We start from the raw sequence: 104,217 nt of genomic DNA, 5'->3' as shown, positions 1-104,217 counted from the left end.
TCCGATCTATGCCGGTAACGCAATCGCAACAGTGCAATCGGCTGATCCGATCAAGGTCATCACGGTCCGCACGACTGGTTTCGACCCTGTGGCAGCGGAAGGCGGCAGCGCATCGGTCGAGAAAATCGAAGCGGCAGCCGACTTCGGCATCTCGTCCTTCGTCAGCCGTGAAGTGACGAAGCTGGATCGTCCGGAACTGACGTCGGCGAAGATCATCGTCTCCGGTGGCCGCGGTCTTGGCAACGGCGAGAACTACACGAAGGTGCTAGAACCGCTGGCGGACAAGCTGAACGCAGCGCTGGGCGCATCGCGCGCAGCCGTCGATGCGGGCTTCGTGCCGAACGACTATCAGGTCGGCCAGACCGGCAAGATCGTCGCGCCGCAACTGTACATCGCAGTCGGCATCTCGGGCGCGATCCAGCATCTGGCCGGGATGAAGGACAGCAAAGTGATCGTCGCGATCAACAAGGACGAAGAAGCGCCGATCTTCAGCGTCGCAGACTATGGCTTGGTCGGAGACCTGTTTGCAGTCGTGCCAGATTTCGTAGCAACTACCTGAAGCAAGCTCGCTTCAAACTCGCGTACAGCGGGAAAAACGGCGAAACAATTCGGGACTTTTGCTGGCAAAAGATTGAAACTGAAGGAGCCACGGAGCTCCTGTAACCTCAAATTGGAGAAGGCAGTATGAGCGAGGCTCTTCTGTGCGATGCGATTCGCACGCCGATCGGCCGCTATGCGGGTTCACTGTCGTCGGTGCGCGCCGACGATCTGGGCGCGGTGCCACTCAAGGCGCTAATGGAGCGCAACAAGGAAGTCGATTGGAGCGCCATCGACGACGTCATCTACGGCTGCGCGAACCAGGCGGGCGAGGATAACCGCAACGTCGCGCATGTCGCTGCTGCTGGCGGGCTTGCCCAAGGAGGTGGCGGGCACCACGGTGAACCGTCTGTGCGGCTCGGGCATGGACGCTATCGGCATTGCGGCGCGCGCGATCAAGTCGGGCGAGGCCGGGCTGATGGTGGCGGGCGGCGTGGAAAGCATGAGCCGCGCGCCCTTCGTGATGGGCAAGGCGACGAGCGCGTTTTCGCGTCAGGCCGACATCTACGACACGACCATCGGCTGGCGTTTCATCAATCCGCTGATGAAGAAAATGTACGGCGTCGATTCGATGCCGGAAACGGGCGAAAACGTCGCAACCGACTACAACATCAGCCGCGCCGATCAGGATGCATTCGCGCTGCGCAGCCAGCAGAAGGCCGCGCGTGCGCAGCAGAACGGCACGCTCGCTCAGGAAATCGTTTCGGTGACGATTCCGCAAAAGAAGGGCGATGCGATCGTCGTCTCCAAGGACGAGCATCCGCGCGAAACGAGTCTCGAGACGCTGGCAAAGCTAAAGGGCGTCGTGCGTCCTGACGGCACGGTGACAGCAGGCAACGCGTCCGGCGTCAACGATGGCGCGGCGGCCTTGCTGCTGGCAAGCGAAGAGACCGCGAAGCGCTATGGCCTGACACCGCGCGCGCGTGTGCTGGGCATGGCGACGGCCGGCGTCGATCCGCGCGTGATGGGTATCGGCCCTGCGCCCGCGACGCAAAAGTTGCTCATGCGCCTGAACATGAGCATCAACCAATTCGATGTGATCGAACTGAACGAAGCGTTCGCGTCGCAAGGCCTCGCGGTGTTGCGCGCGCTGGGTGTCGCGGATGACGATGCACGCGTCAATGCGAACGGCGGCGCCATTGCGTTGGGCCATCCGCTCGGCATGAGCGGTGCGCGACTGGTCACGACGGCGATGTATCAGCTGCAGCGTACGCAGGGACGCTTTGCACTTTGCACCATGTGCATCGGGGTCGGGCAGGGAATTGCGATCGCAATCGAGCGCCTGTAAGCGTGGCCACGTGCACGAGCGAGGTGGTCGTGAATGCAATGACAAACTTCGAGTTGCGCCGGCTCATGGCCGCAGCGTCCGCGAATCAGGAAGATGCTGACCTGTGGCGGATGTTCTCCAGTCTCTACGACGAGCGTCGCATCCGCTGGTGCAATTCTGCGCGAGGTTGGCTCGTATCAATCGACAATCGTCATCTCGCCACCGAAGCCAGCTTCGATCAGGCGATCCGGTTCGCGATTGCGCGATTTCTCAAGGTCCGGACTGGCACCAGGTCAGCAAGTGCGCGGGGTTCGCTCACGTGAACAGCGCCGATAGTGAATTCGGGCGGAGGTAGCAGTGCAGGATCGCTTTCTCGTTTCGGAGTTCCGAATTCTCCAGTTTTGGTTAATCGACGCACCATGGACCTGAACCTGATCGGCTTGTTCATCGAGATCGTCGAATCGCATAGCCTCAGCGCCGCCGCGCGCAAGGTTGGTATGACGCGCTCGAACATCAGCCAGCGGCTCAAGCTGTTGGAACGCGAAACGGGCGCGCAGTTGCTGCGCCGTTCGACACGGAATTTCGAACTGACGCAAGCCGGGCGTACGCTGTACGACTGTGGCCTGCGCATGCTGGAAGACCTGAGCACGGCTCGCGCGTCGATTGACAGCCTCGGGCGAACCTTGAGCGGTCGCGTTCGCATCAGCGTGCCGACAGGCTTCGGCAGGATGTTCATCGGATCGAAGCTGCTCGAATTCGCGCGGATGCATCCGAGCATCACACTCAATGTCACGTTCAACAACCGGATCGAAGATCTGATCGCTGCGGAAGTCGACGTCGCGTTGAGGATCACGGCGACGCCACCGTTGGACTGCGTGGCGCGCAACATCTGCTCGATTGACTGGAACCTCTATGCGTCGGCCGGCTATCTCGAGAAGCATGGTCCGATTGACTGTCCGGCGGATCTCGAAGCGCAGACGCTGGTCGCGTCGCCTTACCCAGAGCGGCGGGTCACGATGACGCTCACGCACCGGCAGGACGACGCCGATGTCCACACCATCACGATGCAGCCTGCGCTGCAGTCGTCCGACTATCCGTTTCTGGCGGAAGCGGTGAGTCAGGGCATGGGTGTCGGGCTGTTGCCGGCCTATGTGCCGTATGCGCCCAAGTGCCGCGAACTGTTGCGGATCCTGCCGCAGTACCGCGTCGCCGGCTTGCAGAACACGCTGTATATCGTGACGCTCCCCAATCGTTTTCCGTCGCCGGCGACGCAGGCCCTGATCGACTATCTGCGAGCCGAAATCGTCTCACTCGCGCAAACCTGGGCCTGAAAACAGGGCCTAAAACAGGGCATTTCTCCTGTTCCGCGCTCGGGTCATCCGAACCCGCCATCCCCCGCCACGTATCGTCAATATCGAGCTTTCACTGGCTAAGTCTTGCCGGCGCTACACCGTCAATTTTCAGTTAACAGTTCGTCAATTGCCAGTTGGATTGTCAATGCAGTTGCTGCGTTTCACAATGACCCAACACGAATTACATGGAGACAAGGGCAATGACCCTCAAAGCGACCGGCGTCGCGCTCAGGCAAGCCGTATTGCTGATCGACGCGAGGCGCACCTTCATCGGCGGCGCCGACATCCGCGAGTTCAAGCAACACGACCCGGTCTTCTGGCAACCGTCGCCGCTCATCGTCGATCTCGTCAAGCGCCGCGCCACACTGGCGAGCCTCGATCGTTCCGCCTGATCCGCTCAACCCGTCAAATACCCGTTTCAAATTCAGGATTCAGACCATGCGCGAAGCTGTCATTGTTTCCACCGCACGCACGCCGCTGACCAAGGCGCATCGCGGCGAATTCAACATCACACCCGGCCCCACGCTCGCATCGTTTGCCGTGCGCGCCGCCGTCGAACGCTCGGGCATCGACCCGCAACTGATCGAGGACGCGATCCTTGGCTGCGGCTATCCGGAAGGTACGACCGGCCGCAACATCGCACGCCAGACCGTGATCCGCGCGGGGTTGCCGCTGTCGATCGCGGGCACCACCGTGAACCGCTTCTGCGCTTCCGGGCTTCAGGCAATCGCGATGGCCGCCGGCCGCATCGTCGCCGACGGTGCACCGGCGATGATCGCCGGCGGCGTCGAAAGCATCTCCGGCATCCGTACCCGCGAAGACGGTGTGAGCGGGCTCGACCCATGGATCGTGGAACACAAGCCGTCGCTCTACATGACGATGATCGACACCGCCGACATCGTGGCTCAGCGCTACGGGATCAGCCGGGAAGAGCAGGACCGTTTTTCGGTGGAAAGCCAGCGGCGCACCGCGCAAGCACAGCTCGCCGGCCGCTACGCCGACGAGATCGTGCCGGTCACGACCGCGATGGCCGTGACCGACAAGGAGACGGGCGCCGTCAGCCAGCGAGAGGTGACGGTCTCGGCCGACACCTGCAATCGCCCCGGTACGACGTATGAGGCGCTCGCGAAGCTTGCGCCTGTCAAGGGCCCGGAAAAGTACATCACGGCGGGCAACTCGTCGCAGAACGCCGATGGCGCTTCTGCCTGCGTGATGATGGAAGCGAAGGCCGCCGAACGCGCGAACCTCGCTCCGCTCGGCGCGTTTCGCGGTCTGGCGGTGGCGGGCTGCGAGCCGGATGAAATGGGCATCGGTCCGGTGCTCGCCGTGCCGAAGCTGCTCGCGCGTCATGGGCTCACGGTGAACGACATTGGCCTGTGGGAGCTCAACGAAGCGTTCGCATCGCAGGCGCTCTATTGCCAGCGGCGTCTCGAGATTCCGGCCGAGCGTCTGAACGTGAACGGCGGCGCGATTTCCATCGGGCATCCGTTCGGCATGACCGGCTCGCGTCTCGCGGGACACGTCCTCATCGAAGGACGGCGGCGCGGCGTGAAGTATGCCGTCGTCACGATGTGCATGGCCGGCGGCATGGGTGCCGCGGGGCTTTTCGAAATCTATTGAGAGACACGAGGTCATGGATCTGAACTTCACCCCCGAGGAGGAAGCCTTTCGCGAGCGCGTCGTGCGCTTTCTGAAGGAAAAACTGCCGGCGAGGCTCTCCGACAAGGTTCGCAGCGGCTGGCGCCTCACGCGTAGCGACATGGAAGAATGGCACGCGATCCTGAACGAACAGGGCTGGTTCGCGAGTCACTGGCCGGAACAGTATGGCGGTCCAGGCTGGAACGCCGTGCAGAAGTTCATCTTCGAGAACGAATGCGCGCTGGCGGCCGCACCGCGCATCTTGCCGTTCGGCGTGAACATGCTCGGACCCGTGCTCATCAGGTATGGCAGCGAAGCGCAGCAGCGCTACTGGCTGCCGCGCATACTCGATGGCTCCGACTGGTGGTGCCAGGGCTATTCCGAACCGGGTTCGGGTTCGGACCTCGCGTCCGTAAAGACGACTGCGGTGCGCGGCATCGATGCGCAAGGCGAGCACTACATCGTCAACGGCCAGAAGACGTGGACCACGCTCGGTCAGCACGCGAACATGATCTTCTGCCTCGTGCGCACGGCATCCGATGTGCGCAAACAGGAGGGCATCAGCTTTCTGCTCGTGGACATGAACGCACCGGGCGTCGAGGTGCGTCCGATCATCACGCTCGAAGGCGAGCACGAGATCAACGAGGTGTTCTTCACCGATGTGCGTGTGCCGGCGGCCAATCTCGTCGGTGAGGAGAACAAGGGCTGGACGGTCGCGAAATATCTGCTGACCTATGAGCGCACGAACATCGCGGGCGTCGGCTTCTCGGTCGCGGCGCTGGCGCGATTGCGCCGGGTCGCGGGAAAGGTCACGCGCAATGGCGCACCGCTTGCCGACGATCCATTGTTTGCGGCGCGCCTCGCTCGCGTCGAGGTCGACCTCGAAAACATGAAGACGACCAATCTGCGTGTGATCGCCGCGGTGGCGGGCGGCGGCGTGCCGGGTGCGGAAAGCTCGATGCTCAAGATTCGCGGCACCGAGATCCGCCAGGAGATCTCGTCGCTGATGCGTCGCGCGGTGGGACCGTATGCGCAGCCCTTCATCGAAGACGCGCTGCACGAGGGCTATGACGAGGCAAGCGTCGGTCCCGAGGAAGCCGCGAGCGCAGCCACGCTCTATTTCAACAACCGCAAGCTGTCGATCTTCGGCGGCTCCAACGAAATCCAGAAGAACATCATCTCGAAGATGATCCTGGGACTGTAAGAGGATCGCGATGAATTTCCAGCATACCGAAGACCGCCGCATGCTGGCGGATACGCTGAACCGCTTCGTGAGCGAGCAGTATGGCTTCGCTACGCGTGACACGCTCGCGCACAGCGACTCGGGTTTCAGCCGCGAACTGTGGGTCCGTTTCGCGGAACTGGGCATCGTCGGCGCGCTTTTCAAGGAGACCGACGGTGGATATGGCGGCGATGGCTTCGATATCGCCGTCGTGTTTGAGAGCCTCGGGCGGGGACTCGTGGTCGAGCCGTTCCTCGGTGCGCTGGTGGTCGGACACGCGCTTGCCCATACAGGCAGCGAGGCGCAGAAGGCGCTCATCGCGAGTCTGGTCGAGGGGCGTGCCGTGGCGGCGCTCGCACATGACGAACCCGGCTCGCACTACGAACTGACGAAGGTGTCGACGCGCGCCGTGCGTGGCTCGAACGGCTGGGTGCTGACGGGGGCCAAGACCGTCGTGCAGCAGGGCGCGGAGGCCGACTTCTTCCTCGTCTCGGCGCGTACGAGCGGTGTGGCAGACGCCGAAGCGGGAATCTCGCTCTTTGTCGTTCCGCGCGAGACGGTGGGCCTCGATGTGCGCGGCTATCGGAAGATCGACGGCGGACGGGCCGCCGAAATCTGTCTGAACGAAGTGTGCCTCCCCGACGACGCGTTGCTCGGCGAACGGGACACGGCATTCGCGAGGCTCGAATTCTGCATCGGCGCCGGCGTGCTGGCGTTATGCGCGGAGGCCGTGGGCGCGATGGATGTCGCGAAAGACCACACGCTCGAGTATCTGCGCACGCGCAAGCAGTTCGGCGTCGCGATCGGCAGCTTCCAGGCGCTGCAGCACCGCATGGCTGACCTGCTGCTGGAAATCGAGCAGGCCCGCTCCGCCGTCATCAACGCCGCCGCCGCGCTTGGCGCGGGCCGCGTTGAGCGCGAACGCGCGCTGTCAGCGGCGAAGTACACGATCGGGCACATCGGCACTCGCGTTGCCGAGGAATGCATCCAGATGCACGGCGGCATCGGCATGACGTGGGAGCTGCCGCTTGCGCACTACGCGAAGCGCCTTGTGATGATCGATCATCAGCTCGGCGACGAAGATCACCATCTCGAACGCTATATCACACTGGGAAGGAGTGAGCGCCATGAATGAACCTGTCCTTGTGCATCGCGACGGCGCGGTGCAACTGCTGTCGTTGAACAACCCGGCCGCGCGCAACGCGCTCACGCCCGAGGTGTACACGGCGCTACCGGCTGCGCTCGAACAGGCGCAGCGCGATCCCGATGTCGGCGCAGTCGTACTGACGGGTGTGGGTGGAGCTTTCTGCGCAGGCGGCGATCTGAAACGCCTCGCGCAGCGGCGCGCCATGACGCCGCCCGAACGGCGCGCGGGCATCGAAGGCATGCACGACATGATTCGCGCCATTCGCGACTGCAGCAAGCCTGTGATCGCGGCAGTCGAGGGAGCGGCGGCCGGCGCGGGCCTGTCGATCGCACTGGCGTGTGACATGCTGGTCGCCGCGCGCAATGCGTCGTTCTCGGTGGCGTACATCAAGGTCGGCCTTTCGCCCGATGGCGGCGCGACCGCGTTTCTGTCCGGGTTCGTCTCCCGGCAACTGCTGACCGAATTGTGCCTAACGGGCAGGCCTGTCACGGGCGAACGCATGCAGACGCTCGGCGTTGTGAATCGCCTCGTCGAGCCAGGCAGAGCACTCACGGAGGCCATCGCCATGGCACAGTCGGTTGCGGCCGGCCCCGAACGCGCGGCCGCCCGGATCAAGAGCCTGTGCCGCCACGCCGGTGAGAACACGCTCGAAGCGCAACTGGACCTTGAAGCCCAGTACATGGCGGAGTCGCTCGGTGACGACGAGGCTGCTGAAGGCATTGACGCCTTCTTCGACAAACGCCCCGCTGATTTCCCGGCGTTGCGTCGCGCGCGGGCCGTGCCTTCCCAATAGACGTGGCGCGCTCGTCATCATCCCTTTTCACTCCGGATTTGCCATGTCGAACCTGAATTGTTCTCTCCCGCTCGCCGGCGTTCGCGTTCTGGATCTGTCCCGCGTGCTTGCCGGACCCTGGTGCGCCATGGTGCTCGGCGATCTCGGCGCCGAAATCATCAAGGTCGAGCATCCAAAGCGCGGTGACGACACGCGCGACTGGGGAGTGCGCGTCGGCACGACCGAGACGGCTTACTTCAATAGTGTCAACCGCAACAAGCGCTCGGTGTGTCTCGACCTGCAAACCGCCGAGGGCCAGCAGATCGCCTGCGAACTGGCACAGCAAAGCGATGTCGTGATCCAGAACTTCAAGTTCGGCGGTGCGGAAAAGCTCGGCCTTGGCTATGACCAGCTCAAGGAAGGACACGAAGATCTCATCTATTGTTCGATCTCCGGCTACGATCGCCGCGGACCGGAAGCGGCACGTCCCGGCTACGATCTCGTCATTCAGGGCGAGGCTGGGTTGATGGCGCTCAACGGGGAAGCCGATCGGCCGCCGCTCAAGTTCGGTGTGGCCGCCGTCGACCTGTTCACCGGGATGTACTCCGCCCAGGCGGTGCTCGCCGCGCTCTACGAGCGCCAGAAAACCGGCAAGGGACGGCACATCGAAATGGCGCTCTTCGACTGCGGCCTGATGATCACCGCGTACTACGGCCTGGAGGCGCTGATCATGGGTGAGGACCCGCCGCGCTACGGCAATTCGCATCCTTCGATCATGCCCTACGGCGTATTCGACGCAGAAGATGGGCCGCTCGTCATCGCGGTCGGCAACAATCGGCAGTACGAGCGCTTCTGCCGCGAGGTGATCGAACGCCCCGATCTTTTCGAAGACGAGCGTTTCCGCACGAATATCTCCCGCACGGCCAACCGCGAGGTGCTCGCGCCCGAACTCAAGCGCGAGATCGGCAAAAGAAAACGCCAGGATCTGCTCGAGCACCTGACGCAAGCCTGCATTCCCTGTGGCGAAGTTGCCGGCCTTCACGATGCGCTCACCTCAACGCGCGCGGCAGAGGCCGGGCTTGTGACGAGTTACGCGCATCCCGAGGCCGGCAGCACGCCCGTGCTCGCTCCGCCTTATCGCTTCGACGGCGCGCGCCTGCCTGTGAGAAACGCTCCGCCGCAACTCGGGGAAGGCACGAACGATGTTCTCCAGTCGTTGCTCGGACTGTCCCACGAACGACTTTCACAACTGAAGGCCGACGGCGTCGTCTGACGCTGCATTGGGCCTGACTTCTTAGGGGATCGTTGCATGAGCCAGATCGCTTTTTCCAATGGCGTCACCAGACTGTTCGGTACACGCCTGCCCATCGTCGCCGGCGGCCTGATGTGGCTCGCCGATGCGGACTATGTCGCCGCCGCGTCGCGCGCCGGCATCATCGGCTTCATCACGGCCGCGAGCTTTCCGGAGCCGCGCGCACTGCGCGCGGAGATCCGGCGCTGTCGCGACCTGTGCGAAGGCGGCCCGTTCGGCGTCAACGTTTCGATGCTGCCGAAGCTCGTCCCGGGCGAGAAGACGCTGGAAGTGTTCGAGCTCATCGTCGAAGAGGGCGTTAAGTTCGTCGAAACTTCCGGGCGCAGTCCGGAGGCATTCATGCCGCTGCTGAGGCAGGCCGGCATCAAGGTGCTCCACAAGGTTCCGGCAGTACGGTTCGCAGTCAAGGCGGCCTCGATCGGCGTCGATGCCGTCGCGATCGTCGGAGCCGAATGCGGCGGACATCCGGGACTCGACATGGTGGGATCGTTCGTCAACGCCGCGTGGGCCGAAAGCCACCTGGACATTCCTTACCTCATCGGTGGCGGCATCGGCCGCGGCTCGCAACTCGCCGCGGCGCTCGCGATGGGCGCTTCAGGCGTAATCGTCGGCACGCGCTTCGCCGTGGCCGAGGAGATCTGGGCACATGCCGATTACAAGCGGCGGCTGGTGGAAGCCGGGCCGACCGACACGGAATTGTGCATGCAGTCCCTGCGCAATACCGTGCGCACGCTGCGCAACGAGACGACGGCCGTTGTGAAGGAGATCGAGGCACAGAACCCGAATGCGACCATTCAGGACCTGATGCCGATGGTTGCCGGCAAGCTCGGCCGCAACGCATACGTCACGGGCGACTGGTCGAAGGGGCTGCTTTCTGCCGGGCAGTCGCTCGCGTTCGTCGACCGTATCGAACCGCTTGCCGACATCGTCCGCCGCTTCGAGAGTGACATGCGGCAGGCGCTGGCGCGGGTAGCGATCGCCTGATCGGGTTCATGGACGCCGCACGTGTCGTGCCGGCGTCAGTCATGCAGTCATGCAGTCACGCGGCGCGAGGCGATATTCCCCTCGCCAGCCGAACACCGTCCCCCATCCATAACAAGCGCTGTTGAAAGCAGCCCGTCAAGCAGTTGCATCGAGCTACCGAAGCTCATTCCATTCGTCGTCAAAGACGTCAGCAGACAACAGGCAGGAGACAACCCATGCAGCATGTCCACATCGATTCAATCAAGGCGAGCCCCGCGTACCAGCGGCTCATCACGTCACGTCGCCGTTTCAGCTTCACGTTGACAGCGCTGATGATCATCACGTACTACGGCTTTATCCTGTTCGTCGCCCTCGCACCTCAAGTGCTGGCCCATCCGCTGTATGCCGGAGCCACGACGAGTATCGGCATCGTCGTGGGCGTCGGCATCATCCTGATCGCGGTTGGAATGACCGGCTGGTACGTGCTGCGCGCGAACCGCACACTCGATCCTTCAATGAGCGCGCTTCTCGCCAGTGCAGGGAAGGAGAGCCATTGATGAAACTCGTTCGCTTCCTCTCCTGTGCGAGCCTTGCCTCCATGGCCGCGCTCGCTCACGCCTCCTCCGTCGAAGGCCCGGTGCCGGATCATGTCGAGCTGAATCCCGTCGCAATCGGCATGTTCCTCTTATTCGTACTTGTCACGCTCGGCATTACGCGCTGGGCGTCGCGCAGGACCCGCACGACAAAGGACTTCTACAGCGCGGGTGGCGGCATCTCCGGCTTTCAGAACGGGCTCGCCATTGCCGGGGACTACATGTCCGCAGCCTCGTTCCTGGGCCTCTCCGGCATGGTGTTCGTGTTCGGATTCGATGGCCTGATCTATTCGATCGGTTTTCTGGTCGGCTGGCCGTTTGTGATGTTCCTGCTCGCCGAGCCCTTGCGCAATCTCGGTAAGTTTACGTTCGTCGACGTGGTCGCCTACCGGTTCGAGCAGGCACCGATTCGCCTCCTGACTGCCAGCACGTCGCTCGTCGTCGTGGTCTTCTATCTGGTCGTGCAGATGGTCGGTGCGGGCAAGCTGATCCAGTTGTTGTTCGGGTTGCAGTACTGGATCGCGGAAGTCGTCGTCGGCGTGCTGATGGTGATCTACGTGTTCTTTGGGGGCATGACGGCGACCACCTGGGTGCAGATCATCAAAGCCGTGCTCCTGCTATGCGGCGCGACGTTCATGGCCGTCACCGCGCTCGCGCAATTTGGCTTCAATCCCGACGAGATGTTTCGACGCGCGGTCGACGTCCATCCCGGCTCACTCAGCATCATGGGCCCCGGCAAACTGCTGAAGGATCCGCTCAACGCACTTTCGCTTGGCATCGCGCTGATGTTCGGCACCGCAGGGTTCCCCCATATCCTGATGCGCTTCTTCACAGTGCCCAGCGCGAAGGAGGCGCGCAAGTCCGTGTTCGTCGCCACCGGGCTTATCGGGTATTTCTATCTGCTGACCTTCGTGATTGGCTTCTCCGCGATCGCACTGCTTGCGCAGCATCCCGAGTTCTTCAAGGCTGCCGTCGACGGGCATTTCAATCTCACGCGCGACCTCGTCGGCGGCTCGAACATGGTTGCCGTCAAGCTGGCGCAGGCGGTGGGCGGCAACCTCTTCTACGGCTTCATCGCCGCCGTGACGTTCGCGACGATCCTGGCGGTGGTCGCGGGCCTTACGCTCTCCGGGGCGACCACGGTTTCACACGATCTTTACGCATGCTGGCTCGCGCGCGGTAAAGTCAACGAAGCTCACGAAATGCGCATGTCACGTCTCGCGACACTGATACTGAGCGTCGTCGCGATCGGACTTGGCATTCTCTTCGAGCACGTCAATGTGGCGTTCCTGGTCGGTCTCGTGGCGGCCGTCGCTGCAAGTGCGAATTTTCCGGTGCTGGTGTCGTCGATTTTCTGGCGCGGCATGACGACCTGCGGCGCGGTGGTGGGCGGCAGTCTCGGGCTGACTTCCGCAGTGCTGCTGACACTGTTTTCGAAATCAGTATGGGTCGACGTGCTGCATCGGGCACATGCGCTGGTGTCCCTCGACAACCCCGCACTGATTTCGGTGCCGCTCGCGTTCGCGGGCATCTGGGTCTTCTCGATGCTGGATCGCGGCGCGCGTGCGCAGCGAGAGCGGCAAGCGTTTGCGCTGCAGGAATTTTATGGGCAGACGGGCATGCTGTCGGCGAAGGCAGTCGATCACTGAACACCGTTCGCGCGGACAACCGCGAAGCATGCTTTCGCGGCTCGCACACGCGAGCCGCGCCACGTTTCGTATGACTGGAAACGCGACTGATTACCGGTGCCCGGGGATACGACGGCGGACGTTGCGAATGCTTTTGTGGCTACGGCACGAGCGTTTGGATCGCAGTTCGGTGATCAGTCACCGGTTCAACCTCTCTTCAAAAAGCAAGTCGCCGTTGCCGTCGCGAGAAGTTTCCCGTCGAGGGATTTCAACGTACCTTCCGAGGTTGCGATGTTCCTCGAGACGTGGACCGTGCGGCCTTCCGCCACGACGTCCTGATCGCGCGGCACAGGCCGCAGCATTTTCACTTGCAGGTCGATCGTGCCGTAACCGACGCCGGCCTCCAAGATCGAGTGCACGGCGCAACCCGTCACGGAATCGAGTACGGTTGCGGCGAAGCCGCCGTGCACGCCGCCAAGTGGATTCAGATGCTGGCTGCCGGCGCGCGCTGTCATCTTCACATATCCAGGGTCGACCTCTGTGAACCACATGGGAATCGTCTCCGCCATCGAAGACCGCGGCAAGTCGCCTGACACGGCGGCGCGCAGCAATTCAAGACCGCTCATTTCCAACGGATTCATCCTTTCCTCTCCTGATTTTGTTCAAACGAGCGCCAACACGATGGTTGTCCGCGCGTTCGCAATCCGTACCGTCCTACTGTCGAACGACTTTCGTGAAATCCGGCCGGCGCTTCTGCGCAAACGCCGTGAAGGGTTCTTTCGCTTCGGCGCTTGCAAGTCGTTCCATGTGACGGCCGGTGCACCACTACCTGATAGCTCAACTTTGAATTCTGGGGTCGTCAACTTGCCTGCCAAAATTCGCGGCGTCGAGAGGTGCCTCCTCTGGAACGCCATCGCGCTTAAACGTTCGCATGCGAAGTATAAACCTATTCGCATTTGAAGCGCATTTGTGAAAGTCAACGAGCCGTCAACTGAAACTTGACATCAACGCGGCTGCGGCACTTCGCGAGGTTGAAGGAGCGACTGGTGTTTGGCGCGCTCGCGGAGCAACAGTCATGTCCAGCATCGCTGGCATATAGCGGCCAAGAGCAAGTCGGCAGTCAGACAGGCAAACCGATGGGTTCTTCGCGACACTGGCGACGCCCGCAACCACGTTTAAGTTCGGCCGCGAGGCGTCATGGATAGGCCCCAATGCACGCTGAGATGGGTCACTGTTAGCGAGGCGCCGTACAGGCGCTGGCCTGCACAGCGTCTTGCGCTACATCAGTGACTGGTGGCCTCCATAGGTGAAATGCCTGTCTGGGAGATGAACTCCTGCGCGTCGAAGGCGGCAATTTCCTTTTTGGCGCGGGCAGTGCGGTCGAGCTTCGAGAAGACAAATATGCCTGCGAAGGCGAGCGGCACGGAAAAAAGAGAAGGATTGTCTAGACTGATGGGCGCGGTGGCATGTTGCATGACATCAACCCATACCGGTTTGGACAGGATTGTCAAAACCACGGCCGAGACAAGGCCGAGTAGGCCGCCAAGCACGGCGCCTAGCGTGGTTGTGCCTCGCCAGAATATTGAACAGAGAAGAACGGGGCAATTGGCGCTGGCGGCAATCGCTGCTCCCATGCTGACGATAAACGCGACATTCACGTGCTCAAAAGGAATGCCCAAGCCTACTGCGACCATCGTTAGTGCGACAGTTGATATGCGAGATATCTGCATCTCCCGGCGATCGGACTGTTTCCCGCGAGCTATGCACGAAGAATATAGATCGTGCGACACGGTTGCCGCGCCGGCCAATGTCAGACCCGCTACCACGGCGAGTATGGTCGCAAAAGTCACAGCGGCAATGAAGCCGTAAAAGACACTTCCTCCGACCGCCTTGGCAAGGTTAACGGCGACCATGTTTGTTCCCCCGATAAGGTCTCGGGTGAGCAGAAACTGACCGGTCGAACCAATTTTGAAGAATTCTGGATGTTGGGAGAGAAGGGCGATCGCAGAAAAACCGATGACAAAGGTGAGAAGGTAAAAATATCCAATAAAGCCCGTCGCGAAGAATACCGACTTTCTTGCTTCTGCCGCGTCACGAACGGTGAAGAAACGCATCAGGATATGAGGAAATCCCGCTGGACCGAGCATGCCGGCTATGCCGAGCGATAGTGCGTTTAGTGGCTCGTGCATGAGGTGTCCTGGCCCCATGATCGCTTCCGAGTGCGGATGGGCGTGAATCGCCGCGGTGAACATCGCCTCTGGACTGAAACCAAATTGAGCAAGAGAGGCTACCGCCATGAACGTTACGCCAAAAAGAAGGAGGCCAGCCTTGATTATCTGTACCCATGTAGTTGCGGTCATCCCTCCAAATGAAACGTACGTGACCATCAATATGCCGACGATCACTTCGGCAATCCAGTACGGTAGATGAAAAAGCAACTCGATTAGCTTGCCCGCGCCGACCATCTGCACGATCAGAAAAAAGACGACGACTACGAGCGAAGTACACGAGGTAAGCAACCGTATTGGAACCTGTTGCAACCGGTGTGCGACCACGTCCACAAAGGTGAACTTGCCTAGGTTTCTCAGCGGTTCGGCGAGCAGAAACATGAGGAATGGCCATCCGACAAGAAAACTGATGGCGTAGATAAGGCCATCAAGGCCAAACGCGAAAACCATGCCGGAAAGGCCCAGGAAGGACGCAGCGGACATGAAGTCGCCCGCCATCGCGAGCCCATTCTGTAGCCCGGTAATGTTGCCGGCGCCTGTATAGAAAGCGCGCGTCGATGTATTTCGACGGGCGGCCCAACGTGTAATTGCGAGAGTCACACATACGAACAGGAAGAACATCGAAATGGCGATAGGGTTCAGCGTCGCTCCGTGGACAGCGGAAGCGTTCCCCTCGGCGGCCTGAACGCAAGCTGGAACACAGAGAGCGAGAAGCGGAATGTGTAATGTCGGTTTCATTCTGCGTGCGCTCCGCCGGATTTCTGCAAGACGCGTTTCATACTGGGGTCGAGGACGCGGGTCACGACAAGCGCGTACCATCCGGTCAGACTGACAGCAGTCACAATGACGATTACACCGGCAACGATGCCGATGCTGGTGGAAGCGCCGTGGTAGATCGGCCGTGCCAAAAAGCGAGGCGCAGCGGCCACGAGAACGATGAATCCGTAATAAGTCAGTGTCATCAGTCCGGCAAAAGTGAAGCTAAAGCGGCGCTTGGCTCTTACAAGCGCCCGATAGTCTCCACTTTTCCGTATTGCGTCTATTAGGATCTGCTGCATGGATGTCTCCTTTCTGCCTCTGGTAATCGCCCTTTTGGCGTATGTCGGCCTACTTCTGCTGATCAACCGTCTTGTGCCAGCGACGGACTTGTTATATTGGTTGCACGCCGCGGCAATTTGTTTGATAACTGGCGTCGAACTCAACCACTTCCCTCAAGCGCAATGTTCTTGGGAGATGATGGCTTTCGTCGCCGAGTTGATGATCAATCATCATGCTCAAATTTCATCCTGATCTTCCTCAGAGACCAAGAATGGATCTGGAAATAATGTTCTTTTGAATCTCATTCGAACCGCCATAGATCGAGAGCTTCCGATTGTTCAGGTATAGCGGGGTGACGGAAGAGGTTCCTGCAGGACCGACACCCAAAACGTCATCGCCGTGCAGTGCCTCCTCGATATAGGGGAGCGCATACGGTCCCAACGCTCTGCGCATCAGCGAAGAGATCTCCTGTCGTATCTCGGTGCTTTTGATTTTGAGCATCGAGCTTTCCGCTCCCGGGGCACCGCCGGACGTCGCAGCGGCAATGACGCGAAGATTGGTGGTCTTCATGTTTTCAAGTTCAATCTCGACACGCGCGACACGAGCAGCGAAATACGGATCTTCGATGAGGGGACGTCCTCGGAGAGTCTGGCTTTTGGCAATCCGTTTGAGCCGATCGAGCAGGGCGACGGACAGGCCGACACCCGCGATATTGGTTCGCTCGTAGGTGAGCAGATACTTGGCGTATGTCCAGCCTTTGTCTTCTTCTCCAATGAGGTTTTCGGCAGGCACTCTTACGTCACTGAAGAACACCTCATTGACCTCGTGTTCACCATCAAGAGTGATAATGGGGCGGACATCTACGCCTTCCGACTCCATATCGATCAGCAGGAAACTGATTCCCTCCTGCTTGCGGACTTCCGAGCAAGTTCGAACGAGGCAAAAGATCTTGTTGGCATAGTGTCCAAGCGTGGTCCATGTCTTTTGCCCGTTGACGACATAGTGTTCGCCCCGAGAGTCGATCTGGCGTACTGCGCTTGTCCGGACCGACGCCAGATCAGAGCCGGACCCCGGCTCAGAATAGCCTTGGCACCACCAATCGGATCCGTCGAGTATCCTGGGCAGCCAACGGTGTTTTTGCTGTTCCGTCCCGTACTTGATGACAACTGGTGCGAGCATGTTCACCCCAAATGGGACGATGCGAGGCGCACCAGCAAGCGCGCATTCGGTCTCGAAGATGTATTTCTCGGTAGGTGTCCACCCGGTGCCCCCGTATTCGATGGGCCAGTGAGCGGCCAGCCAGCCTTTGGCATTCAGGATGCAATGCCAATCGTGGAGATCGGCACGAGTCAGTCTAATTCCGTTGCGTACCTTGTTTGATATGTGTGCAGGCAAACTGCTTTGCAAGAAAGCTTGCACGTCAGAGCGGAAGCGGTTTTCCTCTGCGCTAAATTCGAGGTCCATTTGCTCGGGCCCCTCAAAAGATCTCAAAGAGCGCCGCCGCACCCATGCCACCGGCAATACACATTGTGACTACGGCATATTTCACGCCGCGTCTGCGTCCTTCAAGGAGAACATGGCCGGCCAGGCGTGCACCTGTCATTCCGAATGGATGGCCGAGGGCAATTGCACCTCCATCGACATTGAGGCGCTCAGCTGGGATGCCGAGTTTTTCCTGGCAATAAATCGCCTGTGATGCGAATGCCTCGTTCAGTTCCCAAAGTCCTATGTCATCGACCTTGAGATTGTGTCGATCAAGCAGCTTCGGCACGGCCAACGTGGGTCCGATGCCCATCTCATCAGGCTCGCAGCCGGCGACAACCATACCTCTGAACGCACCGAGGGGATCGACGTTTGCCCGTTCGGCATCCTTCGCGTTCATCAGTACACACGCGGACGCACCGTCAGATAGTTGAGAGGAGTTCCCGGCTGTCACGAATCGGTCCGGGCCTTTTACCGGCTCGAGCCGCGAAAGGCCTTCGAACGTGGTGTCAGGCCGGTTGCATGTGTCTTCGTCGATCGTGACTTCTTTCAGCGTGACGACGCCTGTGTTTTTATCCTTGACCGCCATCGTGGTGGTAACGGCGATGATCTCTTCCTTGTATCTGCCTTCAGCCTGAGCCCGCATAGTCTTCTGCTGGCTTGCGAGGGAGAATCGGTCTTGCGCTTCGCGGCTGATGCCGTAGCGCTTTGCGACGACGTCACCCGTATCGATCATCGCCATGTAGAGATCAGGCTTATGCTCCGCGATCCATGGATCGAGGTGTTTGTCGGCGTCTTCGCGAGTCTGGATTCCAGTTATGCTTTCTACGCCTCCGGCGATAACCGCTTGTGCGCCATCTACGACAATACGTGCGGCCGCCGTGCCGATTGCCTGAAGTCCCGAGGCGCAAAAGCGGTTTATGGTTGTCCCAGCAATGGACAGAGGAAGGCCTGCCCGCACGACAGTCTGGCGGGCTACATTGCGCCCGGTGATGCCCTCTGGATACCCGCAGCCGAGAATGGTGTCTTCGATCAGGGACGGGTCGACGCCTGAGCGGTCTACGGCTGCTCGAACGGCCCATGCAGCAAGGGTCGGCCCATGTGTCCGGTTGAATTCTCCACGGTGAGATTTTGCAAGCGGAGTTCGGGCGGTGGAAACAATAACGGCTTCACGCATATATATTTCTTCAGAAGGAAGTAGGTCTTTAATCGTTCAAGCAGGAGAAGCCTGGTCCTTGATCTGCTAGCTGGACGAGAAGCGGAGAACCGCCCTTACGGAGGGTTGGTCTCCGCGAACCGGATGGCATCCAGAAGCTCTGCACGGACCCGGATGCTCAGTGCGTTCAGAGGTGGACTGCTGATCGCTGCGACGAGGACTGATCCATTCAGCCGCCGGATTAAGGATTGGTCAGGGGCGTTGAGGAAGGTGGCGGATTGGCAAATCGCCGCGCAAGTCAGGCTCCGATGCGCTCACCACGATTCCATCCAGGGCCGAATGTCGAGTTCATGGGTCCACGCATCGCGTGGCTGTTGATGCAGCATCCAGTAGGTGTCGGCAATATGTTCGGGATTGACAATGCCGTCGACTTCCTTGAGTTTGTAACGATCGGGGAAGCTCTCGCGAATGAATTCCGTGTCGATGGCGCCGTCGACAATCAACTGTGCAACATGTAATCCTTTAGGTGCCAATTCCTTGGCCATCGACTGGGCCAACGCGCGCAACGCGTGCTTCGCGCCAGAAAACGCTGCGTAACCGGCTCGGCCGCGCAAACTCGCAGTGGCGCCAGTGAAGAAAATGGATCCTCTTTCACGGGGCAACATCACTTTTGCCGCTTCCCGGCCCATCAGGAAGCCGGCAAAACACGCCATCTCCCAAACTTTCTGATACACGCGAGCAGTGGTGTCCGTAATGTCGAATTTGACGTTCGCGCCGATGTTGAAAATTGCGGCTTCGACTGGAGCAATGTTCGCTTCGATTTCCTCAAACAGGGAAACCATCGCCTCTTCTTTTCGTGCGTCTGACCCGAAGGCGTACGCCTCACCGCCCTCCGAGCGAATCTGTTCGACAAGGGGTGTGAGTTTCTCCGGATGTCGGCGGGTCACGCACGCGATGTAACCCTCGCGCGCAAAACGACGTGCGATTGCTCCGCCGGTCGCGTCGCCGGCCCCGATCACCACCACAGCCTTTTTGGATGTTGCCATCATGTCTCCCGATATTGAACCGCAATGCAGAATGACGAACTGCATTGCAATCCATTATCGGAACGCATTCTGAGAAAGTCAAAGATTTTGTGTGCTGATGAAGCGACAAAATTTGCTTGGTTGAACTGCTATGCAGTATAGTAGACCGCAGAGCGATACAAAAGTGACTCGGAGACACCGGATGACTGTCCTGCTGAACGGGCGCCCGCTACGGCGCATTCACAATGTGATCGACCCATGGGTCAGCGCGAGTCCGGATGCGCCCGCCTTGATCGACCGGACTGCCAGTCTTACTTACAGGCAGCTGCATGAGGCAGTCGAAGGGGCTGCGCAACGCTTGGGCGAGCTCGGCGTGCGACCGGGTGATCGCGTACTCGTTGTTTGCGAGAACTGCGTCGCGGTAGGCGTGCTCCTGCTGGCGCTGAGCCGGCTTGATGCGTGGGCTGTCGTGGTCAATGCGCGTCTGTCACCCCGGGAGATCGATACATTCGCTGAGCATTCGGGTGCGAGGCGTGTCATCTATACGCCTGACGTTTCTCTTGAAGCCGGGGCGCATGCCCGGCGGGTTGGAGCAAAGGAAGAATTCTGGCCGCTGACAGGCCGTCTAAATATCGGGCCGCTGAACGAGCCGGCTGTAGCAGAGCAAACACACACCGATCCCGCGGAACAGGTCGCGGTGATGATTTACACATCCGGCACCTCAGGCAGCCCGAAGGGTGTCATGTTGACGCACTCAAACCTCTTATTCATATCGGAGGTTGCGCGATCCGTCAGGCTCCTGTCGCCGCAAGATACGGTGTATGGCGTCTTGCCCATGGCGCATGTGGTGGGACTCTCATCGCAACTTCTGGGGGCGCTTGCTTGCGGTAGCAAGTTGTTCATCGAGTCGCGCTACTCGGCGGAGGCGCTGGCCGACGCGATACTGAAGCGCGGCGCGACGGTCTTCGTCGGTGTTCCTGCGATGTTTTCGAAGTTGCTTGAATGGTCGCGCGCGAATGGCGTAGATATAAGTCGCCATCAGCTACGTTCAGTCGGTGCGGCAGGATCGCCTCTTACTCCAGAGCTCAAAGCGCAGATCGAGGCGGCCATGCAGACAACCCTGCAAAACAGCTACGGGCTGACAGAAACCTCACCGACCATTTGCCAGACACTGTTGCTGTCCGCCCCGCGGAACGACTGTTCCGTTGGACCACCGGTACCGGGCGTCGAGGTTCGTATGATGGGAAGTGACGGCCGCGATGTTGCCCGTGGCGAAGTTGGCGAACTGTGGGTGCGCGGACCCAATGTAATGAAAGGCTATTACCGCGCATCGGACCTGACGGCAGAGTCGATTCAGGATGGTTGGTTCAATACCCGCGACCTCGCTAGACAGGGCGAGGACGGCGGTGTCTTCATCATGGGCCGTACCCGCGAATTGATCATCCGCTCAGGATTCAACGTTTTTCCAGTTGAAGTCGAGCAGGCGATAAATTCCTATCCGGGCGTGGTTCAATCCGCAGTCATTGGCCGCCCCGCCGAAGGAAACGAACAGGTTATTGCTTACGTAGAGCCCGAAGCCAATGTCTACGTTGACACCGACGATCTGGACAGATGGGTTCGGCAGCAACTTGCACCGTACAAGGTGCCAGCGGAAATTCACGTGATAGAGAAGCTCCCTGCCGCGCCGACTGGGAAAGTGCTAAAAGGCAATCTCCGCGAGCTTGACGTGTTGCGAAGCGCGGAGCGCCGCGCGACGCATCCTGGTGGCTGACAGTGAAGCTGACAAGGCCGCTTCTTCGTACTAGACGCGTGGTATCGTGTCGCGGCTCGCGGCGCCGACCAGGGTGCCCGGGCTGCTGCAAAGTGTGTTGTGCGACGCAGCAATCGTGACAATCCTCTACGAACGGCGATCGGCCGGAGATAAAATTGAATATGAACACTGCAGAAGGCGATCGCGTGGACGATGACGCAGCGGACGAGGAATCAGGATCTGATGGCGCGTCCGATCGTCATTTTGTTACGGCCCTCGCTCGCGGCCTTGAGGTATTGAGCTGCTTTAAGACGGGCAATAACTTTCTGGCAAATCACGAGATCGCACAAAAATGCGGGCTGCCGCGTTCAACCGTTACGAGACTGACGTACACGCTGACCAAGCTGGGCTATCTTCATCTGGTGCCGAACAGCGGTAAATATCGCCTCGGGACAGCAACGGTTGCATTGGGCAGCGCAATGCTGGCAAAACTCGACGTGCGCCAGGTCGCCCGTCCGTTCATGCAGTTGCTTGCCGCAGAGACTGAGGCCATCGTTGCGCTGTCAACGCGCGACCGGCTTTCGATGCTGTACCTGGAATGTTGCAGGGGCAGTTCTATCGTCACACTTAGCCTGGACGTCGGGTCGCGCATACCTTTAGGCACCACGGCCGCAGGCCGGGCCTTGCTGGCCGGATTGCCCGCGCCCGAACGTTCGGATCTGATGGAACGAATTCGCGAGCTGGACGATGCAGCCTGGCCTAAGATAAGCGCGGGTATCGTACGAGCGGTGGACGAGTATGAAGCGACGGGATGTTGCTCTTCTCTCGGAGACTGGGTGAAGGGCGTGCACGGTATTGCCGTCCCATTCAATCCGGGGAGGGGGCTGCCGGTTATGGTCATGAGCGTTGCAGGAGCTGCACAAGCGTTCCCAAAAGATCAGTTGATGCACTTCGCTTCGAAGTTGATAACTATGGTCAAAAGCATTGAGGAAAATCTCGGCAAGATGCCATAGCTGAAAAAATATGTGCGCGGTGGCATCGCTGCCTTTTCGACACGATGATGGTGCCAGGACGGTCACTTTTCGCATGGGTGGCTGTCGTTTAGTGGTTGATTGATCATTGCGAATTCCAGTCGCAATGACTGTTTTCGAGTGCATATGCACAATATAGTGCATGTTGAACGATATGACGGGAGACAACGTGAGTAAGATCCAGGTTGATTTTCTTTTTGACTTCGGCAGTCCAAATGCGTACCTCAGCCACAAGGTGATTCCGCATATCGAGGCGCGCCAGGAAGTGGTGTTCCGGTACGTGCCTATTCTGCTCGGCGGACTATTCAAGCTGACAGGGAATCAATCGCCCGCAGACGCCTTTTCCCATATCAAGAACAAACCGCAGTTCGGCAAACTCGAAACTGCCAGGTTTGTCGCCCGATATGGGATCACGGAGTACCGATACAACCCATATTTTCCGATCAATACTCTAAAGCTGATGCGCGGAGCCGTTGCAGCCCAGCTGGACGGAACGTTCGACCTGTACGTGACGTCTGTGTATCGGTTCATGTGGGAAGACGAGCTCGACATGGGCGACCCTGTCGTGCTTTCCGCGGCACTCGATAAGGCCGGTCTGGACGGCAAAGGATTTGCACAGCGGATCGACGTCCCGGAGGTCAAGCAGCGGCTGATCGACAATACCCAGGAAGCTTTTGACCGAGGAGCATTTGGCTCACCGACTTTCTTTGTTAACGACGAAATGTACTTCGGCAAAGACCAGCTGCGCGATGTCGAAGAAGAAATCATCAGGTTGACTGCACCTCAGGCGTGAAAGAAGTGCCCAACGGGTAAAAGCAGCACCCGGCAGGGTTCGCTTGCATCGGTATTTTTCCAAAATCGTTTTACGACGGAGTATGTGTATGGCTATTCCCAGCATTCTGCATAACAGGCTTTCCGTTCCAGTCGTCGGTTCGCCTTTGTTCATCATTTCGAACCCTGATCTCGTCATTGCACAATGCAAAGCCGGGATTGTCGGCTCCTTTCCTGCGCTCAATGCACGACCTGAAGGGGTGCTCGAGCAATGGCTCGATCGCATCACAACCGAGTTGGCGGAGCATGACAGGAATCATCCGGAGCGACCATCGGCACCGTTCGCGGTCAATCAGATTGTCCATCGATCAAACAATCGTCTCGACACGGATATGGAAGTCTGCAAGAAATATCGGGTCCCGATTGTCATCACTTCACTCGGAGCGAGGAAAGAGATCAATGACGCAGTTCACGGGTGGGGAGGAATTGTTTTTCACGATGTCATCAACAACGTGTTTGCACGTAAGGCAATCGAGAAGGGCGCAGACGGACTGATCGCAGTTGCAACCGGCGCGGGTGGTCATGCCGGCGTGCTTTCGCCGTTCGCTCTTGTGCAGGAAATTCGAGAATGGTTCGATGGCCCGCTATTGTTGTCAGGCGCAATTGCCAACGGCAACTCGATCCTGGCAGCGCAGGCGAGCGGTGCCGACCTTGCCTATGTCGGCAGTGCTTTCATCGCCACGGAGGAGGCCAACGCCGTCGAAGGCTACAAGGATGCCATTGTCGAGGGCGAGGCGTCAGATATTGTTTATACGAATCTGTTTACGGGTGTGCATGGCAACTATCTGCGCAAAAGCATTGTTGCAGCAGGACTTGATCCAGATGGCCTGCCTGAGTCAGACCCGTCAACTATGAATTTTGGATCGGGAAGCAATGCAAAGGCCAAAGCGTGGCGGGACGTGTGGGGCGCAGGCCAGGGAATCGGTGCTGTAAAGCAGATCGTACCTGCAGCAAAACTGATAGAGCGGCTGAGGCACGAGTATGACCAGGCGCAATCACGATTGGCATTTCCGGAATCAAGCCTGCGCAGCGTCTGACAACTTGCGAACTTACCGTCACAACCACCCGATGACAGAGAGAAAGCAGTATGGCCCCATCCAGCATCTCCGATACTGAAGACGTCGTTACGAACCCTTATGCCGGTTATGACATCGCCACATGGCTGGTCGAGCTTGCTGCACGTCGAGGAGATCATCCCTTCCTCATATGGGATCCCTTCGAAGGTCAAGGTCGTACGTACAGCTATGCGGATCTTCTTGACCACGTACAGCGTCTCGCGGGCGGTATGGCTGCCCGTGGAGTGCGCGCAGGCGATCGCGTCGTTGTCCACATGGAGAACTGTCCAGAGGCAGTGCTGGTTCGCTTTGCGTGCGCCTGGCTTGGCGCGGTGTGCGTCGCAACGAATGCGCTAGCAGCGGGACCCGAACTCGCATACCTGGTTACCGCTGCGCGCGCTGTTTGCGCGGTGACCCAGTCTCATCTCGCTTCACTTCTCGCAGAGCATTGCCCCCAACTTGCCTGGATTGCTGTAGTGAATGCTGAGGCCGAAGGCGCTGAGAGTGCTGTAGGGGCTCAGAGGGTGTTTGACTTCTCAAGACTGTATGCCGGGCCTCTGCCTCGCAGGCGGGCCGATCCTTTGGCGCAAGCATCGGTGATGTACACCACAGGTTCTACTTCTCGACCAAAGGGTGTTGTTTGGACGCATGCCAATATCCTTTGGGCAGCGGAACTGAACGCCCGGCAACAGCGCTTGCAGGACGGCGATATTCACCTGCTCTTTCTTCCGCTCTTTCATGTCGTTGGCCTGTCCTGGTGCTTTTTTTCGACGATGTGGGCAGGTGGCACAGTCGTCCTTCAGCCAAAATTCTCCCGAAGCCGCTATTGGGACAGCGCGCTGCGGTATAGGGCGAGCGTAGGCTCTCAGGTGCATTTCACCATGGCAGCGTTGAAAGCCGAGCCGGTACCCGACCACAACTTTCGCGTCTGGGTAACTTCCCGACACGACCACGCCTTGTCATCCTTTTACCGTGTTTCGATGGTGGCTGGATGGGGCATGACTGAGGTGTTGACCCAGGTCATCGTATCGACGCCCAGTCACGGAAAATTGACCGGCGGAATCGGGCGACCGAGTCAAGCATACCAGGTGCGAGTGGTGGACGACGAGGGGCGCCATGTTAAAGCGGGTGAAACAGGAAGTCTCCTCGTTGGCGGCCGTCGCGGACTCTCAATTTTCAGCGAGTACGATGGCGACGAACGCACGACAGAAGAGTCGTTCGATTCGGCAGGCTATTTTAGAACAGGAGACCGGGTCAGGCTCGACAACGATGGCTGGATGGAATTTGCCGACAGGCAGAAAGACATCATTAAGGTTGGCGGCGAGAATGTCTCAGCAGCGGAAGTCGAGGCGACCATCGCAAGGCTGCCTTCTGTGAAAGAGGTCGCGGTCGTCGGTAAGCCTTGTGCAATGTATAACGTGGTGGTCGTCGCATACGTTGTCGCAAGTCCGGACCTTGGTCCGGAGCAGACCCGACTGTTGCCCGAAGCGGTGCGTGAGCATTGTGCGCAAAACCTGGCAAGATTCAAAGGGCCCAGTGAGGTTCTGCTTATCGAGAGCCTACCGCGCATCGGAATCGGGAAGATTGCAAAGGCTGTCTTACGCGAATGGGCCGCAGCGGCGCCCTCGACGCGCACGGGCACGACTCGAGCGGACGCGCCTGGACCAATGCTTCGCAACGAATAATCACTGACCATGATCGACCTCTATCACTGCGCCCGATCGCGTTCGTTTCGCCCGCTGTGGATGCTTGAGGAATTGCAGTTGCCTTATCGGTTGCACGTCCTGCCATTTCCTCCGCGGGTAAAGGCGCGGGAGTACCTGGGATTGAATCCGCTAGGAACCGTCCCGTGTTTCATTGACGGAGACGTGATCATGACGGAGTCCAGCGCGATCTGCCAGTATCTGGCAGATCGGGACGAAACCCATGGCTTCTCCGTTTTGCCGTCGGACCCAACGTACGCGCGATACCTTAATTTTTTGAGTTTCGGTGAAGCCACACTGACGTTTCCGATCGCCATTTACATGCGATACACGCGCCTCGAACCCGAGGAAACTCGAGCGCCTCGGGTGGCTAACGATTACCGGCGTTTTTTCTTCGGGCGGCTTCGGGCAATCAGGGCAATTCTTTCCAAAGACGATTATGTGTGCGGTGGCCGCTTTACGGCAGCCGATATCTCGGTTGGATATGCGCTCATATTTGCTGCTATGAACGGGCTAGAGGACGATTTTCCACCGGAAGTGTTCGCGTATCTCGAACGGCTGCGCGCAAGGGATGCATTCAGGCGCGCGTTGATTGCTGAAAGTGTTCCGAATCGTCAGGATGGCGGGCAAGCGTAAGGTGTCCGCGTGAACCCATCGACTGCCGGTCTCAAGTCCGGAAGAGCGTCTTTGGCTGACGGAGATTGATTCCCCGTTGTGTCGAACGCTCTTGGTTCGGCGGATGACGAATGCGCTGCATGCAATCGCGAGGAGGGCGACAGCCATCAGGCCAGCGCTCATGAGTGATATTCGGCGGGCAAGGGCAGGTCGTCCATCGTCGACAGGGTATCTTCAATGCCCAGCCGGAACGACCGGGTGACTTCGGCACGAAGTGACCCGGTCAGTCGCGACAAGGCAGAGTCGAGAAACTTTCCAAGAATCATCGCCTGTGCCTCCAGCCTGCTGATAGTTGTTGTGTTGGAGGTGACGAGCCTGTCATTTCTCCCAGAACGCCGGTGTCGCTTGGCATTTCCAGGCCTCGCTCAGAACGTTTGCCAGTCATCGGCGCCGCTATCAGCCAGAGCCGTGTTGTCGCCGGTACGCTCGGCTCGCACGAGCTTTTGCGATGACGTAGCCTTTGCGATGGATGGCGCGCTTCTGGCTACCGTTCGGGGCCGTTCGAGTGGCTGGACAGTCGCATGGGATGCTTCATGGTCGTCTACGCTGAAGACGGACACCGCGTCACGCAGTCCCTCCGCCTGTTGCGCCAGAGACTGGGCCGCGGCCGAGGCCTGCTCGACAAGTGCGGCGTTTTGCTGGGTCACTTCATCCATCCGGGTAACGGCCGTATTGACCTGTCCGATACCGGTGCTCTGCTCCTCGGAAGCCGCTGCGATCTCACTCATGATGTCCGTGGTGCGCCCGGCTGCCTGCACGATTTCAGTCATGGTCCGGCCCGCGTCTTCAACGAGCTTCGATCCGGTATCAATGCGTCTGACCGATTCGGTGATCAGATCCTTGATCTCCTTCGCGGCAGTGGCACTGCGCTGTGCAAGCGTGCGGACTTCTCCCGCGACGACGGCAAACCCTCGCCCCTGCTCGCCGGCACGGGCGGCCTCGACCGCCGCATTGAGCGCGAGAATGTTGGTCTGGAACGCAATCCCCTCGATCACGCTGATGATCTCGGCAACCCGCCCGGAGCTTTCGGCGATCTCGTGCATCGTCGTGACAACACGGCTAATCTCTTCCCCTCCCCGTCGCGCGACGCCCGAGCCTGTACCGGCCAGCTGGCTCGCCTGAATCGCATTGTCTGCGTTCTGGCGCACGGCGCTGGTCAGCTGTTCCATGCTCGATGCGGTCTCCTCCAGAGAGGCGGCCTGCTCTTCGGTCCGCTGTGAGAGATCGGTATTGCCCTGCGCGATCTCGCCTGAGGAGACCGTAATCGACTCGCTGGCGGTCTTGATCCGCAGGACGAGGGCCGCAAGCTGGTCTCTCATTGTGCTCAGCGAGTACATGAGGCTTGAGTGGTCGCCCGGCTTAAGCTGTACGGTGGCGCGCAGGTTACCCGCCGCGATCTCGCTGGCCAGTGCCATTGCGTCGCGAGGCTCACCACCAAGTTGCCTTGCCACACCAAAGGCGATGACGAGGGCAACCACGATGGCGACCACGGCCGCTGCCAGCATCAAGCTGTAAACTAGCGTTTTCGCCTGCGCATAATCCTGACCGGCCTGTTTGCCTTCGTCGTTTGCGCTGGCCGTATTGGCATCCACGATGGTCTGGATGTCTTTTTCGATTGCATTTCGAATCGAGTCCGACTTCTTGCGCAGCAGGCTCATCGCATCGGCCTGCCGATCCTGTCTGACGAGTTCCAGAACCTGATTGTTGAGATCGAGAAACTTCGGCATCAGCGTCTGAATGTCGGCGTAGGCGGTTTTTTCCTCGGGACTATCTACCAGAGTTGCGTATTCCGAAGATGCCTTCTGGTAGTGGGCCAGCGCCGTATTGATGCGATCTTCTGCAGTATGGGATTCATCAGGCGTCGTTGCGGTGGCGGCAAGAAGCTGACTTGCCCGGATGCCGCGAATAGCCAACTGCATCTCCAGATTGGTGCGTACGCTAGGCAATGCGTTGTCGCGCAGGGCGGCAACGTGAGTGTTCTCCTGATTCATCTTGTAAAGGGAAAACCCACCAAGACAAGCCATCAGAAAGATCACGAGAGAAAATCCCGCGATCAACTGCGTTACTACCTTGAAGTTTCTTCCAAACTGCATGGCACCCCCCTCCAGGATCGAGATAAATGGATCGTTATATTCCCTCGGAGAGCACATCAATTATTTTTATGTGTAAAACGAAGGGACGAATATTACCGCAAAAAAAAGTAATCGGTTGGCATCATATTTATTACGTATTGCTTGTCATGTTTTACATAACACTTGAATGTCACCCGCCTGGCTGTGATGCCCCCGCGACACGGACTGTCCATGAAGAGCATCCGGCGGTATCTGAACGCGCTGGAGACTGCTGACCATACGCAACTCGCTGAGCTGAAAGTAAAGGCAATCCGACTGCAGGACAAGATCGTGCGCTTGCGATCCAGACGCACGTTCCATGGCGACGAGCGGAAGACTGCTGGAGATCGGAATTGAGGTAGGGGCCGGCACGATGCTGGAGGAGATCGGCCTGTTTTCGCCCGACCACCGGCGGACCTGCACGGCACGCTGCCGGAGCGACTGCGAACTCCTTTCGGCCTCTGCGCCGACTTAACGCGACTACCAGGACCGGAGTTTGCAACGTACCTGATTCAGCTCATCACCCGCCGACTGGGAGCCGACAAACTTGGGGCCGAAAGACTAGTACCCGTTTGCCAAGCGCGCTTTTGGCGTGCAAGGTCAGGTAGTAATCGGCCTTCGGTCCTCGTTGTGTCGGACAGCCGGGGGGAGTGTCGTAGATTCAATGAGTTCCTCTGTAAAGCTGTTGGATGTGCGCCGCTTCGCCGTTATTTTTCGAGCGCACGAGGTCTTGATAAATGTCGGCCCGGCTTTTTGCAAGGGGAACGGCAGCGCCGCCCGACATGGAGTGGCCAGAGAAATCCGGACCTTGTGAAGTGATCAAGGTCTCTGACGTTGCGGGCGACGGATTCGAGTTGGTGTCTGCGGCGTTCGCCTGCCAGGCAGACATACAGATCGCTCCACCGACAAGTAACAGTGCTGTCTTCATGTGAATCCCCTTGCGGAAGTATTGGCGCAGTTTCGGTTGCGTCGGACCGGCGAGAGTCTCGCCACGTTCGACAGGAACGCATCTAAGGTTGCATGACGAATACAGAAAGATTCGGTTCGACTACGGTGGACTGCGCTTCATGGTGTGTGGAAGCACCTTCGCCTATATGCCTTTCGTAATAGGCGCTCCGCCGGCGCGGTGACGCGTTAGCCGCGTGAATTTCGTCGACAAGCCGATCTGTCCGCAACGAACGGTCAGAAGCGAACGGCATCGACGTGCCCGTTAACATCGGACGACGAGCACCAGGTAACTCGCGAATGAGGAAAAGGTGCGCGAACTGTCTGAGAACCTGGTGGCCCGCGTCTATAGGGAATCACTATTCCTGGATCTGTTTTCAATCTTCATCCTTTCCAAACATTTGATCGAACATGGGGAAAACACAACCTTGCCGTGAGGTGCGGCGGCGCGTCGGCATTCTGTTGTGGTGCTTTGTGCCGCCGACTCACTTCGAAGAGTCTGCTTATTGAATAACAGGCGAGAGCGCGGATCTATTCCGCACGCGAATTCAAGTAACTACCGGCGTTTCTCGACGCACCGCGCGCCATAAGAACTGCGTACAGGCTCGACAGATCGCTGAAGGAAATGGCGATCAAAGCTATTGGCGCTAATTGCCCCTCTTGCCGGACCAATCCTTCCGCGACATCAGTTTTAACCCGTTGATCCTTACCGACGGAATCGCGCGGTCCAGTGATCCTTTGCTGGTCGCACGTTCCGGTGCATACGCGGAATCGCTCGACCGTCGCGTCAGTGAGGAAGGCCACGTATTGGAACTCTCAAACAGCACACACCCATGATCTGGCGTGCATCGGATTGCGCGCGAGGCGTTATGCAATGTCGCAGCGCGCACATGCGAGACCGGCGTTGCCGATGTCGCGAAGCGAAGGATTAGCTGTTCGGCTCGCATCGCGCCTTGTCCTCTCGGACCGCCGCGGCTTGCCGGTGATTACCGCGTTGCCCCGGCATCTGTTCGGCGAGAAGCCAGGGCTTTCATTCCAGTGAACGCCTGCTTCAGCAGCGGCGAATCGTGTCCTGATGGTGTCACCGGTGACCGATCTGCTTCGCGTGCTGCTATTTGCCAAGAGCATGAAATAAGAGAGACGGGTTAACTGTTCTTTCATATGCAGCGCCAGATAGCAAATCAGCTCTTTATGCAGGCGTGGCCTGCTGACCCTACCGTCTCTCTGAATGGCGCAAGGGGTGGCGGCAACCGACCACCAAATGGAAGATCCGTATGAATTCATTGATGAAACCAGTTGCATCCGGCATCGAACGTCCGTTAGGCGCGATGGAAAAGTTCTTCTACCTGCTGAACCAGGATCACCCGAATCACTTCGCTATCACAGGTGAGGTGACCGGACCAACGCGTATCGACCAATGGCGCAATGGACTGGATCTGGTGGGACACCATTCGCCGCTGGTGTGGTCGCGAATCGAGCGTGATAGTGGTGGCGTTCCCGTGTTCCGTCCATCACCACACGGGTCTATTCCGTTGAAGGTGGTTTCGTATGACGGATCCCGATGGACCGATGAGGTCGCGGCGCAACTCGCGCAGCCGTTTGACGAAACGAATCCACCACTTTTGCGAGCCACGTTGCTGCACAGCGCGGAACGTTCGATTGTCGTGCTGGTTGCGCACCACTCGATCAGCGACGGGGTGTCACTCACGTTTCTGTTGGGCGACCTCTTGCGCGCAGTGTCCGGACAGGACCTGTTGCGTAGCCGGGAGAGCGAATCCGTTGAGCGACTCGTGGAATTCAGGTATCGCCGTGCGCTCACGCATGCGACCGAACAAGCAGCCGAACAAGCAGCCGAACAAGCAACCGAACAAGCAACCGAACAAGCAACCGAACAAGCAACCGAACAAGCAACGGCGGTTGCGCGGCAGCCGAAAGTATTCAGATACCAGGACGGATCCACCCCGCACGTTGAGATGCTGCGCCTGAGTTCTGATACAACGCGCAAACTTAGGGAACGGGCGAGGACCGAGCGAACGTCCGTGCAATCGGCGCTGGTGGCGGCACTGGTTGGAGCGAGTTATCGTTTGGCTCCCGAGGCATGCGGGGAGCCGATGCGCATAGTATCGCCCGTTGATCTGCGACGTCGATTGCTTGATAACAGCGACCACCTGGGCATGTGCGCAAGCGCCGTCGTTCTCGCCGATGACGGTCCTGCGAACGCTGATTTGTGGAGCCGGGCACGTCACCTGGGGCAAAGTTTCGCCGGCCTTGAATCACCGTCGATGTTGGCGGAAGAAGTGCTTGCAAAATATGATGCGCTGGCCGGAGTCAAAGAGACCGCCGAAGCGAAAACAATCTTTGTGAATGTGTTCGCTGGTGACGCTGCCGTGACAAATCTGGGTGTCGTCACTCTGCCGCAAGTGTTTGGCTCGCTGGTCCTCGATGCAGTCTGGGGACCGTCGATCGCCGTCGGTCTGGTAGGCGAGCAGGTGATTGGCGCTGCGACATTCAACGACCGATTGCATCTCGCCCACACGAGCTACGCCCCGATCAAGGGCCTGCTGGATCAGATGACCGCGGAACTGTTGGATGCCTTGTCCAACGTCTACTGACGGCGTTGCAGCTGGAATTGACGGGCGACGCGGACGGACTGGGATTCAATCGGATATTGCACAAACGTCAACCCAAACGTGACGTGTAATAACTTTCCTACGATACTCGATCGATAGTATGACGAAGGAGTAAGCGAAACCTGTTTCGTCGACGCCGTTAGGGGCACGCGACAAACGGATCACTATCCGAACACGAACAGAACGCGCAGAGCACTTGTCGTCGACGCCGTCCGGTTTGCCCAAAACGACTAGCCATTGGGCCGGAGGTGATCATGATCACTTTCGGCTCCTTCCTGGCATTTTCGATGCCCCATCAACGAGCCGCGCTTCGTCGCACATCCATGCGCCACGCGATTCCGATTTCGTCGACGCTGCCGCAGCGCGGCGTCGACTCAAACACAATTTCACGGAGATCGTCATGTTCATTGCCTTCCTTCTCGAACGCATTGGCCTGTCATTCGAGCGCGCTGAACGACACCGCAGGGATGAGTACCTTGCAGGTGCGCGAGACCTGGTTGATCTCGAACTGCGCATGCGCTTGCTCGAAAGAGACGGCTAGCCGCGATAGTGCGCCGACGAGCGGGTGCGGTCAGCCCCATCGAGCCCTTGGCGGCATTCGGAATAAACGCTCTTCCACGGCTGTTTTCAAGTCATGTCGCCGATTGCGGACTCCCTGCTCGCAAGAATTTCTGTGATGCAGCGTTCCGCCGAGGTGGTGCCTTATCTCCGATTACCGTTGCAGGAGCTACGATGTCGAATCGTTATTCAGGTGAACGAGCAGTTGTCATTGGCGCGGGAATGGGCGGACTGCCCGCCGCACAGGTTCTGGCCGACTATTTCAGGGAAGTCGTCGTGCTTGAAAGGGATGTCCTTCCCGCGGACGCGACACCGCGGCCCGGTGTACCGCAGGGTGAGCATCCGCATGGCTTGCTTGCCGGCGGGCTCAAGGCGCTGTGCGATCTGTTTCCGGATTTTTCCTCCACACTCGTGCAGGCCGGCGCCAACTCGCTCGACTCCGGTCTCGAGGTATGCCATGAGTATCCGGGGCAGGAACCGTTGCCGGTGCGCAGTCTCGGTGTCGCCACCTTTACGATGACGCGCCCGTTGCTCGAGCTTGCCGTGCGCCGTCGTGTGCGGGAACGCGCAAACGTCGTCTTTCGCGATGAATGCCGTGTCGTTGCCATCGGCGCCACGCCTGATGGCAACGCGGTCGCCTCGGTGGCGTACAAGACCCGCGACGGCAAGCTCGAAGTATTGCCCGCTGACCTCGTCGTCGACGCATCCGGTCGCGGAAAGCCCACGCTGGACTTCCTTAAATCCACCGCCCGCCCGATGCCGGAGGAGACCGTGATCGGCGTGGACTTCGGTTACTCGACTGCCGTCTGTACGATTCCGCCTGACGCGACTCCCGCGAGGAAAGTCGTGATCACCATGCCCAGGGCGCCGCAAGAAAGCCGCATGGGTCTTTTGCTGCTGCGTGAAGACGGCAACTGGTTCGCGGCGCTCGGAGGACGGGGCGCGGATACGCCGCCCGCCGACGGCGATGCATTCACCGCCTACGCCGCAAGCCTGCCGACTTCCAGCGTGTACGACGCGATCAAAGACGCAACGTTGCACGGCCACATCGAACAGTTTGCGTTCCCTGAGAGCCGTCGACGTCACTTCAACACCACCGGCGATTTTCCGCGCGGACTGATTCCGATCGCCGATTCGGTTTGTCGCTTCAATCCGGTCTACGGACAGGGCATGAGCGCCGCGGCTCAGGAGGCCGTCGTGCTGCGAAATCTGCTCGCGGCGCACGCCAGTGATGCCGATCCGCTTGCCACACTGAGCAGTGAGTTTCTATCCACGATCGAATCGATCATCGAGAATCCGTGGTCGCTGGCGGCGCTGCCCGATCTGGCCTATCCCGATGCCCGGGGCAAACGTCCAGCCGATCTGGAAGAATCGATCGGGCATCACATGGCGATCACCCAGGCGGCGCACCACGATCCCGACATCCATAAACGGCTGATCGAGGTGTTGAATCTGCTGAAGCCGGTCAGCGCGCTAAAGGCGCCGGCGATCACGCAGAAGGTGACCGGCGAAGAGGTCAAAGCCTGATGACGTCTGCACGAAGCCGAGGCGCACCGGTCCACCATATTCCTTGCATAAGTGAATGATGCCTCATGAGATGAGCATTGCGGTGCGTGCGCCAAACTCTGCGAGAGACGGTATCGTGCCGCTGGCCTCGGTGCTGGTCATGGCAGCCATAGTGGACGAAGGACATTTGTAAGCCGCCTGGTTGCGCAGGGCGACTCGCTCGACACGGTGCAGTTTCTGCTTGGGCATTCCGATCTGGATCACGTTGCCCCGTATCTGGAGGTGACTCGGCGGGAGCGATGGGAAGCCATCGCGACATTCGACAGGGTCTTTGATAAAGATTGATGCGTGGATGCCGTTAACTATCGTTGGATGCAGATTCCACGTTCGAAGCAGATTCATGCAATTCGCATGATTAGCCAAATAGACGGTCGTGGGCCGGAAATGCGCAGAGTTCGCTGTATCAAATCGATTGAATTACTCGACGACACATTAAAGAGAAATTAGCACATGCAGAAGGCTAGAAAGGGTTTCCTCCGGGTTGGGGCGATGCTTGCCCTCTCTATGCTCGCGGCGAGCTGCGCGATCGACCCTTCCTCTCCGACACCATCGGGACAGAACTTTGCGCCCGAGATGACCGGCGCGTTCAATGTGGTGGAAATGAGCGATAGCAGAGCGGGATTTTCTCGCCTGACCACCTCTTTCAGCTCGGACGGAACAATCGGCTCGCTTGTGTACGACTACTCGAATGGGAATCGCATGGATGTCGAACTCACTGGTTGCGCATCGTACACTCGCCATATTCTCCCTGGCCTAATGCACGACAACGCCACGGTTGAACAGGACATTCATGAGGTCCGTTGCCGATCCACGGGATCTGTATGGCGCGTCGCAATTTTTCGGAAGGGTGCGTCTGGAACGGGCATCACTGCGTCGTTGAAGGCGGCGACGGGCTACGAATTTTCCTTTGATGTCCCCTTTAGATCCACTGTTGCAGTCAAGCCCGCCCCGGAGCGAGAGTCAATAAAGAAATCCGGGTAATCGGAAAAGCGGCCCGCCGCGCAACAAGGAACACATGAACCAAAACACAGACGCGAGCAAACTGCCCGCATGGACGTTGCTGGTTTCTGTGCCTGGACGGTTGGCCGCACTGACGATCCTATGGAAGTGCCACGACTTCGGCTTGTCCTGGTGGGTCGGCGTGCCAGCTGTCCTTGTGGTTGTGGTCGTAGGCATCTTGTTCGGCCCATCGAGCGTAAGTACTCACCATCACGGCGTTAAAACGGAAAACGGAAATGCGCTCGTGCGGGTCACAAAGGAAACCTGTTGTACGCGGCACCAGCGGCAGCCTCGAAGGTCCATGCCTATAAGACGCTTCGCAAGATCACAATCAACTTTATTGATTTGAAAGAGGAGGGTTTTGTGCCATTTCAACCGGTTTCTTTAGTGGAAGATAACGCGTCTGGCAAGTTTCCATCTGGATTGAGGGCTTTATTCAATCAATGTGGCAATAAGCACTACAACGGATCGCTAAGGCTCCTTGACGCCCACCATGCCGAAAAGGTAATACCGATCTTCCATGATGAATGTCTGGAGAATAAACCAGAGACATACGCTCTCCTCCAAAAGGTTCGCAAAGCGATGCGCATCCAACATAATGCCTTTCTCCCTTTTGTCGAAGATGCGCGGTCCGTACATCAGAATGAGCACGGTTATTTGCCGCACAAGGATGATGCCCCGTCCGCGGTCAGTGCTCCTTTCATTCGATACGCCGCGAAGACGGTTGGTGCTCTCCCGCATAATCAGGCAGCAGCAAACGCGACTACCAATGGGCAGTTTATGGAATACACGTGTCAGGACGATCTGTACGTGGAGTGCCGATTTGTCGTCGACTACCGTTTTGGCTTTGTCTACATGACCTTTGGACACTATCATAGGGATTCGTTTGCTTTGCTTATCCGCTCTAGCGCAGAGTTGTATTTCGAGGTTATGCCGACTTTGCCGGCACTGAAGGTGAATTACGCGCAATAGACGAACTTATTGTCTTCGGCACGGTTCGTTTTCCGAAGTGGCCGGATCATATCGTGCCTGTGCGAGACTTTCTGCCAGTTGGATATGCGATATAGTCCAATGACAGAGTATGTTCCTGAGCGCGCGACCGGTGAGCTGATTGCGCTCGAAGCGAAGCTCTCGGCACAGATGCCGTATCGACGGGCTGCCGCAACAATACGCGAGTTCTTACCTGTAAGGAGCAGCCTGAATCACGTGACTGTTCTGAACACGGCCTTCGCATCGGTACTCGTGTAGAGGCCGTGTAACCAGTAACGCAGACCGGCATGGACGGCGACCCCGAATGGACTCTGACCATTGGTGGGGGATTCGTCCGGGCCGGCGTAAACCGGAATGTTCGATTTGAGGTGCTAACAGGGCGACTGTCTGCGCAAGGCGAGACGTGTCGCACGTTCGCGTTCGTGCGAGTACCGACCCACGCACCCAATGTCGATCGCGGTATCGCGAGACCCGCCGGCGCTGACGCCTTCCAACCGGCACGTCTTCTTCGATAGTGTTCACGTGTCCACCTATTTAAGTGCACACGATGCTCCCAAGACCTTCAACGTTACTCAAGACAGGATCGCCGGCCGCTTACGCACCACATCCATTGGACCGATCCGGGAGAAGCAACCGCAAGCTGCCCATGAAGGACTGTGAAAAGGCATTGAGCCGGCGGCACGTCGGGCTGGTCAAGTTGCCACGACAAGTCTTTCGCCACGCTCTGTCGCGTGTGAGTGGTGCAGGACGGCTACTCCTCAACGAGAGCCTCCAGTCGGCCTGCACGTACCGCGTTCACCAGCGCTGCGTGGTCGCGCTCCGTCTGATCTGCATAGGCGAGGGAGAACGCGCCGATGGCCTCGTCAAAGGTGTCACCCTTGCCCAGATAGCCACTGATGGTCGTGGCGTCCCCGGACTTGGCATGGGCGCGGGCCAGGGTCCAGCCGCAGAACTGGGCATAGCGGTTGAGCTGCGCGGCGGTCATTTCATCGAGGACAACCGACATCTTCATGTCCCGCAACTGCCGCACAAAAAAGTCATAGCCTCGCTGTCCCCGCAACCACCCTAAAAAGATGTCGCTGGAGGACTGCATCAGCCGTTGTCCCATGACGACGCGCTGCCCCTGATTTTCATAATGGCTCTTTCCCGCATAGGGTTCGAGCACCGACCGGCGCTGTTCCTTGAACTGGAGCATCAGGGGATGGTCTTCCTCGTCGAAAAACAGCCCGATGAAGCACCGGGTGCCGACGCTGCCAATACCCACGACCTTCAGGGCGAAGTCCTCCAGGTGGTAGCGATCCATGAGGACACGGCGCTCGTCGGACAGCGACCGGCGATAGTCGGCGAGTGCCTCACGAACCCGTTCCTCGAAGCCCGGGTCACTGACGTGGTAGAGCAGCGGCGGTTGATCGACCAGGCGGCGTCGTCCAGCCACTTCGCCGGTGATCTTGGGAAAGAGGTTTTCGACAACACGCTGGCGGGCTTTTTCTGCCAGTCGCTCCCGGTATTTTTTGACCTTTTCATCGGGCGCCATCGCAATGAGGGTTTCCATGTCCAGGCGGGTGTACCAGACTTCCAGAGGATTCGTCCGGGAATACTCCCGCAGGCGTTCCCGATATGCGCGCACGCACTCGAGGACGGCTTTCCGGGAATCCGCATCCGGCAAGTCGTTATCGCGCCCAGCAATCGCGAAACTGACGGCCAGCCGTTTCAGATCCCATTCCCAAGGCGCTGGCAGCGTTTCGTCAAAGTCGTTCAGATCGAAGACCAGATTGCGCTCCGGGGTGGCAAACAGGCCAAAATTCAACAGGTGGCAGTCTCCACAGGCTTGCACTCGAAGACCTGTACTTGGGGTAGTCGCAAGATCGTGGGCCATGAGCGCCGCCGAGCCGCGCAGGAACGTGAAGGGACTGCGGAGCATACGGCCATAGCGGATCGGGACCAATTCCGGCAAGCGATCCAGGTTCGATTCTTCCAGTATCTCGATGGGGTCCCGGCGCTGTGCCGATGGTGTCCAGTCGGCGTGGCTGTTGCGCGGCACCCGATCGCGCAACGCTCGACCGGCGGCAAGTCGCTCTGACCGGGAGCGAGGAGCCGGGACATCCTCCGCGACGTTATTGACCCTGACCTTGGCTTTCCCAGGCACCTTCACCATGGTTTCCATGCTCACCTCCTCCTGACCGGCTCGCGATGCGGAGTTCACTCTGGCATGGCGGAGGCCGGCATCCTCTGATCCTGCCGGCCCCGGGCACGTGCCCAAAAATACTTCAGATATCGAGCTTGCTAACCTTCGTGCACCTGCGGTGCGAGGTTAGCCATCAACCCTGCATGGGTGAGCACGGAGGTCCAGCCTTTACTATTGCGAAATTAACCCCCGCCGGCCGACCTGATCAGGAAGGATCACTGACCCACTTCTTTCAGTGTCAGGGAATTCTTCACCGACGTGACGCCGGACACCCCCTTCGCTAGTTCTCCCGCCTTGTCGATCTGGGTCGCGTCAGTGACGGCTCCCACGAGCGTCACTGCACTGCCTTTCGCAACTACGTTGATTCTGGACGTGCCGACACCGCCCTTCGAGAGCGCGACAAGCACTTTCTTGCTGAGTGCGCGATTCGCCTGTCTGGTGGCTTTCGCGCTTCCTCCGCTTGACGGCGCCATACTGGATTGAGTCGACGGCGCAGCGGATTCGCTAGTCTGCGACCACGCATTGACGGATACCACGACGATCAATGCGCCACCCATCAGCTTGAATGTCCTGATTGCTTTCATTTCTCGCTCCTGTTGAGGCACGATAGATCCGGCGGGAATCGCCGGTCTGCATCTGACAACGGACCTTAACCCGACGATCATGCTAGTCGAGTCGTCGACCATTGCGGACGATCACGTTCAGATTCGACTGACTAGTGCCGGTCCTCAAGACCTTTGAGGTGACTCTCCGGTTCCTTCAGAAGAAATCATGGATGGGCGGCTGCAATTCGCTCAGAGTCCCGGAGTCGAGCGAATTGAAAGTCGGCGCCACCGAAGCGCCGCGAACGAATCTGGCCGGCATTTCCGCCGCTATGAACACGATGACGGACCGGTCTTTTTTCGCCTCTGTCTTCGCCATTCCTGTCTTCGCGAGTCCCGGTTCAGGTACTTTCCGGAGTTCCTTTCATAATGTAGGCTGCGGAACAAAAAGCGGCAATGCAACTTTGGTCCAATTCCTGGAGCATCGGGAGCGCGTTACGCTGATCGAATCCACTTTCGAGTCAGCCAAACCGGTGACTGCCGCAACCACCCCCAGTCGCCTCAGCGCGTTGCCCCTATCGCGCCAGACCATACTGACAAATGTGGCGCGCCGAGGCACAACCCAAATTCGGGTTCTCCCTGGTCGGCGCAAGGAGGCCATCTGCTCCCGTGACGTTGGCAGCAAATTTGGTGCTGTGCCAGTGATCGCCAGTTCGGCCGCCAACCAGTATGACCATGCGCTATCTGCCCATGAAGAAATCATGTGCACTACTGGTATGACGCATCCGGAAGATGTCGAAACGCGCGAACCGGTCCTCGATACTGTCGATCGAATTTCGGAATTGTGCTTTGGCCCGTTCATGGCGCTGACTTTCGTGGGAGCCGTATCGGCCGCCACGGCAGGAGAAGATGCCGGACGAAATGGACCGGACCCGGCCGCCGGCGTTAGCGCGTCTCGCGGCGCAATGCCATGCGATTTCTTTCTCATCGATGTGTTTTCGAGGCCGACGTTGTATTCCGCATACGGTCATGCACAGTGGACGAACGGCGCGATCTCATTGGTCCAACGACCTAACAATAGTCTTCACCCCTTACTGTCGAGCGTGAAATCGACCCATAGCTGCTCGGGCAGGCTCTTGCCCTCGAGCCCATGGGGCGGAGGCGGGCACACGGCGTCGCGCACGGCCGCGAGCGCGGCATGGTCGAGCAGGCCCATGCCGCTGGACGTCACGACGTGTGTGTCGGACACTGCGCCGTCGCGATAGACGAACCGGACGAGCGTCCGCCCGGTTACCCCTTCCATGCGGGCCGATTCTGGATAGCGCAGCGCCGCTTCGATCGCGGCGCGCAGCGCGGCATCAAAACTCGCTTCGGGGCGGGCCGGAGCGGGGACGGGCGCTGGCGCGGGACGCGGTGCGGGAGGGGACGCGGGTTCGGCCGGCGCGGCGCTCTGAGCGGGCGCGGTGTTCGGCGCCGGAATCGGCGCGGCCGGCTGCGGCTTCGGCGGTGCCGCGTGCGCGACGCGCGCCTGATGTACCGCTGGAGCGCGACGCGGCTCCACGGCCGGTTTCGGCACCGGCTTCGACACTTCGCGCCCGGGGATGCGCGCGGGCTTCGGCGCCGGGGCCGTCGGCGGCGCCAGCGTGATCGTCATCGGCTCGGGCCGCCTCGGCGCAGAGATGCGCGGATGAGTCAGCCATGCGCCGACGCCCGCGAGCAGGAGCGCCTCGACGGCTAGCGCGAGAGTGGCTGACATATAGAGCGGCTTGCGCGTGCCGGGGTGCGGCGCATGCTGCGCGACGGTCGGCATCGACGACATGTCAGTCCACCTTTTCCGGTTGCGCGGCCAGCGACACCTGCGTAACGCCGGCCGCGCGGCACGCGTCCATCACGTTCACGAGCTTCTGCAACTGCACGTCCTTCGCGCCCGCGATGGTCACCACCGTATGCGCCGGATCGGGGCGCTTCGCGAGCAGCGCGGTCAGATCGGCCGTGCTGAGCGTGCGGCCGTCGACCGACACGCTGCCGTCGGCCGCGAGCGTCACCGTCACCTTCGGCGGAGGCAGGCTCTGTGCGCTCGCGGCCGACGGCAGCTGCGTGCGCAGGCCCGCGTTCGGAATCATGTGCAGCGTGATCATGATGAAAAACACCAGCATGAAGAACATGATGTCGATCATCGGAATGATCTCTATGCGCGCCTTGCGTGCCTCAAAGTACTTCACGTTATGCTCCCCGCCGGGCGAGCGACCCGATCACCCCGTGGGGGGTTTCAGTTTCCGCCTCCCGCGCGACCTGGACATCCGGGATGTCGCTCGTCAGGCGATTGACGAGCGCGGTCTTCAGCGTATCGAGTTGATGCACGACCAGTCGCACGCGATTATGCAGGGCATTGAAGAACACGAGTCCGATCATCGCGACGAACAGGCCCGACGCAGTCGCGATCAGCGCCTCGGCGACGCCGCCCGTCACCTGGATCGGCGCGTTGCCCGGATTCGACAGCACCTGAAACGCGTCGAACATGCCGACGATCGTGCCGAACAGGCCGAGCAGCGGCGCCAGCGTGACCGCGGTATCGAGCACCCACAGGAAACGGTCGATGCGGGGAGCCTCGCGCATCACTGCTTCCTCGAGGCTCGCGGCGAGCGTGTCGCGATCGGCGCGTCCGGCGAGCCGGCCCGCGGTTGCGATCACGCTGCCCGTCGGGAGCCCGTCGTGCCGTTGGGCCCAGGCCGCGAGCGCGCTCGCGTTCAGCGTCTTCTGATGGTCCAGTTCGGCAAGCGCCGCGTGCGCATCGCGCGCGACACGATGCAGGAACCACAGCCGCTCGATGACCACGGTCAGTGAGACGAACAGCAGCGCGGCGATCACATACAGCACGCCGCCGGAATGATCGGCGACGCGTAACAGGATGTCCATCGACATGATCGATCCTCCTCAAAAATCCGCATGCAGGGAAACGTAGGCGGCCAACGGCGCGCCAAGGTAGGCGCCGACCACGTTGGTGGCGATGTAGTAGCGCTGGTTGGTGACGTTGTCGATGTTCAGATCGACCCCCCAGTGAGGCTCCGCATAGCCGAACTGCAGGTTCTCGATCAAAGAGGCAGGCGCCCAGTCGTAGCCGTTGGCGAAGCCGTTCGACATCCGGCTCATGTAATTGATGCCGGCACCCGCATGAAAGCCCGCCCTGCCGAAGAGACTGAAGCGATACGTCGTCCACAGGTTCGCCATATAGGCGAGCACGCCCTGCGGGACCGTACCGACTGCGCCAGGAGTGTCTGGGCTATAAGTGATACGCGCGTGCTGCGCGGTGAAATTCGCGTACACGTGCCAGTTCGGTGTGAGATCCGCGTCGAGCGAGGCCTCGGCGCCGCGCGTGCGCTGCGAATCGAACGCGATCTGGTCGTCGCCGAACGGGGTCGCCACGTGTTCCCGCTGCACGTCGAACAGCGCGGTGTTGAGCACGTAGCGCCCGTCGTCGAGCGACCACTTTACGCCTAGCTCGTATTGCAACGCCGATTCCGGCGGGCCGATGGAAAACGCATCGTTCTCCGAGTTGAAATTCGCGAGGTAGCTGCGCGATACGCCGAAATACGGTGTCATCCAGGGCGTGACCTTGTACAGCACGCCGGCGTTCCAGCTGGTCGGCGCATCGTTGCGCGTATACGTATTGCCCTGAACCAGCGTGATGCCGTCGTTGGCGGTACGGTTCGGCTCGCCGGGGAGCGGGTTCAGGGTCAGCGACGTATCGAACCAGTCCTTGCGCACGCCCGCGCGAATCTTGAACTTGTCCGTCACGTCCACCTGATCGGTCGCGTAAATGCTGTAGAAGTTCGCGTACACATGGTCGTTCTGGCACGAGTGAGAGGGCGCGCACTGGAAATGCAGGCTTGCGATGGAGGTTTCCGTCGGAACCGGCGCGAAGATGTCCTCGATGTCCGGAAGGTCTGCCGTCGCCTTCACCGTGTTGAGATCCTGGTTCAGGTATTCGAAGCCCGTCAGCAGCGTATGGTGGATGCTGCCCGTCGAGAATTTCCAGACCGGCTCCAACTGGTAGTCGAGCGTGTTGAGCGAATCGTCCTGATCACGCAACTGGCGGCCGGTGAATGTGTTGCCCTTGACCTTCGCGTGCGTGCTGTCGCCGTTGCTGTAGAAGTCCAGCGTGTGGTGCATGTACGACAAACGATTGTTGATCGTCAGGTAGTCGCTGATGCGCCACTCGTCCGTGAGCGTGGCGCGTACATCGTTGCCGTGTGCGTTCGCGAACGGCGTCGAATATTTGGCGTCGAACGGGACATTGCGGATCGGCTCCCCCTTGTAATAGATCATCCCGTATGAGTCGGGCGTTGCCATATAGTCCTGCGCGTCGATCGAGAACTCGATCTTGTGGTCGCCGATTTTCCATTGCAGATCGGGACGGATTTCCTTGTTCCACGATGCGAGGTCGCGGTAGCCGTCGGAGCGGCCGGCGCCGGCGTCCACGCGATAGTTCAGTCCGTCGATGCCGGTTGGACCGGTGACGTAGCCACTGGCGTTAACGGTACCGAACGAGCCGGCCTGGATATTGCCGCCCCAGTGGAACTGCGCCGACGGCGTGTAGTGGATCAGGTTTATCGCGCCGCCCGGAGGGCCGCTGCCGAGCAGCGCCGACCCCGGTCCTTCGAGCACTTCGATGCGCTCGACGCCCAGCAGCGAATGCGTCGGGCCGTTGACCTGGTCGCCGTCCGAGAAGCCGTCGTCATAGGTCTGCGCCTGCAGGCCGCGGATCATGAAGTGGTCGGTGAAGCCTTTCGAATCGGTACCGCCATAGTTCACGCCGGACACGTTGCCGTTCCGGATCGCTTCCTGCAACGACGTGACGCCTTGTTCGTCGAGAATTCCGCGCGGAATGACCTGCACGCTCATCGGCAGGTCGCCGAGCGCGGTACCCGTCTTGCTGACGCCCGTGACCTGATACGGGTCGTTGACGTTATGGTCGCGCCCGGCCGCGGCCGTCGCAGCGGTGACGGAAATCTCGCCGAGCGTGCTCGCGGGTTGCGTCTGCCGGGTTGGCGTCTGTTGACCTTGTGCTTGCTGAGGCTGTTCCTGTTGAGCTTGTTGAGCCTTCGCCAAATTGGGGAATGACAAAGCGGCAAATAGCGCCGATATGGCAATTGCGGTTCGGGACCTGGATACGTTCGTTGGCTTCACGCGGTGCTGGCTATTGTTGGAGACGGTAGTGAGAAGGTCGGCGGGTGGCCGTCCGTTGGGACAGCGACCCGCCGTGACTGGCTACTTCGGATCTCGCGCATCAGGCAGTGCAAGGCCGCCCGATGCACTGGAACCGGACCACGCGACGACCTGCTTAATCGTCGTCGTCGTCGACAGCGGCGACCGACTTCGAACCGTCGGCTGCGGCCTTCGAGTAGATCGAGTGCGGGACGGGATACGGCTTGTCACCCATCACGCCCTTCCACTGCACGCGATTGAACAGATCCGGCGGAATACGATCTTCTTTGGAGAAGTCGAAGTCCTTCGTCGCGTTCGCCCAGTACGTCGCGGCATGCAGCGGATGAATGTCCTCGCCTTGGGCAAACTGGTTGCCGTCGGTGCCGCTCGCCACGTTGCCCACGTTCGTGTTTTTCAGAATCGTCGAAGCGACCGCCGTGTAGGTCCACGAACCGTCCGACTTCGTGTCGAAGAGGTCGGACATCGGACGCGCGTACGCCGTGTTCAGGTCGATATGCTGGGTACCGAGCAGGTCTTCCATGGTACGGAGCGCGTTGACCTGGCTGTAGGCGGTGCTGACGACGGCGTGCTTCTTCACGTACGCACCGACGACGTAAGCGGGCGAGCGGTGCGAGTCGACGTGATCGGAACCGGCTTGCGAGTCATCCTCGACCACCACGATCAGCGTGTCCCGCGCATACGGGCTGTGCGCGACGGTTTCGACCAGCTTGCCAACTGCGAAGTCGTTATCGGCTTCTTCCTGCTCAGCCGAACCCATCTGGCCGACGTTCTGGGCAAAGCTGCCGGTGTGGTCGGAGCCCATGCGGACGACTTCAAACGACGGGAGCTGGCCGTTCGCGACGTACTGCTGGAACTCGCGGTTCCATTCGAGTTCGCGGAAGGTGTCGGGATAGGCCTGGTCGAAGCCGCGGTAGTACTGGTCCGTCAGGTTGACGAGCGAAGGCTTGAGCGGATGAGCCTGGACGATGTTGGCACCAGCCGGATTGAGCAGCGGGTTGGCGATCGTGCCGATCGAGCCAACGTTGTTGACCATGCCGCCGTAGTTGCGGACCGCACCGCCTGCTTGCAGAACCGCGTCGTAGATGCTCGCTTTCTGGTAGCCGAACGGCGCATCCGGCACCGACACGTCGGCGCTGCCCGGTAGCGCGTTGGCCGCGCCGCCCGGCAGCGACGACGTGGCGCTTGTGAAGCTGCCATTCGTGGCGAAGTCGCGCATGGCGGTGGTGGGGAGGCCAACCGGCAGACCGCGGTTGTCGCCTTCGGATTCATACGCCATGCCGCGGCTGACGCCGGCGTAGTTCTCCTGCTGCGAAACTTCCTCGGTCGGCGTGACGTGTGCGTGCTGCACCCACGACCAGCCGTCCATCGAACCGTCGCCGGGATCGGTGAAGTTGTCGAGCGTGACGAAGTTGCTGGCGATGTTGTGGAAGTTCGGCGTGGTGGCCTTGCCGTACATCGTCAGCGTCGGATCGCCGTTCGAGCCGTTGCCGAGGTCGCCGAGGATCTGGTCGAACGTGCGGTTTTCCTTCACGACGTAGATCACGTGCCTGATACGAGCGCGCAAGAAGTGCATCGTCTCGCGATCGCTATCCGACTCCTTCTCCGAGTAGTGGTTATTTTCGTCCACCTGGGTGGTCAGCTGGGCGAGCACATCGCCCGTCGGGACCGGAGCACTGACGAGACTGCTCTGTTCCAGGCCGAACTGGTACTGGGCCGTGGTACCCGAGGTATAGAGAGGGTTCGGGCCCGTGACCGACTTGCCGTTGATGAGGTACATCTGCGAGCCATCGGCGCTCAGCGTGATGTCCTTCGGCGCATAGGCGGTCGGGATCAGACCGTTGACGTGGTAGCCGTTCTCGCCGGTGAGCGAGATCACAGCGATCGAGTTGTCGCCGTTGTTGACCGCATACAGGGTCTTGCCGTTCTTCGAAACGGTCACGTTGACCGTATCGCGGCCGCTGTATTTCTTGTTATTGCCGCTACCCCGGTCGTTGCCGTCACCATTCTGGCTGGCGATGTCGATCGTTTTCTCAACCCTGTGGCTGGCGGTATCGATGACGGCGACCTGGTCGGTGTTCGATACGGCGACGTAGAGCTTAGACTGATCGGGCGAGAAGGCCATGCCGTATGCATTGCCCTTCACCGGGATGCGCGTGATGAATTGCGGCGCGGCCGGGTTCGCCAGGTTCAGCACCACGACTTCACGGTCACGCACCGACGAGATGAACGCGGTCCCGTCGGCCTTCAGCGAAACCGCCCACGGGTATTCGCCACCGGCGACACCCTGCTGGCCCGACGTGTTGAACGGACGCAGGTCGTATTCGGAAACGAGCGTGTTCGAGCCCGTATCGATGATGGAGATTGAGTCGTTGTAGTTGTTGACAACGACCAGGTTCCGGCCGTCAGCGGAGACAGCGAGGCCGCCAGCGTTCGGCTTGACGCCCGAACCGATACCCGTCGTGTGGTTCAGTGCGATGGCCGCGGTCTGGGACCATTGCGCCGACGGGGCAGCCGAAGCGCGGTTGTACACATAGACCTTGTCGTCGGCGCCGCCGGTGCCGTACAGGGTCTGGTTGCCGTTCCAGGCGAGACCGTCGAACGCGTTGTTCTGGTGAATGACTTGCGCCAGCATCGGGTGGGCCTTGTTCGCGCCCGACACGTCATAGATGAAGATGTACTGGGTCGAGTCAGCCTTGTCCAGCGTGCTGTTGTTGGCGCCCGTGTAGACGGTGTTGTAGCCAGCGGTGATCACGGCCAACGTGTTGCCGTCCGGGCTGAGCTGCGACTTGATGGCACCGCTGACCACTTGGGTCGACTTGGCCGAAAGCTGCGGATTCAGCAATTGCTGGACGGCGCCCGGAATGGCTCTCGGGGAGATGAACTGGCCGGTCGGCAACAGTTCCATATTGCTTTGAGGTGCTGCGCTTACTTGAAGGGTTGGGAAGAGTATAGAGCCGGTAAGTAATCCTAATGTAATGCTAGACTGAACCAGTCTGCATTTTTTCATTTCATATCTCCAGAAAACAAACAGAATTGAAATCTCTGCTCCTGAACTGAACGTCTCAGATCTGTTCTGTTACCCCTGATCTAAAATTGGAGCTGCTTGTGCTGAGCGTTTCTGAGCCTCAGCCAGAAAAATCTATCGTTTGCATATGTCAGAGACGTGAATCAAGACGTGGCGAAAAAAAATGCGGATCGACGGGTTGTATAAGCAAATTGTTATTCGGATTTCCGAAATTTGTGCCTTTATAAAAAAGCCTCTCGATGTATGCACTTTTTTCCGAAAACTAAAGACCCACTCATTCGCTTTACTCAAAAAATTACCGGAGATTGAAAATACTTCGCAGTCTGCACTATGCGTAAATAGAGTGATTTTCTTTCTCACAACTGGCTGCCAGTTTTTGCGAGTCATCGAGCGGATCTTTTCGGGCACGGTACATAAACTGGTTTCGTCGCAATAAGGACGGTTGGGCGAAGCCAGCGGGTGAATTGCGCTGGTTTATGAAACCAGGGAGTAGAATTGCTGTGCGACGGACAAGCGAATGCCTTTGTGGCATGTCATCTGCCCTTGGCGATCATGTCAGCGATGTAGAGCGGATGCGCCGGGCGATACCCAGGCCGAACTTCACCGACCAGCTTCGCACCGTTTCATAGATAAGGTCAATGCCGCAAGCTGCCAGCAACTCCTCAACCATACGCAGGCTCAACTGAAAACGGTAGTACAGCCACACCGCATAACTGATCGCGTCGGGCGGAAATCGCTAGCCGGCATAGACATAGCGTCGTTGGCAGGTGCGCTGTGTTGGAGAGCAGTCCGTTTCATACCCGCAATTGTCGCTGCATTTCCGCCAACATCCCAGCAACGTGACAGTATCCGCGCAAGACAAGCGGCAGGCGCGCATACAGGTTTTAAAGTGTGGGAAACCGTGACCGGCAACGCGACGTTGGATCGCCTTGCCGCACAAATCAGGAATGCTGATGTTCAAAGTCTTCGCCCGCTCGACCATCAACAACGTGACAGTACACGCGCCGCGCGGTGGTTATGTGTTATTGAACGTTACAAATTGATTAAAGCGAACGTTTTTTGTTGACCGACAACTTTAAGAATAATTGCGTTGCGATGCTGCATCGCTTCTCTTGATAGAAAATTGCATTTACAGCCGACCCTGCTTCATCAGCATCCGCTAGCACGGCCGCGCACGACGTACCCTGACGTGTAAGCCGGGAAAACCAGCGCTGCGCATGGGACACGATGGCACCACGGAAGCGGGCGCGAGTGAGTTGGACGACGCCAAACCATTCAATTATGAAAGGTTCTTTATTAGCAATAATATTGACACAGGACCCTGTTATGCCCATTGCAAATCAGGATTCAACGGGCGGATAGCTTGAATTGCGGCGCTGCAGCTAGGGGATTATCCTGAGATGGTGAGGCAATATTGTTGACTAATATTATTAATAGTTGAGATCGCTGGCGCCTGGCCGGCATCGTGCTCCCTCTGCCTGGCGAGTCGCGTCACGCAGCAGAACATTCTCCAAATCGCCGGGAACGAGTGACGGTTCCGCACACTATCTGCTTGATCGGTGATGATTCGCTGCAAATCAGTTTGCATAACTAAGTTTATGAAGTCTAACCCGAAGCGCGGTTTGATAGGAGGAGGTCATGATGTCCAGAGGAGTTGGATTGATTTCTGTTTTGCTGGCGGCGACTGTTGCACTCGCTGCATGCAATGGAGACAGCGCCGGCACATCTGCGGCGCAAGGCGTGGCGAACACGAGTGCGTCACCGACGTCATCAGCGAACATTGCATCGCAGCCAGATAGCAGTGCAGTAACGGAAGCGGCGAATGCGCTTCCGTTACCTTGCGACACTGCCGCAGCGGCCAACACACCGTGTTCCGCGGCTCACAGCGTGACACGCTTACTGACAAGGAGTTATAGAGGCCCGTTGTTCCAGCTTCAACGGGCCTCTGACAATGCAAAGCAGGACATCTACCCTTATACGTCGAGCACCTTGCCGAACGGCGGCGATCGGCAGCAAATCGGTTCGGCCAATGTCAGAAGCGCAAACGCGTTCTGCAACGATACGTCCTGCGCCGTCTCATACATTTACGATCAGATCGACTCAGTTGCGGCCCTCAAGGGAGGCGCGTTTGGTAACGTGCCCGCCGTTCTCACACTCAATCAGGACGGCACAGAATCACTGACCCTTGCGAGTAGCGCTTCAGGATCGAAGAAGACGACGACCGTACCGGTCATCAACGGCTTTGCGACGATCACGCTCCCAGGAACGGGTGGGACACTGACTGTGCAGTTGTCGCAGCCACCCACCGCGCTGACCGCGCAGTCGCCCACTTTGCAGGTATCGATCGGTAACGATTTGCCGGCGCACGGCACACCGGCGAAGCTGGGTTTCGTACCGCTCGAAGGCGCGCAGATTCCAGCGCTGAATACGTTGGGGGGACAAGCCTATCGGAACCGGTTCGGCACAGTGAACCAGTCGATCGGCGATACCGAGATCGCCGAGTATATGGTGGCCGGCGCACATTACAGCCAGTCCTCTACGTGTTGCGGCACGTACGGAAACATGGAGAACAGCGCTAACCCCAGCACCTTTGCTCATGGCGAAATCGAGGGCGAGATGTTTGCGCTGGCGTTCTCAAACGGCAACGCAGCGGTGTTCGGCTATTGTGATGGTGATTCGAATCAGCCACCCAATGCGAAGGATCCGGTATGTAACGGACTGGATACCAACTGGCCGGGCGTCGATGCCGAGGCGGGGGTCTATCTGTACGGCCCACAGCAGCCCAAGAATGAAAAGTTTGTCACGGTACTTTCCAAGTATTCGCCGGTGAACGCATCGAATATTTTCGTCGTCAAGGGCGGTTCTGCTTCGCAGAGCGTGCTCACCCCGCTCTTTGATCAGGCTCCGCCAGAAGCCCTTAACTTTGGCGGCGATGCGGGCCATGCCTTCAACGGACAATGGCAAGGCGGTCTTTCACTTGGTGAAGGGGGCGACGGCAGCGCTGCGCCGATTCAGTTCTTCGAAGGCGCGATCATCACCAAGGCGACATCCGACGTGACGGACAACGGGATCCAGTCCAGCATTGCGAGCTTCTACGGGCCGCCGGCCAATAAGACTTCGGCCGCCTGCTACGCGAACAATCTGGTGAATTCGCCGCTGAGTCTTGCAATGCCAGATGCATGGAGCCAGCAAAATGGCGGCACGGCTGTGCCTGCGACTGATATCAGCGGGAACAGCAAGCATGCGGCGACGGTCATCGGTACGAATGGCTCGTCGGTTGCGAATATCCGCGAAATCATCCGGGTTCAGGGCGGCCAAACCTACAGTTTCACGGACTACGTTATGGCTACCTCCAACGCGACGGTCTTTCCTGGCGGATCGATCCAGACCGATGACTCGAGCGGCACGGAATTCGGGTGGGTGGTCAACACGAATACGGGGCAGGTCGTGAGGGGAACATGGGGCGCCGGACAAGCGACCTCGCTGAGCGCGGTGCGAGCGGGCAAGTGGTGGAAAGTGACGATGACCTTCACCGCGCCTGCGGGATCGAATAACGCATCTGTCTTTATCGATCCGCCCACGTCGAGCGCCGCTGGAAACCGATCGCAGCAAGCGGCATTTCTCAGCGCAACGCATTATTGCCCAAGCCTGGCAATTCAGACTGCTTCAGGAATGTAGCGTTCGAAGTGTGCGAACGGTGGCGTCCAGCGCATGGGCGCCACCACGTTGGTCGACGACGCACTGGACAGCGGTGACGTTCGCACACCGATGGCCGCGAATGTCAGGTCTCACTGTCAGCGAATGAGCGCTCCCAACCCAACTCAGACGTTCCTGTCCTCGCAATCAACGGCCGGTTCTCGATCGGAATCGGACGCTGCATCTGTGCTCGAGCGCGTGTGCGAACTGGCCGGCAAGGGGAACGCCTTCAAACTTGCCTGGGGTACTCAACGCGCTGGCGACACAAATGGAGCCAAACGCGCAAGTACTGCGTGCCGCGCCATATATCCGCAGAGCAGCCCGCGCCGTCGAAGGACTGCCTTAACGGGACGGTGAAGCGTGCGAAGGGACTGGCCGGAAATCAATACACCTTGAAGCTTTCGGTGCTTGCCATCAATGCCAGTCCAATAACTGCTATACCCGCGAAGAGCGCTGGCAGCAGAAAGACATGGGGAAGGCCCAGGAATGCGACCCCGAAACCGCTCGCGATGCCTCCCAACGCCGAGGCGAGGGCCGTCGAGCTCATGAAGATTGCCGACGCCGTCGCTACCGCGTTGGGAAGCAGGCGTTGAGCGACGATGATGCCCAGAACCATAAATATGCCCCAAACACCACCCATGAGGATCTGTCCGGCGAACATGCCCGCTGCAGACGACCAGAGCGCAAAGCAAAGATTGGCAAACACCCCCATGGCGGCCGCGATACACATCAACCACACGTTGCCAAGCTTGCGGCCCAGCCCGATGCTGAAAGGCATGATGAGCAGCTCGATGAATGGCTGTGTCCCGATGACCGTTCCTCGTACAGCCGGGCCTAGCTTGAGGTGTTCTTCCATGTAGATCAGCAGGAATCCGTACTTCACTGGCTCCCCTGCGTAGAGCATGACGAAGAGTCCTGTGAACGTCAGCAGTGGAAGCGTGGCACGTAGGCTGGAGTGACGCGCGGGCTCGCTCGCCGACGCCGGCTTGATCTTGACGGTTGGGTTCAGCGTTCCGAGAGGTGCGATCTGTAAAAGCATGCAGATGGCGGTCATCCAAAGCATGGGGCGCAGGCCATAGGCAGCCGCCACCCACGCTCCCAGCACAGGCCCGACGATCCATCCGCCGGTAAGCGCCATACGGATAATGGCAACGACACTTTCATTTGCGTCGTCGGGCTTGTCGCTGAGTTCATCGTGGACAGCCGCAAAAATTTGCGAGGCGGTAGCACCGGAAACGGCCAGCAAAGCGACCGAAATGATGAAGGGTATCCAGACCGAAGTAGAGACGGCCAGCCCCGCCCAGCCCACAAAGCCCGCCACAGCACACATGCGAAAAAGACCGAGGCGATTCCCTGTGTGATCAGAGTAGCGGCCGACGAAATACCCCGCGACTGGAGCTGCAAGGCTGGTCAGGTAATAGAATCCCGCCAACGGCAGCGAGGCGCCGAGTTCCTTCACCAGGAACAGAACGATCTGTGGTGCAGCCGCCGACGCGCCGAGACCCGACAAAAACATCGCAATGGTTGCGCCGAGAAAAAGCCTCGAAGCTGCAACTTGACGCAATGCAGATTTACTACCGGTTCGGTCAGACATCGTGACAGATTGACTACCGCGTTGGTCAGACATTGTGAAACGCCCCCCGGTTATGTTCCTGAACTTGCTCGGCAGCGACGGTCCGTGCGGCCCGCACACTGGAGACTATCGCGACCGCTTCTCGATTGCTATAGCCAGGTCGAACTGGTCACTTCCGCATTTGCCGAAACGACGGACTGAGGCTTGAAACTGCAAACGCTTCGGCAGTCCGTGTACTCGTTTATAGCGGTCATTCGATTTTATCTTCTACGCATAAATTTCTGTAACCCTAAATATTCCCACGTGCTGGGATAACAAAAAAGTTTTTGGAGTTCCTGAGCGGACCTGAATATAGTCACTCCCGAAAACAGCCCTGCCGCAAGAGTCAAGCGTTCAACCAGGAGACAGACATGAACCTGCTCGTGTACAGACGTTGTGCCGTTTCGCTGTTAACCGCATTAACCGTGAGTGTGTCGCTGGGCTTGTCGGGTTGTGGCGGCGATGCGCCGGGCGGTAGCGGCGCCGTCGCCTCGGCGAAGAGTCAACAAGCCACGGCGGCCTCTGCCGCGCAAAGCGAATCCGCGGCGCAGCAAAGCCGCCGCCCCTCGCGTCAAATCGCCGTGGTGCCGCCGCCAATGGGATGGTCGTCATGGAATAGCCTTGCGGAGAACGTGAATTACAACACGATCAAGGCCGAAGCCGATGGCCTTTCCGCACTGAATGCGCAGCTAAAATCCGGCGCGCAATACGAGTACGTGAACACCGATGAAGGCTGGTGGACCTCAGGGGCGAGGGATGCCAACGGCAACTTCGTCATCGACAACACCCAATGGCCGGGCGGCATGCAGGCCATCGCGCAATACATCCACAGCAAGGGACTGAAAGCGGGCATCTACATCGACGCCGGCCCGCAGGGTTGCGGCACGCGAACCAACGGCACGCATTTCGTCGGTAGCGACTTCGCGCACTACGATCACGACTTCCTGCAATTCGCGCAGTGGGGATTCGACTTCGTGAAGGTCGACTTCTGCGGGGGCGGCGCAGCCGGCTATGATCCGCAACAAGCCTATACGGCCATCGCCGATGCGATCGACAAGGCATACGTGCAGACCGGCCACCGCGTGACGCTCAGCATCTGCGACTGGGGAACCATCGCCAGCAACAGCACGTACCCCGACTTCAACGAGGGACCGTGGGCGTGGGCCGCCGGGGTTGGCGGGATGTGGAGAACGACGGGCGACATCTATGGGCCGAACAGCGGCGCGCCGAACTTCGGCAGCGTGACCGGCAACTTTCTTGGCAACTATCACCCCGAGGCCCAGCACACTGGCTTCTACAACGACCCCGACATGATGGTGGTCGGTATGGGCATGACGGCGGTTCACGATCAGGCGCACATGAGCCTGTGGGCGATCGCCGGCGCACCGCTGATTCTCGGCGCCGACCTGTCGAAGCCGCTGACCGTAGATACCACGCAGTTGACGACCAACACCGACGTCATTGCGGTCGACCAGGACCCGCTTGGCACACAAGGTGTAAAGGTCGCACAATCCGGCGCACAGCAGGTGTGGGCGAAGCTTCTCGCCGGCCAGGGACAGCGTGCTGTCGTGCTGTTCAACAACGGCACGACGGACGCGCCGATGACGATCACGTGGCAGCAACTCGGCTTGGTGCCAAACGCGCGTGCGATGGTGCGTGATCTGTGGGCCGGCAAGCAACTCGGCTCGTTTGTCACTTCGTATACGGCGCCCACGGTACCCGCGGGCGGCGCCGTGATGCTCTCGGTAAGCGGACAGGACGTCGCCGCGAAGACCTACCAGCCGACTTCACTTGGCGGTGGTGCATCGTATACGCACTGCCCGGACTGCGACGGCGGCAGGATCGTTCGGGGACTTGGCACGGTAACCTTCGGCAACGTCGCATCAACCGGCACCGGCGGCTACGTTGAGATTGCATATGCGAACCGCTCTCGCGACACGTTGACCGCACAGCTTTCGACGAACGGCGGCCAGACGACCACAGTGGCATTTCCGCCGACCGGCGGCGAAGGGCGAGTTGGCACGGTCACGGTCTATGTGCCGCTGCAGCCCGGGGGTAACTCGCTGACGCTGTCGAGCGCGGACAGCACCGCGCCTGCGCCCGATATTGGCACAGTGTCTGTCGTCGCCGGCCCGGTGACGCTTCCGCCGTTCAAGGCCGCCTACGAGGCAGAAGCGTCGAGCAGCGTACTCGCCGGTGGCGCGCGTATTTCGGCATGCGGCGTTTGTTCGGGCGGCTCGGACGTCGGCTATGTTGGCAACGGCGGGACGTTGACGATCAACAACATTAGTGTTCCCGCGGACGGCACCTACACCGTGTTGGTGGGTTATGCGAACGGCGACTCGGCGCCGCGCTCCGCGGACATCAGCTTTAACGGATCAACGCCTGTCACTGTGTCGTTTCCGCCGAGCGGTGGGTGGAGCACCATCTCGACTCTCGCTGTGACGGGCACATTCAAGTCGGGCAACGCGAACGCGCTGATCTTCTCGAACCCTTCGGGTTGGGCACCGGACATCGATGGCGTCGGCGCGCCGGCAGCGCAGTAGCTTCAGTTGAAAGACCTGCGCCGCCGCGTCCTGCGGCGGCGCAAACGTCAAACCAGGGAGACGCGCAACGTTGGGTGCGCTATGTGTGAGGCCGCAGCGGGCGTCGCCAGGGGGCGAGCTTGCCGCTCACTCTTCGGTGCGGTCGATAGCCGCAGCGCGAATCGTGTCTGCTGTTCCAGTTGGCGTCCGTATGGGGCCGAAACTGCCGGATGTCCAACGGTGTGATGCTGAACGTCCGTAGGCCGGCCCATCGCGGCCTTTCGCTTTCGTGTACTACCTCTCACGATAGCGATTTTCAAGGCATGCGGAATACAAGATGCGTCGCCGGCGGCAGCGCGGGGACGATCAGATTGCTGTTCGCTGTTTCAAAGGACGATACGTCCCATCACGGAAGCAATCGAGCACCACTCAGCCCAAAGCCAACTCGCCCGCCGTTTCCTGCAGCAGCTTGCGAAAGCGCTTCAACACGGGTTCTTCGCGCGCCGTTAACCGCGAGCCCAGCATGATCGGGCTCGATGGCAACGCGCTCTCGATCTCCAGAATGCTCAGCATGCCGAAGCGCATGTAGCGCCGGGCGATCGACTCCGGCGCGATCGACAGGAGCCGCGTGTGTGCCACCACTTCGATATTCGACTCGAACGAGCGTGTCTCGAGCACTGGCTCGATCGGCGGCAGACGACGTCGCGTCCAGAATAGATCGAAGGCGATACGCGAGGTCGTGTCGGCATGCGGGAGCGTCCAGTCGAGCGCAGCCAGGTCGGCAAGCCGCAGCGGCCGCGCGGATAGCACAGGATGGTGGTTTGAACAGACGATTACGGTGCGCTCCGCATATAGACGTTCGATCTTCACCTCGTCGCTCTTCACCGTGCTGGCGCAGCGCAGGATCGCGAAATCGAGTTCGCCTGCCTCCAGTAGTTCAAACAGCATAGTCGAGCTGCCCTCGATCACCTTACAGCGGAATGCCGTGTCGTCGGTGCCAGCTGGATCGTCTGCGTGCGTCCCTGCGTACATCCGCGCATAGAGCGGCGGGATCAGCGTATGCATTGCGCGGGGTATGCAACCGAGCCGGACCGGCAACCGCGCGGACGCGGCGCTCGCGCTCAGCCGGTCCATCGCGCGCATCACGGAGCGCGCTTGCGCGAGCACGGTTTCGCCGAGCAACGTGGGCTGGCTTCCTTGGCTCGACCGTTCGAAGAGTCGTGTTCCCAGCCGGCTTTCCGCATCGGCGAGCAACCGTGAGAGCACCGGTTGCGCAACGCCAAGACTGCGCGCAGCGCGATGTACCGAGCCACCATCACCGATGGCGATCAGGGCTTCGATATGACTTCGTTGCAGTGCCGCAGGAGATCGCTTCATGACATCACCATCCGAGGGTTGATGAGGAGATATGAAAAAGGTATCACGTGATGCCTTGAATATCTCATTTACGCTATTACAGGTACTGACTATATTGATCTGCATTCGAAAGGCAACCGTAGAAAAAGGAGTGCAAATCCATGGCTCATTTCACTGTGACTCCGCTCGGCGATGCGCTCGGGGCCGAAATCTCCGGCGTCGATCTGTCGGCACCGCTGGCGGCAGATGTGATCGACAGAATCAAACAGGCATGGGCTGACCATCTGGTTCTCCGGTTTCGCGGTCGGATCTTGACCGATCCACAACTGCTCGCATTTACACGTCATTTCGGCGAGCTCGATCCACCGGGGCCGAATCCTTACGGCAAGCCGTTTCTGTCCGAATTTCCCGAGATCAACGTTATCTCCAACATCAAGAAGGACGGCGTCCCGATGGGCAACCTCGGTGACGGCGAAGCGGTATGGCACTGCGACATGACGTACATCGAATCGCCGCCCCGTGGCGCGCTGCTCCATGCGCTGCAGATCCCACCCGAAGGCGGCGACACGTTCTGGTCGAACATGTATCTCGCGTGGGACGCGCTGCCGGACGCGATGAAAATGCAGATCGACGGCAAGCGCGCGATTCACGACGCCACGTACAACAGCGCAGGGATGATGCGCAAGGGCATGCAGGAAGTGACCGATCCGCGCAAGGCGCCCGGCGCGCATCATCCGCTCGTGATCCGTCATCCTGAAACGCAGCGTCCGGCACTGTTTCTTGGGCGGCGGCGCAACAGCTATATCGTCGGCATGGATCTCGACGCGAGCAATGCCCTGCTCGATACGCTCTGGGCACACGCGACGCAGCCAGCGTTCACGTTCCGCCAGGTCTGGCAGGAGGGCGATCTGATTATGTGGGACAACCGCTGCACGCTGCATCGACGCGATTCGTTCGATCCTTCAGCGTCGCGATTGATGCACCGTACGCAGATCAAGGGCGGTAAAGTTGCGCCCTATGAGCCGGCCAATCTCACAGTAGCATCCTGATCATATGGACGAACTTTATCTGCCCATCAAGAGCGTCGACGTGTTCGGCGTCGCTGTACCGCTCGTCGGCGCTGGGTTCAAGAATGCCTATACGACCAAGACGACGCAAAAAAGCGCGATCGTGCGTCTTACGGCCGAAGACGGCTCTATTGGTCTCGGCAATATCGATCCGTCGCCAGGATATTCGGTTGAGACCGTCGAGGAGTCGCTTACGGTCATCCGGCGAGCGCTGGCGCCATGCGTCAAAGGCATGAATGCCGGTAACCCGCATCGCCTGATCGATGCGATGGATCGCACAATCGACGCGTATCTGGACGCCAAAGCGGCCATCGAAATGGCCGCAGTCGATCTTCTGGCGCGGCATCTGGGCATCCCCGCGCATCAATACCTGGGCGGTGCTGTGAAGGACACGGTCAGCTTCAATGCGTGGGTCGGTATCGTGTCGCCGGGTGAGGCAGCCGCCGAGGCGCGGAAATGGTTCGATGGTGGTTTCCGCTCGGCCAAGATCAAGGTGGGCGGCGGCATTCACGCCGATCGCGACCGCCTGATGGCCGTGCGTGCAGCTGTGGGTTCCGGGATGGCGCTGCGAGCGGATGCCAACGCGGGATATAGCGTGGAAGACGCGATCGCTCTCGGGCGACTGCTCGAGCCGGTGGGTTTGCAACTGCTCGAACAGCCGGTGGCTGCGGAAGATCTCGCCGGCATGGCGAAAGTGCGGCAGGCGGTCGGCATGCCGGTGATGGCCGACGAGTCGATCACCGACTATCGCAGCCTGATCGACGTAATCCGCGCTGACTGCGCCGACATCGTCAAGCTCAAGGTGATGAAGCAAGGCGGCTTGCTACGCTGCCGCCGGATGCTGGAAACCGCGACGGCAGCCGGTATGCCCGTAGTGATCGGCCACGGCTTCGGGCTCGGAATCAATACGACTGCCGAAATAATGCTCGCATGCACCAGCGACAACGTGCTCGACGGGCTGGAATGTGTGGGTCCGCTAAAAACAGCGGACGACATCGTGACCGCCAAGCTCGATCTGACGCGCGGCCACCTTGCGGTGCCACAAGGGCCGGGGCTTGGCGTGACGCTGGATGACGAGAAAGTGCGGCGCTATCTGTTCGACGCGTGACCGACGTGATACATGCACGGGCGTCAGACGCACCGCGCGCCGGATAAATCAGATGGGCTGAAGCAGCGGCGCCACTTCTTCGGCCGGGCGGCACAATTTGATGCCGTGCGGCGTGCGGACGATGAGCCGGTTCATCAGCACCGGATTGGGCACCATGAGTTCGACGATGCGTGCGTTCGATAGCGATACATCACCAAGGCGAGGGTCGGTATAAGCAGGCTCCTGGATACGCAACGACTCGCGTGGCGAAAGCTGCATGTCGAGCACCTTGCGCGACGTGCTGCAAGCCGGATTATGAAAGATGGTGATGGTCATGGTGTCCTCGTCCAGTGAAACGCTGCACGATGACTCAAGCCTAGTGCGATTACGCGATCCGCGGTCAGCGCGCTGACCTGCAGGAGCGTCATACCGGCCTGCCAGAAAAAGTTGAATAAAACGGATGAGTAAACCCGCATGGGCCGCGTTCCGGCGCTCGTCGCAACAGTTCAGGAGACACATCATGTCCGCTCCAACGCTTGCAGGCACCGCGCTCAAGGTCACGCCACTTGGTGAAGCCCTCGGCGCGGAGATCGAAGGCGTCAATCTGGCGCTGCTCGACGATGCGTCATTCGTGCAGATCGAACGCGCATGGGCCGACCACCTCGTGCTGCGTTTTCGTCGACAGCAGCTGAGCGACCGTGATCTGATGCAATTCAGCCGCCGCTTCGGTGCACTGGACCCGGTGCCTATCCGCGCGAGCGACGTGATGGATCACACGGATCCGCGCCTCGCCATTGGTCCGGAAGCACGCGAATACGTCACCATCATCTCGAACGTGAAAGTGGACGGAATGGCGATCGGCGGCCTCGGCAACTACGAGGCGCACTGGCACACCGATATGTCGTACAACGACACGCCGCCCAGCGCAAGCCTGCTGTATGGCATCGAAGTGCCGCCCGAAGGTGGCGACACGTCGTTCTGCAACATGCACCTCGCGTATGACACGCTCGACAAGACCTCACGCGAGCGCGTGCGCAGTCTCACCTGCGTGCACGACGCATCTCGCAACAGTTCGGGCGAGCTGCGCCGCGGCTTCGCCGATAACGCCGAGCCAACCCGGACCATCGGCGCGCGGCATCCGCTGGTGCGCGTGCATCCCGTCACCGAACGCGCGTGTCTTTTCCTCGGACGCCGCCGTAACGCGTATATCCCGGAGTTGCCGCTCGACGAGAGCGAACGTCTTCTCGATTATCTATGGGCTCACGCGACTCAACAGTGCTTCAGCTGGACGCAGCAGTGGCAGAAGCACGACCTCGTGATCTGGGACAACCGCTGCGCGATGCACCGGCGCGACAGCTTCGACGACCGCTACGAGCGCGTGATGCACCGCACGCAAATTCGTGGCGCGACGCCCATCGGGTACGCGAAGGAGAAGTGAGTCCTTCAGACGCAGGTCCCTACGACAACTATCCCCGACCGGTCGCCGTCCAGGTCGGATACAGGGAGGAGACAAAATGGATAACCAGCCGCCGTCACCCGCACTTTTGCTGGCGCGTTTGCAGCGCATTCCCACCACCTGGCATAGCTGGGTGATCGTGCTGCTCGCTGCGGGTGCGCTCGTCATCGAAGCGCTTAACATCGGCAGTCTGTCGATCACGTTGCCGATCATCCGGAAGACCATGGCGTTGACGCCGCGCGACACCGGCATGCTCGCCGCATCGTCGGCGCTCGGCATCGTCGTCGGGATGATCCCCACCGGCTATATGGCCGACCGCTTCGGCCGCAAACGACTGCTGATCTTCGGTGTCGTGTGGTTCGCGGGTGGCACTGCGATATCCGCATTCAGTCCGAACTTCGCGACGCTCGTGATCCTGCGCGGACTGACCGGCTTCGGCATGGCGCCGGCATTCATCATGCCCTACACCCTCACTTCCGAAATCGTCTCGGCAACCACGCGCACCGCGTTCGCCGGACTGCTGGAGACAGCGCTCGGCATCGGTTATCTGCTGCCGCCGACTATCGGCATGGCCGTGATTCCGCATTTCGCGCCCGAAGTCGGCTGGCGCGTGTTCACTTTCCTGTGCGGCTTGCCCGTCGTCTACGTCGTGCTGATCTGGAAATTCCTGCCAGAGTCGCCGCGCTGGCTACATCGCGTTGGGCGCTATCACGAGGCCGACGGGATCATCTGCCGGTTCGAGGCCACCGCGGAACGCAAGCTCGGCGTGCGTCTGCCGTTGGCGGTGGTCGACGAGGTGACCGAGAGCGCCAGCGTGAGCGGTCATGCTGCACCGAAATTCTGGTGGTCGCTTGGCGTGGTGTGGACACCGCCGTATCTGTTCCGCACCATCGTGATGACGATCGGCGCAACGAGCCTTTTCTCGATGTTCTACATTTCGGTCAACTACCTGCCGTCGATTTTCATCGAGAAGCACGTCGTGCTCGAAAGCGCGCTCTTTCTGACGCTGATCACCACGGCCACGCAGATTCCCTGGAAGATCATGAACGGCATTGCCGCCGAGCATTTCGGGCGCAAAAAAGTGTTCTTCGTCTATACGGTGCTCGCTGCGATATCGACGTATGAATTCACATTGGCTCAAAGCACGCTGGCTATGGTGCTGTGGGGCATGGTGATGTTCTCGTCGTCTGGCGCGTCGCCGTCGTTCAAGATGTGGTACGCGGAGCAATACCCCACACGGATCCGCGCAACCGGACAGAGCGTGGTCGAAGGCCTTGGTGGGCGCTTCTTTGGCGGCGTGGTGTGGACCGCTGTATTCCCAGTGTTGCTGTCGAACGTCGGCCTGCACGTGTCGATGATGATCGGAGTCGCGATCATGATCGCCGGCATGCTGATCGTGACGATCTTCGCGCCGGAAACTGCAAATCGAACCGTGGAATCATTGGAGGCAGCTTGAATGTGCGGGTGCGGCAGCCAGCCAGATGCTGGCTCTCATCGAAGCAGGTTTGCTCCGGCGTTGTTGCATATCGTGGATTCAAGTAACGGACACACCTCATGCCTGCCCGCAATCGCCGCGCCTCGTGCGATTCCTCGACGACGGCTCTGACGTCCGCGGCAAGATCGGCCTGCTGCACCTGCAGGTCGCGATGGCCGCTTTCCGCAAGGCTGATCAAGCGCGGATCCTCGATCAGACGCGAGAGTGAGTGCCGTCAGCCTTGATCAAAGTACTTCTTGATCGCTTCAGTGAAGTTCATCCGCCCATGACTGGCGCGCTCGAGCAAGCCGACATGTCGTCGAACGTCGACGCCTTCGAGCGGAAATAGCGCCAGCGCATCATCCTTTTCCCACGCGACATTCGCCAACTTGGGGACGATCGATATTCCGAAGCCCTGACGGACAAGTGCAATGATCGCCTCGATGGAGTTCAACTCCATGGCTTCGTTCAATTGCACAGCACAACGCTTTAGTACGTCCTGGACGAGAATGCCGGTCCACGTGCTTCTTTCGAATCTCATGAACGGAGCCGTTTCAAGCATCGCTCGCGGGTCCTCCGGAAGTTCGAAGTGAGGACATTTCGGCGCGATCAAAACCATTGGCTCAGAGTACAGCGGACACCATTTCAGGCTTGACGGAATCGGCCTTGGCGACTGCGTGACCACCGCAGCGTCCAACTCTCCACTTTCGACCTTTAGTGCAAAGTCGCTCGACATTCCTGCCAACAAATGCACGTCGAGGCTAGGGTAGCGGCGCCTGATCGACCACAACGCATCCGCAAAAGCGCCCATTAGCGCAGATACCAGTGCCCCAATAACGACGGTGCCGGACATTTCTCCTCCGCTGACGGAAGCCTCCAACAGTTCGTACTGACTCACGACTTGCTCGGCGCGGCGGACTAGCGACCGACCGACAGGATTCAGCACTACGGCTCGCGCACTTCGATCAAAAAGTTGAACACCCAATTCATCCTCAAGTGATCGAATCTGCAGTCCGACCGCAGCCGGCGTCAAGCCAACGACGTCCCCTGCGGCCGCGAAAGTCCCGCAGCGAGCAGCGGTGAGAAAGATCTTGAGCGTTCTGATCGACGGCATATCGGCCTTGGTATCGGGGCAATTAGAAAGCAGACCTTTCTCTTAGATCAATAATTACTCGGTTTTTCTTTATGTGAAGCCCGATCATAATCGTTCCAACAGAAGAGGAAAAGCCCCATAAAACACGGAGACAGCGCCATGGATACGCAAGTCCATGCATCAACATGCACCAACGACGGGTCATCGATTCATGGCCCGTTTGATACTCAGGTCCGCGAACGGGCGTTCGCTTGCGCCTTTTCTTTGGCGTAACGACAGTGATTGATTTCCTCTCGCAAATGCCCGATTCGCTTATAGCGGCGACGGGAGTGGGCCTCCAATCGGTCGATCTGCTCATAGCTGGGATGAGCGTCGCCGCAGGGTATTTCGTCTACGGATTAACTGGCTTCGGCTCGTCGATTGTCGCGGTACCGGTGTTGACGCAGGTGGTGGCCTTGAGAACGGCGACACCCGTGCTGCTGATCCTTGATCTCGCAGCCGGACTCCTTGTCGGCATGCGCGGCATTCGACTCGTGTCGAAATCTGAACTAAGCCGTCTGATGCCCTGGTTGTCGATCGGATTACTGGTCGGCGTCTTTGTCCTAGTGGCGGTGCCCGAAAGGCCACTGAAGTTGCTATTGGGTTCGACCCTTCTGGTTTATTCGGTGTGGCGTCTAGTTTCGCGGCAAGAATTCAGCACGATCCGAACAGCATGGTCAGTGCCGCTCGGGCTTGCCGGCGGTTGTTTGACGGCGATATTTGGAACTGGTGGCCCTCTCTACACGATCTATCTGGCCGGCCGGCTCAACGACGCTGAACAACGCAGAGCAACGATCAGCACGCTTATCACGATTACAGCGCTCTTGAGGCTCCTGTTGTTCAGTGCATCAGGCCTATACAAAAATCCTGAGGTGTTGACGCTCGCGCTCTGCCTGTTTCCTTGCGGTGCGGTTGGTCTGGGTCTGGGCGCGTGGTTTCGAGGAAAAGTCTCGGCGGGAAAGCTGCTCAAAGCGCTCTGGTTCGTGTTGCTCTTATCCGGCATCAATCTCTGCACGAGAACCGTATTGAGTTTCTTCCTTTAAGAGGCTGAGCATGCGACGAATTTGAAACGAGGATCCCGGTGCTTCGCTGGTGCCAGCAAGAAATAGATTAAGTAAACATGTTCACGATAGGGAGTGGAAAATGATTCACGCCGTTTTGCATGAAGCTAAAGATACGGTCGGTGTTGCCGTTGTCGAAGGTATTACCGCAGGGACGAACCTTAACGCCTGGATCATGGACGAGGATGAAATCGTCACAGTCTCGGCAAAGCAGGACATTCCCATCGGTCACAAGGTCGCTCTGAAAGACATGGCCGTTGGCGACACGGTGTTCAAGTACGGCGTCGACATCGGCAAGGTGGTCGCGCCCATCACGGCGGGCGAACACGCTCACGTGCACAACATCAAGACGAAGCGCTGGTAAGCCACGCACCCGGCATCAGTCAATCAACGCATTCCCCATCTTGAGAGAGACATCATGAGCGTGATCAGTCTGGACACCACTTTCCGCGGCTTTCGTCGCGACAACGGCCGCGTCGGCGTTCGTAACCTTGTGATCATCCTGCCGGTCGACGATCTGTCCAACGCGTCGGCGCAGGCAGTGGAAAACAATATCAAGGGCACGATGGCCCTGCCGCATCCGTACGGCCGCCTGCAATTCGGCGCCGACCTCGACCTGCACTTTCGCACGCTGATCGGAGCGGGCAGCAATCCGAACGTCGCGGCGGTCATCGTGATCGGCATCGAGGAAGGCTGGACGAAGCGCGTCGTCGATGGCATCGCGAAGTCGGGCAAGCCGGTGATGGGCTTCGGCATCGAGCTGCACGGCGATCACGACACGATCATGCGCGCCTCGAAGGCCGCGAAAGAGATGGTGCAGTACGCCACGTCGCTCGATCGGGAGGAGTGCCCGCTGAGCGAACTGTGGGTCTCGACTAAATGCGGCGAGTCGGACACGACTTCCGGCTGCGGCGCGAATCCCACTGTCGGCAATGCGTTCGACAAGCTCTATGGACACGGCACCACACTCGTATTCGGCGAGACATCGGAACTGACGGGCGGCGAGCAGATCGTGGCTGCGCGTTGCGCGAACGACGGCGTGCGCGGACGCTTCAACTTCATGTTCGACCGCTATCAGGACATGATCAACCGCTGGAAGACGGACGATCTCTCCGAGTCGCAGCCGACCAAGGGCAACATCGCGGGCGGCCTCACGACGATCGAGGAGAAGGCGCTTGGCAACATCCAGAAGATCGGCAAGAAGTGCATGGTCGACGGCGTGCTGGACAAGGCCGAAACGCCGACGCACCCTGGTCTCTGGTTCATGGATTCGTCATCGGCGGCGGCGGAGATGGTCACGCTCTGCGCGGCCTCGGGCTTCGCCGTGCACTTCTTCCCGACGGGACAAGGCAACGTGATCGGCAACGCGATCGTGCCAGTCATCAAGATCTGCGCGAACCCGCGCACGGTGCGCACGATGAGCGAACACATCGACGTCGACGTGTCGGGCATCCTGCAGCGCGAACAGAATCTCGATCAGAGCGGCGACAAACTGCTCGAATGCATGTTGGCCACGATCAACGGCCGCCTTACCGCGGCGGAAGCGCTCGGCCATCGCGAGTTCGTACTGACGCGTCTGTTTGAAAGCGCGTAACCAACCTTGTTCACGAGGACCATCCCAGGTAAGGCGGCGCGCCTACGTATTGCACCGCCCTAAAAGAGGCGAATGAGGCGCGGCACCAAAGAACGATCTCATCGGCTCTTGGGAAGCATTGAGAGCGATGAGACAAAGGAGACACCATGCTTGGCCGCAGCTTGAGACACATCTACGTGCAGGTGCTTATCGCGATCGTAATCGGCGTTCTAATTGGTCATTTCTTTCCCACCTTCGGACAGTCGTTGAAGCCGATGTCGGATGCCTTTATCCGACTCGTGAAGATGATCACGCCCCCGCTCATTTTTACAACGATCGTTTGTGGCGCGTCGCAGATTGGTGACCTCCGGTCGTTGGGGAAAGTCGCAGGAAAGACTTTCATTTACTTCGAGGTGGTCACCACGTTGGCGCTGCTGGTCGGCATGCTCATGGTGAACCTGCTTGCGCCGGGCGAGGGTTTGAACTTGCAGGTCGGTACGACCGATACGCACGTCTTGGCCCAGTACCAGACTTCGGTGCAACACGGGAACGGTGATCTCGTCGACTTTTTGCTGCACATGATTCCCAGCAGCTTTATGAGTCCGTTCGCTTCCGGGGACATGCTGCAGATCGTCGTGATTGCGTGTCTATTTGCAATAGGGCTGTCATATTTAGGTCCGAAAGGCGAATTGCTGCTTTCCTTTTTCGAATCTGTCTCCGATGTCCTGTTTCGCATTGTCGCGCTAATCATGCGTCTTGCGCCTCTCGGTGCGCTCGGTGCGATGGGATTTGCTGTCGGAAAATACGGGCTGTCCGCACTGCACTCGTTGGGCATGTTGTTGATCACGGTCTATGTTGCAACGATCTTCTTTTTAGTTGTAGTCATTGGAACGATCTGTCGGATGAGCGGCTTCAGTCTCTGGAGGCTGATGGGTCATCTGAAGGGGGAGATATTGTTGGTGCTTGCGACCACCTCATCGGAATCCGTCTTTCCTCAACTCATCAGGAAGCTGGAAGCGCTCGGCTGTCCGAAACAGGTCGTGGGTATTGTGATGCCGATGGGATACTCCTTCAATCTCGACGGTACCTGCGTCGCTCAGGTGATTTGCGCAATGTTCATCGCACAGGCGTATGGCGTACCGATGTCCTGGGAACAACAGATTGCGCTCATGGTTCTCTCCATGATCAGTTCGAAGGGGGCCGCCGGCGTGTCAGGGGCGGGTTTCGTAACCTTGCTCGCAACATTGACCGCATTCAAACATATACCAATAGAAGGGGCGGCACTAATTCTCGGCGTTGATCGCTTCATTTCGGAGATCCGGGCGGTTACGAACATGATCGGCAATGCGGTGGCGACGCTTGTCATCTCTGGCTTGGAGAAAGAGCGCGACGAGACAAAGATGGCATTCGTACAAAAGCGACGCGCTGCGGAAACGTAGATAAAAGCTTTATCTAAAACGAGGAATTATTCGCTTTTTCTTTGCATTGCGCGGGCGCAGACTTTTTCTAGCCGATGCACAACTACACCAGAGACGACATGAGCAACAAGACATTCCGCGTGAAGGTTTGGAGGGGGCGGACCTCCGGCGAGTTGGTTTCTTACGACGTGCCACGGTTCGAAAACCAGACTGTGCTGGATGTGGTCATGTACATCCAGCGCAATCTCCAGCCCGATCTGGCCTTCCGATATGCGTGCCGGGTCGGCATGTGCGGATCATGCGCAATGAACGTAAACGGCAAGGCTCGGTGGACTTGCAGGACCCACGTATCGAAGGTTGCAGTCGAAGAAGAACTGGAGATCGCGCCGCTGTCCAATTTGCCCGTGATCAAGGATCTGGCGACGAACATGGAGCAATTCTTCGATAAATGGGCGGAAGCGAAGGGACGGTTCAAAGGCGAACGAACACGGTCCGACGACTTTAGCAAGGTGTCGCCACAAAGCAAGGAGCGCGCATCGGCCGACGCCGGCATCGAATGTATCGGTTGCGGAGTGTGTTACTCGTCCTGCGACGTCGTGACGTGGAGGCGTGACTATCTTGGACCTGCAGCGATGAACCGTGCTTGGACGCTGATGAACGACGAACGGGATGTCGAAGGCGTCGAGCGCCTGCGGGCTGTCGCAGGTGATGCCGGGTGTCACTCTTGTCACACGCAGGGCTCCTGCACGGAGCGTTGCCCAAAGCAGCTGTCGCCGACAGCAGGCATCGCAGGTTTGAAGCGGCTCGTGATGAAGGCCGCGATCGAGGGAAAACTGTGATGCAAACACTCTCTTTAAAAATGCAGGCTCGCTTGTGGTACTGGCAGCGGATGAGCGCGATGGTGCTCGCCGCCTGCGTGGTGTTGCACATCGTCGTCATTATTTATGCCGTCCACAGCGGGCTCAGCGAGCATGCGATCCTCGGACGCACACACAAGAATTGGTTCTTTGCCGGCTTTTATACGCTTTTTGTCCTGGCATGTGCAGTTCATGTGCCGATTGGCCTCTTAAGGATCGCGGAAGAGTGGCTCGCATGGCGTGGTCGTTCTGCTCATTTTGCCTGTTCGGTGGTGACGCTTGGCTTGCTCACGCTCGGCATGCGAGCAGTGACGGGGGTGATCCTGTGATGAGAAAGAACGACTTCCGGGCGAAATCCCACCCCGCGTACTGGGCCTTCATTGTCCATCGTTTGTCAGGACTTGCGCTTGCCTTCTTTATTCCAGTGCATTTCTGGGCGCTCGGCAAAACGCTTTCACATGACCGCTCACTGGATGGTTTTCTGCGTTTCACCGACAGACCACTGTTCAAGTTCGCCGAATGGGGGCTGGTCATCCTACTTTCGCTTCATCTGATGGGCGGCTTGCGCTTGCTCGCCATCGAGTTTCTGCCCTGGAGCGGTCTGCGAAAGAACTGGCTCGCACTGGGCGCCGGAGCGAGTGCCTGCACCGGCTTGGCTTTTCTCTTGGCGCTGGTTCATTGAAGTTCGTCCAACACACTACACCCCACAATCAGAGTAGGAGACGAGAAAATGAGGCTCGACCTGAACGCTGTCGAGGAGACGGCAAAGGAGCTTTACATCCGTGCGCTGAAGATCCTTCCTCCGGATGTAAAGGCTGGAATCGAAACGCTGGCATCGAATGAAACGTCGCCCATCGCTCAACGCGTGCTCGGGACGATGAAAACGAATATTCGGGTGGCGGAAGAAACTGAAAATCTCTTGTGTCAGGACACGGGAATTCCGATCTACAACGTGAGTATCGGCCGCAATGTCGAATTCGAAGGCTTCGAGTTGAAAGCAGCTATCCGCCGTGGCTGTGAGCGAGCGACAAGAGAACATCCGCTACGCTCGTCCGTGGTTCATCCTCTCTCACGAAAAAACAACCATACGTCGTGCGGCATAGAGGTGCCGGTGATTCATATCGATTTCTCGGCCGAGCCGGACCATGTGTCGCTGGAAATGGTGCCAAAGGGAAGCGGCTCCGAGAACAACTCGTTTCTCAAGATGGCGGTTCCCGCTGACGGTATCGACGCGATCAAGACCTTTGTGATCGACTGTGCGGTCTCGGCCGGCGGAAAGACCTGCCCGCCGACGATCGTTGGTGTGGGTCTTGGTGGGACGTCCGACCTTTCTGTCGCGCTCGCCAAGCGCGCTGCGACACGAGAGCTGGGCACCCATTGCGAGGATCCTGAGGGCGCGGCCCTCGAAAAAGAGCTCTCTGCGGCGGTCAACAAGCTTGGCATCGGACCGCAGGGACTGGGCGGCGACAGCACTGCGTTCGCGGTGCATATCGAACTTGCTTCCACGCATATCACGATGAATCCAATCGCGGTGAACATGCAATGTCACTCGGCTCGCCGCGCAAAAGCGGTTTTCTCGAACGAAGGCATCACTTACGGATTCTGACGCCATGGCCCATTATGAACTCGCCACTCCGGTTGACGAAGCCACGATCCGCAAGCTGCGCGTCAACGACACGGTCACGCTTGAAACAACGCTTTACGGCATCCGGGACGCAACGCAGATTCACCTGTTCGACAAGGGGCGAACGACGGACTTTGACCTGCGCGGACATGCGGTCATTCACACGGCGCCCAATGTTCGAAAGGTCCCCCCAAGCCCGGAGTACCCCGCAGGCTATCAACCTATCTGCATTGGGACGACCACCTCGGATCGCATGGAGCGCTTTACAAGGCCGCTCATGGAACAGTACGGCGTTAGGGTGATCGTCGGGAAAGGCGGCCTGCGCGACGGATCGAAGGCCGCTTTCAAAGAGCTGGGCGGTGTCTACCTTGCCATCATCGGCGGTACGGCGGCGCTCGAGACGACCTGGATCGAGAGCATCGAAGCGGTGGATCTCGACGATCTCAACCCCGAATCGCTGTGGCGATTCAAAATCAAGGAGTTCGGGCCTTTGCTCGTCGCGATGGATAGTGAGGGCACCAGTCTCTATGATGCCGTCAAGGACGATACCGCCAAGCGTCGAGCGGCTGCCCTCGAAAGCCTCGGAGTGCGTGCATCATGAACGTCAAACGAATCCAGACCGATATCCTCATTCTGGGCTCGGGCGGTGCTGGCCTCTTTGCCGCGCTGCACGCGCATCAGAACGCGCCAAAATGTTCAATTACCGTCGCTGTGAAAGGTCTTTTGGGCAAGTGCGGCTGCACCCGGATGGTTCAGGGCGGGTACAACGTCGCGCTGGCGCCCGGAGACTCCATCGAACGTCATTTCATGGACACGATTGAAGGCAGCAAGTGGCTGTCGAATCAGGAACTGGCGTGGACGTTGGTGAGCACAGCGGTCGAGCGAGTGCGCGAGCTGGAAAACGAACTCGGCTGTTTCTTCGATCGTAATCCCGACGGGTCTATACATCAGAAGGCGTTTGCTGGACAGACCTTCGATCGGACTGTTCACAAGGGCGACTTGACCGGCATCGAGATCATCAATCGCCTGGCCGAACAAGTTTGGAGTCGGGGGATCAACCGACTGGAAGAACATCGCGCGATCGAACTGATCAAGACGCCGAGCGGCGATGGCTTAGCCGGTGTGCTCATGATTGATATGCGAAGCGGCGAGTTCGTGTTCGTGCAGGCCAAAGCGGTATTGCTTGCGACCGGCGGTGGGCCGACCATGTACAAATATCACACGCCGTCCGGTGACAAGAGTTGCGACGGGCTCGCAATGGCACTGCGTGCGGGGCTGACGCTGCGGGACATGGAGATGGTGCAGTTTCATCCGACCGGACTTCTCGCAGGAAGCCATACTCGAATGACTGGCACTGTTCTCGAAGAAGGGCTGCGAGGGGCTGGAGGGCATCTTCTCAACGGTCAGCATGAGCGCTTCATGCAATCGTACGATTCCAGGGGCGAGCGCGCGACGCGTGACATCGTCTCGCGCGGGATCTATTCGGAGTTGCGTGCGGGCCGTACGTCGCCCAACGGCGGTGTGTATATCAAGATGAATCATCTTGGCCCTGAAAAGGTTCGCAAACAATTTAAAGGCATGGTAGAACGCTGCGCTGACTGTGGATTCGATCTGGCAGGCGGCGAAGTCGAAGTCGTTCCAACCGCGCACTACATGATGGGTGGCGTGGTGTTCAAGGCGGACTGTCAGACGGACTTGACCGGGCTTTTTGCCGCAGGCGAGGACACGGGCGGCGTGCATGGGGCGAATCGTCTCGGCGGTAATGGTGTTGCGAATTCGACTGTGTTTGGAGGCATCGCGGGCGACAGCATGGCGCGCTGGGTGCAGGTCAATACTAGCTATCGTGCACCCGACGAGCAGTCGATTCTCGCCGCGATCAACGAGGCAGAGCGACCGTTTGCCAGAAAGGGCAAGGACCTTGAGTCGATCCGCGAGTCACTCTTCGAATGCATGTGGAAGGATGTCGGGATCATCAGAAATGAAGAGGGGCTCGTGAAAGCACGAGACAGCCTCTCTGATATGCAGGCGAAGCTGATGGATACTGGCGTCGTCGATGGCGATCGCGCGTTGAATGCTCAGTGGCATGACTGGTTGAACCTGAGAAATCTCATCTCCGTCAGCCGCGTGATCACGGAAGCAGCGCTCGCGCGCGAAAATTCCCGCGGGGCTCACTTCCGCGAAGACTTCCCAGCGGCGGGGAATCTCGAATCTTCGGCCTTTACGACGGCGAAGCTCTCAGGAGGAACTGTGAAGATCGCGAGGCAGCCAGTGGAGTTTGTCATCGTGAAGCCCGGTGAAACGGTAATCCGGGAGGAGGATGCTACATTTTCGACGCCGCCGGTCCGGGTGACTTGAGAGTAATCAATGACAGAGACTCGTGGCGCAGACCTGACTCCGCAGACTGTGCTTCGGGATGGAGTCGGGCAGATCCTTACGGTCTAGCGCAATCACATCGTGCCGGTCTTCGGCGCGTCCTTCGAGACAGGAATCAAGCTGATACATACGAGGCACGAGGCCGTTACCGTTCACATGGCCGACTCACTGGCGCGGATGACCGGCAGAGTAGGCATGGCCGCGATCACGGGCGGTCCCGGGCACGCCAACGCTGTGTCGGCCCCCATACACGCCGTGCCTAGTTGAGTCCCGCGTGGTCCTGCTGTCCAGCCCGGCGGATAACAGCCGCTCAAAACTCCCGACACGATCAGTGCATTCGTCACCTTTGCCAGGACGTTTGTGCATAGTGTCGCCGGCGCCGGTCATAGAGGACGCCATCCGACGCAATGCAGACAACAATTCGTTGCGCTCTGTTACGTTGCCTTCTTGATATCGTTGCCAGGCCGATTTGTCAGGATGGCGCTCGTAATAACGTGAAGGAGATGATCGGCCCGTGACGCGAATGAGGGTTGGTCGACGAGCCAGCCGAGCGCCGACATCAGGGCGAACAGATCTACCCCATCCATATCGGCGCGCGCCGTTCCGTCGCCCTGAGCGCGGCGCAGTAGTCGCTCGCCTGCTTCATGCACCGCTGCACATGAAGCGTAAAGCGCGGAGTCCGGGTCCGCGTGGGCGCTCGCCATCAAGGCGACAACGCCGCTATAGCTATGAACGAATGCGACCCCTTCGCGAAACCAGGACACGAGCGCTTCGCCCGGCGGATTCGACGTTTCGAGTTCGCCTGCCTTTTGCGTCAGTGCGTCCAGATTCGCACGCAGCAACGCTTCGAACAAGGCTTCTCGCGTCGGGAAATGACGCAACACTGTGGCCAACCCGACCTCGGCCCGGCGGGCGATGTCACGCATGGATGCATAGGCGCCATTCTCGGTGACGACGTCACGTGCGACTGCAAGCAGGTGGTTGTAATTTTTTCTGGCGTCGGCCCGCATAACTTTCCTTGACAAATGGATCAGTGATCCATATATTTGAATCGGAATATGGATCACTGATCCATAAGATACAGCGCATTTGTGCAAATTGGAACAGAGACGCTGTCCGACACCACGAAAGGAGATGTCATGGGAAAGCTTGAGGGTAAGGTTGCAGTCGTCACGGGTGGATCGAGCGGCATGGCGCTGGCGAGCGCCAAGCGGTTCGTTGAAGAAGGCGCCTATGTTTTCATCACGGGCCGCAGGCAGGAGGCGCTCGACGAGGCCGTCAAGCTGATTGGCCGGAACGTGACCGGCGTGCGCGGCGACGCGGCCAATCTGGACGACCTCGACCGCCTGTTCGATACAGTCAAGCGGGAAAAGGGCAAGATCGACATCCTGTTCGCGAGCGCAGGCACGGGCGAAGCTGTCCCTCTGGGCGAGATTACCGAGCAGCACTTCGATGCGATCTTCGGTCTGAATACGCGCGGAACGCTGTTTGCGGTTCAGAAAGCGTTGCCGCTGTTCAACGATGGCGGATCGATCTTCATGACCGGGTCCGTTGCTTCGGTGAAAGGCTTTCCTGGTTATGGCGTGTATTCGGCGAGCAAGGCGGCGTTGCGCTCATTCGCACGCACTTGGCTTAACGAACTGAAGGGTAGGAATATCCGGGTGAACGTGCTGAGCCCGGGGCCGATCGCCACACCGATGCAGGACCAGGTTCTCACCGAGGAGGCGAAGCGGATGTTCGAATCCCTGATTCCGCGGGGAAAGATGGGTCGTCCTGAGGAAATTGCGACGGTCGCGCTGTTTCTTGCTTCAGACGATTCGAGCTTCGTGAATGGGGTGGAGTTGTCTGTCGACGGCGGCTTCTCGGCCATCTGAAATCGCGCCGAAAAGCGTGTAGAAGGACCTGTCAACTCGACGAAGATGATCCGATTTGGGTCGATAAATATGGATTCCTTGTCAATACGGAATGGAGAGTTCGCATGAGCTATTCAATTATTGGCTTTGGCGCGGTAGGTCAGGCACTCGCCCGAGCGTTTGCAAGAAAGAACATCGATGTGACCGTCGCCAGCCGGCGCTCTCCCGAGACGTTGATGCAGCAGGCACAAGCGATTGGCCGCACCGTTGTCCCCGGGACGCTGCAGGATGCAATCTCGTCCGACACGATCTTCCTGGCGGTACCGTTCTGGGAACATCGCGAAGTCGCGAAGCAGATCCCAGCCTGGCAGGGCAAGACAATCATCGATACGACCAATGCTTACGGTGTTCCCGTTGCAGACCTGGAAGGTCTGCCGTCGGCCGCGGTTGTCGCCAAAGCGTTTACCGGCGCCAGGTTCGTAAAGGGCTTTAACCATCTGCCCGCTGCCGTTCTGGCCGCTGATCCAAGCGTGAATGGCGGCAGCCGCGTCGTGTTTTTGTCGAGCGATGACGAAAATGCGGTGGCATCGGTCGCTGCTTTGGCCGAACAACTCGGTTTCGCGCCGATTGCGCTAGGACCGCTCAAGGATGGCGGCTTGCTTGTCCAAGGTAGGGGGAATACCTGGGGGCAACTGATCTTCAAGGATCTCGTCAAGTTCAAATAGCGGCGCCTCACGACGAAGACAGCGGCCACGCGCATCGCTAAACGCGTGCTGGTGATCTGACCGAGATTCGGTTAGTGCCTGTGAGCGAGTGCATGATGGCCTTCGGACTTGAAACAGCGACGAGTGCTGCCGCGACGCATTCGGGCGTAGATGGAGGATACTTCGTAGCAGCAAGCCAACGCGTCCAGCCAGGATTCTGCACATGAAGACACTTTCTCTACTGACTCTTTGCGCAGCGTTGTTGTCGTTCGGCGGTGCGGCGTACGCGCAAGTCGACCAATCTGAGCCTCAGCTGCTGATCAAGACCGCGACGCAACAGATACTCGACGAGGTGCGGACCCGAGCGATCGCGCCAGACGATATTCCTCGCATCATTGATATCGTAAACCGGGACATTCTTCCTTACACCGATTTTCACCGCACCACGTCACTGGCGATGGGCCGTTACTGGCGGACGGCTACGCCCGCGCAGCAGCAGCAACTGGTCGAACAGTTCAAGATGCTCCTGATCCACACCTATTCGGGTGCTATCGGTCAGCTCCGTCCAGACCAACGGATCGACTACCCGCCGATACACATCGCTCCAACCGATACGGACGTGGTGGTGCGCACGGTTGCAATCAGGAACGGCGAACCAGCAGAGATCGACTACCGGCTGTACAGCACGCCGCAGGGCTGGCGGTTGTATGACCTGAATGTGCTCGGCGTCTGGCTAATCCAGACATATCGGCAGCAGTTCAGTGACAAGATCAAGGAAAGCGGTGTTGACGGTCTGATCCAGTTTCTTGCCGAGCGCAACCAGCAGCTCGCTTCCGGCAAGCAGTAAGTGACCGCTGGGTATCATGGCGGCGGGCGCTTACCGACCGTTAAGTGACGTTCGCGAAGATCTCGCACGACACTCCAGCAAACCCGCCATGTGACGAGGCGCAGTTCCCATCTCAATGATCGGATACGCAGCGTTTGCTGGAAAGGCACTCCGTTCCGGCGGAATCTCCGGCGGCCGTGGAATACCGGTGAATTGTCGATTGAGGTCAGAGCGCCACGATCTGCCGCAAGAGTTCCAACGCTTTCATCTCGTCCAGGCGGCCGGTGCGTGCCTTACCCGCGAGCGTCTTGATCAGCGCCTCTGCTATCGGTTCAATACCTATCAGATCGTCCAGGCTCGTCACGGAAGCATAACGGTGTGGCTCCGCGATAACCTCTGTGACGGAGGCCAGCGCAGGCTGCGGGTGAGAGGCGGACGACGGGACATCGCGGTCAACAGCTTGCCGAACGTCCGGATCGGCGGCTGATGGGAGCATCGCATCCTGTTGCTCCACAACTGCCTTCGTTTCGGCGGCGACGCCCGTGTGATCTGCCTCCGACGGGTCGGTGTTTCGACGGCGCGCGGTTTTCGCTTTCTTAACCGCAGACTTTCTTGCCACCGTAGCTTCCGGTTTTAAAGCAGTTGGTAGTTCCTGCTGATCAGTCGCATGTCGACCGGACCGTGGATCTGGATCAAGCAGAGCCGAGACCGATTCAGGGATGTCTCTGACTGAACGGGGAACGTCCAGCCAACCGGTTGGCAGACCAAGACGTTCGGTGAAGCGGTTGGCTTCGGCGTCGTCCATGCGCTTCTGTCCATACAGACGATTGTCGAGGTTGGAGGCGCTGATACTCACTACTGCGCTGAGCCGCACCTTCGATCCCTTACGGTGGGTAAGCACATGCAGATTGGCACGACGGATGTTTTCCAACGCTGCGACGTCGTTCAGTGGCAACGATTGCTGAGTCCCTGACTTTGGAGACGCTTTGGCTTTCGCTGACGCAGATTTCGACGGGGGAGTCGTGGCAGGCTTTGCCCCTGCGGGATTACTCTTCGCGGCGGCCTTTGTCGAACTGCCATCTGTCCTCTTTGACATTTCTGATTCCCTGGGCAAACGATCTGTGGGGGTAGGGCGGGAATTCGCCTGTGTGGCGGGAGCCGTCTCCAATACCTGCCCGTGCGCTGATTCCGGTTCAGCATTCGGGTGAATAAAGTCGAGCGGCGCCCTCAAGCGACTGATGGTCTCGGACGGGAGGGTGGGATGAGGTTGATCGAAAAACCCATCCGGTAGCCCGAGCGTCGTTTCGATGTGGAAGGCCGTCTCAGGTGTGAATCTCTCGCCATTCATCAATTCGGTTACGCGCGTCAGGTTGGAATCGAGTCCTAGTGCGATGTTCTCCGCGCCCACTGCATCGACCAAAAATTTAAAGGAACGCGTTTTGAAAATAGACGCCGTCTGGGCCGGGTCTCGGGCAGGTGGCGCCTTTACGTATGATTTGTTCTGTCGGTAAGATGTCGTTTTTGAAGGTTGGCGCGACTGACGCGGGCCCTTGTCCCGAGATCCCGAGTATCGCCCGTGTGCTTGACTCATAAAGTGGGGCTCTCCGCCGGTGAAATCACTATCAATGCAGGGATTATAAGGGAGGGGAGACCTCATGCGGAGCCTTGAGCAAGTGCGACCAGCTATACCTATCGACTCTGTCTGGCGCATGGTGCTTCGTCTTGGATTCCCGTTCGCTCGCGCCTGGTGGCACCTTCGACGGCCTCGGCATGAGGGAGCACTAGTAGCAATCTACGTCGGGCGGGCGCTGTTACTGGTGGAGTCATCGTACCGGGCAGAGTGGAATTTTCCCGGCGGTAGTGTCCGGCCCGGTGAGACACCTGATACAGCGGCGCAGCGCGAGATGGGGGAGGAGATTGGTCTCTCGTCGTACCCATTACTTCCCGCGGGCAGCGCCTGCGGCATTTGGGATGGGCGAAGAGACCGGGTGCATTTCTTTGAACTGCACCTCGATTGCATACCCGAGTTGCGGCTTGATAATCGTGAGATTATCGCCGCGCATCTGGTATCGCCGGAGGAATTGCACGGCATCGCGCTGACAGGGGCGGTCGCTGCGTATCTCGGCAGAGATCTCTGCTGTTAGCTGGCCCTTTTCCTTTCGGGACATCTCGAGGGGTAGTTCAATGCGGCCAGCAAGCAGGGCGGAAGTCATCGAGAGAATGCTCTTCCGAACGGATATCGGACGCACGCGCGGCTAGGGCGAGGGTCCACAACGGGGTGCAGCGCGTGGTGGTCGAGCGCGCGTTGACAGCCCGCTCCGAGTTGAGTCGCAACGAGTGGCGAATCGGCAGCCCACTTTTGAGTGATGTGTTCAGGCGTCAGGAATCGGAACCCGGGACGAAAACTTCACCTCGCGTAGCGCAAGACTCGATTGTATCGACGCGATGCCCGGCTGCCGTCGTAGCACCCGCTCGACAAATTCACCGTATGCGTCCAGATCAGCGGCGACCACCTGCAGAATATAGTCCGCATCGCCTGTGATTTTGTGGCACGAGAGAACTTCCGGTCGACCGCGGATGACGGCCTCGAAGTTATCCGCGGTTTTGTCCGAGTGCACATTGAACCGGAGATGCACGAACGCAAGAAGATTCAGGCCGACCGCGCGCCGGTCGATGTTCGCCTGGTAACCGGTAATCACACCTTCGTCTTCCAGGTGCTTGCGCCGCCTCCAGCATGGCGTCACGCTCAGCGAGAGTTTCTCACCGAGTGCGGCATTCGACACGGCACCATCGTCCTGAAGCAGGCGCAACATCGAGCGGTCGACAGCGTCCATTTCTATTTTTGGGCGATTTGTGCTCATCTTTCATTCCTGTTAGACAAATTTCCCAAAATATTAGGCTTTTCCGCATCCGAAAGCAAAACCAATGCGGCCGCCGCTCAATAAACTGTTGGCTGTCTTCAACGCGGCAGTCAACCATGCTCACCATTTACAGTAGCGATCATCGCTTGCACCATGGCGTCGAACTAAAGGACGGCGCCATCTCCGATTCCTTCGAGAAGCCCCTCCGCGCCGAGACGGTGCTTGCGCAAGTGAGGGCAACCGGACTCGGCGATGTCATCAGCCCGAAGGCCTACCAATGCGCGGACTACGCAGGCGCGCACAGCCAGCGGTACGTCGACTTTCTGGCAGGAGCGTGGCACGAGTGGCTTGCAACGGGCAGAACCTGTCAGGCTCTGCCACTCGTCTGGCCCGTGAGGGGACTGCCCGGTCACGAGTTGCCCGAATTCATCGATGGCAAGCTTGGCTTCTTTTCGATGGACGCCGGTTCCCCCATCAACGCGGGTACGTGGGCCGCGATCAGTTCCAGTGCCAACTCAGCACTGACCGGCATGGATGCGTTGTTGGGTGGCGCGCGCGCCGCATTCGCGCTTTGCCGCCCGCCCGGTCACCATGCTGGTCGTGAATACATGGGCGGCTATTGTTACTTGAACAACGCGGCGATTGCGGCCCAGCATTGCATCGACGGCGGCGCAAAGCGCGTAGCCGTTCTCGACATCGACTTCCATCACGGCAACGGCACGCAAGACATTTTCTACGATCGACCTGATGTTCTATTCGTGTCGACTCATGGCGATCCCACGGTGTCCTATCCATATTTCTCGGGGCATGCCGACGAACGTGGCGTCGGCGCGGGAGAGGGTTTCAACCTGAACCTGCCCCTTCCGAGGGGAACGGCCTGGGAAGGCTTCGACCACGCGCTGCGCCACGCCGGCACGGCGATCGGGCAGCATGCACCCGACGCACTGGTCATTTCTCTTGGGGTCGACACGTTCGAAGACGACCCCATCAGCCACTTCCGCCTGCGCACGCCAGACTATCTGCGCATCGGCGAGGCGATCGCAAGCTTCAACGTCCCCACGCTTTTCGTGATGGAGGGCGGATATATGGTCGACGAGATTGGAATCAACGCGGTCAACGTTCTGTTGGGCTTTGAAGGCAGAGCCTGATGTTGTTTTACCGATTCGTCGCTTTGCGATCTGACCGTCGCCCGCACACAAGGAGCTAAAAGCATGACGCGATACATAGATGTAAAGGATGTTTCAAAGCTGGTCGCCGAGGTCGGCATGACACGAGTTTTGACGACCATGGCGTCTTACATCGAACAGGACTATCGCCGTTGGGATACGTCGAAAAGACTGCCCGGCTGGCAAGCCATTCGACTGATGGCGTGATTGAACTGATGCCGACGTCGGATAACCGGCTGTATTCGTTCAAGTACGTCAATGGGCATCCTAAGAATACACAGTCTGATCTGCTCACGGTCATGGCATTCGGCGTGCTGGCGGATGTGGACACGGGCTATCCGTTGCTCCTGAGCGAGATGACGTTGACGACGGCGATTCGGACGGCCGCGACTTCAGTGCTATTTGCACGCTACCTTGCACGACCGGACTCGCGCACGATGGCCATGATCGGCAACGGAGCCCAAAGCGAATTTCAGGCCATTGCGTTTCACGAGATGCTGGGCATCGACGAGATCAGAGTCTTCGACGTCGACGAGACCGCGACGGAAAAGCTCGTGCACAACCTCGCGCCGTACAGGACGCTTCGAGTGATCCGGAGCGACTCCGCGGCGGACGCGGTCCGCGGCGCGGACATCGTGACCACGGTTACCGCGGACAAGACAAACGCGACGATTCTGACGCCGGAGATGATCGAAGACGGCATGCATATCAACGCCGTCGGCGGCGATTGTCCCGGCAAGACGGAATTGCATGCCGATGTTCTCCGGCGCGCACGTGTCGTTGTCGAGTACGAGCCGCAGACGCGCATCGAAGGCGATATTCAGCAGCTCACGCCGGACTTTCCTGTTGTCGAGTTCCACCGGATCGTGTCCGGCGCGGAAAAAGGCCGCGAATCCGCCTCGCAGGTCACCGTGTTCGACTCGGTCGGTTTCGCGCTGGAAGACTTCTCCGCGCTGCGCTACCTCAATGCCGCGTCACGCGAACGGAACATCGGCATCGAACTCGATCTTATTCCCACGCCGCCTGACCCGAAGAATCTCTATGGCGTGGCGATCGGTAGCACCTCGTGTGAACCGTTGAAGCGCGTCGATACCGCGCTGGCTGACGCGATTCGTCATTGATTGAACAGGCGCCTTTGGCGCCGCACGAAGAGGAGGGGACATGACTCAGCATTACAAGGAAATCGCGGTCGCGGCTGCCGCAATCGCTTGCTCGTTCGCTGCTCACGCCGAGGAGGTGGTGCGAATCGGTCACGTCGCGCCGCTCACAGGGGCCATCGCGCACCTGGGTAAGGACAGCGAAAACGGCGCGCGGCTCGCGGTCGAAGAAATCAACTCACAGGGCCTCGTGATTGGAGGAAAGCGAATCACATTGCAGCTCGATGCACAAGACGATGCGGGCGATCCGCGTACTGCCACCCAGGTTGCGCAGAAACTCGTCGACGATAAGGTAGTCGGCGTCGTTGGTCACCTGAATTCCGGCACCTCGATTCCCGCGTCGCGGATTTACAAGGATGGCGGCATCGTCGAGATCTCGCAGGCAGCGACGAATCCGACCTATACGCAGCAGGGCTTCAACACGACGTACCGGGTTGTCGCCACCGACGCGCAACAAGGCCCCGCGCTGGCCATCTACGCTGGCAAGAGCCTCGGTGTGAGAACCATTGCGATCGTGGACGATTCGACAGCCTACGGACAAGGTCTTGCCAATGAGTTCGAGAAAGCGGCTAAAGCCGCCGGCCTGAAGGTCGTGTCACGCGACGCCACGAACGACAAGGCGATCGATTTTCGCGCAATCGCCACGAAGATCAAGGGCGAAAATCCGGACGCGATCCTGTACGGCGGAATGGACGCAACCGGCGGGCCGTTCGCGAAGCAGGCGCGACAGTTGGGTGTGAGGGCAAAGATTCTGGGCGGCGATGGCGTTTGTTCTTCAGACCTCCCCAAGCTGGCGGGCGCGGCAGCGGATAACGTGGTTTGCTCGGAGGCCGGCATGGCCTTGGAAAAGATGCCTGGCGGTGCGGCGTTTGCACGGAAGTACGAGGCGCGTTTCCATCAGCCGTTACAGGTTTATGCGCCCTTTGCTTACGACGCGGTGTACATCATCGTCGACGCGATGAAGCGGGCAAACTCGATCGACGCGGCAAAGGTAGTGGCCGCCATGCCGTCCGCCGACTACAAGGGTGTGATCGGCGAGACGAGCTTCACGGCACAGGGCGATCTCAGGCACGGTGCGATCTCGGTGTTCTCGTATAAGGACGGCAAGAAAATCCTGCTCGATGTCGTTCGGATGTGAAGCGATTGTCGGAGGCGATGATCGCGGCGGGTTTCGATTCGCCCGTGGTGGACAACATTCGCAGCTGGCCGTGGATCAAGATGATAAGCAGCATGTGCTGGAATGCGGTTGCGGTTTTAACGTTGGCGACACGGGGCGAAATCAGCGACAGTCCCGAATTGCTGCGACTCCTCCGGCGCATGATGTCCGAGGCCGATGCCGTCGCGACAGCATTAGGCGGCGCACCACCCATCGCGAGCTCTGAGCGCATGGCGGCGGCACGCGCAGCGCCGCATCACAAGATGTCGATGCTTCAGGATCTGGAGCGTGGACGACCGCTCGAGTACGAGGTGATCGTCGATTCGATCCAGGCGATGCGCGATGTTGCCGGGCTTGAAACGCCCACTATCGATGGCGTGCTGGCGCTATTGAAGTTACGCGCGCAACGAACATGAATGGACATGGCATGTCTGATTAGAAGTAGAGAGCGCGCAAAAGTTGGCGAGGCTCGCACGACTTCCGCGTCGCCCGCCTAAGTCGTCCGGCCAGTCATGTGCCTGAACAGCTGGCGGAACGTGCTGAGCGTTTAGGCAGGCGTGCCGCCGACATCGAGGGCATAGACGTCGCCGTGAAGATGTCGCGATAGTTCGGATGCAGCATGGTGCAGCAGACTGAGTTGTTTCACCGCAGGCGGCTCAGTGATGCTCTCGACGGAGCCGATGATTGCGATCACGCCGGCGAGCGTCGCGCCGTCGCGGAAGACCGGCACGGCCAGTGTATTGATACCTGGCATCATTTCTCCGGCGCAAACATCGAACCGCGTTGAGCGAATGCGTGCAAGGCGCTTCTCGAGTCGCGTCAGCGCCGCTTTGGAAAAGCTCAAGTCTTCCTTCAGTAAATCCCCGACCAGCGCCTGACGCTCAGTCTCAGTGGCAAATGCCATTGTGACGCGGCCAAGCGCTGAGCAATGCGGTGGCGGCCGGTTCCCCGGTTTGACGCTCACGCAGATGCGCGCATAGATGTTGTCGACCGAGTCGATCACCATCGGCAGGCCATTGGTAGGTACGGCCAACACGACCGTTTCATGCAACGCGTCGCGCAGGTCGAGCAGATAGGGTTGAGCAAGGCGGCGTAGATCAAACTGGTTTCCAGCCGCTTCGCCCAGCTGAAAAATTCTCCATCCCAATCGGTACCGATCGTTGGAGGCGTCCTGCTCAATCATGCCGACTTCCTTCAGCGTCACGAGATGTCGATGCACGCGCGGTTTCGTTTCTGAAAGCAAGTCCGCCAGTTCAGTCACGCCCATAGCGCGTTGAGCCAGCGCCATTGCTTCCATGATGCGCACCGATACCTTGACCGCATCCACCGAATTCAGCTTCTTCTCCGTCATACGTCCTTCTCTTTTTCACGCGTGAAACGAGAGATTAGCAGGCCGCGACGCCCATCAAGCGACTTCGCTGCGGCCAGTTGCAAACAAAAAAATTAGCGTGTTATGCTGATCGTAACGATGTATCGCTAAACGTAACGATTTAAATGATCATGGAAAAACTCCACGATGTAGCCGGGGAAGTGTCTCAGCACGGCGCGCCGATTCCTTGCGACGTGCTGACCGGCTACCTCGGCAGCGGCAAAACAACCTTCCTGAATCGTTTCCTGAAGAGCTCCGAGGCTCTGGGGACGGCCGTCGTGGTCAACGAGGTGGGTGAAATCGGTATCGATCAGGTGATCCTCGGTGAGGTGTCGGACAACGTGTTGCTGCTTGACTCGGGGTGCCTGTGCTGCTCATTGAACGGCGCGCTGCGCGAGACCTTGCTCAATATTGCCGCACAGGCAAAGCGGATCGGTATGCCACTGCGCAAGGTGGTTGTTGAAACGACAGGACTCGCCGAGCCATTGCCCGTCCTGCATTCGCTGATCGGTGATAGGGCGCTCGCGGGCTACATTGCACTCGGACGCGTGATCACCACGGTCGACGCCCGATTGGCCGCAGAGCAGATCAGGATGCAGCGCGAGACCGCTCGGCAAATCGCGGTGGCGGACGTGCTGGTGATAACCAAGACGGATCTGGTGGACGCGGCGCAAGTGTCCGCTGTGGGCACCATGACGATCGCGATGAATCCGCGAGCAAGCCGGATCGATGCGGCAGCCGATAACGCGCTTCACGCCGCCTTCTGCGAGGCGACGCCCGACAGAGTGCCGATTGCGCCGCTGGAAGCGCTGGCCCATCAGCATGAGCACGGGCACCACGATCACGCCCGTGGCGTGCATGAGACGTCAGTAGGCGCAGAGAGCTTCTGGATCGATGGAGACACCTCGTGGCCCGGCATCGCGGCGTGGTGGCAACTGGTCGTCGAAAGATACGGCGCACGGTTGCTGCGCTGCAAGGGATTATTTCGCCTGAAAGAGACTCAGGCGGCCGTGCTGATTCAGGGTGTCGGCACGCACTTCTATCCGCCGGAGACGCTTTTGCGCTGGCCCATCGGTGATAACCGTGCGCGATTGACGGTTATCGGCGAGGCGCTCGAACGCGACTGGCTGGCGTCGAGCTTGCGTGCTTTGCGGATAGATGAGGCGGGATTGCTGCCCCGCAATCTGGACGAACTCGACCGTATATTGCCCGGACAACATTGATCACAGTATTTGCGGAGTCTTCAAGATGAGTAAGGAATTCGTCGTACGCCATGCGCAGATCGTCGAGGCGGGAAAGGACCCGGCACCGCTCGACCTGCTGATCCGGGACGGCAAGATTGCCGGCCGGTTCTTGCCGGGAACACCGGTGGATGCGTCGATATCTGTCATAGAGGCACAGGGCCTGCATATCTTCCCGGGCCTGATCGACGCACATGTCCATTTCGGATTCGGCGAGAAGATCACCGAGTATTCGACGGAGACCGCGTATGCCGCACAAGGCGGCTTTACGTCGATTCTCGGCTACTTCCTCAACAACGAAGCGTACGGCGCAGTTTTCGAGCGCGAACAGGAATACGCACGGGCTCGCGCACATATTGACTACGGATTTCACTTCAGTGTCGCGAACGAAGAACACGTGCGCGACATGGCGGCCTACGTGCGCGACTACGGCGTGACGTCGTTCAAGTACTTCATGAACTTCAAGGGCGAGGAAGGACGCTATCTCGGTCTCGACGGAACGGACGACGGGTATCTGTTCAATTTGCTCAGGACGGCGGGCTGTATGGACGGGGTAAAGGTCGTGTGCCATACCGAGAACATCGAGATCGTCAACCGTCTGCGTACGGCGATGAAGGATCTCGACGCACCGACGCTCAAGGATTGGGCGTCCGTCAAGCCACCTTTCACCGAGGCCGAGAGTTGTATCCGTGCGATGTATTTTGCCGAGCATTTCGGCGCGCACATCTATATCCCGCATCTGAGCACGCGTATGGCGCTTGATGAAGTACGTCGTTGGCGTGAGCGCTATCCACATGTATATGTCGAGACGTGCCCGCACTATCTGACGCACGATGAAGATTCGCAACTGGGCTCATTGGGTCGCGCGAACCCGCCGTTTCGCAGCAAGGACGACGTGGCGGCGATGTGGGAAGGCCTGCAGGATGGCAGCATAAACGTAGTCGCCTCCGACCATGTGCCGCGCAAGAAAGCCACCAAGGAGCGTCCTTTCTGGCTTGCCTCGCAAGGGTTCCCCGGCACGGCGACAATCTTGCCGGTGCTGCTCAGCGAGGGTTACCACAAGGGCCGGCTGAGTTTGTCACGAATAGCCGAGGTACTGACTGAAGCTCCGTCGCAAATCTTCGGCATGGCGTCGGCGAAAGGCTCACTGTCGGTGGGCGCCGACGCTGATTTGACGTTTGTCGATCTCAACCTCAGTCGGGTAGTGCGTGCAGAAGAGCTCGGTTCGTACTCGGACTACAGCCTCTATGACGGCTGGTCGCTGAAAGGCTGGCCCGTGCGCACGATTGTGCGTGGAGAGACGATCATGCTGGACGGCGAGATCGTTGGAAAGCCCGGGTATGGGCGCTACCTGTCGCGTCCGTTGACGTCGCGTTAAGCAAGTTCATCGTAACGAACGCTTGCAAGGAAAAGAATCATGGAAACACAAGCAAGTCTTGGCACTCAAAGCCTGCCCGCGCTGGACATCGATCGCACGTCCGAATTGGATGCGCCTTTTCCAGCGCGAATTTCCCCGCGTATTGTTGTCGCGGGCGCGGTGGGCTCGATCGTGGAGTACTTCGACTTTGGCGTGTACGGCTACGTCGCAGTGATCCTCGCTACCCAGTTCTTCTCTTCCGGCAATCCAACCTCCGCAATCTTGAACACGCTGGCAGCTTTCGCGATTGCGTTTGTGCTGAGACCGGTTGGCGGATTGGTATTCAGTCATTTTGGTGATCGCTTCGGCAGAAAGAACGCACTCGCCGCGACCGTGTTGTTGATGTCTGTGGCAAGTGGACTGATTGGTTTTCTTCCCACCTATGCGGCGATTGGCGTAGGCGCAAGTGCCCTGTTAGTTCTTGCGCGATGCATGCAGGGCATTGCTGCGGGCGGCGAGTTGGGCGGCGCAATCGCGTTTGTCGCGGAGCATTCACCTGCACACCGGCGGGGACTTCTGTGTTCTACGACTCAGACCGGCGCGCTTGCGGGCATTCTGCTGGCCTCGATTGTCGTTGCCACATTGAACCAGACTCTTTCGAAAGCTGATATGACCACATGGGGATGGCGGGTCCCTTTCCTGGTGGCGATCCCGATTGGTGTGATCGGACTTTGGATTCGTTCCCGACTCACAGAGGCCAAATCGTTTCAGGTGCTGTCTGAGAGCGACAGGACCGAATCCGCGCCGGTTATCGAACTGCTCCGGTCTTATAGTGGGCCCCTTGCCAAAAGCATAGGGCTATCGATCCTGCTGTTCTCGCTTTACTACATCGCGTACGTGTACGTGAACATCCACTTGCAGCGCGTGGTCGGAGTGAGTTCGAAGCTTGCTTTCTGGTCTACGACGCTGACGCTGGCCGTCTCTGTCGTTTGCATGCCACTGTTTGGTGCGCTGTCAGACAGGGTAGGGCGCAGGCCAGTCTTCGTCGTGTCGAGCCTGGCCGCACTGGTGCTCGCGGTACCGTGCTTCAACTTGATGAATGCTGGCGGCTTGACTGCCGTTGGCATGCAGATTGTACTGGGTCTGATTGAATCGGCCCTGATGGGCGTCGCGTTTTCAACGATGGCCGAGCTGTTTCCGACCCGCGTCCGCTATACCGGCGTTGCGTTGGGATTCAACATCGGCGGCGTCGTCGCGGGCGGAACTGCGCCGCTTATTTGCACGTGGCTCGTATCTGTGACGGGTTCGTCGATCGCCCCAGCCTATTTTCTTATCGGCACGGCCGTTGTGACGCTTTTTTCAGCCTTCACGCTTAAAGAAACCGCGGGATCGGCGCTTAAGCCGTGACGTGCTGGCCCTACTTGAACCATGGAGAATACGGAGAGCATTTGCATGAAACCTTGGGAAAACATCATCTTGGATGACGAGCAGCGAAAATACCGTGCTGCCGGTTTCGGGCGTCCGTCCGGCCTGGGCAAGCGTCCCGCCTTGCTGATCATTGACGTACAGTACCGAACTGTCGGCACCAAACGTCAGCCCTTCTGGGAATCGATCAAGGAATTCCCGACGAGTTGCGGGGACGTGGGTTGGGCCGCGGTGGACCACATTGCAGAGTTGCTCGAAGTGTTCCGGGCGAAAAACTGGCCCGTACTGTACCCGCATGTCGCGCCCAAAAAGTCCACAGAGGGCGGACGACTGGCAGAAAAAATCCCGTCAATAATGAACATTCCCGCTCGGGGCTACGATTTCGTCGAAGAGGTTGCGCCGCGCGACGGCGACGTTCTGCTGCCAAAAAAACATCCGAGCGCGTTTTTTGGGACCGCGCTCGCCAGCCATCTGATCGACGCGCAGGCTGATACTTTGATTGTGACGGGCTGCACCACGAGTGGATGCGTGCGCGGAAGCGTTGTCGACGCGTTTTCGCTGAACTTTCGAGTGTTCGTCCCGCAAGACTGCGTGTATGACCGTAGCCTGACTTCACATGCGGTGAACCTGTTCGACATGTCCGAAAAATATGCTGACGTGGGCACAACGTCCGATCTGCTGACCCGCCTCGCTCACATTGCGCCGCGGGATTATTGAGGTCGGTCGCCAATGGCGGAGGCCAACCGGTTAAGCAGCGGGTTGATTTTTGAATAACGGCTGCGTGAAGGCGGCAGGAGACAGGTAGCCCAGACGAGCCTGTTCGCGGGCGTCCTGGCGCGTGGCGAGGTCGGTCTTGGGCGAGCCCCAGAAGCTTTCCATCGGCGCGTGGTCGTAAAGGAGAGCGTGCAAAAAGTTGGGGAGGCTCCCGCGGAGGAGCGTTTTTGCTTCCGACAGCGGCATCGGTTTCGTCTGGAGTAGGCTGATCGGTCTCGCAACGGTGGGAGCAAGCCATGCGGTTGATCATCGAAGCAAGGTTGGCCGACGGAGACAATGATACGGTCGAGGAAGGTGACGGAGTTCTGGCTGTGATTGCGCACAGGGAGGTTACCTCGGCTGCAGCGCGACTCGATCAGTTCCTCAGCTGGAACGGTGTGGCGAGCGATGAACGCGTGACCGTGATCAGCGACGACGCTGGTGAATTTGCAAAGACGGTCGAGGGCAGTCAACCGGCTCGGGGCCGGATCTTCGACTGGTTCCACATTGCGATGAAGTTCCAGGCGACGCAGCGTTCCGTGTTCGGCAGCAAGATGATCGACTCGATGGACCAGGAGTCAGTGGAGACCGAAATCACGCACGCGAAGTGGTTGGTCTGGCATGGCAAGGGCAGCAAGGCGGTCGAGCGGATCAAGGCGCTCGACAGTCGGTTGCTGGCGAGAGAAGGATACGAATTCAAAACGCTGTGGTGGAATCTGAATACCGTCTCCAGTTACCTGAGGAACAACACGCGCACGTTGGTCAACTACAGCGCGCGGCATCGTCAGGCCTTGCCGATCAGCAGCAGCATCGCCGAGTCTGCGGTGAACCAGGTTGTCAGCTACCGTATGGCCACGAAGCGACAGATGCGCTGGACTGACAAAGGAGCGCATTGCATGGCGCAGGTCAGAGTCACGGTTTTGAACGGGGAATTCTCTTCACATCGCATCTCGGGGTTCAAGATAGCCGCCTCGCGACACGGTGAATGCACCGCGGTACCATGACCAGGCCGGGACCGAGCAACGAACAGAACAGACCCTGTAACCCTGCCATCAGCCAGTGCGGTCAGACGAAATCGACCTCCTCAACTTTTGATCGGTCTCGAAATAGTGACACTTTTGCATCCGTCTACGTCAGACAGATCGAGATGAACGCCGACAGTCTGCTGCTCGAGATGGGTTAAGCCAACTTCAAAGATCGATACAGTTCAACGCTGCGATCGCGCAAAACCGTTGCCCCCTGGTAAATCGCTCAATGAATCGAGTCCCGGGTGTTGAAGAGACTATGAGAGTCCATCCAATCGTACGATTCGTTGCTGTGCGCCCACGCCCAGTTCCTTGCTGCGTCACTTTTTTTGGCGACCGCCTGTGCGACCTCTTCGGAGGGCGAACCTCCATCGTAATGGTCGTTCGTGCGCTCAGCGCGGCCGATGTTTCTGGATTTCGATGAGTCGTAGTTCATTGCGATTCCTGTTTGAGGTTGCTGTCAACGCGTATCAATCCTGCTCCGCCAGCTCATCGTGCATGGACGCGGCGAGAAGCTCGGCGAAGCGCTCGAGCGCCGCGACTGAGCCGTGCACTGTGCGGTACTCCTGACGTCCAATCTTCGCGTCAAGCACCACTGTCATGCCCGATTTCCGAGCCAGGTCAAGGATGTCCATCTGATGCTCCACATCGTTGAATCATGCGATTCTGTTACCACTCTGATGCGCGCGAGCCGTTTGCTCACACAATCCATTTTAAGCACTATGCACTGGACATCAACGCAGCCACGGTGAATTCACAGTTTTCAAAACGACAACAATAGAGACGGCGACCAGATACTGCTGTTGGTGGAAGCCGTTGAAATCCTTGGGATGTTCTCTGCCAGGGCCACGTAACACGTCGCTGTCCAATCCACGGAAACTGTCGCCGTACGAAGCCGCTGCCAGTGGCGTCACGTCCAATTCATACCACGATCAAACTCCAACGCCATCGTGCGCGTACTCTCAAGAGACACAAAGTTGTTCTTGGCGAAGCGCCAGCAGGAGCGCGAACGCGGCGACCGCCGTCGAAGACGGAGTCAGTAGCGGGTTCTGGTTTTCGGCGCTGGAAGGCTGCGGTTCATATCGAGTTTGTCCTCTACGCACGTCTCTTCAAAAAGATTTGCGCAACCGAAATTCCCCGAGGAAAAGCCCACTGTCAGCTTATCCATAGCGCAGTATCAAGTTTTTTAATAATCAGGAAACCCCGATTGGCTTTGTTCTGTTGGTCACTAAACTCTTGCCATTGGACCGATAACTAATCGAGTTCCGGTGTCCCCAGAGGTGGTAATGCCGGCAGTCCCAAGGTCCGATTATCCTCTCCCGCGTCATCCGCGGAGGCGCAGGCAACATTTACACTTTGAATCTGGAGTTCATGGTGCGAGACATAAGTGCTCAGATGAGCAAGTACAGGAATCTTTTCTGTTCGGCCTTGGTATTTGGCTTTATTTCGTCAGGAACGGCGATAGCGCAAGTTCAAAATCAAACACAGACGACGCTGCCCCATGTCGCCGTGCTGGCGACGGGTGGCACTATCGCTGGAACCGGCGCGAGCGAAACGCAAACCACCGGCTACAAGTCCGGCGTCCTCACTGCGGACGTTCTATTGAAGTCCGTTCCGTCGCTTGGAAAGGTGGCGCGGGTGTCTGGCGAGCAGGTGTCGAACGTCGGCAGCGAGAACATCACTAATGAAATTTTGCTGAAGCTGGCCAAGCGGGTAAATACACTTCTTGCTCAACCTGACATCGCTGGCGTGGTCATCACGCATGGAACAGATACGCTCGAAGAAACGGCCTACTTCCTCAACCTGGTGGTGAAAAGTGACAAGCCGGTGGTCCTCACTGGCTCGATGCGCCCGTCGACAGCAATTAGCGCCGACGGTCCCAGCAATATCCTTCAAGCCGTAACAGTTGCCGCCTCCCCAACTGCGAGAGGACGTGGCGTACTAATTGTCCTCAACGACCGCATCGGCTCGGCTCGATATACGACGAAGACGAACGCGAACACGCTCGACACGTTCAAGAGTTCGGACGATGGATTTATCGGCACGTTGATTGACCAGGTGCCGCACTTCGAAACAGCTGTAGCCAAGCTGCAAACAACGCAGACTCCGTTCGACGTATCGAAGTTGGATTCTCTGCCGGAAGTCGACATCGTCTATGGGCACCAGAACGACGGGGGGTACATGTATGACGCTGCGGTGGCTCACGGCGCTCGCGGCATCGTCGTGGCGGGCGTCGGCGCGGGTAGCGAGTCTCTTCTCACGCTGCCGTCTATCAAGAAGGCTGTAGATAAAGGAGTCGTCGTGGTCCGCTCGTCGCGAACCGGCAGTGGCTATGTCCCCGAAGACTCGGCTTATATCGGTCTTCTCGGCGACAACCTCAACCCGCAAAAAGCTCGCGTTCTCCTGATGCTCGCGCTGACGGTGACGAACGACCCTGCTCGCGTGCAGGAGATGTTCCAACAGTTCTAAACGTGCGACCAGCGCGGCGACGTTGACGCCAGTCATCGCCGCGCGCTTCGTCTATTAAGCGTAGCCTCCAAGGCCCTCAAACAGATGTCCAACTGCGGCCGCTTTTCCCAACGTGATATGTAGAGATTTCGGCGCGGAGCAAGCGCAGTCGCTGTTGCCCGCGACTTGAAAGCAGTTGCTACGAGCTTGAGCTCGAAACGTGTTCAGAGTGCGTCGTGGCAAAGCGCCATCATCCTCTGGACCATTGTGCTCGACCCGTTGAGTTCCATCTCGCTGGTGAAGAGAGCGTTCATCCGCCGCCGAACGGTCGAGCATCCATTTGGCACGATCAAGTCGTGGATGGGAGCCACCCATTTCCTGACCAGAACACTCAACCGTGTGGCCACGGAAATCGCTTGCACGTGCAGGCGTACAACATGAAGCGAACGATCAAGCTACTCGGCGCGGTCGCGCTGATGAAAGCTATTCGGGCCTAAGGGCCAGCAGAAAACTCGACTGCCCTCCTAGACGCGACGTGGCGCTGTTCCCGGCAAACCGGAGCACGCGAAAGGCAGACCGCCATAGCCTTGCGAGAGCTACCAAGCCACGACCCCGCAGGAAACCTCCCGAATCGTTTCTCCTTCGCGTTTTGACACACTCCGGGCCGAATTCGGAAGTACGAGGTCAGCGCTGCAAAGCGCGGCCGCCGACCTGGTCTGGAGTTCCGTACCCGACTCAAGGCGGTAGTTCGCGTTGAGGGAATCAAATGACGGCTTTCGTTTGAGAAGCGGACACATTCACCAGAGACGACCTCGATCGAACGCTCGCTGCGCGCGATTTCAACGTCCGCTCGGCCCCGAAGTTGTTATCGATCCGGGATTCAGTGCGCCGTTACCCGCCGACCTGATGCACGCCGCAGCCGCGCCGCTGCCCGTCAGCGGGCCGCAAACCGCCAGCCTGTTCCAGGGCCTGGCGTTACTCATCCCCATGGATCAGGGTTGGCGTTTGCCGCGGCCACCAGCGGGTTTGCCAGCCGGCTTACGTGAATCCGCAACTGGCTTGCTGGCGGGTTTGCTGCGTGGCTTTTGCACGCTGAATGGGTTGCCGCTGGACAAGTTTGTGCCTTTACCCGAGGCCACAGCGCGCTGCGCCGCAGGCTTGCGTTTGTTTTCGCCACTCTGCGGTCGCGGTTTTTTGCTGGGCACCTGCACGGCACCAGGCGTAGCTTGCGGCACTTTCGGTTTCTTAGGTTTTTTGGGTTTCTTGATGATCTGGCCCGTCGCGCTAGTTTGCGGCACGCGGTGTTCGGCTTCAAAACCCGGCACTTCTTCACGGCGCAGCGTTTGCCGGATCAGCGCTTCAATCGCGGCCAGTTGCGGCGCTTCATCGGCACACACAAGGGACACCGCCGCGCCGCTGGCGCCCGCGCGGCCGGTACGGCCAACACGGTGCACATAGTCTTGCGCCACGATCGGCAGATCAACGTTGATCACCAGCGGCAGGTCGTCGATATCCAGCCCGCGCGCAGCCACATCGGTGGCTACCAGCATATGTACTTCGCCCGTCTTGAAGCGCTCCAGCGCACGGAGGCGCGCGGGCTGCGGTTTGTCGCCGTGGATGGTGTCGACCGCATAGCCCGCTTCATCCAGCATGGCCGCCAGGTAATCCACGCCATTGCGGGTTTTGACGAACACCAGCGCGTGCTCCCAGTTGTTCTCAGCCACAAGGTGCATGAAGAGGTCAGGCTTGTTCTTTTTATCCACCGGCACCACCCACTGCTTGATCTTGCCGGCCGTGGCATTGGGTGGGCTGACGCTGATATTGACCGGGCCGCGCAGAATGCCGGCCGCCATGGCGCGGATATCATCCGTAAACGTGGCAGAGAACAGCAGGGTCTGGCGCTGAGCGGGCAACGCAGCAAAGACGGCGTTGAGTTCGCGCGCAAAGCCCAGATCCAGCATGCGGTCGGCTTCATCCAGCACCAGCGTTTGGACTTGATCAAACTGCACTGCGTTCTGGCGATTGAGATCTAGCAAACGGCCCGGCGTGGCAACGAGCACATCCACGCCTTTGCGCAACTTCATCATCTGCGGGTTGATACTCACACCGCCGTAGGCGGCCAGAAACCGTAAGTCGAGGCCTTTGCCGTAAGCGATAAAGCTTTGCAGCACCTGTTCGGCCAGTTCACGCGTGGGCACCAGCACCAGAGCACGCGCGCGGTTGCTGGACACCGCGGGGCCGTGCTGCACCAGCCGTTGCAACAGCGGCAGCGCAAAACCCGCCGTTTTGCCAGTGCCGGTCTGTGCCGCAGCCATGACGTCCTTGCCACTGAGCACAGCAGGAATCGCCTTGACCTGCACCGGCGTAGGTGTCTGGTAATTGAGGTCCTGCACATTACGCAGCAAGGGATCGATCAGGCCAAGCGAGGCAAAAGACATTGGCGTATTCCGGGCTAAAGCCGCAATTCTAGCGGTTACGGTTACAGCCTGTGCTGAAAGTCTAACGCCTGGGATTTCTGGGTGTTGTCTTTGGCGGGTAGTCTGAAAGTGCAGTGGTTGCACCCGACGAAGTCGACCCGGAGCCGTTACTCCAACACGCGCGGTCGGAACGACCGCTTCAGCGGTACAGCCACCGGTCATCTTGTTAAATTCATAGGGGCGCACCTGTATCGACATCAATCGGATGAGAGCGCAAGCGAGAGGCGGCGACCGAGGGTTGCAGCACCACGCCGCTAACACGTAAGACGTACCATTGCTCAGCAGCCTATTCGACTTATGCCAGCGTTGACCTTGTAGTCGTCGCCAAATCGCAGCACCTGCAAAATACGGCCACGATAATCCGGTCATTTAATGCGTCGATGCAAACTTGCGCCGCAGTTGGCCGGCCGATAGCCACAACGCGGAGACAAGAAAATAGATCGCGCCGACACCTGCGTAGCCAGCCACTTTGACAATCGCCGGAGGCACTGATGCATGGGCCTGCGCGATAAAAAACGCGCCCGCCAGCGCCGATTGGCCCCCGCTCAAAATCATTGCCCATTGCGCACCAAAGCGCTTCCAGCGGCGAACGGCGGTGGCGAGCTGAAGCAATCCGGACAGAATGGCCCAGACTCCGAATACATCAAGGACCAGGCTTGTGTTGACGCTCAATACTACAATCACCGCAATCGCTATCACCGCGCTAGCGAAGACGTTGAAAGCCTGAGTAGGGTTTTCGCGCATCCCACCGCTACGCGACATGTCGACATAGTTAGCCAGCGCATCCCATACGGGATAGACGATGAGCAGTGCTGCTCCGATCGCCGTGGCATGCTGCCCGATGGCGAACGCGAGCGCGACCCACACGACAGAAAATGCGGCACGGATAAAATAATAGTGTTTGAGCCACTGCTCACCCTGAAGGCGGGTGGTATCTGAAAGATGATCAGCCATTGGAACTCCTTCAAAATTTTGTCGACCGCGTCGCCTTGAACGACGCGCCAGGCTCTCGTCGCGATGAGCTGTCGGCAGGATCACACCAGCGTCATCGCGACAAGAATCCTGTGTTGGTAGAGATCATGGCATTCGGCCTTTCTTGATGGCATCGGTCAAACGACCGATAGGCGTGCGCCGAGTTCGGCGTGCTCCATCGGCTCCGAATCGTCGCCAGGCTCGGCGGCCGCGTCGGAGTCCGCAGTCGTTTGCCCTGGTTGTTTGGCCGCCCGAGCCTTCACCGGTCAGTTGAAAGGGGACCTTTATGAGCGTCCCGACCACGCTACTTCCCCTGCGGGCAGAGCAGCGTCATGCAGCGGCTACGCGCCGATCATCCGATGACGCAATGACGGCGCTCATCGACCGGTGCCTATTCGACGATCCGTGCAGTGGTGGCCCCGCGACTGGACATCGCGACGATTCAGACAATCAGCAGGAAGCGCCGGGATGGCCTAAGCAGTCCCGAAACTCCAACGTCTATTTCGGCAGTGAACCGTCGACGCCATCGACGTACCAGTTGATGCGCTGAAGGTCTGTATCACTGAGCGTCTTGCCGGCCGGCACCTTTACTTCGCCCGCCTGATCCTTGAGCGGACCGGTGAACACATCCCACTTGCCGCTCGCGATCTGGTCGCGCTTTGTCGCCACGTCCTTCAGCGCATTGGCCGGAAGCGCCGACGTGTTCAGGTCATCTAGGCTAACCCCTTTCTGCGGAATGCCCCACCACACCGGATCGTTCTTCCACTTGCCGTCCAGCACCTGCTGGATCGCCGCGGTGTAGTACACGCCCCAATGCGCGACCACCGAACCGAGGTGCGCGTCGGGGCCGAATTTCTTCATGTCCGAATCCCAGCCGAACGCATGCACGTGCTTTTCCGAAGCGGTTGCGAGCGTGGCGCTCGAATCGGTGTTTTGCAGCAGCACGTCGGCGCCCTGGCCGATCAGCGTTTCCGCCGCCTGCTTTTCCTTGCCCGGATCGAACCAGCTATTGATCCAGATGACCTTGGTATGGATCTTCGGATTCACCGAGCGCGCGCCGAGCGTGTACGCGTTGATGTTGCGGACCACTTCGGGAATCGGCACCGACGCGACAAAGCCGAGCGTATTGGTCTTCGTCACGTAGCCTGCGGCGACGCCCGCGAGGTACGCTCCCTGATACATCCGCACGGCATAGGTGCCGAAGTTCGGCGCTTTCTTGTAGCCGGTTGCGTGCAGGAACACCGTGTCCGGGAAATCCTTCGCAACCTTCAGTTCGAAATCCTGGAAGCCGAAGGTCGAGCCAATAATGATCTTGTTGCCCTTGTTTGCCAGATCGCGGAACACGCGCTCCGAGTCGGCCGATTCCGGCACGTTCTCCACGCGTGTGATCTTGATCTTGTTGCCGAACTTCGCTTCGACTTCCTTCGAACCTTGGTCATGCCCGTAGGTCCAGCCGGCGTCTCCCGGGTTGCCAAGGTAGACAAATGCGACGCCGGGGGCGTCGGTTGCCGAAGCGCCTGATGCACCAATCGCTGCTGACAGCACAAGTGCTAAACGGGCGACTCGTGGCGCATTCAGCCATGTTATCTTCATCGTGATTCTCCAGTCCTGTACGGTGTTTCCATGTTGTCGTAAAAAATTTGGGGGGAAATCGGTCGGCCACAAGCATCTGAGCTGCCGTCTGCCCGGCGTTGTGCTGCACATCACAGCGATTTGACAGCTGCTCGAGGCGACGGCGCTGGATATGCCCGATCAACCATCCATGTTTGCAAATTTGATTCATCCGGTACCTAGTTCGAAGATGGCCCCTCGCTGTCAGTCGGTACGGACACTCGACGCACGGACTCGAGAAGCCGATTGCAGAAGTCGTTCTGTGAGATTCAGAACTTCGTGCGGATACCTACGCCGTACGTGTCGCCCGAAGTCTGGTTGCTGAGGTGGTCGTACATGTAAGCTGCGTAGACGTCAGTGCGCTTGGATAGCGGATAGTCATAGCCGATTGACGTCGTCTGACGCGTCTGGTCCAGACCGCCGCCGTCGCGCGAGTACGCGAACGACGCCATGATCCAGCCCAGGCCCGCCGGAACCGTGAGGCCGCCCTGTGCGGTGTTCACGTGCCAGCTGCCGGTGTCCTGCGCGTTGTCGGTGTACATGTACTGACCGAAGAACCTGACGTACTTCAGGTCATAGGTCGCACCCAGTTGAGCGACGCTCTGGCTCTTCATGCCCGCGAGCCCGACGCTCTGCGCGAGGCTGGTCAGGTCGCCCGGGGCGCCGTTGAAGTTCACGTACTGATACACGCCGGTTGCCGCGAACGCACCATGGAAGTAGAGGAACTGAGCGCTCCACTTCTTCGCACCGTTCTCATCCGCCGTATTGCCGAGGGCATACACCACGTTGGCGCTCAAGCCATTGAAGTTCGGCGACGAATATTCCACCGCGTTGTTCCAGTCCGAGCCGCCGACCACGCCCATGTCGGTGGTGTACGTCGGAAAGGAGCCGAGGCCGAGGTACGTATGCTTGACCATCGGCGAGAACGTGTACGAGTTGACGAACGGGTTGAACTGGATCGTCGAGACGTATAGCGGTGTCGTCAGACGTCCGGCCGTGACGATGCCGTACGGCGATGCGATACCGACATACGCGTTACGCGAAAAGAACGTGTCGCCCGTGAAGCTGCCGTACGCGCCGTTCTGAGCCCGGAAGAAGCCTTCCAAAGCGAAGATCGCCTTGTAGCCGTTGCCCAGATCCTCCACTCCACCCAAACCCCAGTAAGAGGTGGCCATACCACCGCCCGACACCACCGCTGCACCCTTGCCGTCCGGGAATTTCTGCTCGCCAACCCATTCGTCGACCAAACCATACAGTCGCACGCTTGATTGCGCATGTGCTGAATTTGTGACCAACAACCCGAATATGCTAGCGAGGGCTGTGAATTTGACTGCGGTTTTTAGCGTACGGTGGACGAGAGGCTTCATGGATTCTCCAGTAATTTTGTCGAAAAAAATATAACTGTGGCCGGCAAGGGACTTCGCCTCGCCGCGCTGTTCTTTGAGTAGCTTCCGGGGGTGGGCCGCAGAAGGAGCGCCCATCATCGATCAGTCAATTGAACAAGGACAACGTGCGGTTCGTTGCCGAGGCGGGTGCCGCGACTAAACAACTGCGCGAGCAGCAGGCCTTAGGCGAGCGACAGCAGACGGCGCTTCATCAGCCGTTGGCCGACGAGAGGACGCGCTCGAAGGTCGAGTAGGGCGACATCTCCCGCGCTGGAGCGCGCAGCCGCTTACAGATCGAGCACCAACTCCGGCGTGCGCGAGCGCGAACAACACGGCAGAAACTGATCGTTTCCTGCCCGCTCCGCTTCCGTGAGGTACACGTCGCGATGATCGGGCTCGCCCTCGAGCACGCGTGTCAGGCAGGTACCGCAAACTCCCTGCTCGCACGACGTTTCGAGGCGGACCCCATGCGCGGCAAGTGCCTCGATGACGGTCTGGGACGCGCTGACCGGAATGACACGACCACTTTTCGCGAGCCGCACGTTGAACGCGTCGTGCGGCGAAGCGGCGTCGGACGCTTGCGCCGGCGCACTGAAATATTCGCGGTGAAGATGCGCGTCGTCCCATCTTGCCTGTTGCGCGGTAGTCAGCACATGGGTCATGAACCCGCCCGGGCCGCAGACATACAGATGCTTTCCCGGCGCGGGCGCACCCATCGCAAGCGCCGCATCGAGCGCCGGGCTTCCCCGCTCCGCGTCGACATGCAGAAATGAACGCTCGCGCAACGCCGGCGAATCCAGCCGGTCACGAAACGCGGCACGCGAGCGCTCCCGCACACAATAGTGAAGCTCGAACGATGAGTTCAGCGCGGCAAGATGTTCGGCCATCGCGAGCAGCGGCGTGATGCCAATACCACCGGCGAACAGGATCGACTCCGTAGCGGCCGCCTCGAGCGGAAAGTGATTGCGCGGACCTTCAATGCGCAGCACGTCGCCAACCCTTAGCGCATGCATCGCGATTGATCCGCCTCGCGACGCGGCATCGCGCTGAACCGCGACCATATAAGCGCCAGTGGCTTCTCGACGGCCGCATAGCGAGTACTGACGGACTACGCCCGGCAGACAGATGTCAATATGCGCGCCCGCTTCGTAACCGGGCAATGATTGTCCGTCGAGCGGCGTGAATTCGAACGCGCGGATGTCGACAGCGACATCCTCAATACGGGAGACGACAACGTTCATGGCAAAAGAAACGTGTAGTAAGAGACGGTTTTTATAAACGCTGTTGAACTCGCTGAAGAATGTTCCGCAGATCAAGCAACAGTCCAGTTTGGGGAACGCATCGTGAATGTCCCCACGATGTTCAAAGCGAATACGCAGGCGGCGGAAGTTATGCAACCAGGCATGTGGACGCTCGACGTGGTTCGCTTTGCGCTTATCGGAATAAGCGAAAAAGATCGATCACGAGGCCAATTTCCCGTAGCAAGATGCAATCAAATCGATTAAGCATCCTTCACGACAACCTTTTTTGGGATTCGAACATAGAGCAGTCCGTCGGTTTCCCTCACATCAAAAACCTTGATCCGAAATCCAGGACAGTTCACGCCTTTTCCATCGGAGAGTCGGAAAGTAAAGGCATGGAGTGGACACTTGATCATAGATTCGTTCATAATGAGGTCCCCCTGCGTCCAAGAAGCGCCCTGGTGTGGGCAACCTCTATCCACCGCCCGGAAACCGGCCTTGGTCCGGTGAATCACGATCGTCTCATCACCGATCTTCACGCGCAGCGGAAACTTGAGGTCACCAATTGGTACCGGTGATGCTATAGCCCATTCAGCATCAGCACTATGTGCTTGCTCGCAGTTCACAGGATCTCAGCAGAAGCTTGGTTGGCAAGGATCTCGCGAATACGCGAGAAGAAGAAGTCGCGCTCTTGACACATGATGAATAGCCCAGCCTGTATCGGGAATTGGTGATCGGTGAAACTGGAATAGAGTGAATCCAAACAGGCCTTGAGCGTCAAAACGTGGCGTTTCCTAACCAAATGGAAGATTCGCTGTAGCTCCAATGCTTTGTCGTAATCGAATTCTTCCTCTGGTGTGATACTCCACTCCACGTGAGCAAGCGCATTGACCAGATCACTCAGAAATTGTTTCTGTGGAGCAGTTAGCCACTTCGCCCTTTGTGGAACCTTTTCGTCAGAGTACTGGACCAGCCAGTTACTCTCTTTCTTTGCTCGTTCCATGTCACAGTCGAAACGCTGCCCGTGTTTGAACGCCATCAGAGGTTTCAGATACGCGGAAGCTGTGCGTTTATGCAGAATGCAGTCGGTTACCACAAGGGGCTCTTTGACCAGGTCGAACACCGTGATATCCGCGGGCATACCTGGAGCGAGAGTACCTGCCTCATCCTGCAAGGAGATAGCCCGCGCGGCTCGGTCGGTCACTCTTGAGATCACGTCGTACAAGCCCATTCCCAAGATCATCATTGCCGTCATCACGTTCGCCAGAGACTTGACCGGGGTGACAACGTTGAACTGCTGCAGATCGGAGCTGATGGTGTCCGGCAGTAATCCCTGACTGAACGCCTGCTCAGCCACTTTCCAGGCAAAGTTGTAGCCACCGAAACCAATATCGAAAAGCACGCCCCGGTCCTGCGCTCGACGGACAAGATCGAGGACTTTGCCGTGGTCGTCGACTACCTTCCCCATGTTTCCGTGATAGACATGCGTAATCATGTCACCCGGCTCTGCAATCCGGAAAGCCTCCATAGCCAGAGTCTCTTCGACCTTGTGCTGCTGAAACTCCCCAATGTGCATGTAGAGGGGTACGCCAAGAACCTGCGCCAGCCCCTTCGAGATCTTGAGCGACCCTGGCCCATAGTTGCCCATCGCGTTGCATTTGAGATAGCGGAGCATGCCTCGCTTCTGCTTCATGAAATCCACCCATTCGGACAGGGGAATATTTCCCAAGCTACGTATCTCACCCTCAAGGAAGTTTAACGCGATCAACCCGAGTGGACGCACGAACGGACCAGCGTAAAGGCTCGTATGGAGACCATCCATTGTTGCGACGAACTCGTCGAGCACACCGATACCTGCGCCTCCCGCATCCACAAAGGTGGTAACCCCCTGGTAGACACCAATTGCGTCGGGATCCGAAAAACCAAGCGTGCCGTATGTATGAACGTGAATGTCAATCCAGCCAGGCGATAGATAATGGCCGGTCAAATCAAGCACTTCGCCATCAACGTGCGATGCATCACCAACGAATTCGATACGCTGGTTCGCGACGACAACATCAGCAATGGCGTCGATTCCTTGCTTGGGGTCTATGACGTGTGCCCCCCGCAGGATCGAGGTATCCGATTTCATATTGAAATCCTTGTATATCTGAGCTTCGGTAGGGCAATATTGGGCGGACTCGGTGTCGATTAAAAGCGCAATTTTTAGTCTCGGGTGTCCACTTTTTGTATACACCCATCCCGACTGGACGCCACATTGCATGAAAGGAGCCCCCCATGCACCTGCATAGCCGAGCCTTGAAATATCTTGACGAAGTCACGCGCACTGGTTCGATCCGCAAAGCGGCGATGTCCTTGCATGTCACCCCTTCCGCAATCGACCGGCGGATACTGTTGCTAGAGGAGCAACTCGGCACGGCGATCTATGAACGTCATGCATCTGGCTTACGCTTGACGGCCGCCGGCGAGATACTGGCTCAACATATCCGACGGACACTGCAGGATCTGGAGCGCACCAGATCCGAGATCGAGGATTTGCGAGGCCTGCGCCGAGGACGAGTCTCTATTGCGGTCATTGAGGGGGTGGCAATTGATCTACTTTCAACAGTGCTCACTGAATTCGGCAAGAGTTATCCCCACATCACCTTTTCCATCACCGTTGCTCCCTCGGCTGCCATACCAACCCTGGTTGCGTCAGGCGAGGCCCATATTGGCGTGTCGTTTAATTCGCCGATAACTCGTGGGGTGCGTCGCATCGCTTCGGCCGAACTTGAGATAGGCGTGGTTATGCGCCCTGATCATCCATTGGCCTCAAAGAAATCGATCAGGGTCGTGGATTGCGCGCACTATCCGATTTGTTTTGCTACAACCTCTATCTCAGTTACGTCCGTCGTCAACGACGCTCTGTCGCAACAGAACATCGACCTCGAACCGTTTATCATGTGTAACTCGGTGGAGACGTTGAAAGCGTTAGTGCGGGACGGGGCCGGCCTCATGTTCAAAAGCCGGCTTGGAATCGAACGAGAGATTCGGAATAACGAGCTTATCTTTCGGCCACTCGTGGAAAAGTTGACTGAACGTTTATTACTCATTGAACAAAGCGGACGTAAACTTCCACCGATTGCATCAAAACTTCAGGAATACTTTAAAGACGCATTAGCCACCATGGAAATGCCACGTAACCGTGGGGCTCATCCTCGAAGAGATTGGGAACGATAGAGTGAGCAACTCATAGCTCGACATCGGGAACTGTTTTATTAGGGTCTGTTTACATTTACGACTGGGCCAAACGCGCAGCCAGGCGATGCAAACACGAGATAGCTCTCCGCGAGCTTGTCATGTCGAGTGGAGACGCGGTGACAATGCTTGATGCGATTGAAGAACCGCACGACCAGGTTGCGTGTACGGTACAGGACACGGTTGTAGCGGCGCTTTGTGTTGCGATTTGAACGCGGGGGGATCACGACCTTTGCGCGGGTAGCCCGAATCCGTTGCGAAATGGTCAGCATCGTAGCCGTTGTCTGCGATAACCGCTCCCGTGCGCAGATGCTCGACCAGTTGCACGGAACACGTGATGTCGACGGCCTGTCCTTCAGTGACGATCAGTCGCAACGGGCGACCCTTCGAATCCTCCGCCAGATGTAGTTTGGTGCTCAATCCGCCTCGGGAACGTCCGAGCGCTTGCGGCCCGCTTTTTTTAACGCCACGGACTGCCGGTTCGGGCAATCCATAGCACCGCTTCGAGGAACCAGCGATTGTTGAATGCCGTTGGGCCAGGGTCGCGTTCCTTGCCCGGCAGGATAGCTTGGACTTTGTTCCATACTTCGTCGCTCAGTAACGTTCGTACCATCCTGTGTCGCAGCGCAAAAGACAGGATGCAAACACATTTTTTCAAATGTAAACAGACCCTAGCGCGCCGCAGTCGGCGGTGGCTTCGACGGTTCACTAGCGTTCTGTGAGCGGCGGTCCATGCACGGTTCTCCCGGCGGGGGTGAGGGCTCGCCCCGTTGTATTCGTTGAAACTGGCGTTTTACTTTGCAACTCGGCAGTCAACTGATTCCTGCAAACTATTGCATCCACCGGTTGAATCCGCCACCCTGAGGAGCCATTGCGTCCGCAAAACAGGAACGTCCGCTCACGTCGTGACCGGCCATTCGGTAGCGCCGGACGACTGTCTCCTCGCGGCCGGGTCGTGCCTATTGACCGGACGATTGCCGTTCTTTCGTGTCACCAAGTCCCGCCAGGAACCGCTCAGCCAAATCGGATGTGTCCAGTCGCTCGATCCACCACTCCAATGCTCGCCCCACCTTGTCTTCGCGCCAGGCCAGGTAGCAATTTGTCAGTTCACGCACGCCGACAATGTGTCGGGCGACGAGTCTCCCCTCATGGATCGGCCCTTCCGCTACGCGCTCGGGCAGCATTCCGACAGCGATACCTTCGCACAACGCTTCAACCTTCGCGCCCAGTGTCGGCACGACAATCACCATCTGTCCATCGTGTTTGGCCACCGATTGAGGTGGCAGCTTGCGCGAAGTGTCGCTTATGACAACACCTCGGTATCTTGCGATCGTCTCGCTTCGCAACGGCTCGAGGATGCCTGCTAGTGGATGGTCCGGTGCAACGACGAACACGTGTCGGAGCGTGCCGATTGGTCGAGCTGCGATGTTGGCGGCATGCGGCGGCTCACCAAATGCACCCACGGCCAGATCGGCCCGTCGGGTAATCAGCGCATCCCAGACTCCCCCAAGCACCTCGGTGGAAAGGCGTAGTTGGGTAACCATCTCGAGATCGTAGAAGGCACGTACATACGGCCACAAAGATGCGGAAGGCAAGATTGCGTCGAGGCATATCCGCAGCTCCGATTCCCAGCCGTCTTGTATTCCCTTTGTTCTGATTTCCAGATGTCGAGCAGCGTGTAAAAGTTGCCGCCCTTCATCGACAAGGAAGCGACCGGCTTGCGTGAGTTTTGCTCGTCTGCCGCTGCGATCGAAAAGCTCGACGTTCATATCGCCTTCCAGCTTCTGCACGAGGTACGTGAGTGACGAAGGAACTCGATGCAACGACGTTGCTGCTTCAGCGAATGTGCCAGTGCGGTCAATCGCGTCCAAGACCGCAAGAACTTCAAACGAAAGCTTTATCGCCACAGACGTTGCGTCCTCAGTTGTTGCTACCCGTTGATCGCCGTCAGCGCGAACATCGAGCAATTTTCAGCAGCGCTTGCGCTCGCTTGGCTCACGCAAGTACTATGAATGGAAGGAGCCGATGCTTTCGCACTAGTCCGCAGCAGGGAAGTCGAGCGTAGTGTCGTTGATACGGTTAAACAGATTGGTGAATGCAATGCTGGCTATGGCCATCGCGACATCGACGATTTGTGCATCGGTGACACCGGCCTGTTTGACCTCGGTTATCACATCGGTTTGAACTGTGCCGCTCGTTGTGATTAGATGCAGCACAAACTTGGCCAACGCATCATCGTGCGCGTCGCCCGACGGCCGGGCCTGACGCAACGCCAGAATGGCCTCACGGTCAAGGCCCATTTTTTTGCTCAACAGCGTGTGTGCGGCGACGCAATAGCCGCAGCCGGTTGTCTGTCTGACGACCAGTTTAACGACTTCGATGTCTCGTGCGCTCAAGTTG

General features: G+C 59.0%; 95 protein-coding genes and 9 pseudogenes (1 of these 104 cut by a window edge). 64 read left to right on the top strand and 40 right to left on the bottom strand.

Annotated elements, in window-relative coordinates:
* The 13 genes and pseudogenes from P0D96_RS26410 to P0D96_RS26350 all read left to right on the top strand — a co-directional run.
* A partial coding sequence (locus P0D96_RS26410; RefSeq protein WP_408316257.1) for an electron transfer flavoprotein subunit alpha/FixB family protein occupies positions 1-559 on the top strand: 559 nt, incomplete at its 5' end.
* 125 nt (positions 560-684) lie between these two features.
* Positions 685-1,885: pseudogene (gene pcaF / locus P0D96_RS26405) on the top strand (3-oxoadipyl-CoA thiolase).
* Between the two features lie 38 nt (positions 1,886-1,923).
* On the top strand, positions 1,924-2,187 hold the full coding sequence (locus tag P0D96_RS26400; protein WP_408179683.1) for a hypothetical protein: 264 nt from the start codon (positions 1,924-1,926) through the stop codon (positions 2,185-2,187).
* Positions 2,188-2,283: 96 nt separating this feature from the next.
* Positions 2,284-3,195, top strand: coding sequence for a LysR family transcriptional regulator (locus tag P0D96_RS26395; RefSeq protein ID WP_408316255.1), 912 nt, complete (start codon positions 2,284-2,286; stop codon positions 3,193-3,195).
* A 221-nt stretch (positions 3,196-3,416) separates the two neighbouring features.
* Positions 3,417-3,608 carry a hypothetical protein gene (locus P0D96_RS26390; RefSeq protein WP_408316253.1) on the top strand — a complete coding sequence of 64 codons (192 nt, stop codon included), beginning with the start codon at positions 3,417-3,419 and terminating at the stop codon, positions 3,606-3,608.
* 46 nt (positions 3,609-3,654) lie between these two features.
* On the top strand, positions 3,655-4,836 hold the full coding sequence (locus tag P0D96_RS26385) for an acetyl-CoA C-acyltransferase (RefSeq protein WP_408316251.1): 1,182 nt from the start codon (positions 3,655-3,657) through the stop codon (positions 4,834-4,836).
* Between the two features lie 13 nt (positions 4,837-4,849).
* On the top strand, positions 4,850-6,058 hold the full coding sequence (locus P0D96_RS26380; protein ID WP_408316249.1) for an acyl-CoA dehydrogenase family protein: 1,209 nt from the start codon (positions 4,850-4,852) through the stop codon (positions 6,056-6,058).
* 10 nt (positions 6,059-6,068) lie between these two features.
* Positions 6,069-7,211: an acyl-CoA dehydrogenase family protein gene (locus P0D96_RS26375; RefSeq protein ID WP_408316247.1), complete on the top strand. Its 1,143-nt coding sequence runs from the start codon at positions 6,069-6,071 to the stop codon at positions 7,209-7,211.
* Positions 7,204-8,016 (top strand): oxepin-CoA hydrolase, alternative type, encoded by an 813-nt coding sequence (locus P0D96_RS26370; RefSeq protein ID WP_408316245.1) that lies wholly within the window; start codon positions 7,204-7,206, stop codon positions 8,014-8,016. The genes P0D96_RS26375 and P0D96_RS26370 overlap by 8 nt, the downstream gene beginning before the upstream one ends.
* Positions 8,017-8,059: 43 nt before the next feature.
* Positions 8,060-9,268 carry a CaiB/BaiF CoA transferase family protein gene (locus P0D96_RS26365; RefSeq protein WP_408179670.1) on the top strand — a complete coding sequence of 403 codons (1,209 nt, stop codon included), beginning with the start codon at positions 8,060-8,062 and terminating at the stop codon, positions 9,266-9,268.
* Positions 9,269-9,304: 36 nt separating this feature from the next.
* On the top strand, positions 9,305-10,291 hold the full coding sequence (locus P0D96_RS26360) for an NAD(P)H-dependent flavin oxidoreductase (RefSeq protein ID WP_408316243.1): 987 nt from the start codon (positions 9,305-9,307) through the stop codon (positions 10,289-10,291).
* A gap of 215 nt (positions 10,292-10,506) precedes the next feature.
* Entirely contained in the window at positions 10,507-10,827 is a 321-nt protein-coding gene (locus P0D96_RS26355; protein WP_408316241.1) for a DUF485 domain-containing protein, read from the top strand.
* On the top strand, positions 10,827-12,512 hold the full coding sequence (locus P0D96_RS26350; protein ID WP_408316239.1) for a cation acetate symporter: 1,686 nt from the start codon (positions 10,827-10,829) through the stop codon (positions 12,510-12,512). Before P0D96_RS26355 ends, P0D96_RS26350 begins: the two co-directional genes overlap by 1 nt.
* 185 nt (positions 12,513-12,697) lie before the next feature.
* Here the strand turns inward: P0D96_RS26350 and P0D96_RS26345 are convergent, their stop codons facing one another.
* Positions 12,698-13,132 carry a PaaI family thioesterase gene (locus P0D96_RS26345; RefSeq protein WP_408316237.1) on the bottom strand — a complete coding sequence of 145 codons (435 nt, stop codon included), beginning with the start codon at positions 13,130-13,132 and terminating at the stop codon, positions 12,698-12,700.
* Here P0D96_RS26345 and P0D96_RS26340 point away from each other — a divergent pair.
* Positions 13,041-13,451, top strand: coding sequence for a hypothetical protein (locus P0D96_RS26340; RefSeq protein WP_408316274.1), 411 nt, complete (start codon positions 13,041-13,043; stop codon positions 13,449-13,451). The genes P0D96_RS26345 and P0D96_RS26340 overlap by 92 nt on opposite strands.
* A 323-nt stretch (positions 13,452-13,774) precedes the next feature.
* On the opposite strand, the gene actP is transcribed toward P0D96_RS26340, so the two are convergent.
* Together actP and P0D96_RS26330 are read right to left on the bottom strand one after the other, a co-directional pair.
* Positions 13,775-15,457, bottom strand: a complete 1,683-nt coding sequence (actP, locus tag P0D96_RS26335) for a cation/acetate symporter ActP (RefSeq protein WP_408316235.1) — start codon at positions 15,455-15,457, stop codon at positions 13,775-13,777.
* Positions 15,454-15,777 carry a DUF485 domain-containing protein gene (locus P0D96_RS26330; protein WP_408316233.1) on the bottom strand — a complete coding sequence of 108 codons (324 nt, stop codon included), beginning with the start codon at positions 15,775-15,777 and terminating at the stop codon, positions 15,454-15,456. The genes actP and P0D96_RS26330 overlap by 4 nt, the downstream gene beginning before the upstream one ends.
* On the opposite strand from P0D96_RS26330, the gene P0D96_RS26325 reads away from it, so the two are divergent.
* Positions 15,776-16,009 carry a hypothetical protein gene (locus P0D96_RS26325; protein WP_408316231.1) on the top strand — a complete coding sequence of 78 codons (234 nt, stop codon included), beginning with the start codon at positions 15,776-15,778 and terminating at the stop codon, positions 16,007-16,009. The genes P0D96_RS26330 and P0D96_RS26325 overlap by 2 nt on opposite strands.
* Positions 16,010-16,015: 6 nt before the next feature.
* Here P0D96_RS26325 and P0D96_RS26320 read toward each other — a convergent pair whose 3' ends face one another.
* The 3 genes from P0D96_RS26320 to P0D96_RS26310 form a co-directional block, all read right to left on the bottom strand.
* Positions 16,016-17,221 (bottom strand): acyl-CoA dehydrogenase family protein, encoded by a 1,206-nt coding sequence (locus tag P0D96_RS26320; RefSeq protein ID WP_408316230.1) that lies wholly within the window; start codon positions 17,219-17,221, stop codon positions 16,016-16,018.
* Between the two features lie 13 nt (positions 17,222-17,234).
* On the bottom strand, positions 17,235-18,416 hold the full coding sequence (locus P0D96_RS26315) for an acetyl-CoA C-acyltransferase (protein WP_408316228.1): 1,182 nt from the start codon (positions 18,414-18,416) through the stop codon (positions 17,235-17,237).
* Between the two features lie 293 nt (positions 18,417-18,709).
* Positions 18,710-19,444: an SDR family oxidoreductase gene (locus tag P0D96_RS26310; RefSeq protein WP_408316272.1), complete on the bottom strand. Its 735-nt coding sequence runs from the start codon at positions 19,442-19,444 to the stop codon at positions 18,710-18,712.
* A 178-nt stretch (positions 19,445-19,622) separates the two neighbouring features.
* On the opposite strand from P0D96_RS26310, the gene P0D96_RS26305 reads away from it, so the two are divergent.
* From P0D96_RS26305 to P0D96_RS26280, 6 genes are all read left to right on the top strand, one after another.
* On the top strand, positions 19,623-21,191 hold the full coding sequence (locus tag P0D96_RS26305) for a class I adenylate-forming enzyme family protein (protein WP_408316226.1): 1,569 nt from the start codon (positions 19,623-19,625) through the stop codon (positions 21,189-21,191).
* 161 nt (positions 21,192-21,352) lie between these two features.
* Positions 21,353-22,183, top strand: a complete 831-nt coding sequence (locus tag P0D96_RS26300; RefSeq protein ID WP_408316270.1) for an IclR family transcriptional regulator — start codon at positions 21,353-21,355, stop codon at positions 22,181-22,183.
* 187 nt (positions 22,184-22,370) lie between these two features.
* On the top strand, positions 22,371-22,994 hold the full coding sequence (locus P0D96_RS26295; RefSeq protein WP_408182930.1) for a 2-hydroxychromene-2-carboxylate isomerase: 624 nt from the start codon (positions 22,371-22,373) through the stop codon (positions 22,992-22,994).
* Positions 22,995-23,082: 88 nt separating this feature from the next.
* Complete coding sequence (locus P0D96_RS26290) at positions 23,083-24,069, top strand: NAD(P)H-dependent flavin oxidoreductase (RefSeq protein ID WP_408182932.1); 987 nt, start codon at positions 23,083-23,085, stop codon at positions 24,067-24,069.
* A 50-nt stretch (positions 24,070-24,119) separates the two neighbouring features.
* Positions 24,120-25,772: an AMP-binding protein gene (locus P0D96_RS26285; RefSeq protein WP_408316223.1), complete on the top strand. Its 1,653-nt coding sequence runs from the start codon at positions 24,120-24,122 to the stop codon at positions 25,770-25,772.
* A gap of 9 nt (positions 25,773-25,781) precedes the next feature.
* A complete protein-coding gene (locus P0D96_RS26280; RefSeq protein ID WP_408316221.1) occupies positions 25,782-26,426 on the top strand; it encodes a glutathione S-transferase family protein in 645 nt (214 codons plus the stop codon).
* Between the two features lie 158 nt (positions 26,427-26,584).
* On the opposite strand, the gene P0D96_RS26275 is transcribed toward P0D96_RS26280, so the two are convergent.
* Entirely contained in the window at positions 26,585-26,731 is a 147-nt protein-coding gene (locus tag P0D96_RS26275) for a hypothetical protein (protein WP_408316219.1), read from the bottom strand.
* A 99-nt stretch (positions 26,732-26,830) separates the two neighbouring features.
* Positions 26,831-28,558 (bottom strand): methyl-accepting chemotaxis protein, encoded by a 1,728-nt coding sequence (locus P0D96_RS26270; RefSeq protein WP_408316217.1) that lies wholly within the window; start codon positions 28,556-28,558, stop codon positions 26,831-26,833.
* Positions 28,559-28,771: 213 nt separating this feature from the next.
* Here P0D96_RS26270 and P0D96_RS48745 point away from each other — a divergent pair.
* A pseudogene (locus tag P0D96_RS48745) lies at positions 28,772-28,913 on the top strand (IS5/IS1182 family transposase); the annotation flags it as partial.
* Positions 28,914-29,237: 324 nt separating this feature from the next.
* Here the strand turns inward: P0D96_RS48745 and P0D96_RS26265 are convergent.
* Positions 29,238-29,504: a hypothetical protein gene (locus P0D96_RS26265; RefSeq protein WP_408182940.1), complete on the bottom strand. Its 267-nt coding sequence runs from the start codon at positions 29,502-29,504 to the stop codon at positions 29,238-29,240.
* 1,291 nt (positions 29,505-30,795) lie between these two features.
* Between P0D96_RS26265 and P0D96_RS26260 the strand changes: the two genes are divergently transcribed.
* From P0D96_RS26260 to P0D96_RS26230, 7 genes and pseudogenes are all read left to right on the top strand, one after another.
* Positions 30,796-32,133 (top strand): phthiocerol/phthiodiolone dimycocerosyl transferase family protein, encoded by a 1,338-nt coding sequence (locus tag P0D96_RS26260; RefSeq protein WP_408316215.1) that lies wholly within the window; start codon positions 30,796-30,798, stop codon positions 32,131-32,133.
* Between the two features lie 418 nt (positions 32,134-32,551).
* The gene (locus P0D96_RS26255; protein ID WP_408316213.1) at positions 32,552-32,692 is read left to right on the top strand and encodes a DUF3563 family protein; all 141 of its coding nucleotides are present in this window, start codon (positions 32,552-32,554) and stop codon (positions 32,690-32,692) included.
* Between the two features lie 191 nt (positions 32,693-32,883).
* Entirely contained in the window at positions 32,884-34,236 is a 1,353-nt protein-coding gene (locus P0D96_RS26250; RefSeq protein WP_408316211.1) for an FAD-dependent oxidoreductase, read from the top strand.
* 126 nt (positions 34,237-34,362) lie between these two features.
* Positions 34,363-34,560: pseudogene (locus P0D96_RS26245) on the top strand (tyrosine-type recombinase/integrase); the annotation flags it as partial.
* Positions 34,561-34,725: 165 nt separating this feature from the next.
* On the top strand, positions 34,726-35,256 hold the full coding sequence (locus tag P0D96_RS26240) for a hypothetical protein (RefSeq protein ID WP_408316209.1): 531 nt from the start codon (positions 34,726-34,728) through the stop codon (positions 35,254-35,256).
* Positions 35,257-35,541: 285 nt separating this feature from the next.
* Complete coding sequence (locus tag P0D96_RS26235; protein WP_408291994.1) at positions 35,542-36,246, top strand: hypothetical protein; 705 nt, start codon at positions 35,542-35,544, stop codon at positions 36,244-36,246.
* A pseudogene (locus P0D96_RS26230) lies at positions 36,234-36,692 on the top strand (ISKra4-like element ISBte2 family transposase); the annotation flags it as partial. The gene P0D96_RS26235 and the pseudogene P0D96_RS26230, both read left to right, overlap by 13 nt.
* A gap of 323 nt (positions 36,693-37,015) precedes the next feature.
* Here the strand turns inward: P0D96_RS26230 and P0D96_RS26225 are convergent.
* The 8 genes and pseudogenes from P0D96_RS26225 to P0D96_RS26190 form a co-directional block, all read right to left on the bottom strand.
* On the bottom strand, positions 37,016-38,428 hold the full coding sequence (locus tag P0D96_RS26225) for a DUF2252 domain-containing protein (protein WP_408316207.1): 1,413 nt from the start codon (positions 38,426-38,428) through the stop codon (positions 37,016-37,018).
* 236 nt (positions 38,429-38,664) lie between these two features.
* A complete protein-coding gene (locus P0D96_RS26220) occupies positions 38,665-39,033 on the bottom strand; it encodes a BON domain-containing protein (RefSeq protein ID WP_408291998.1) in 369 nt (122 codons plus the stop codon).
* 1,042 nt (positions 39,034-40,075) lie between these two features.
* Positions 40,076-40,810 carry an energy transducer TonB gene (locus P0D96_RS26215; RefSeq protein WP_408316205.1) on the bottom strand — a complete coding sequence of 245 codons (735 nt, stop codon included), beginning with the start codon at positions 40,808-40,810 and terminating at the stop codon, positions 40,076-40,078.
* Position 40,811: 1 nt separating this feature from the next.
* Entirely contained in the window at positions 40,812-41,213 is a 402-nt protein-coding gene (locus tag P0D96_RS26210) for an ExbD/TolR family protein (RefSeq protein WP_408178629.1), read from the bottom strand.
* A gap of 1 nt (position 41,214) precedes the next feature.
* Entirely contained in the window at positions 41,215-41,913 is a 699-nt protein-coding gene (locus tag P0D96_RS26205; RefSeq protein WP_408316203.1) for a MotA/TolQ/ExbB proton channel family protein, read from the bottom strand.
* A 12-nt stretch (positions 41,914-41,925) separates the two neighbouring features.
* Positions 41,926-44,115 carry a TonB-dependent receptor gene (locus P0D96_RS26200; protein WP_408316201.1) on the bottom strand — a complete coding sequence of 730 codons (2,190 nt, stop codon included), beginning with the start codon at positions 44,113-44,115 and terminating at the stop codon, positions 41,926-41,928.
* Positions 44,116-44,332: 217 nt separating this feature from the next.
* Positions 44,333-47,122 carry a bifunctional YncE family protein/alkaline phosphatase family protein gene (locus P0D96_RS26195; protein WP_408316199.1) on the bottom strand — a complete coding sequence of 930 codons (2,790 nt, stop codon included), beginning with the start codon at positions 47,120-47,122 and terminating at the stop codon, positions 44,333-44,335.
* Positions 47,123-47,810: 688 nt separating this feature from the next.
* Positions 47,811-47,960, bottom strand: a pseudogene (locus tag P0D96_RS26190) (IS6 family transposase); the annotation flags it as partial.
* 920 nt (positions 47,961-48,880) lie between these two features.
* Here P0D96_RS26190 and P0D96_RS26185 point away from each other — a divergent pair.
* Positions 48,881-50,920, top strand: coding sequence for an arabinofuranosidase catalytic domain-containing protein (locus P0D96_RS26185; protein ID WP_408316197.1), 2,040 nt, complete (start codon positions 48,881-48,883; stop codon positions 50,918-50,920).
* Positions 50,921-51,320: 400 nt separating this feature from the next.
* Here P0D96_RS26185 and P0D96_RS26180 read toward each other — a convergent pair whose 3' ends face one another.
* Positions 51,321-52,565 carry an MFS transporter gene (locus P0D96_RS26180; RefSeq protein WP_408316195.1) on the bottom strand — a complete coding sequence of 415 codons (1,245 nt, stop codon included), beginning with the start codon at positions 52,563-52,565 and terminating at the stop codon, positions 51,321-51,323.
* Positions 52,566-52,921: 356 nt separating this feature from the next.
* Here P0D96_RS26180 and P0D96_RS26175 point away from each other — a divergent pair, with 356 nt between their 5' ends.
* Positions 52,922-55,096 carry an alpha-galactosidase gene (locus P0D96_RS26175; protein WP_408316193.1) on the top strand — a complete coding sequence of 725 codons (2,175 nt, stop codon included), beginning with the start codon at positions 52,922-52,924 and terminating at the stop codon, positions 55,094-55,096.
* 408 nt (positions 55,097-55,504) lie between these two features.
* Here the strand turns inward: P0D96_RS26175 and P0D96_RS26170 are convergent, their stop codons facing one another.
* Positions 55,505-56,452 carry a LysR family transcriptional regulator gene (locus tag P0D96_RS26170; RefSeq protein ID WP_408178635.1) on the bottom strand — a complete coding sequence of 316 codons (948 nt, stop codon included), beginning with the start codon at positions 56,450-56,452 and terminating at the stop codon, positions 55,505-55,507.
* A gap of 140 nt (positions 56,453-56,592) precedes the next feature.
* Between P0D96_RS26170 and P0D96_RS26165 the strand changes: the two genes are divergently transcribed.
* Together P0D96_RS26165 and P0D96_RS26160 are read left to right on the top strand one after the other, a co-directional pair.
* Positions 56,593-57,480, top strand: coding sequence for a TauD/TfdA dioxygenase family protein (locus P0D96_RS26165; protein WP_408316191.1), 888 nt, complete (start codon positions 56,593-56,595; stop codon positions 57,478-57,480).
* A gap of 4 nt (positions 57,481-57,484) precedes the next feature.
* Positions 57,485-58,606 carry a mandelate racemase/muconate lactonizing enzyme family protein gene (locus P0D96_RS26160; protein ID WP_408316189.1) on the top strand — a complete coding sequence of 374 codons (1,122 nt, stop codon included), beginning with the start codon at positions 57,485-57,487 and terminating at the stop codon, positions 58,604-58,606.
* Between the two features lie 48 nt (positions 58,607-58,654).
* Here P0D96_RS26160 and P0D96_RS26155 read toward each other — a convergent pair whose 3' ends face one another.
* Positions 58,655-58,921, bottom strand: coding sequence for an ArsC/Spx/MgsR family protein (locus P0D96_RS26155; RefSeq protein ID WP_408316187.1), 267 nt, complete (start codon positions 58,919-58,921; stop codon positions 58,655-58,657).
* Between the two features lie 184 nt (positions 58,922-59,105).
* Between P0D96_RS26155 and P0D96_RS26150 the strand changes: the two genes are divergently transcribed.
* From P0D96_RS26150 to P0D96_RS26140, 3 genes are all read left to right on the top strand, one after another.
* Positions 59,106-60,023 (top strand): TauD/TfdA dioxygenase family protein, encoded by a 918-nt coding sequence (locus tag P0D96_RS26150; protein ID WP_408316185.1) that lies wholly within the window; start codon positions 59,106-59,108, stop codon positions 60,021-60,023.
* A 76-nt stretch (positions 60,024-60,099) separates the two neighbouring features.
* Entirely contained in the window at positions 60,100-61,497 is a 1,398-nt protein-coding gene (locus P0D96_RS26145; RefSeq protein WP_408292021.1) for an MFS transporter, read from the top strand.
* A gap of 25 nt (positions 61,498-61,522) precedes the next feature.
* Positions 61,523-61,744: a hypothetical protein gene (locus P0D96_RS26140; protein ID WP_408316183.1), complete on the top strand. Its 222-nt coding sequence runs from the start codon at positions 61,523-61,525 to the stop codon at positions 61,742-61,744.
* A gap of 6 nt (positions 61,745-61,750) precedes the next feature.
* Here P0D96_RS26140 and P0D96_RS26135 read toward each other — a convergent pair whose 3' ends face one another.
* Complete coding sequence (locus tag P0D96_RS26135; protein WP_408178643.1) at positions 61,751-62,629, bottom strand: LysR family transcriptional regulator; 879 nt, start codon at positions 62,627-62,629, stop codon at positions 61,751-61,753.
* A gap of 257 nt (positions 62,630-62,886) precedes the next feature.
* Here P0D96_RS26135 and P0D96_RS26130 point away from each other — a divergent pair, with 257 nt between their 5' ends.
* The 11 genes from P0D96_RS26130 to P0D96_RS26080 all read left to right on the top strand — a co-directional run bounded on the left by P0D96_RS26130 (position 62,887) and on the right by P0D96_RS26080 (position 71,820).
* Entirely contained in the window at positions 62,887-63,690 is an 804-nt protein-coding gene (locus P0D96_RS26130) for a sulfite exporter TauE/SafE family protein (protein ID WP_408178644.1), read from the top strand.
* 100 nt (positions 63,691-63,790) lie between these two features.
* Positions 63,791-64,072 carry a UxaA family hydrolase gene (locus P0D96_RS26125; RefSeq protein ID WP_408292028.1) on the top strand — a complete coding sequence of 94 codons (282 nt, stop codon included), beginning with the start codon at positions 63,791-63,793 and terminating at the stop codon, positions 64,070-64,072.
* 54 nt (positions 64,073-64,126) lie between these two features.
* The gene (locus tag P0D96_RS26120; RefSeq protein ID WP_408178646.1) at positions 64,127-65,302 is read left to right on the top strand and encodes a UxaA family hydrolase; all 1,176 of its coding nucleotides are present in this window, start codon (positions 64,127-64,129) and stop codon (positions 65,300-65,302) included.
* A 146-nt stretch (positions 65,303-65,448) separates the two neighbouring features.
* Entirely contained in the window at positions 65,449-66,720 is a 1,272-nt protein-coding gene (dctA, locus tag P0D96_RS26115; protein WP_408178647.1) for a C4-dicarboxylate transporter DctA, read from the top strand.
* A gap of 98 nt (positions 66,721-66,818) precedes the next feature.
* Positions 66,819-67,538, top strand: coding sequence for a succinate dehydrogenase/fumarate reductase iron-sulfur subunit (locus P0D96_RS26110; RefSeq protein ID WP_408178648.1), 720 nt, complete (start codon positions 66,819-66,821; stop codon positions 67,536-67,538).
* Positions 67,538-67,885: a succinate dehydrogenase/fumarate reductase transmembrane subunit gene (locus P0D96_RS26105; protein ID WP_408178649.1), complete on the top strand. Its 348-nt coding sequence runs from the start codon at positions 67,538-67,540 to the stop codon at positions 67,883-67,885. The genes P0D96_RS26110 and P0D96_RS26105 overlap by 1 nt, the downstream gene beginning before the upstream one ends.
* Entirely contained in the window at positions 67,885-68,238 is a 354-nt protein-coding gene (gene sdhC, locus P0D96_RS26100) for a succinate dehydrogenase, cytochrome b556 subunit (protein ID WP_408178650.1), read from the top strand. The genes P0D96_RS26105 and sdhC overlap by 1 nt, the downstream gene beginning before the upstream one ends.
* Before the next feature lie 48 nt (positions 68,239-68,286).
* Complete coding sequence (locus P0D96_RS26095; RefSeq protein WP_408178651.1) at positions 68,287-69,162, top strand: fumarate hydratase; 876 nt, start codon at positions 68,287-68,289, stop codon at positions 69,160-69,162.
* A 4-nt stretch (positions 69,163-69,166) separates the two neighbouring features.
* On the top strand, positions 69,167-69,781 hold the full coding sequence (locus tag P0D96_RS26090; protein WP_408178652.1) for a fumarate hydratase C-terminal domain-containing protein: 615 nt from the start codon (positions 69,167-69,169) through the stop codon (positions 69,779-69,781).
* Positions 69,778-71,535: an L-aspartate oxidase gene (locus tag P0D96_RS26085; protein WP_408178653.1), complete on the top strand. Its 1,758-nt coding sequence runs from the start codon at positions 69,778-69,780 to the stop codon at positions 71,533-71,535. The genes P0D96_RS26090 and P0D96_RS26085 overlap by 4 nt, the downstream gene beginning before the upstream one ends.
* Positions 71,536-71,634: 99 nt before the next feature.
* Positions 71,635-71,820, top strand: coding sequence for a thiamine pyrophosphate-binding protein (locus P0D96_RS26080; RefSeq protein WP_408178654.1), 186 nt, complete (start codon positions 71,635-71,637; stop codon positions 71,818-71,820).
* Between the two features lie 167 nt (positions 71,821-71,987).
* Here P0D96_RS26080 and P0D96_RS26075 read toward each other — a convergent pair whose 3' ends face one another.
* Positions 71,988-72,563 carry a TetR/AcrR family transcriptional regulator gene (locus P0D96_RS26075; RefSeq protein WP_408316179.1) on the bottom strand — a complete coding sequence of 192 codons (576 nt, stop codon included), beginning with the start codon at positions 72,561-72,563 and terminating at the stop codon, positions 71,988-71,990.
* A gap of 129 nt (positions 72,564-72,692) precedes the next feature.
* Between P0D96_RS26075 and P0D96_RS26070 the strand changes: the two genes are divergently transcribed.
* From P0D96_RS26070 to P0D96_RS26060, 3 genes are all read left to right on the top strand, one after another.
* A complete protein-coding gene (locus P0D96_RS26070) occupies positions 72,693-73,427 on the top strand; it encodes an SDR family NAD(P)-dependent oxidoreductase (protein ID WP_408178656.1) in 735 nt (244 codons plus the stop codon).
* A gap of 104 nt (positions 73,428-73,531) precedes the next feature.
* Complete coding sequence (locus P0D96_RS26065; protein ID WP_408178657.1) at positions 73,532-74,131, top strand: NADPH-dependent F420 reductase; 600 nt, start codon at positions 73,532-73,534, stop codon at positions 74,129-74,131.
* Positions 74,132-74,333: 202 nt separating this feature from the next.
* Complete coding sequence (locus tag P0D96_RS26060; RefSeq protein WP_408178658.1) at positions 74,334-74,957, top strand: MlaC/ttg2D family ABC transporter substrate-binding protein; 624 nt, start codon at positions 74,334-74,336, stop codon at positions 74,955-74,957.
* A 205-nt stretch (positions 74,958-75,162) separates the two neighbouring features.
* Here P0D96_RS26060 and P0D96_RS48740 read toward each other — a convergent pair whose 3' ends face one another.
* Positions 75,163-76,527 (bottom strand): hypothetical protein, encoded by a 1,365-nt coding sequence (locus tag P0D96_RS48740; protein WP_408178659.1) that lies wholly within the window; start codon positions 76,525-76,527, stop codon positions 75,163-75,165.
* 64 nt (positions 76,528-76,591) lie between these two features.
* On the opposite strand from P0D96_RS48740, the gene P0D96_RS26050 reads away from it, so the two are divergent.
* Positions 76,592-77,080 (top strand): NUDIX domain-containing protein, encoded by a 489-nt coding sequence (locus P0D96_RS26050; protein ID WP_408178660.1) that lies wholly within the window; start codon positions 76,592-76,594, stop codon positions 77,078-77,080.
* Between the two features lie 228 nt (positions 77,081-77,308).
* On the opposite strand, the gene P0D96_RS26045 is transcribed toward P0D96_RS26050, so the two are convergent.
* Positions 77,309-77,797, bottom strand: a complete 489-nt coding sequence (locus P0D96_RS26045; RefSeq protein WP_168790669.1) for an Lrp/AsnC family transcriptional regulator — start codon at positions 77,795-77,797, stop codon at positions 77,309-77,311.
* Between the two features lie 116 nt (positions 77,798-77,913).
* Here P0D96_RS26045 and P0D96_RS26040 point away from each other — a divergent pair, with 116 nt between their 5' ends.
* The 4 genes and pseudogenes from P0D96_RS26040 (at position 77,914) to P0D96_RS26025 (ending at position 81,692) form a co-directional block, all read left to right on the top strand.
* Positions 77,914-78,945 (top strand): histone deacetylase family protein, encoded by a 1,032-nt coding sequence (locus P0D96_RS26040; RefSeq protein WP_408178661.1) that lies wholly within the window; start codon positions 77,914-77,916, stop codon positions 78,943-78,945.
* A gap of 63 nt (positions 78,946-79,008) precedes the next feature.
* Positions 79,009-80,084, top strand: a pseudogene (gene ocd, locus P0D96_RS26035) (ornithine cyclodeaminase).
* 40 nt (positions 80,085-80,124) lie between these two features.
* Positions 80,125-81,258: a branched-chain amino acid ABC transporter substrate-binding protein gene (locus P0D96_RS26030; protein WP_408316173.1), complete on the top strand. Its 1,134-nt coding sequence runs from the start codon at positions 80,125-80,127 to the stop codon at positions 81,256-81,258.
* A 5-nt stretch (positions 81,259-81,263) separates the two neighbouring features.
* On the top strand, positions 81,264-81,692 hold the full coding sequence (locus P0D96_RS26025; RefSeq protein WP_408316171.1) for a ketopantoate reductase C-terminal domain-containing protein: 429 nt from the start codon (positions 81,264-81,266) through the stop codon (positions 81,690-81,692).
* A 131-nt stretch (positions 81,693-81,823) separates the two neighbouring features.
* Here P0D96_RS26025 and P0D96_RS26020 read toward each other — a convergent pair whose 3' ends face one another.
* On the bottom strand, positions 81,824-82,627 hold the full coding sequence (locus P0D96_RS26020; protein ID WP_408316169.1) for an IclR family transcriptional regulator: 804 nt from the start codon (positions 82,625-82,627) through the stop codon (positions 81,824-81,826).
* Positions 82,628-82,770: 143 nt separating this feature from the next.
* Between P0D96_RS26020 and P0D96_RS26015 the strand changes: the two genes are divergently transcribed.
* The 4 genes from P0D96_RS26015 to P0D96_RS26000 are packed head-to-tail and all read left to right on the top strand — an operon-like array spanning position 82,771 to position 87,385.
* Positions 82,771-83,868 carry a CobW family GTP-binding protein gene (locus P0D96_RS26015; RefSeq protein ID WP_408316167.1) on the top strand — a complete coding sequence of 366 codons (1,098 nt, stop codon included), beginning with the start codon at positions 82,771-82,773 and terminating at the stop codon, positions 83,866-83,868.
* 25 nt (positions 83,869-83,893) lie between these two features.
* Positions 83,894-85,264, top strand: coding sequence for a dihydroorotase (locus P0D96_RS26010; protein WP_408178665.1), 1,371 nt, complete (start codon positions 83,894-83,896; stop codon positions 85,262-85,264).
* A 39-nt stretch (positions 85,265-85,303) separates the two neighbouring features.
* A complete protein-coding gene (locus tag P0D96_RS26005; protein ID WP_408316164.1) occupies positions 85,304-86,650 on the top strand; it encodes an MFS transporter in 1,347 nt (448 codons plus the stop codon).
* A 45-nt stretch (positions 86,651-86,695) separates the two neighbouring features.
* Positions 86,696-87,385, top strand: coding sequence for an isochorismatase family protein (locus tag P0D96_RS26000; RefSeq protein ID WP_408316162.1), 690 nt, complete (start codon positions 86,696-86,698; stop codon positions 87,383-87,385).
* Positions 87,386-87,415: 30 nt separating this feature from the next.
* Here P0D96_RS26000 and P0D96_RS25995 read toward each other — a convergent pair whose 3' ends face one another.
* Positions 87,416-87,628, bottom strand: a complete 213-nt coding sequence (locus tag P0D96_RS25995) for a hypothetical protein (RefSeq protein WP_459252079.1) — start codon at positions 87,626-87,628, stop codon at positions 87,416-87,418.
* 50 nt (positions 87,629-87,678) lie between these two features.
* Between P0D96_RS25995 and P0D96_RS25990 the strand changes: the two genes are divergently transcribed.
* Positions 87,679-88,425: a hypothetical protein gene (locus P0D96_RS25990; protein ID WP_408178668.1), complete on the top strand. Its 747-nt coding sequence runs from the start codon at positions 87,679-87,681 to the stop codon at positions 88,423-88,425.
* A 247-nt stretch (positions 88,426-88,672) separates the two neighbouring features.
* Here P0D96_RS25990 and P0D96_RS25985 read toward each other — a convergent pair whose 3' ends face one another.
* The 3 genes from P0D96_RS25985 to P0D96_RS25975 form a co-directional block, all read right to left on the bottom strand.
* Positions 88,673-88,882 (bottom strand): hypothetical protein, encoded by a 210-nt coding sequence (locus P0D96_RS25985; protein ID WP_408316160.1) that lies wholly within the window; start codon positions 88,880-88,882, stop codon positions 88,673-88,675.
* 34 nt (positions 88,883-88,916) lie between these two features.
* Positions 88,917-89,081 carry a hypothetical protein gene (locus P0D96_RS25980; protein WP_165923964.1) on the bottom strand — a complete coding sequence of 55 codons (165 nt, stop codon included), beginning with the start codon at positions 89,079-89,081 and terminating at the stop codon, positions 88,917-88,919.
* 99 nt (positions 89,082-89,180) lie between these two features.
* On the bottom strand, positions 89,181-89,360 hold the full coding sequence (locus P0D96_RS25975; protein ID WP_408178670.1) for a hypothetical protein: 180 nt from the start codon (positions 89,358-89,360) through the stop codon (positions 89,181-89,183).
* 481 nt (positions 89,361-89,841) lie between these two features.
* Between P0D96_RS25975 and P0D96_RS25970 the strand changes: the two genes are divergently transcribed.
* Together P0D96_RS25970 and P0D96_RS25965 are read left to right on the top strand one after the other, a co-directional pair.
* Positions 89,842-90,915, top strand: a complete 1,074-nt coding sequence (locus tag P0D96_RS25970) for a type II asparaginase (RefSeq protein WP_408316158.1) — start codon at positions 89,842-89,844, stop codon at positions 90,913-90,915.
* 291 nt (positions 90,916-91,206) lie between these two features.
* A pseudogene (locus tag P0D96_RS25965) lies at positions 91,207-91,391 on the top strand (transposase); the annotation flags it as partial.
* A gap of 495 nt (positions 91,392-91,886) precedes the next feature.
* Here the strand turns inward: P0D96_RS25965 and P0D96_RS25960 are convergent.
* The 4 genes from P0D96_RS25960 to P0D96_RS25945 form a co-directional block, all read right to left on the bottom strand.
* On the bottom strand, positions 91,887-93,332 hold the full coding sequence (locus P0D96_RS25960; RefSeq protein WP_408316156.1) for a DEAD/DEAH box helicase: 1,446 nt from the start codon (positions 93,330-93,332) through the stop codon (positions 91,887-91,889).
* A 408-nt stretch (positions 93,333-93,740) separates the two neighbouring features.
* Entirely contained in the window at positions 93,741-94,325 is a 585-nt protein-coding gene (locus tag P0D96_RS25955) for a DUF308 domain-containing protein (protein ID WP_342960633.1), read from the bottom strand.
* 516 nt (positions 94,326-94,841) lie between these two features.
* Complete coding sequence (locus tag P0D96_RS25950; protein ID WP_408178673.1) at positions 94,842-95,936, bottom strand: BMP family ABC transporter substrate-binding protein; 1,095 nt, start codon at positions 95,934-95,936, stop codon at positions 94,842-94,844.
* A gap of 287 nt (positions 95,937-96,223) precedes the next feature.
* Positions 96,224-97,321 carry a porin gene (locus P0D96_RS25945; protein WP_408178674.1) on the bottom strand — a complete coding sequence of 366 codons (1,098 nt, stop codon included), beginning with the start codon at positions 97,319-97,321 and terminating at the stop codon, positions 96,224-96,226.
* A gap of 128 nt (positions 97,322-97,449) precedes the next feature.
* Here P0D96_RS25945 and P0D96_RS25940 point away from each other — a divergent pair, with 128 nt between their 5' ends.
* A complete protein-coding gene (locus tag P0D96_RS25940) occupies positions 97,450-97,593 on the top strand; it encodes a hypothetical protein (RefSeq protein ID WP_408178675.1) in 144 nt (47 codons plus the stop codon).
* A 33-nt stretch (positions 97,594-97,626) separates the two neighbouring features.
* Here the strand turns inward: P0D96_RS25940 and P0D96_RS25935 are convergent, their stop codons facing one another.
* The 4 genes and pseudogenes from P0D96_RS25935 to P0D96_RS25920 form a co-directional block, all read right to left on the bottom strand.
* The gene (locus P0D96_RS25935) at positions 97,627-98,580 is read right to left on the bottom strand and encodes a PDR/VanB family oxidoreductase (RefSeq protein WP_408178676.1); all 954 of its coding nucleotides are present in this window, start codon (positions 98,578-98,580) and stop codon (positions 97,627-97,629) included.
* A 54-nt stretch (positions 98,581-98,634) separates the two neighbouring features.
* A pseudogene (locus P0D96_RS25930) lies at positions 98,635-98,757 on the bottom strand (IS5/IS1182 family transposase); the annotation flags it as partial.
* Positions 98,758-98,840: 83 nt separating this feature from the next.
* On the bottom strand, positions 98,841-99,206 hold the full coding sequence (locus P0D96_RS25925; protein WP_132380096.1) for a Rieske (2Fe-2S) protein: 366 nt from the start codon (positions 99,204-99,206) through the stop codon (positions 98,841-98,843).
* Positions 99,203-100,711 (bottom strand): amidohydrolase family protein, encoded by a 1,509-nt coding sequence (locus P0D96_RS25920; protein ID WP_408316153.1) that lies wholly within the window; start codon positions 100,709-100,711, stop codon positions 99,203-99,205. Before P0D96_RS25920 ends, P0D96_RS25925 begins: the two co-directional genes overlap by 4 nt.
* A 146-nt stretch (positions 100,712-100,857) precedes the next feature.
* Here P0D96_RS25920 and P0D96_RS25915 point away from each other — a divergent pair, with 146 nt between their 5' ends.
* Positions 100,858-101,799 carry a LysR family transcriptional regulator gene (locus tag P0D96_RS25915; protein WP_408316151.1) on the top strand — a complete coding sequence of 314 codons (942 nt, stop codon included), beginning with the start codon at positions 100,858-100,860 and terminating at the stop codon, positions 101,797-101,799.
* 38 nt (positions 101,800-101,837) lie between these two features.
* Here the strand turns inward: P0D96_RS25915 and P0D96_RS25910 are convergent.
* The 3 genes and pseudogenes from P0D96_RS25910 to P0D96_RS25900 form a co-directional block, all read right to left on the bottom strand.
* Positions 101,838-102,430 (bottom strand): annotated as a pseudogene (locus P0D96_RS25910) (IS5 family transposase).
* 346 nt (positions 102,431-102,776) lie between these two features.
* The gene (locus P0D96_RS25905) at positions 102,777-103,718 is read right to left on the bottom strand and encodes a LysR family transcriptional regulator (protein WP_408178770.1); all 942 of its coding nucleotides are present in this window, start codon (positions 103,716-103,718) and stop codon (positions 102,777-102,779) included.
* Between the two features lie 135 nt (positions 103,719-103,853).
* Positions 103,854-104,217, bottom strand: partial view of a carboxymuconolactone decarboxylase family protein gene (locus tag P0D96_RS25900; protein WP_408316149.1) — the 3' portion only. It continues 173 nt past the right edge of the window; 364 of the gene's 537 nt are visible here — the last part of the coding sequence; its start codon lies beyond the right edge, outside the window; it ends in the stop codon at positions 103,854-103,856.

Source organism: Paraburkholderia sp. RL17-347-BIC-D, from assembly GCF_046027915.1.
Lineage (GTDB): Bacteria > Pseudomonadota > Gammaproteobacteria > Burkholderiales > Burkholderiaceae > Paraburkholderia.
Note: the sequence above shows the minus strand (reverse complement) of the source record. Positions and strands in the feature narration are given on the sequence as shown.

Coding starts and splice junctions, on each gene's coding strand:
- P0D96_RS26400 (WP_408179683.1), top strand. CDS start 1,924: ATGACAAACTTCGAGTTGCGCCGGCTCATGGCCGCAGCGTCCGCGAAT.
- P0D96_RS26395 (WP_408316255.1), top strand. CDS start 2,284: ATGGACCTGAACCTGATCGGCTTGTTCATCGAGATCGTCGAATCGCAT.
- P0D96_RS26390 (WP_408316253.1), top strand. CDS start 3,417: ATGACCCTCAAAGCGACCGGCGTCGCGCTCAGGCAAGCCGTATTGCTG.
- P0D96_RS26385 (WP_408316251.1), top strand. CDS start 3,655: ATGCGCGAAGCTGTCATTGTTTCCACCGCACGCACGCCGCTGACCAAG.
- P0D96_RS26380 (WP_408316249.1), top strand. CDS start 4,850: ATGGATCTGAACTTCACCCCCGAGGAGGAAGCCTTTCGCGAGCGCGTC.
- P0D96_RS26375 (WP_408316247.1), top strand. CDS start 6,069: ATGAATTTCCAGCATACCGAAGACCGCCGCATGCTGGCGGATACGCTG.
- P0D96_RS26370 (WP_408316245.1), top strand. CDS start 7,204: ATGAATGAACCTGTCCTTGTGCATCGCGACGGCGCGGTGCAACTGCTG.
- P0D96_RS26365 (WP_408179670.1), top strand. CDS start 8,060: ATGTCGAACCTGAATTGTTCTCTCCCGCTCGCCGGCGTTCGCGTTCTG.
- P0D96_RS26360 (WP_408316243.1), top strand. CDS start 9,305: ATGAGCCAGATCGCTTTTTCCAATGGCGTCACCAGACTGTTCGGTACA.
- P0D96_RS26355 (WP_408316241.1), top strand. CDS start 10,507: ATGCAGCATGTCCACATCGATTCAATCAAGGCGAGCCCCGCGTACCAG.
- P0D96_RS26350 (WP_408316239.1), top strand. CDS start 10,827: ATGAAACTCGTTCGCTTCCTCTCCTGTGCGAGCCTTGCCTCCATGGCC.
- P0D96_RS26340 (WP_408316274.1), top strand. CDS start 13,041: ATGGGAATCGTCTCCGCCATCGAAGACCGCGGCAAGTCGCCTGACACG.
- P0D96_RS26345 (WP_408316237.1), bottom strand. CDS start 13,132: ATGAATCCGTTGGAAATGAGCGGTCTTGAATTGCTGCGCGCCGCCGTG.
- actP (WP_408316235.1), bottom strand. CDS start 15,457: ATGAAACCGACATTACACATTCCGCTTCTCGCTCTCTGTGTTCCAGCT.
- P0D96_RS26325 (WP_408316231.1), top strand. CDS start 15,776: ATGGATGTCTCCTTTCTGCCTCTGGTAATCGCCCTTTTGGCGTATGTC.
- P0D96_RS26330 (WP_408316233.1), bottom strand. CDS start 15,777: ATGCAGCAGATCCTAATAGACGCAATACGGAAAAGTGGAGACTATCGG.
- P0D96_RS26320 (WP_408316230.1), bottom strand. CDS start 17,221: ATGGACCTCGAATTTAGCGCAGAGGAAAACCGCTTCCGCTCTGACGTG.
- P0D96_RS26315 (WP_408316228.1), bottom strand. CDS start 18,416: ATGCGTGAAGCCGTTATTGTTTCCACCGCCCGAACTCCGCTTGCAAAA.
- P0D96_RS26310 (WP_408316272.1), bottom strand. CDS start 19,444: ATGATGGCAACATCCAAAAAGGCTGTGGTGGTGATCGGGGCCGGCGAC.
- P0D96_RS26305 (WP_408316226.1), top strand. CDS start 19,623: ATGACTGTCCTGCTGAACGGGCGCCCGCTACGGCGCATTCACAATGTG.
- P0D96_RS26300 (WP_408316270.1), top strand. CDS start 21,353: ATGAACACTGCAGAAGGCGATCGCGTGGACGATGACGCAGCGGACGAG.
- P0D96_RS26290 (WP_408182932.1), top strand. CDS start 23,083: ATGGCTATTCCCAGCATTCTGCATAACAGGCTTTCCGTTCCAGTCGTC.
- P0D96_RS26285 (WP_408316223.1), top strand. CDS start 24,120: ATGGCCCCATCCAGCATCTCCGATACTGAAGACGTCGTTACGAACCCT.
- P0D96_RS26280 (WP_408316221.1), top strand. CDS start 25,782: ATGATCGACCTCTATCACTGCGCCCGATCGCGTTCGTTTCGCCCGCTG.
- P0D96_RS26275 (WP_408316219.1), bottom strand. CDS start 26,731: ATGATTCTTGGAAAGTTTCTCGACTCTGCCTTGTCGCGACTGACCGGG.
- P0D96_RS26270 (WP_408316217.1), bottom strand. CDS start 28,558: ATGCAGTTTGGAAGAAACTTCAAGGTAGTAACGCAGTTGATCGCGGGA.
- P0D96_RS26265 (WP_408182940.1), bottom strand. CDS start 29,504: ATGAAGACAGCACTGTTACTTGTCGGTGGAGCGATCTGTATGTCTGCC.
- P0D96_RS26260 (WP_408316215.1), top strand. CDS start 30,796: ATGAATTCATTGATGAAACCAGTTGCATCCGGCATCGAACGTCCGTTA.
- P0D96_RS26255 (WP_408316213.1), top strand. CDS start 32,552: ATGTTCATTGCCTTCCTTCTCGAACGCATTGGCCTGTCATTCGAGCGC.
- P0D96_RS26250 (WP_408316211.1), top strand. CDS start 32,884: ATGTCGAATCGTTATTCAGGTGAACGAGCAGTTGTCATTGGCGCGGGA.
- P0D96_RS26240 (WP_408316209.1), top strand. CDS start 34,726: ATGCAGAAGGCTAGAAAGGGTTTCCTCCGGGTTGGGGCGATGCTTGCC.
- P0D96_RS26225 (WP_408316207.1), bottom strand. CDS start 38,428: ATGGAAACCATGGTGAAGGTGCCTGGGAAAGCCAAGGTCAGGGTCAAT.
- P0D96_RS26220 (WP_408291998.1), bottom strand. CDS start 39,033: ATGAAAGCAATCAGGACATTCAAGCTGATGGGTGGCGCATTGATCGTC.
- P0D96_RS26215 (WP_408316205.1), bottom strand. CDS start 40,810: ATGTCGTCGATGCCGACCGTCGCGCAGCATGCGCCGCACCCCGGCACG.
- P0D96_RS26205 (WP_408316203.1), bottom strand. CDS start 41,913: ATGTCGATGGACATCCTGTTACGCGTCGCCGATCATTCCGGCGGCGTG.
- P0D96_RS26195 (WP_408316199.1), bottom strand. CDS start 47,122: ATGGAACTGTTGCCGACCGGCCAGTTCATCTCCCCGAGAGCCATTCCG.
- P0D96_RS26185 (WP_408316197.1), top strand. CDS start 48,881: ATGATGTCCAGAGGAGTTGGATTGATTTCTGTTTTGCTGGCGGCGACT.
- P0D96_RS26180 (WP_408316195.1), bottom strand. CDS start 52,565: ATGTCTGACCAACGCGGTAGTCAATCTGTCACGATGTCTGACCGAACC.
- P0D96_RS26175 (WP_408316193.1), top strand. CDS start 52,922: ATGAACCTGCTCGTGTACAGACGTTGTGCCGTTTCGCTGTTAACCGCA.
- P0D96_RS26170 (WP_408178635.1), bottom strand. CDS start 56,452: ATGAAGCGATCTCCTGCGGCACTGCAACGAAGTCATATCGAAGCCCTG.
- P0D96_RS26165 (WP_408316191.1), top strand. CDS start 56,593: ATGGCTCATTTCACTGTGACTCCGCTCGGCGATGCGCTCGGGGCCGAA.
- P0D96_RS26160 (WP_408316189.1), top strand. CDS start 57,485: ATGGACGAACTTTATCTGCCCATCAAGAGCGTCGACGTGTTCGGCGTC.
- P0D96_RS26155 (WP_408316187.1), bottom strand. CDS start 58,921: ATGACCATCACCATCTTTCATAATCCGGCTTGCAGCACGTCGCGCAAG.
- P0D96_RS26150 (WP_408316185.1), top strand. CDS start 59,106: ATGTCCGCTCCAACGCTTGCAGGCACCGCGCTCAAGGTCACGCCACTT.
- P0D96_RS26145 (WP_408292021.1), top strand. CDS start 60,100: ATGGATAACCAGCCGCCGTCACCCGCACTTTTGCTGGCGCGTTTGCAG.
- P0D96_RS26140 (WP_408316183.1), top strand. CDS start 61,523: ATGCTGGCTCTCATCGAAGCAGGTTTGCTCCGGCGTTGTTGCATATCG.
- P0D96_RS26135 (WP_408178643.1), bottom strand. CDS start 62,629: ATGCCGTCGATCAGAACGCTCAAGATCTTTCTCACCGCTGCTCGCTGC.
- P0D96_RS26125 (WP_408292028.1), top strand. CDS start 63,791: ATGATTCACGCCGTTTTGCATGAAGCTAAAGATACGGTCGGTGTTGCC.
- P0D96_RS26120 (WP_408178646.1), top strand. CDS start 64,127: ATGAGCGTGATCAGTCTGGACACCACTTTCCGCGGCTTTCGTCGCGAC.
- dctA (WP_408178647.1), top strand. CDS start 65,449: ATGCTTGGCCGCAGCTTGAGACACATCTACGTGCAGGTGCTTATCGCG.
- P0D96_RS26110 (WP_408178648.1), top strand. CDS start 66,819: ATGAGCAACAAGACATTCCGCGTGAAGGTTTGGAGGGGGCGGACCTCC.
- P0D96_RS26105 (WP_408178649.1), top strand. CDS start 67,538: ATGCAAACACTCTCTTTAAAAATGCAGGCTCGCTTGTGGTACTGGCAG.
- sdhC (WP_408178650.1), top strand. CDS start 67,885: ATGAGAAAGAACGACTTCCGGGCGAAATCCCACCCCGCGTACTGGGCC.
- P0D96_RS26095 (WP_408178651.1), top strand. CDS start 68,287: ATGAGGCTCGACCTGAACGCTGTCGAGGAGACGGCAAAGGAGCTTTAC.
- P0D96_RS26090 (WP_408178652.1), top strand. CDS start 69,167: ATGGCCCATTATGAACTCGCCACTCCGGTTGACGAAGCCACGATCCGC.
- P0D96_RS26085 (WP_408178653.1), top strand. CDS start 69,778: ATGAACGTCAAACGAATCCAGACCGATATCCTCATTCTGGGCTCGGGC.
- P0D96_RS26075 (WP_408316179.1), bottom strand. CDS start 72,563: ATGCGGGCCGACGCCAGAAAAAATTACAACCACCTGCTTGCAGTCGCA.
- P0D96_RS26070 (WP_408178656.1), top strand. CDS start 72,693: ATGGGAAAGCTTGAGGGTAAGGTTGCAGTCGTCACGGGTGGATCGAGC.
- P0D96_RS26065 (WP_408178657.1), top strand. CDS start 73,532: ATGAGCTATTCAATTATTGGCTTTGGCGCGGTAGGTCAGGCACTCGCC.
- P0D96_RS26060 (WP_408178658.1), top strand. CDS start 74,334: ATGAAGACACTTTCTCTACTGACTCTTTGCGCAGCGTTGTTGTCGTTC.
- P0D96_RS48740 (WP_408178659.1), bottom strand. CDS start 76,527: ATGAGTCAAGCACACGGGCGATACTCGGGATCTCGGGACAAGGGCCCG.
- P0D96_RS26050 (WP_408178660.1), top strand. CDS start 76,592: ATGCGGAGCCTTGAGCAAGTGCGACCAGCTATACCTATCGACTCTGTC.
- P0D96_RS26045 (WP_168790669.1), bottom strand. CDS start 77,797: ATGAGCACAAATCGCCCAAAAATAGAAATGGACGCTGTCGACCGCTCG.
- P0D96_RS26040 (WP_408178661.1), top strand. CDS start 77,914: ATGCTCACCATTTACAGTAGCGATCATCGCTTGCACCATGGCGTCGAA.
- P0D96_RS26030 (WP_408316173.1), top strand. CDS start 80,125: ATGACTCAGCATTACAAGGAAATCGCGGTCGCGGCTGCCGCAATCGCT.
- P0D96_RS26020 (WP_408316169.1), bottom strand. CDS start 82,627: ATGACGGAGAAGAAGCTGAATTCGGTGGATGCGGTCAAGGTATCGGTG.
- P0D96_RS26015 (WP_408316167.1), top strand. CDS start 82,771: ATGATCATGGAAAAACTCCACGATGTAGCCGGGGAAGTGTCTCAGCAC.
- P0D96_RS26010 (WP_408178665.1), top strand. CDS start 83,894: ATGAGTAAGGAATTCGTCGTACGCCATGCGCAGATCGTCGAGGCGGGA.
- P0D96_RS26005 (WP_408316164.1), top strand. CDS start 85,304: ATGGAAACACAAGCAAGTCTTGGCACTCAAAGCCTGCCCGCGCTGGAC.
- P0D96_RS26000 (WP_408316162.1), top strand. CDS start 86,696: ATGAAACCTTGGGAAAACATCATCTTGGATGACGAGCAGCGAAAATAC.
- P0D96_RS25995 (WP_459252079.1), bottom strand. CDS start 87,628: ATGCCGCTGTCGGAAGCAAAAACGCTCCTCCGCGGGAGCCTCCCCAAC.
- P0D96_RS25990 (WP_408178668.1), top strand. CDS start 87,679: ATGCGGTTGATCATCGAAGCAAGGTTGGCCGACGGAGACAATGATACG.
- P0D96_RS25985 (WP_408316160.1), bottom strand. CDS start 88,882: ATGAACTACGACTCATCGAAATCCAGAAACATCGGCCGCGCTGAGCGC.
- P0D96_RS25980 (WP_165923964.1), bottom strand. CDS start 89,081: ATGGACATCCTTGACCTGGCTCGGAAATCGGGCATGACAGTGGTGCTT.
- P0D96_RS25970 (WP_408316158.1), top strand. CDS start 89,842: ATGAGCAAGTACAGGAATCTTTTCTGTTCGGCCTTGGTATTTGGCTTT.
- P0D96_RS25960 (WP_408316156.1), bottom strand. CDS start 93,332: ATGTCTTTTGCCTCGCTTGGCCTGATCGATCCCTTGCTGCGTAATGTG.
- P0D96_RS25955 (WP_342960633.1), bottom strand. CDS start 94,325: ATGGCTGATCATCTTTCAGATACCACCCGCCTTCAGGGTGAGCAGTGG.
- P0D96_RS25950 (WP_408178673.1), bottom strand. CDS start 95,936: ATGAAGATAACATGGCTGAATGCGCCACGAGTCGCCCGTTTAGCACTT.
- P0D96_RS25945 (WP_408178674.1), bottom strand. CDS start 97,321: ATGAAGCCTCTCGTCCACCGTACGCTAAAAACCGCAGTCAAATTCACA.
- P0D96_RS25935 (WP_408178676.1), bottom strand. CDS start 98,580: ATGAACGTTGTCGTCTCCCGTATTGAGGATGTCGCTGTCGACATCCGC.
- P0D96_RS25920 (WP_408316153.1), bottom strand. CDS start 100,711: ATGAAATCGGATACCTCGATCCTGCGGGGGGCACACGTCATAGACCCC.
- P0D96_RS25915 (WP_408316151.1), top strand. CDS start 100,858: ATGCACCTGCATAGCCGAGCCTTGAAATATCTTGACGAAGTCACGCGC.